Source organism: Halobacillus sp. ABD4_316, from assembly GCF_056161385.1.
This window is the reverse complement of sequence record NZ_JBSWZA010000004.1, coordinates 168,516-282,903: the sequence shown is the minus strand read 5'-3', so window position 1 is coordinate 282,903 and position 114,388 is coordinate 168,516. Positions and strand designations below refer to the sequence as shown.

At 48.3% G+C, this 114,388-nt stretch carries 119 protein-coding genes, 2 tRNA genes, 1 pseudogene and 1 riboswitch (1 of these 123 running past the window's edge); of the genes and pseudogenes, 40 read left to right on the top strand and 82 right to left on the bottom strand.

Annotated elements, in window-relative coordinates; translation table 11 throughout:
- Positions 1-20: 20 nt before the first annotated feature.
- Positions 21-245 carry a hypothetical protein gene (locus ACXAJH_RS16625; RefSeq protein WP_474994600.1) on the bottom strand — a complete coding sequence of 75 codons (225 nt, stop codon included), beginning with the start codon at positions 243-245 and terminating at the stop codon, positions 21-23.
- Positions 246-382: 137 nt separating this feature from the next.
- Between ACXAJH_RS16625 and ACXAJH_RS16620 the strand changes: the two genes are divergently transcribed.
- The 4 genes from ACXAJH_RS16620 (at position 383) to ACXAJH_RS16605 (ending at position 1,910) form a co-directional block, all read left to right on the top strand.
- The gene (locus ACXAJH_RS16620; protein ID WP_474967962.1) at positions 383-700 is read left to right on the top strand and encodes an ArsR/SmtB family transcription factor; all 318 of its coding nucleotides are present in this window, start codon (positions 383-385) and stop codon (positions 698-700) included.
- Between the two features lie 72 nt (positions 701-772).
- Positions 773-1,201: a DMT family transporter gene (locus ACXAJH_RS16615; RefSeq protein WP_474994599.1), complete on the top strand. Its 429-nt coding sequence runs from the start codon at positions 773-775 to the stop codon at positions 1,199-1,201.
- A 12-nt stretch (positions 1,202-1,213) separates the two neighbouring features.
- The gene (locus ACXAJH_RS16610; RefSeq protein ID WP_474994597.1) at positions 1,214-1,672 is read left to right on the top strand and encodes a DMT family transporter; all 459 of its coding nucleotides are present in this window, start codon (positions 1,214-1,216) and stop codon (positions 1,670-1,672) included.
- A 76-nt stretch (positions 1,673-1,748) separates the two neighbouring features.
- Complete coding sequence (locus tag ACXAJH_RS16605) at positions 1,749-1,910, top strand: Spo0E family sporulation regulatory protein-aspartic acid phosphatase (protein WP_474994596.1); 162 nt, start codon at positions 1,749-1,751, stop codon at positions 1,908-1,910.
- 206 nt (positions 1,911-2,116) lie between these two features.
- Here ACXAJH_RS16605 and ACXAJH_RS16600 read toward each other — a convergent pair.
- Both ACXAJH_RS16600 and ACXAJH_RS16595 read right to left on the bottom strand, forming a co-directional pair.
- Positions 2,117-2,281 (bottom strand): annotated as a pseudogene (locus tag ACXAJH_RS16600) (IS5/IS1182 family transposase); the annotation flags it as partial.
- A 222-nt stretch (positions 2,282-2,503) separates the two neighbouring features.
- A complete protein-coding gene (locus tag ACXAJH_RS16595) occupies positions 2,504-3,595 on the bottom strand; it encodes a diguanylate cyclase (RefSeq protein WP_474994594.1) in 1,092 nt (363 codons plus the stop codon).
- Between the two features lie 261 nt (positions 3,596-3,856).
- Positions 3,857-3,940, top strand: a riboswitch (cyclic di-GMP riboswitch).
- 10 nt (positions 3,941-3,950) lie between these two features.
- On the opposite strand from ACXAJH_RS16595, the gene sda reads away from it, so the two are divergent.
- On the top strand, positions 3,951-4,172 hold the full coding sequence (gene sda, locus ACXAJH_RS16590; protein WP_474967957.1) for a sporulation histidine kinase inhibitor Sda: 222 nt from the start codon (positions 3,951-3,953) through the stop codon (positions 4,170-4,172).
- Here sda and ACXAJH_RS16585 read toward each other — a convergent pair.
- A complete protein-coding gene (locus ACXAJH_RS16585; RefSeq protein WP_474967956.1) occupies positions 4,159-4,566 on the bottom strand; it encodes an Lrp/AsnC family transcriptional regulator in 408 nt (135 codons plus the stop codon). The two genes, sda and ACXAJH_RS16585, sit on opposite strands and share 14 nt — an antisense overlap.
- A 119-nt stretch (positions 4,567-4,685) precedes the next feature.
- Between ACXAJH_RS16585 and ACXAJH_RS16580 the strand changes: the two genes are divergently transcribed.
- The 5 genes from ACXAJH_RS16580 to ACXAJH_RS16560 all read left to right on the top strand — a co-directional run bounded on the left by ACXAJH_RS16580 (position 4,686) and on the right by ACXAJH_RS16560 (position 10,137).
- Positions 4,686-5,435: an MBL fold metallo-hydrolase gene (locus tag ACXAJH_RS16580; protein WP_474991401.1), complete on the top strand. Its 750-nt coding sequence runs from the start codon at positions 4,686-4,688 to the stop codon at positions 5,433-5,435.
- A gap of 154 nt (positions 5,436-5,589) precedes the next feature.
- A complete protein-coding gene (locus ACXAJH_RS16575; protein WP_474971797.1) occupies positions 5,590-6,825 on the top strand; it encodes a hydantoinase/carbamoylase family amidase in 1,236 nt (411 codons plus the stop codon).
- Positions 6,826-6,838: 13 nt separating this feature from the next.
- Positions 6,839-8,449, top strand: a complete 1,611-nt coding sequence (locus ACXAJH_RS16570) for an amidohydrolase (protein WP_474994593.1) — start codon at positions 6,839-6,841, stop codon at positions 8,447-8,449.
- Positions 8,446-8,667: a DUF3311 domain-containing protein gene (locus tag ACXAJH_RS16565; RefSeq protein ID WP_474967952.1), complete on the top strand. Its 222-nt coding sequence runs from the start codon at positions 8,446-8,448 to the stop codon at positions 8,665-8,667. The genes ACXAJH_RS16570 and ACXAJH_RS16565 overlap by 4 nt, the downstream gene beginning before the upstream one ends.
- Positions 8,668-10,137 (top strand): sodium:solute symporter family protein, encoded by a 1,470-nt coding sequence (locus ACXAJH_RS16560; RefSeq protein ID WP_474994591.1) that lies wholly within the window; start codon positions 8,668-8,670, stop codon positions 10,135-10,137.
- A gap of 77 nt (positions 10,138-10,214) precedes the next feature.
- Here the strand turns inward: ACXAJH_RS16560 and fdhA are convergent, their stop codons facing one another.
- The 9 genes from fdhA to ACXAJH_RS16515 form a co-directional block, all read right to left on the bottom strand.
- Entirely contained in the window at positions 10,215-11,429 is a 1,215-nt protein-coding gene (gene fdhA / locus ACXAJH_RS16555) for a formaldehyde dehydrogenase, glutathione-independent (RefSeq protein WP_474991398.1), read from the bottom strand.
- A gap of 167 nt (positions 11,430-11,596) precedes the next feature.
- Positions 11,597-12,223, bottom strand: coding sequence for an FMN-dependent NADH-azoreductase (locus tag ACXAJH_RS16550; RefSeq protein WP_474994589.1), 627 nt, complete (start codon positions 12,221-12,223; stop codon positions 11,597-11,599).
- 183 nt (positions 12,224-12,406) lie between these two features.
- Entirely contained in the window at positions 12,407-12,550 is a 144-nt protein-coding gene (locus ACXAJH_RS16545; protein WP_474994587.1) for a hypothetical protein, read from the bottom strand.
- A gap of 63 nt (positions 12,551-12,613) precedes the next feature.
- Positions 12,614-14,062 carry an aldehyde dehydrogenase family protein gene (locus ACXAJH_RS16540; protein ID WP_474994586.1) on the bottom strand — a complete coding sequence of 483 codons (1,449 nt, stop codon included), beginning with the start codon at positions 14,060-14,062 and terminating at the stop codon, positions 12,614-12,616.
- 8 nt (positions 14,063-14,070) lie between these two features.
- Positions 14,071-14,817 carry an SDR family NAD(P)-dependent oxidoreductase gene (locus tag ACXAJH_RS16535; protein ID WP_474994585.1) on the bottom strand — a complete coding sequence of 249 codons (747 nt, stop codon included), beginning with the start codon at positions 14,815-14,817 and terminating at the stop codon, positions 14,071-14,073.
- A 15-nt stretch (positions 14,818-14,832) separates the two neighbouring features.
- Positions 14,833-15,891 carry a tartrate dehydrogenase gene (locus ACXAJH_RS16530; RefSeq protein ID WP_474994584.1) on the bottom strand — a complete coding sequence of 353 codons (1,059 nt, stop codon included), beginning with the start codon at positions 15,889-15,891 and terminating at the stop codon, positions 14,833-14,835.
- Positions 15,888-17,117: a M20 family metallopeptidase gene (locus tag ACXAJH_RS16525; RefSeq protein ID WP_474994582.1), complete on the bottom strand. Its 1,230-nt coding sequence runs from the start codon at positions 17,115-17,117 to the stop codon at positions 15,888-15,890. Before ACXAJH_RS16525 ends, ACXAJH_RS16530 begins: the two co-directional genes overlap by 4 nt.
- Before the next feature lie 13 nt (positions 17,118-17,130).
- Positions 17,131-18,597, bottom strand: a complete 1,467-nt coding sequence (gene panF / locus ACXAJH_RS16520; protein WP_474967944.1) for a sodium/pantothenate symporter — start codon at positions 18,595-18,597, stop codon at positions 17,131-17,133.
- A complete protein-coding gene (locus tag ACXAJH_RS16515) occupies positions 18,594-18,875 on the bottom strand; it encodes a YhdT family protein (RefSeq protein ID WP_474967943.1) in 282 nt (93 codons plus the stop codon). Before ACXAJH_RS16515 ends, panF begins: the two co-directional genes overlap by 4 nt.
- Positions 18,876-19,075: 200 nt before the next feature.
- On the opposite strand from ACXAJH_RS16515, the gene ACXAJH_RS16510 reads away from it, so the two are divergent.
- The 5 genes from ACXAJH_RS16510 to ACXAJH_RS16490 all read left to right on the top strand — a co-directional run bounded on the left by ACXAJH_RS16510 (position 19,076) and on the right by ACXAJH_RS16490 (position 21,794).
- The gene (locus ACXAJH_RS16510) at positions 19,076-20,242 is read left to right on the top strand and encodes a PucR family transcriptional regulator (RefSeq protein ID WP_474971805.1); all 1,167 of its coding nucleotides are present in this window, start codon (positions 19,076-19,078) and stop codon (positions 20,240-20,242) included.
- Positions 20,243-20,385: 143 nt separating this feature from the next.
- Complete coding sequence (locus tag ACXAJH_RS16505; protein WP_474967941.1) at positions 20,386-20,844, top strand: LytTR family DNA-binding domain-containing protein; 459 nt, start codon at positions 20,386-20,388, stop codon at positions 20,842-20,844.
- Positions 20,841-21,257 (top strand): DUF3021 domain-containing protein, encoded by a 417-nt coding sequence (locus tag ACXAJH_RS16500; protein WP_474967940.1) that lies wholly within the window; start codon positions 20,841-20,843, stop codon positions 21,255-21,257. The genes ACXAJH_RS16505 and ACXAJH_RS16500 overlap by 4 nt, the downstream gene beginning before the upstream one ends.
- A 72-nt stretch (positions 21,258-21,329) precedes the next feature.
- Positions 21,330-21,635, top strand: coding sequence for a hypothetical protein (locus ACXAJH_RS16495; protein ID WP_474967939.1), 306 nt, complete (start codon positions 21,330-21,332; stop codon positions 21,633-21,635).
- Between the two features lie 36 nt (positions 21,636-21,671).
- The gene (locus tag ACXAJH_RS16490; RefSeq protein ID WP_474970475.1) at positions 21,672-21,794 is read left to right on the top strand and encodes a hypothetical protein; all 123 of its coding nucleotides are present in this window, start codon (positions 21,672-21,674) and stop codon (positions 21,792-21,794) included.
- Positions 21,795-21,830: 36 nt separating this feature from the next.
- Here ACXAJH_RS16490 and ACXAJH_RS16485 read toward each other — a convergent pair whose 3' ends face one another.
- Positions 21,831-22,256 carry a DUF1801 domain-containing protein gene (locus tag ACXAJH_RS16485; RefSeq protein WP_474991389.1) on the bottom strand — a complete coding sequence of 142 codons (426 nt, stop codon included), beginning with the start codon at positions 22,254-22,256 and terminating at the stop codon, positions 21,831-21,833.
- A gap of 280 nt (positions 22,257-22,536) precedes the next feature.
- Positions 22,537-24,090, bottom strand: a complete 1,554-nt coding sequence (locus tag ACXAJH_RS16480) for a methyl-accepting chemotaxis protein (protein WP_474994581.1) — start codon at positions 24,088-24,090, stop codon at positions 22,537-22,539.
- A 274-nt stretch (positions 24,091-24,364) separates the two neighbouring features.
- On the opposite strand from ACXAJH_RS16480, the gene ACXAJH_RS16475 reads away from it, so the two are divergent.
- Entirely contained in the window at positions 24,365-25,129 is a 765-nt protein-coding gene (locus tag ACXAJH_RS16475) for a sporulation protein (RefSeq protein WP_474971808.1), read from the top strand.
- Between the two features lie 79 nt (positions 25,130-25,208).
- Here ACXAJH_RS16475 and ACXAJH_RS16470 read toward each other — a convergent pair whose 3' ends face one another.
- From ACXAJH_RS16470 to ilvE, 11 genes are all read right to left on the bottom strand, one after another.
- Positions 25,209-26,342 carry a D-alanyl-D-alanine carboxypeptidase family protein gene (locus tag ACXAJH_RS16470; protein WP_474967935.1) on the bottom strand — a complete coding sequence of 378 codons (1,134 nt, stop codon included), beginning with the start codon at positions 26,340-26,342 and terminating at the stop codon, positions 25,209-25,211.
- A gap of 228 nt (positions 26,343-26,570) precedes the next feature.
- Positions 26,571-27,734, bottom strand: coding sequence for an iron-containing alcohol dehydrogenase (locus tag ACXAJH_RS16465; protein WP_474971809.1), 1,164 nt, complete (start codon positions 27,732-27,734; stop codon positions 26,571-26,573).
- A gap of 145 nt (positions 27,735-27,879) precedes the next feature.
- The gene (ilvA, locus tag ACXAJH_RS16460) at positions 27,880-28,839 is read right to left on the bottom strand and encodes a threonine ammonia-lyase (RefSeq protein WP_474967933.1); all 960 of its coding nucleotides are present in this window, start codon (positions 28,837-28,839) and stop codon (positions 27,880-27,882) included.
- A gap of 14 nt (positions 28,840-28,853) precedes the next feature.
- Positions 28,854-29,459, bottom strand: a complete 606-nt coding sequence (gene leuD / locus ACXAJH_RS16455) for a 3-isopropylmalate dehydratase small subunit (protein WP_474971811.1) — start codon at positions 29,457-29,459, stop codon at positions 28,854-28,856.
- A 4-nt stretch (positions 29,460-29,463) separates the two neighbouring features.
- Positions 29,464-30,876: a 3-isopropylmalate dehydratase large subunit gene (gene leuC / locus ACXAJH_RS16450; RefSeq protein WP_474971812.1), complete on the bottom strand. Its 1,413-nt coding sequence runs from the start codon at positions 30,874-30,876 to the stop codon at positions 29,464-29,466.
- A 35-nt stretch (positions 30,877-30,911) separates the two neighbouring features.
- A complete protein-coding gene (leuB, locus tag ACXAJH_RS16445) occupies positions 30,912-32,018 on the bottom strand; it encodes a 3-isopropylmalate dehydrogenase (RefSeq protein WP_474967930.1) in 1,107 nt (368 codons plus the stop codon).
- A 16-nt stretch (positions 32,019-32,034) separates the two neighbouring features.
- Positions 32,035-33,582, bottom strand: coding sequence for a 2-isopropylmalate synthase (locus ACXAJH_RS16440; RefSeq protein ID WP_474967929.1), 1,548 nt, complete (start codon positions 33,580-33,582; stop codon positions 32,035-32,037).
- Positions 33,569-34,600, bottom strand: coding sequence for a ketol-acid reductoisomerase (gene ilvC / locus ACXAJH_RS16435; protein ID WP_474967928.1), 1,032 nt, complete (start codon positions 34,598-34,600; stop codon positions 33,569-33,571). The genes ACXAJH_RS16440 and ilvC overlap by 14 nt, the downstream gene beginning before the upstream one ends.
- 18 nt (positions 34,601-34,618) lie before the next feature.
- A complete protein-coding gene (gene ilvN, locus ACXAJH_RS16430; protein ID WP_027953607.1) occupies positions 34,619-35,140 on the bottom strand; it encodes an acetolactate synthase small subunit in 522 nt (173 codons plus the stop codon).
- The gene (ilvB, locus tag ACXAJH_RS16425; protein WP_474994579.1) at positions 35,137-36,852 is read right to left on the bottom strand and encodes a biosynthetic-type acetolactate synthase large subunit; all 1,716 of its coding nucleotides are present in this window, start codon (positions 36,850-36,852) and stop codon (positions 35,137-35,139) included. The genes ilvN and ilvB overlap by 4 nt, the downstream gene beginning before the upstream one ends.
- A 414-nt stretch (positions 36,853-37,266) precedes the next feature.
- Positions 37,267-38,169 (bottom strand): branched-chain-amino-acid transaminase, encoded by a 903-nt coding sequence (gene ilvE / locus ACXAJH_RS16420; RefSeq protein WP_474967926.1) that lies wholly within the window; start codon positions 38,167-38,169, stop codon positions 37,267-37,269.
- Between the two features lie 431 nt (positions 38,170-38,600).
- Here ilvE and ACXAJH_RS16415 point away from each other — a divergent pair, with 431 nt between their 5' ends.
- Together ACXAJH_RS16415 and ACXAJH_RS16410 are read left to right on the top strand one after the other, a co-directional pair.
- Positions 38,601-39,194 carry an ECF transporter S component gene (locus ACXAJH_RS16415; RefSeq protein WP_474994577.1) on the top strand — a complete coding sequence of 198 codons (594 nt, stop codon included), beginning with the start codon at positions 38,601-38,603 and terminating at the stop codon, positions 39,192-39,194.
- 86 nt (positions 39,195-39,280) lie between these two features.
- Positions 39,281-39,397: a YjcZ family sporulation protein gene (locus ACXAJH_RS16410; RefSeq protein ID WP_160834986.1), complete on the top strand. Its 117-nt coding sequence runs from the start codon at positions 39,281-39,283 to the stop codon at positions 39,395-39,397.
- Between the two features lie 291 nt (positions 39,398-39,688).
- On the opposite strand, the gene ACXAJH_RS16405 is transcribed toward ACXAJH_RS16410, so the two are convergent.
- Together ACXAJH_RS16405 and ACXAJH_RS16400 are read right to left on the bottom strand one after the other, a co-directional pair.
- Positions 39,689-39,868: a hypothetical protein gene (locus ACXAJH_RS16405; protein WP_027953604.1), complete on the bottom strand. Its 180-nt coding sequence runs from the start codon at positions 39,866-39,868 to the stop codon at positions 39,689-39,691.
- A gap of 104 nt (positions 39,869-39,972) precedes the next feature.
- Positions 39,973-40,212, bottom strand: coding sequence for an indolepyruvate ferredoxin oxidoreductase subunit alpha (locus tag ACXAJH_RS16400; protein ID WP_474967924.1), 240 nt, complete (start codon positions 40,210-40,212; stop codon positions 39,973-39,975).
- A 122-nt stretch (positions 40,213-40,334) separates the two neighbouring features.
- Between ACXAJH_RS16400 and ACXAJH_RS16395 the strand changes: the two genes are divergently transcribed.
- Together ACXAJH_RS16395 and ACXAJH_RS16390 are read left to right on the top strand one after the other, a co-directional pair.
- The gene (locus tag ACXAJH_RS16395) at positions 40,335-41,084 is read left to right on the top strand and encodes a potassium channel family protein (RefSeq protein WP_474967923.1); all 750 of its coding nucleotides are present in this window, start codon (positions 40,335-40,337) and stop codon (positions 41,082-41,084) included.
- A gap of 126 nt (positions 41,085-41,210) precedes the next feature.
- On the top strand, positions 41,211-41,933 hold the full coding sequence (locus ACXAJH_RS16390; RefSeq protein ID WP_474967922.1) for a thermonuclease family protein: 723 nt from the start codon (positions 41,211-41,213) through the stop codon (positions 41,931-41,933).
- A 33-nt stretch (positions 41,934-41,966) separates the two neighbouring features.
- Here the strand turns inward: ACXAJH_RS16390 and ACXAJH_RS16385 are convergent, their stop codons facing one another.
- The 7 genes from ACXAJH_RS16385 to ACXAJH_RS16355 form a co-directional block, all read right to left on the bottom strand.
- Positions 41,967-43,175 (bottom strand): aspartate kinase, encoded by a 1,209-nt coding sequence (locus tag ACXAJH_RS16385; RefSeq protein WP_474994575.1) that lies wholly within the window; start codon positions 43,173-43,175, stop codon positions 41,967-41,969.
- A 17-nt stretch (positions 43,176-43,192) separates the two neighbouring features.
- Positions 43,193-45,010 (bottom strand): IucA/IucC family protein, encoded by a 1,818-nt coding sequence (locus ACXAJH_RS16380; protein ID WP_474994573.1) that lies wholly within the window; start codon positions 45,008-45,010, stop codon positions 43,193-43,195.
- A 9-nt stretch (positions 45,011-45,019) separates the two neighbouring features.
- Entirely contained in the window at positions 45,020-46,351 is a 1,332-nt protein-coding gene (locus ACXAJH_RS16375; RefSeq protein WP_474967919.1) for a lysine N(6)-hydroxylase/L-ornithine N(5)-oxygenase family protein, read from the bottom strand.
- Positions 46,329-46,907 (bottom strand): GNAT family N-acetyltransferase, encoded by a 579-nt coding sequence (locus tag ACXAJH_RS16370; RefSeq protein ID WP_474967918.1) that lies wholly within the window; start codon positions 46,905-46,907, stop codon positions 46,329-46,331. The genes ACXAJH_RS16375 and ACXAJH_RS16370 overlap by 23 nt, the downstream gene beginning before the upstream one ends.
- On the bottom strand, positions 46,897-48,666 hold the full coding sequence (locus ACXAJH_RS16365; RefSeq protein WP_474994571.1) for an IucA/IucC family protein: 1,770 nt from the start codon (positions 48,664-48,666) through the stop codon (positions 46,897-46,899). The genes ACXAJH_RS16370 and ACXAJH_RS16365 overlap by 11 nt, the downstream gene beginning before the upstream one ends.
- Positions 48,653-50,071, bottom strand: coding sequence for a pyridoxal phosphate-dependent decarboxylase family protein (locus ACXAJH_RS16360; protein WP_474994569.1), 1,419 nt, complete (start codon positions 50,069-50,071; stop codon positions 48,653-48,655). Before ACXAJH_RS16360 ends, ACXAJH_RS16365 begins: the two co-directional genes overlap by 14 nt.
- Positions 50,072-50,162: 91 nt before the next feature.
- The gene (locus ACXAJH_RS16355) at positions 50,163-51,569 is read right to left on the bottom strand and encodes a diaminobutyrate--2-oxoglutarate transaminase (protein WP_474994568.1); all 1,407 of its coding nucleotides are present in this window, start codon (positions 51,567-51,569) and stop codon (positions 50,163-50,165) included.
- Positions 51,570-51,850: 281 nt separating this feature from the next.
- On the opposite strand from ACXAJH_RS16355, the gene ACXAJH_RS16350 reads away from it, so the two are divergent.
- Positions 51,851-53,533, top strand: a complete 1,683-nt coding sequence (locus ACXAJH_RS16350; protein ID WP_474994567.1) for a serine hydrolase domain-containing protein — start codon at positions 51,851-51,853, stop codon at positions 53,531-53,533.
- 429 nt (positions 53,534-53,962) lie between these two features.
- Here the strand turns inward: ACXAJH_RS16350 and ACXAJH_RS16345 are convergent, their stop codons facing one another.
- The 3 genes from ACXAJH_RS16345 to ACXAJH_RS16335 form a co-directional block, all read right to left on the bottom strand.
- The gene (locus ACXAJH_RS16345; protein WP_474967913.1) at positions 53,963-54,418 is read right to left on the bottom strand and encodes an SRPBCC family protein; all 456 of its coding nucleotides are present in this window, start codon (positions 54,416-54,418) and stop codon (positions 53,963-53,965) included.
- Between the two features lie 10 nt (positions 54,419-54,428).
- Positions 54,429-54,716: a hypothetical protein gene (locus ACXAJH_RS16340; protein ID WP_474994565.1), complete on the bottom strand. Its 288-nt coding sequence runs from the start codon at positions 54,714-54,716 to the stop codon at positions 54,429-54,431.
- A gap of 432 nt (positions 54,717-55,148) precedes the next feature.
- The gene (locus tag ACXAJH_RS16335; RefSeq protein ID WP_474967911.1) at positions 55,149-56,147 is read right to left on the bottom strand and encodes an NADPH:quinone oxidoreductase family protein; all 999 of its coding nucleotides are present in this window, start codon (positions 56,145-56,147) and stop codon (positions 55,149-55,151) included.
- Between the two features lie 152 nt (positions 56,148-56,299).
- Between ACXAJH_RS16335 and ACXAJH_RS16330 the strand changes: the two genes are divergently transcribed.
- The gene (locus tag ACXAJH_RS16330) at positions 56,300-56,893 is read left to right on the top strand and encodes a TetR/AcrR family transcriptional regulator (protein ID WP_474967910.1); all 594 of its coding nucleotides are present in this window, start codon (positions 56,300-56,302) and stop codon (positions 56,891-56,893) included.
- Positions 56,894-56,933: 40 nt separating this feature from the next.
- Here ACXAJH_RS16330 and ACXAJH_RS16325 read toward each other — a convergent pair whose 3' ends face one another.
- Positions 56,934-57,359, bottom strand: a complete 426-nt coding sequence (locus ACXAJH_RS16325; RefSeq protein ID WP_027953588.1) for an OsmC family protein — start codon at positions 57,357-57,359, stop codon at positions 56,934-56,936.
- Positions 57,360-58,138: 779 nt separating this feature from the next.
- Between ACXAJH_RS16325 and ACXAJH_RS16320 the strand changes: the two genes are divergently transcribed.
- A complete protein-coding gene (locus ACXAJH_RS16320; protein ID WP_474967909.1) occupies positions 58,139-58,462 on the top strand; it encodes a nucleoside triphosphate pyrophosphohydrolase in 324 nt (107 codons plus the stop codon).
- A gap of 216 nt (positions 58,463-58,678) precedes the next feature.
- Positions 58,679-59,764: a dual-specificity RNA methyltransferase RlmN gene (rlmN, locus tag ACXAJH_RS16315; RefSeq protein ID WP_027953586.1), complete on the top strand. Its 1,086-nt coding sequence runs from the start codon at positions 58,679-58,681 to the stop codon at positions 59,762-59,764.
- 38 nt (positions 59,765-59,802) lie between these two features.
- Here rlmN and ACXAJH_RS16310 read toward each other — a convergent pair whose 3' ends face one another.
- Complete coding sequence (locus tag ACXAJH_RS16310; protein WP_474994562.1) at positions 59,803-62,964, bottom strand: bifunctional cytochrome P450/NADPH--P450 reductase; 3,162 nt, start codon at positions 62,962-62,964, stop codon at positions 59,803-59,805.
- Positions 62,965-63,032: 68 nt separating this feature from the next.
- Positions 63,033-63,608: a TetR/AcrR family transcriptional regulator gene (locus ACXAJH_RS16305; protein ID WP_027953584.1), complete on the bottom strand. Its 576-nt coding sequence runs from the start codon at positions 63,606-63,608 to the stop codon at positions 63,033-63,035.
- 260 nt (positions 63,609-63,868) lie between these two features.
- Between ACXAJH_RS16305 and ACXAJH_RS16300 the strand changes: the two genes are divergently transcribed.
- On the top strand, positions 63,869-64,297 hold the full coding sequence (locus ACXAJH_RS16300; RefSeq protein WP_474971824.1) for an excalibur calcium-binding domain-containing protein: 429 nt from the start codon (positions 63,869-63,871) through the stop codon (positions 64,295-64,297).
- A 99-nt stretch (positions 64,298-64,396) separates the two neighbouring features.
- Here the strand turns inward: ACXAJH_RS16300 and ACXAJH_RS16295 are convergent, their stop codons facing one another.
- The 12 genes from ACXAJH_RS16295 to ACXAJH_RS16240 form a co-directional block, all read right to left on the bottom strand.
- Positions 64,397-64,654, bottom strand: a complete 258-nt coding sequence (locus tag ACXAJH_RS16295; RefSeq protein WP_027953582.1) for a phage holin family protein — start codon at positions 64,652-64,654, stop codon at positions 64,397-64,399.
- 78 nt (positions 64,655-64,732) lie between these two features.
- The gene (locus ACXAJH_RS16290; protein ID WP_474994561.1) at positions 64,733-65,722 is read right to left on the bottom strand and encodes an NADPH:quinone reductase; all 990 of its coding nucleotides are present in this window, start codon (positions 65,720-65,722) and stop codon (positions 64,733-64,735) included.
- A gap of 124 nt (positions 65,723-65,846) precedes the next feature.
- Positions 65,847-66,983: an alanine dehydrogenase gene (gene ald / locus ACXAJH_RS16285; protein ID WP_474994559.1), complete on the bottom strand. Its 1,137-nt coding sequence runs from the start codon at positions 66,981-66,983 to the stop codon at positions 65,847-65,849.
- 22 nt (positions 66,984-67,005) lie between these two features.
- Complete coding sequence (locus tag ACXAJH_RS16280) at positions 67,006-68,346, bottom strand: aminotransferase (protein ID WP_474967904.1); 1,341 nt, start codon at positions 68,344-68,346, stop codon at positions 67,006-67,008.
- Positions 68,347-68,481: 135 nt separating this feature from the next.
- Positions 68,482-70,074, bottom strand: a complete 1,593-nt coding sequence (locus tag ACXAJH_RS16275; RefSeq protein WP_474994557.1) for a PucR family transcriptional regulator — start codon at positions 70,072-70,074, stop codon at positions 68,482-68,484.
- 250 nt (positions 70,075-70,324) lie between these two features.
- Positions 70,325-70,561, bottom strand: coding sequence for a hypothetical protein (locus tag ACXAJH_RS16270; RefSeq protein WP_474967902.1), 237 nt, complete (start codon positions 70,559-70,561; stop codon positions 70,325-70,327).
- Between the two features lie 12 nt (positions 70,562-70,573).
- A complete protein-coding gene (locus ACXAJH_RS16265; protein WP_474991364.1) occupies positions 70,574-72,067 on the bottom strand; it encodes an NCS1 family transporter in 1,494 nt (497 codons plus the stop codon).
- Between the two features lie 85 nt (positions 72,068-72,152).
- Positions 72,153-73,568, bottom strand: coding sequence for a dihydropyrimidinase (gene hydA, locus ACXAJH_RS16260; protein WP_474994555.1), 1,416 nt, complete (start codon positions 73,566-73,568; stop codon positions 72,153-72,155).
- 18 nt (positions 73,569-73,586) lie between these two features.
- Complete coding sequence (preA, locus tag ACXAJH_RS16255; protein ID WP_474967899.1) at positions 73,587-74,873, bottom strand: NAD-dependent dihydropyrimidine dehydrogenase subunit PreA; 1,287 nt, start codon at positions 74,871-74,873, stop codon at positions 73,587-73,589.
- A gap of 28 nt (positions 74,874-74,901) precedes the next feature.
- Positions 74,902-76,275 carry an NAD(P)-dependent oxidoreductase gene (locus ACXAJH_RS16250; protein ID WP_474994553.1) on the bottom strand — a complete coding sequence of 458 codons (1,374 nt, stop codon included), beginning with the start codon at positions 76,273-76,275 and terminating at the stop codon, positions 74,902-74,904.
- Positions 76,276-76,384: 109 nt separating this feature from the next.
- On the bottom strand, positions 76,385-77,275 hold the full coding sequence (locus tag ACXAJH_RS16245; RefSeq protein ID WP_474991361.1) for a nitrilase-related carbon-nitrogen hydrolase: 891 nt from the start codon (positions 77,273-77,275) through the stop codon (positions 76,385-76,387).
- 182 nt (positions 77,276-77,457) lie between these two features.
- A complete protein-coding gene (locus ACXAJH_RS16240; protein ID WP_474994551.1) occupies positions 77,458-78,930 on the bottom strand; it encodes a CoA-acylating methylmalonate-semialdehyde dehydrogenase in 1,473 nt (490 codons plus the stop codon).
- Positions 78,931-79,165: 235 nt separating this feature from the next.
- Between ACXAJH_RS16240 and ACXAJH_RS16235 the strand changes: the two genes are divergently transcribed.
- Both ACXAJH_RS16235 and ACXAJH_RS16230 read left to right on the top strand, forming a co-directional pair.
- Positions 79,166-80,026: an SDR family oxidoreductase gene (locus ACXAJH_RS16235; RefSeq protein WP_474971832.1), complete on the top strand. Its 861-nt coding sequence runs from the start codon at positions 79,166-79,168 to the stop codon at positions 80,024-80,026.
- A gap of 111 nt (positions 80,027-80,137) precedes the next feature.
- Positions 80,138-80,629, top strand: coding sequence for a hypothetical protein (locus ACXAJH_RS16230; protein WP_474967894.1), 492 nt, complete (start codon positions 80,138-80,140; stop codon positions 80,627-80,629).
- Positions 80,630-80,651: 22 nt separating this feature from the next.
- Here the strand turns inward: ACXAJH_RS16230 and ACXAJH_RS16225 are convergent, their stop codons facing one another.
- The 4 genes from ACXAJH_RS16225 to ACXAJH_RS16210 form a co-directional block, all read right to left on the bottom strand.
- Complete coding sequence (locus ACXAJH_RS16225) at positions 80,652-80,981, bottom strand: DUF4257 domain-containing protein (protein WP_474967893.1); 330 nt, start codon at positions 80,979-80,981, stop codon at positions 80,652-80,654.
- A 222-nt stretch (positions 80,982-81,203) separates the two neighbouring features.
- The gene (locus tag ACXAJH_RS16220) at positions 81,204-81,476 is read right to left on the bottom strand and encodes a hypothetical protein (RefSeq protein WP_474967892.1); all 273 of its coding nucleotides are present in this window, start codon (positions 81,474-81,476) and stop codon (positions 81,204-81,206) included.
- Between the two features lie 177 nt (positions 81,477-81,653).
- Positions 81,654-81,726 (bottom strand) — tRNA-Val (locus ACXAJH_RS16215).
- A gap of 119 nt (positions 81,727-81,845) precedes the next feature.
- A complete protein-coding gene (locus ACXAJH_RS16210) occupies positions 81,846-82,232 on the bottom strand; it encodes a ribbon-helix-helix protein, CopG family (RefSeq protein WP_474994549.1) in 387 nt (128 codons plus the stop codon).
- Between the two features lie 148 nt (positions 82,233-82,380).
- Between ACXAJH_RS16210 and ACXAJH_RS16205 the strand changes: the two genes are divergently transcribed.
- Together ACXAJH_RS16205 and ACXAJH_RS16200 are read left to right on the top strand one after the other, a co-directional pair.
- Entirely contained in the window at positions 82,381-82,680 is a 300-nt protein-coding gene (locus tag ACXAJH_RS16205) for an antibiotic biosynthesis monooxygenase (protein ID WP_474967890.1), read from the top strand.
- 213 nt (positions 82,681-82,893) lie between these two features.
- On the top strand, positions 82,894-84,222 hold the full coding sequence (locus tag ACXAJH_RS16200; RefSeq protein ID WP_474967889.1) for a DUF2254 domain-containing protein: 1,329 nt from the start codon (positions 82,894-82,896) through the stop codon (positions 84,220-84,222).
- A 55-nt stretch (positions 84,223-84,277) separates the two neighbouring features.
- Here the strand turns inward: ACXAJH_RS16200 and ACXAJH_RS16195 are convergent, their stop codons facing one another.
- Together ACXAJH_RS16195 and ACXAJH_RS16190 are read right to left on the bottom strand one after the other, a co-directional pair.
- Positions 84,278-84,523: a biotin/lipoyl-containing protein gene (locus ACXAJH_RS16195; protein ID WP_474967888.1), complete on the bottom strand. Its 246-nt coding sequence runs from the start codon at positions 84,521-84,523 to the stop codon at positions 84,278-84,280.
- 154 nt (positions 84,524-84,677) lie between these two features.
- A tRNA-Val gene (locus tag ACXAJH_RS16190) sits at positions 84,678-84,750 on the bottom strand.
- Between the two features lie 237 nt (positions 84,751-84,987).
- Between ACXAJH_RS16190 and ACXAJH_RS16185 the strand changes: the two genes are divergently transcribed.
- From ACXAJH_RS16185 to ACXAJH_RS16170, 4 genes are all read left to right on the top strand, one after another.
- Positions 84,988-85,716 (top strand): alpha/beta hydrolase, encoded by a 729-nt coding sequence (locus tag ACXAJH_RS16185; protein ID WP_474967887.1) that lies wholly within the window; start codon positions 84,988-84,990, stop codon positions 85,714-85,716.
- A gap of 35 nt (positions 85,717-85,751) precedes the next feature.
- Positions 85,752-86,267 carry a YjcG family protein gene (locus ACXAJH_RS16180; protein ID WP_474967886.1) on the top strand — a complete coding sequence of 172 codons (516 nt, stop codon included), beginning with the start codon at positions 85,752-85,754 and terminating at the stop codon, positions 86,265-86,267.
- 5 nt (positions 86,268-86,272) lie between these two features.
- Complete coding sequence (locus ACXAJH_RS16175) at positions 86,273-86,701, top strand: GNAT family N-acetyltransferase (RefSeq protein ID WP_474994547.1); 429 nt, start codon at positions 86,273-86,275, stop codon at positions 86,699-86,701.
- A gap of 104 nt (positions 86,702-86,805) precedes the next feature.
- The gene (locus tag ACXAJH_RS16170) at positions 86,806-87,483 is read left to right on the top strand and encodes a DUF421 domain-containing protein (RefSeq protein ID WP_474970364.1); all 678 of its coding nucleotides are present in this window, start codon (positions 86,806-86,808) and stop codon (positions 87,481-87,483) included.
- On the opposite strand, the gene ACXAJH_RS16165 is transcribed toward ACXAJH_RS16170, so the two are convergent.
- From ACXAJH_RS16165 to ACXAJH_RS16145, 5 genes are all read right to left on the bottom strand, one after another.
- The gene (locus ACXAJH_RS16165; RefSeq protein ID WP_474967885.1) at positions 87,470-88,369 is read right to left on the bottom strand and encodes an MBL fold metallo-hydrolase; all 900 of its coding nucleotides are present in this window, start codon (positions 88,367-88,369) and stop codon (positions 87,470-87,472) included. The genes ACXAJH_RS16170 and ACXAJH_RS16165 overlap by 14 nt on opposite strands.
- A 23-nt stretch (positions 88,370-88,392) precedes the next feature.
- Entirely contained in the window at positions 88,393-88,704 is a 312-nt protein-coding gene (locus ACXAJH_RS16160; RefSeq protein WP_474994545.1) for a hypothetical protein, read from the bottom strand.
- 57 nt (positions 88,705-88,761) lie between these two features.
- The gene (locus ACXAJH_RS16155; protein ID WP_474971838.1) at positions 88,762-88,989 is read right to left on the bottom strand and encodes a hypothetical protein; all 228 of its coding nucleotides are present in this window, start codon (positions 88,987-88,989) and stop codon (positions 88,762-88,764) included.
- A complete protein-coding gene (locus ACXAJH_RS16150; RefSeq protein ID WP_474994543.1) occupies positions 88,986-89,312 on the bottom strand; it encodes a DUF1360 domain-containing protein in 327 nt (108 codons plus the stop codon). Before ACXAJH_RS16150 ends, ACXAJH_RS16155 begins: the two co-directional genes overlap by 4 nt.
- 67 nt (positions 89,313-89,379) lie before the next feature.
- A complete protein-coding gene (locus tag ACXAJH_RS16145) occupies positions 89,380-89,613 on the bottom strand; it encodes a hypothetical protein (RefSeq protein WP_474967881.1) in 234 nt (77 codons plus the stop codon).
- A 189-nt stretch (positions 89,614-89,802) separates the two neighbouring features.
- Between ACXAJH_RS16145 and ACXAJH_RS16140 the strand changes: the two genes are divergently transcribed.
- Positions 89,803-90,276 carry a CotY/CotZ family spore coat protein gene (locus ACXAJH_RS16140; protein WP_474967880.1) on the top strand — a complete coding sequence of 158 codons (474 nt, stop codon included), beginning with the start codon at positions 89,803-89,805 and terminating at the stop codon, positions 90,274-90,276.
- 44 nt (positions 90,277-90,320) lie between these two features.
- On the opposite strand, the gene ACXAJH_RS16135 is transcribed toward ACXAJH_RS16140, so the two are convergent.
- The 4 genes from ACXAJH_RS16135 to mgtE form a co-directional block, all read right to left on the bottom strand.
- Positions 90,321-90,848: a CotO family spore coat protein gene (locus tag ACXAJH_RS16135; protein WP_474967879.1), complete on the bottom strand. Its 528-nt coding sequence runs from the start codon at positions 90,846-90,848 to the stop codon at positions 90,321-90,323.
- A 505-nt stretch (positions 90,849-91,353) separates the two neighbouring features.
- Positions 91,354-92,133: an enoyl-ACP reductase FabI gene (gene fabI, locus ACXAJH_RS16130; RefSeq protein ID WP_474967878.1), complete on the bottom strand. Its 780-nt coding sequence runs from the start codon at positions 92,131-92,133 to the stop codon at positions 91,354-91,356.
- A 225-nt stretch (positions 92,134-92,358) separates the two neighbouring features.
- Positions 92,359-94,221 carry a monovalent cation:proton antiporter family protein gene (locus tag ACXAJH_RS16125; RefSeq protein WP_474967877.1) on the bottom strand — a complete coding sequence of 621 codons (1,863 nt, stop codon included), beginning with the start codon at positions 94,219-94,221 and terminating at the stop codon, positions 92,359-92,361.
- A 16-nt stretch (positions 94,222-94,237) separates the two neighbouring features.
- Complete coding sequence (gene mgtE / locus ACXAJH_RS16120; RefSeq protein WP_474967876.1) at positions 94,238-95,602, bottom strand: magnesium transporter; 1,365 nt, start codon at positions 95,600-95,602, stop codon at positions 94,238-94,240.
- Between the two features lie 284 nt (positions 95,603-95,886).
- Here mgtE and prpE point away from each other — a divergent pair, with 284 nt between their 5' ends.
- A complete protein-coding gene (prpE, locus tag ACXAJH_RS16115; RefSeq protein ID WP_474991355.1) occupies positions 95,887-96,621 on the top strand; it encodes a bis(5'-nucleosyl)-tetraphosphatase PrpE in 735 nt (244 codons plus the stop codon).
- 46 nt (positions 96,622-96,667) lie between these two features.
- Here prpE and ACXAJH_RS16110 read toward each other — a convergent pair whose 3' ends face one another.
- The 3 genes from ACXAJH_RS16110 to yjbM are packed head-to-tail and all read right to left on the bottom strand — an operon-like array spanning position 96,668 to position 98,998.
- Positions 96,668-97,573 (bottom strand): RluA family pseudouridine synthase, encoded by a 906-nt coding sequence (locus tag ACXAJH_RS16110; protein ID WP_474967874.1) that lies wholly within the window; start codon positions 97,571-97,573, stop codon positions 96,668-96,670.
- The gene (locus tag ACXAJH_RS16105) at positions 97,539-98,345 is read right to left on the bottom strand and encodes an NAD kinase (RefSeq protein ID WP_027953547.1); all 807 of its coding nucleotides are present in this window, start codon (positions 98,343-98,345) and stop codon (positions 97,539-97,541) included. Before ACXAJH_RS16105 ends, ACXAJH_RS16110 begins: the two co-directional genes overlap by 35 nt.
- A gap of 14 nt (positions 98,346-98,359) precedes the next feature.
- On the bottom strand, positions 98,360-98,998 hold the full coding sequence (yjbM, locus tag ACXAJH_RS16100) for a GTP diphosphokinase (RefSeq protein ID WP_474967873.1): 639 nt from the start codon (positions 98,996-98,998) through the stop codon (positions 98,360-98,362).
- Between the two features lie 131 nt (positions 98,999-99,129).
- Here yjbM and ACXAJH_RS16095 point away from each other — a divergent pair, with 131 nt between their 5' ends.
- The 4 genes from ACXAJH_RS16095 to ACXAJH_RS16080 all read left to right on the top strand — a co-directional run bounded on the left by ACXAJH_RS16095 (position 99,130) and on the right by ACXAJH_RS16080 (position 101,311).
- Complete coding sequence (locus ACXAJH_RS16095; RefSeq protein WP_474994542.1) at positions 99,130-99,711, top strand: CYTH domain-containing protein; 582 nt, start codon at positions 99,130-99,132, stop codon at positions 99,709-99,711.
- A gap of 55 nt (positions 99,712-99,766) precedes the next feature.
- Positions 99,767-100,159 (top strand): globin domain-containing protein, encoded by a 393-nt coding sequence (locus ACXAJH_RS16090; RefSeq protein ID WP_474994540.1) that lies wholly within the window; start codon positions 99,767-99,769, stop codon positions 100,157-100,159.
- Between the two features lie 2 nt (positions 100,160-100,161).
- A complete protein-coding gene (locus ACXAJH_RS16085; protein WP_474967871.1) occupies positions 100,162-101,049 on the top strand; it encodes a ClpXP adapter SpxH family protein in 888 nt (295 codons plus the stop codon).
- Between the two features lie 85 nt (positions 101,050-101,134).
- On the top strand, positions 101,135-101,311 hold the full coding sequence (locus ACXAJH_RS16080) for a hypothetical protein (RefSeq protein ID WP_474967870.1): 177 nt from the start codon (positions 101,135-101,137) through the stop codon (positions 101,309-101,311).
- 127 nt (positions 101,312-101,438) lie between these two features.
- On the opposite strand, the gene pepF is transcribed toward ACXAJH_RS16080, so the two are convergent.
- The 3 genes from pepF to mecA form a co-directional block, all read right to left on the bottom strand.
- Complete coding sequence (gene pepF, locus ACXAJH_RS16075) at positions 101,439-103,247, bottom strand: oligoendopeptidase F (RefSeq protein WP_474967869.1); 1,809 nt, start codon at positions 103,245-103,247, stop codon at positions 101,439-101,441.
- 70 nt (positions 103,248-103,317) lie between these two features.
- Positions 103,318-104,460: a competence protein CoiA gene (locus ACXAJH_RS16070; protein ID WP_474994538.1), complete on the bottom strand. Its 1,143-nt coding sequence runs from the start codon at positions 104,458-104,460 to the stop codon at positions 103,318-103,320.
- A 90-nt stretch (positions 104,461-104,550) separates the two neighbouring features.
- Positions 104,551-105,243, bottom strand: coding sequence for an adaptor protein MecA (mecA, locus tag ACXAJH_RS16065; RefSeq protein WP_474967867.1), 693 nt, complete (start codon positions 105,241-105,243; stop codon positions 104,551-104,553).
- 297 nt (positions 105,244-105,540) lie between these two features.
- On the opposite strand from mecA, the gene ACXAJH_RS16060 reads away from it, so the two are divergent.
- Positions 105,541-106,206 (top strand): TerC family protein, encoded by a 666-nt coding sequence (locus ACXAJH_RS16060; RefSeq protein ID WP_474967866.1) that lies wholly within the window; start codon positions 105,541-105,543, stop codon positions 106,204-106,206.
- A 61-nt stretch (positions 106,207-106,267) separates the two neighbouring features.
- Here ACXAJH_RS16060 and spxA read toward each other — a convergent pair whose 3' ends face one another.
- From spxA to ACXAJH_RS16020, 8 genes are all read right to left on the bottom strand, one after another.
- Positions 106,268-106,663 carry a transcriptional regulator SpxA gene (gene spxA / locus ACXAJH_RS16055; RefSeq protein ID WP_027953538.1) on the bottom strand — a complete coding sequence of 132 codons (396 nt, stop codon included), beginning with the start codon at positions 106,661-106,663 and terminating at the stop codon, positions 106,268-106,270.
- Positions 106,664-106,947: 284 nt separating this feature from the next.
- Complete coding sequence (locus tag ACXAJH_RS16050; RefSeq protein ID WP_027953537.1) at positions 106,948-107,541, bottom strand: GNAT family N-acetyltransferase; 594 nt, start codon at positions 107,539-107,541, stop codon at positions 106,948-106,950.
- A gap of 764 nt (positions 107,542-108,305) precedes the next feature.
- Entirely contained in the window at positions 108,306-109,520 is a 1,215-nt protein-coding gene (locus ACXAJH_RS16045; protein WP_474967865.1) for a putative glycoside hydrolase, read from the bottom strand.
- A 176-nt stretch (positions 109,521-109,696) separates the two neighbouring features.
- The gene (locus ACXAJH_RS16040) at positions 109,697-110,635 is read right to left on the bottom strand and encodes an ABC transporter ATP-binding protein (protein WP_474967864.1); all 939 of its coding nucleotides are present in this window, start codon (positions 110,633-110,635) and stop codon (positions 109,697-109,699) included.
- Positions 110,632-111,690, bottom strand: a complete 1,059-nt coding sequence (locus tag ACXAJH_RS16035; RefSeq protein WP_474967863.1) for an ABC transporter ATP-binding protein — start codon at positions 111,688-111,690, stop codon at positions 110,632-110,634. Before ACXAJH_RS16035 ends, ACXAJH_RS16040 begins: the two co-directional genes overlap by 4 nt.
- A 16-nt stretch (positions 111,691-111,706) precedes the next feature.
- On the bottom strand, positions 111,707-112,837 hold the full coding sequence (opp3C, locus tag ACXAJH_RS16030; protein WP_474994537.1) for an oligopeptide ABC transporter permease: 1,131 nt from the start codon (positions 112,835-112,837) through the stop codon (positions 111,707-111,709).
- 6 nt (positions 112,838-112,843) lie between these two features.
- The gene (opp3b, locus tag ACXAJH_RS16025) at positions 112,844-113,770 is read right to left on the bottom strand and encodes an oligopeptide ABC transporter permease (protein WP_474967861.1); all 927 of its coding nucleotides are present in this window, start codon (positions 113,768-113,770) and stop codon (positions 112,844-112,846) included.
- A gap of 172 nt (positions 113,771-113,942) precedes the next feature.
- Positions 113,943-114,388: the final stretch of a peptide ABC transporter substrate-binding protein gene (locus ACXAJH_RS16020; RefSeq protein WP_474967860.1), read on the bottom strand. The gene runs 1,237 nt beyond the window's last position; the window shows 446 of its 1,683 coding nt (coding positions 1,238-1,683); its start codon lies beyond the right edge, outside the window; the stop codon is at positions 113,943-113,945.

Below are 114,388 nucleotides of genomic sequence, written 5' to 3'. Positions count from 1 at the left end.
AACCCCTTTCATAACTGGGTTCAGGTTTTTTTCTTCCCCTGGATCACTTTAAACCGACTGCCTTTGGCGCCTGGTTTCTCTTCAAATGACGTGATGGCGGCCCTCACACCGATGGAAAGGGAGCCATCGGCCTCTACTAAAAATAAGGTTCCCGGTTCTTTCACCTCAACGGAACGAACGTTATGCCTTGCAAAAAGCGCCTGCAGCTCGTGGATCAGTTCTGTTTTCCCATATGTGAAACCCATTTGTGATCACTCCTCGTCTAGTCTTGTTACTAGTAGGGTATGTAGAAGAAATAGAAACATGCCACTTCTCTATGATAAGAGAACCGTTGAAAGGCACGGTCGTTGACATATCGATAATCCTCGATTAATATAGGCCTATGAAAAATTACATCGATATCTTTAAAGTATTAGCCAACCAGACAAGATTGGATATGCTTATGTGGTTGAAAAATCCTGAAAAACACTTCGATAAGCCGACCGCTCATCTATCTAAGAACATCAATGAAAAAGGCGGCGTCTGCGTCGGAGATATTCAGGAAAAAGCCGCCCTTTCGCAGTCAACCGTCTCCCACTACCTGGCGATGATGCAGCATGCCGGCCTGCTGGAATCCGAACGCCATGGCAAATGGACCTATTACCGGAGACGTGAGGAAAAAATTGAGGAAGTCGCGGAATTTATAAAAAGAGAGCTGTAAGCTCTTTTTTTACCACCTATATATCGATAATTTTAGATATGTAGATATGAGTTCAAAGGAGGAACTTTTCCTATGAAAATCTGGATTTATTTCATTGCTCTGATGGCAGGCATTTCCCTCAGTATCGAAGGAGCTGTTTATGGAGAACTCGGAAAGACCATTGGAAAACTTGAAAGCAGCTTTTATAATTTCGCAGCCGGATCCATCATACTTGGACTTATTGTACTCTTTTTTGGTAAAGGAAGACTTTCTGCCGCAGCCGAAGCACCCCGGTGGCAGATGACCGGTGGACTGCTGGGTATCATCTATCTGACGGTTTTAATTTTTGCCATCCCCGTTGTAGGTGTCGGCGCGGCCATGATCAGCGTCATTGTCGGACAGCTGCTTATGAGTCTGCTGATTGAATCGAGAGGATGGCTCGGAAGCCGGGCTGCTCCTGTTCCTAAAGAAAAAATCTTTGCTGTCGTCCTGATGACCATTTCACTGTTTCTCATTTATTAAAGGAGGGTTCTTATGGGCCTGTTCATTCTCGCAGCCTCCGTGGCGGGAGGCACACTACTCAGTTCACAAAGCTCCATCAATGGAGCATTAAGCAGAAAATCCGGCACGTATGAAACGACCTTTTTCACTTTTATAACAGGGGCTCTCATGCTTGCTCTGCTCGTCCTTTTCTTTGGCGGCGGCGACGTTATGAAAATTCTGGAGGCTCCCGCCTGGCAGCTGAGCGCCGTGTGGTTCGGTGTCGGTTACATGTTTCTGACCGTCCTCGCTGTTCCACAGATCGGTGTCATGGCCACCAACATTGCCACCATCATCGGACAGCTCGGCACCGGAATGCTGATCGATCACTTCGGATGGTTCGGCGGGCTTCGAATTCCCCTGGACGGAGAGCGTATCACAACATTCGCCCTTCTAACCGCCGCCCTTTGGCTGATGTATAAAGCCGATAAAAAACAGATCAAAGGGACATAAAATTTGTAGAAGTTTGTAACCTTCTGTATAATCTATCACTATGAATCAGACCTTCCACTATAGTGGAAGGTCTCTTATGCTGAATACAACGTTTTTGTCAAACCTGAATGAAAAGATCGAAGGCGTCCGGGCTGAAATGTATGAAGCCTATGAAGATGGACGCAGCTATGAAGAACTCCTCAAAATCTCCCAGGAGCTTGATGACCTGTTAAATCGTTTAGAACAAATAACAAAATAAAAAGGATGCCTGACTCACAGGCATCCTCAGCTTGTAGAGAAACCCCTGTTTCTTTACAAGCTTTTTTCTTTCTTACCGCCAGGAGCGAAAGCCCCTTCCCTTTCCGCGGACGAGGGCCCGAGCTTCCTCGCAACACCCACGCTCGGCGATCTCGGACCACTCGTTCTTCCGCAGGAGTGGAAGGGGCACCGCTCCTTGGGAGTTCTTTAACATCGATAAAGACTCTCCTTTACCCCGCTCACCCTTGTTGGATGGAGGACAATCTTTTTCATATTCCAGCAGGCAGCCATCATCGGCGCCTGTTCTTTCCCTTTTTGTTTTCCACGCAAGCGGCCATAGCGCAGCCCATGCCGTTCTTTTGAATCTGCGAACCTGCATAGGGCACAGTCTCTCTTCTCTCTATTCTAGCGTCGGAACGAGGAGCGTTCAGTGGTGATGCCTGCGGGAACAGCACGGGCCGAAGATCCACTTGGGGAGGCGACCTTCCTGACCAAGTCAGCTGAGGGCGTGCCCGCGGCATTCATCCACCGATAAGCGGTGACCCTTTACATGGCAAATGGTCAACTCTAACAGGTTGACACAGGCATCCTTTTTCATGCAGATATGACTTTATTTCTCCCCGAGTGTTTCGCCTCATATAACGACTCATCCGCTTTTTCCAATAGTTCCTTCGCTGTCGACACATGGTCAGGATATGTACTCACCCCAATAGAGACCGTAATGGAAATCTTTTCTCCATCAGGCAGGAGAAACGCTTGATGTTCTACCGTTCGCCGAATTTTCTCTGCTTTCGCCCTGCCGGCTTCGTTGCTGCAGTCCAAAAGGATAACGGTGAACTCTTCTCCACCGTTTCTGGATACGATATCAAAGGATCGGGTTATTTCATTCAAGGTGCTCCCCAGCTGGCGCAGCACTTCATCACCCGCCGCGTGCCCATAGGTGTCGTTCACGCGCTTAAAGAAATCAATGTCGATGGCAAGCAGGGTCAACGCTTCCTCTTTTTCCACGGCGTTCCTCACACTATCGTTCCAGAGGCGGTCAAACTCCCTTACATTATATAATCCCGTCAAATAATCGACGGATGACTGCTCTTCATACGTTTTAAAAAGATAATGAGACCTCCGCAGGTAATGGACGAGGTAGGAAGCCAGCATCCCACCGATAAATGAAATCAGCCAGTAGATGGGAATGAGAAACTGCAGTGTGCCCCAGTCTCTGACCACCAAGGAAATGACAATCGAAAAGACGATGTTCGACCAGAGCAGCATTTGAAAGGAGGATTCGAGCGGGCTCTCCCTGTGATGAAGCTTCCGGTACAGCCACATATAACCGATGAACAAGAAAATCATTAAGATGACAGCGGCCATTGAAGAAAGATTGACCCCGTATAACAAACGTCCGGAAGCAATAATGACAGCACTCAACAAAGCCGGGCGGATGCCTATGTATAAAATCAGAAGGATGACCGGGAGGTGACGAAGATCGATAATCGTCTGCTCAGTCACTTGTATGGAAAAGTACATCAGCAGCATGCCAAGCAATCCGCCTGCCACCCCGTCGATCCACTGACTGTTCTGTTTTGAAACCGCAGGCAGCAGCTTCGTCCATCGAAACTGCAGATACATAAAAACGAGGGCAATGACGATGCAGATATTAATAAAAAATTCCTGAATGATCACAAACACTCTTATCCCTCTTTTCCTTTTTGCATCCCTTTGTTCTATTATCGACATTTCCTAACAGATTTGTCTATGAAAATTGTCCCCCCTATGTAAAAGAAGATGTACAAAACATGTACAAACCTGTACATTATGGTCTTTCTTCCTATTACAAAATCAGTCATTTTGTGGTAATAATAGAGTATAAACAACGACGATTATAAGAAACAGATTCTGCGGTTCAGGTCGTTTCCTTTTGTGAAAGGAAGGGTATACGTATCAAAATAAAATAAACGAGACACGATGAACTGTGATTTCTAATGTGGGCACTTGAATCACAGGGAGTGAGTAGTGCAACCGGCTCCGCTCAGGAGGCATAACCATGAGTAAAACACCCCCGCGTCCTATGGAAAGCAGCGACGATAACAAAAACCACTTCGTTCACCTGAACGCTTCGTCGATCAAGACCTTGTCGGACCCCCTTCTCCTTCTGACCTACCGTCAGGCTGCTGAGATGGGACTGGATCAAGACTTCCTTTCCCTTATCTGCAGGGAGTTGAAAGACAGGGGGTTCTCCATTGAATGCTCCTCTAGCTACGGATGACAATGGATAATTTATAGCTCACCCGTTGATTGAGTTCTACCAGCCATTCATCCAGGACCTCATTGGAAGGAAAACGGCATTCCAATAAATAGCACCCCTCCCCGCTGATTTTATAATTATTCCTTACGAATGATGGATGGTTCTCGAGAAATGTAAAATAAGGCTGATGATTCAGGCTGTCTGTGTAGATATTCAAAAAGCAGTGGACAGGATAGCCCATCTTCTTTTCGTTCACGCGGACGGTATAGGATTCAATCAGCCCTTCGTCTTCTAATTTCAAGACTCTTGATGCTGCGGCCTGTCCTGTGAGATGGACATGTGCACCCAGCTCCTTCATCGTCATCCGGCCATCTTTCTTCAGCTCTTCTATAATTTTCTCATCCGTTTTGTCCATGACTTCTGCCTTCCTTTCATATTTCAACTCTTTTCAGCCAAACACTTGATTAATATGGTGTACTCCTATTTCCCTTCATAGTACGCTATTGTCAACAGAGATAAAAGGAGGAAGCCTTTATGAAAATCAAGCTGATTCGAAATGCAACATTACTGGTGAGCTATGGAGGAAAAACCTTTTTAATCGATCCATTCCTTTCCTCACAGGGAGCCATGCCGGCTTTCCCGGATACGCCCCATCAGGATTTAAGGAACCCGACCGCCCCCCTGCCTGTCGATGCCCAAAGTCTGACCGATGTGGACGCTGTCTTCATCACTCATCTTCATCCTGATCATTTTGATGAGGAAGCAAAGGACGTTCTCCCCAAGCAAACGCCCCTGTTCGCTCAAAATGAAGAAGATGTGAGTGCGGTGCAGGACGCCGGATTCACCCACGTCCACTCCTTCCAAAATGGCGTGGATATGGAAGGGATCCGCATTACCCGTACCCCGGGACGGCACGGGTCGGAAGAAATGACAGCTATGACAGGAAAGGTGTCCGGTCTCCTTTTTGAAGCAGAAGGTGAAAAAAGTCTTTATATTGCCGGGGACACGGTCTGGTATGAAGAAGTCGAACAGACGCTGTCCTCCCGCCGTCCTGATGTGATCGTCGTGAACGCGGGTGCCGCTCAATTTTTAGAGGGCGGGCCGATAACGATGACGAAAGAAGATGTCACAGCTGCCGCCCAGGCGGCACCGGAGTCTGAGATTCTCGCTGTGCACATGGAATCCCTGAACCACTGCCTGTTAACGAGAGAAGAGTTGAAGTCTTATACGAGCGGTTATCCGTCTATTCACATCCCTGAGGATGGCGAGACGCTCACCTTTTGATCCTTTCCCCTCCGGACCTGCCGGAGGGTTTTTTTATGCCTGACAAAAAGAACAGCCACAACTTCCACCATTATCCAACATCGTTTTACGTTATGTTAATTGTCAGACAATTCAGATGTTGATATAGTGATAAAAACAAAGGAGGCGATGATTGTTGCAGATCAATCAGGACAGGTATAAAGACCATCTCATGACACTTGCGGAGATCGGAAAAATTGGAGAAACGGGCGTCAACCGGCTCGCCCATTCCAAGGATGACCGGAAAGCGGTTGATGTCGTACAAGGATGGATGGAAGAAGCCGGGCTGACGACAAGGATTGATGGTTTCGGCAATCTGATCGGTCGTATGGAGGGCACCGAGCCTGATCAGCCTATTCTCATGATGGGGTCCCACATTGATTCCCAGCCGTACGGGGGCCGTTTTGACGGGACCGCCGGAGCTCTTGGAGCGATTGAAGTTGTACATACAATGAAAGAGCAAAACATAAAGCCGGTTCGCACGATAGAAGTGATCTGCTTTGCTGATGAAGAAGGTTCCCGATTCAACAAAGGTGTATTTGGTGTACGCGGCCTCATCGGCCAGCTCGAGGAAGGGGAGATACTCCGGAAAGATAAAACCGGGATGACCCGGCTCGAAGCTTTAAGGGAATTCGGTGTCGAACCGGATGTATCGGAAAGTCCCGTCTACAAGCCGGGCGATATTGAAGCCTTTTTAGAGCTTCATATTGAACAGGGGCCTGTCCTTGAATCAAAGGATAAGCCTGTAGGCATCGTGTCAGCCATCTCCGGGCCGATCTGGCTTACGGTGACTCTGGAAGGCTTCGCCGGCCATGCCGGATCTGTACCGATGCATTTACGACAGGATGCCATGCTCGGGGCTGCCATCATTACAAAAGAATTCAATGAACTTGTCCGCAGGGAAGGAACACCAAATACCGTAGGAACGGTCGGAAGCATCCAGAATTTCCCGAATTCAAGAAACATCATTGCCGAAAAGGTCGAGTTCACCATTGATTTGAGGGACATCGACCTGGACGCGAGAAACCGCCTGGAAGAAAAACTCTATCAATTAATTGAGAAAACGAGTAAAGAACACAACCTCGAGTACTCCATTACAGAAGATACCAAGAGTGATCCCCGTTACTGCGCGGACTGGATTAAAGAGATTATGAAAAAACACGATGATGAGCTTGGTTATCAATCTCCAACCCTCATGAGCGGTCCGTTTCACGACGCCTTGTTTATGTCCTATATCAGTGATTACGGCATGATCTTCGTCCGCTGTGAAAAAGGGATCAGCCACAACCCGCTGGAATACGCAGAAATGGAAGATTTACAAAAAGGTGTGGAGCTGCTTTATCATACAGCGGTGGAAATTTCCGGAGCTTAGAAAGGTGGCACGTATGCAGGCAGACAAAATTTTTATGAACGGAGAAATTGTCACAGCGGACGAACATTTCCATGTGTATGAGGCCCTGGCCGTCCAGGGGGATAGCATCCTCACAACGGGAACGAACGACGAAATCATGAAAACCGCCGGCGCCCATACAGAGGTTGTCGACCTGAAGGGCAGAACGCTCATGCCCGGATTCATTGACGCTCATGCCCACCTCGAGCTTTACGGAACAAATGCCCTCGGTGTCAATTGTAAAAAACCCCCGACGATTCCTGACGTTCTGAAGGCACTGAAAGAAAGGGCTGGAAACACCCCGGATGGTCACTGGGTGCGGGGATGGGGCTACAATCAAAACGAACTGGCTGAGAACCGGCATCTAACGAGGTGGGACTTGGACAAAGTGTCCACCTCCCATCCGATCATAGTCGTGCGGACGTGCGGGCATATCTCCTGCGTAAACAGCAAAGCCCTGGAGATGGCAGGAATCGAGGATTCCACTCCAGATCCGGCGGGCGGGTCTTACCACAAAATCGACGGACAGTTGAGCGGCCTGCTGCTGGAAGCCGCTCATATGACTGTCTTTCAGCACGCCGATTACAGCGAAGAAGAGGTACTTCACGGACTGGCGCTTGCTTCTCAGGACTTTTTATCCTACGGCATTACAAGTGTTCATGACGCCGGCGGTTATGGGACGAAGCATATCCGCTATTTACAGCAGGCTGTCCAGAAAGGCATCGTGAAGCAGCGCATCTATGCACTGTACGGTTCCCTGTCCAACGCTCCGGAAATGGTCCGCGCAGGACTGGAAAGCGGCATTTCAACAGGCCTTGGGGATGAATGGTTCAAAATTGGACCCGCGAAACTGTTTATCGATGGGAGCAGCAGCGGTCCTACCTGCCGAACAAGAGACCCCTATAACAGCGACCCCGAAGACAGAGGAATGTTATACCTCTCCCAGGATCAACTGGACGGACCACTTCTGGAGGCCCACCATCGTGGCTGGCAGATCACCGCTCATGCGATGGGCGATGAAGCCGTGGATATGATGCTGCACACCATTGAGCGAGCGCTCGATCATGCACCAGCATCCTCCCCGCGCCACCGGATTGAGCATGCAGGAATTGCACCTTCCGACCTCGTCAGACGGATTCGAAATACCAGAGCGGTTCCAATTCCGAATCCATCGTTCCTCTATGAATTCGGCGACGGCTATGAGCATGATTACGGAGAACGCATCAACCATATGTTCCCATTAAAAAGCTATACGGATCAACACATTCCATACGCCGTTGGTTCCGACAGTCCGATTACCACTCCAAATCCTTTTTACGGTCTGTATGCAGCGGTTACCAGGCGCAGTAAAAGCGGCCGGATCATAGGAGAAAACCAGGCCTCTCCACTTGAGGAAGTGATCCGGGCTTATACGTGGGGCGGCGCTTACGCCTCGCATGAAGAACACAGGAAAGGAACGCTGGAACCAGGCAAAGCGGCCGACCTTATTATCCTCGATCGTTCCATTATGAATTGTCCTGTTTCCGAGCTTCCCGGCATACAGGTGGAAAACACCACCCTGAATGGAAAAACCGTATATACATTGCAAAAGGAGGACGTCTATTGAGTAAACAACGTTTTATAAAAATTTACTGCCTTTCATTAAGCATTCCTTTCCTGTTGATGGTTTTCCCGCTTTTCACCATCGGGAACCGGGAGACCCCCTTCATTATGGGCCTCCCCTTCTCGGTATTCTGGGTGATTTTCTGGATCTTGATCACCTTTGTCATTGTACTATTCCTTTACCGTCTGGATCCGGACAAAGACGAAAAGGGGGTCCAGTAAATGGCTCAGTGGCAGATTGCAATGATTATGATGATTGCTTATCTCGTGATCGCTTTATTGATCGGTGTGCTTGCCGGCCGCAATCAGGATAAGCAGTCTCTGGAAGAATTCACGACAGCTAAAGGAAATCTCGGTCTTTTCGTCATGTGGTTCTTAATGGGAGGAGCCGTCTTCAGTGCCTTCTCCTTTCTCGGGGCTCCAGGGTGGGCTTTCTCCCGGGGGGCTCCAGCGCTTTATATCATCACCTACACCGCTTTTGCTATTTTACCGTGGTATATTATCGGTCCGAAAATCGGCCGGATCGGACGGAAACATAACATTTATACCGTCGCCGGCTTCATGCAGCTGCGTTATTCCAGCCGCATACTGGCCATGATGATCGGAATCATCGCTCTGCTCGCTTCGATCCAGTATCTGGCGACTCAGATGAAAGGCATGGCCTATATCTTCAGCATTATGACTGAGGGCCGTATTCCTTTCTGGCTCGGTGCCTTGCTGTCCTACGGCATTGTCGTCGTCTATGTGGCGACCGGCGGTCTGCGGGCTGCCGCCTGGTCAGATGTTTTCCAGGGCATTCTCATGATCGTCATTTCCTGGACGGTCGGATTGACGATTGTGAATCAGCTGCACAGCAGTGTTCCTGATATGTTCAGGAATTTAACAGAGACCGCTCCGGGCTTCCTTCAGATCGGTGCCGAAGGATCGACGATGAGTGCGATGGCTTATACGACGACGATTCTCGTTTCCACCATCGGCTTTCTTATGTGGCCGCATTTATTTTCTAAATCCTATGCCACAAAAGCGCGGACGATAAAGAAGACGGTACTCGTCTATCCTGTATTCGCCCTGTTCTTGATTCCTTTGTTGTTTGTCGGATTTTCAGCTGTCAATGTCATTGATCCGTCCCAAATCGGATCACCCGACGAAATTCTCCCTTATTTGATCACGACGGTCCTTACCCTGCCAGGCTGGGTGTACGGCCTTGTCGGAGCCGGTGCCCTGGCAGCAGCCATGAGTACAGCCGATGCCATCACTCACAGCGCTTCCCTCGAATTTACCGACGGGTTTGTAAAGAATATCAAGCGTGATCTTTCCTCCAAAACCACCCTTTTAATCATGCGGATCGGTGTGTTTGTCATTGGTGGACTCGCCTATGTAATTACTGTTTTTGGAGGCCAAGGATTGATTGCCCTCCTGCTCGGTGCATACGGATCGATCGTCCAGTTCGCCCCGGGCGTATACGGAGCGCTCTATTCGAAAAAAGTCACAGAACCCGCGGTCATTACAGGGTTGATCACCGGTACAGTCGTGAACTATTATTTCCAGCTCGTCGCACCGACTACACCGCTGGATATTAACCCAGGCATCCTCGGCCTGATCTGCAACATCGGTCTTGTCGTCATCATCAGCGGATTCACACAAGGAAAGGAGCTTCCGATGGCGGAAGAGTACCGCAAAGTCGGATCCTGACAGCTGCAGAACAGATGTCCAGCTTTTTTATCTCATAAAAAACGCATCCCTCTCCACTGAGGGATGCGTTTTCATTTTTACGTACGGATCAGATTATGGGGATCCAGTACGAATTTCTTAGCGGCTCCCCCATCAAACTCCTCATAGCCGCGCGGGGCTTCATCCAGACCAATGACGGTGGCATTGACCGCTTTCGCAATGTCGGCTTTTCCTTTCAATATCGACATCATCAATCCGTGATGATACTGCATGACAGGCGTCTGCCCGGTCGCAAACGACTGCGCTTTGGCCCAGCCTAGCCCGAAATCGAGCTTAAGCAGTCCACGCCGTGCATCTTCCTCAGAGGCCCCGGGATCCTCTGTTACATAAAGACCAGGAATCCCGAGTCCGCCCCCTGCTTTTGTTGCGTCCATAATGGAGTTCAAGACCGCTGCCGGTGCTTCCTGATGGTTGTGGCCGTGAGCTTCAAAACCGACACAGTCTACAGCCGCATCCACTTCAGGGACACCGAGGATCTGTTCGATTTGTTCAGAGATATTGTCATGATTACCAACGTTGATCGTTTCACAGCCGAAGCTCTCCGCCTGCGCCAGCCGTTCGTCAATCAAGTCACCGACGATGACAACGGACGCACCGAGAAGCTGGGCGGAGTGAGCAGCAGCCAGGCCGACAGGACCCGCGCCGGCGATATATACAGTGGAACCCATTTTCACACCCGCTTTATAGGCGCCGTGAAATCCCGTCGGAAAAATGTCCGAGAGCATCGTTAAATCAAGGATTTTCTCCATCGCTTCGTCTTTATCCGGAAACTTGAGAACCTGAAAATCTGCGTAAGGCACCATCACATATTCCGCCTGGCCGCCTACCCATCCCCCCATGTCGACATAACCGTACGCCGAGCCAGGTCGGTCGGGATTCACATGCAGGCAGATGTGGGTTTTCCCTTCAATACAATTGCGGCACCTCCCGCACGCAATGTTAAAAGGTACAGATACCAGATCCCCTTTTTTGACAAACTCGACATCTCTTCCTGTTTCAATGACTTCTCCTGTAATTTCGTGGCCGAGCACGAGTCCTTCCGGTGCCGTCGTCCGTCCGCGGACCATATGCTGGTCACTTCCACAGATGTTGGTGGAGACGACTTTTAAAATGACTCCATGTTCACACTTGCGCCCGACATTCTTCGGATTCACACCCGGTCCATCTTTCAGGACAAGTTCGGGGAATTCGATTTCCTTGACCGTTACGCCGCCATTTCCTGTGTACGCTACCGCCCGGTTGTTTGTAGCCATTGCGTTCCTCCTCAAAATAATAAACTCCCTTAAGCGTCGACTGCTGAGCTTCGTGACATGATTTAAAGATATAACATGTATTATTTTCCCATTTCACCCATAATTAAAACAATATTCTGTCATTTTTTCACAAAAAAAGACCCGCCTGTCCAGCGGATCTTGAAGGTTTAGAACATTTCTGCGGCATCCTTGGCTTTCGCTTCAGCTGTCGACTTTATTTCCCCGGCTTTGTCAGGCATAGCCGCATGCCCTTCAACGAACAACCCTTCAATCGAGGGAATACCGAAAAACTGCATGACAGTCTTGAGGTACCGATGCCCCATTTCCATTCCTGCAGCCGGGCCTTCAGAATAAATACCACCGCACGCCTGGATATGGAAGGCTTTCTTATCCGTCAGCAGACCAACAGGACCTTCCTCTGTGTATTGGAAAGCTTTTCCTGCCACTGCTACGGAATCAATATAAGCTTTCATAACCGGTGGAAAAAAGAAATTCCACATCGGTGTTACAAAGACATATTTATCAGCGCTCGTAAACTGATCACTTAATTCCTTCAGGCGGGACACTTTTCTCTTCTCATCCGGGGTGAGTTCACCTCCGGACTGCAGCTTCCCCCAGCCACTGAAAATATCCGCATCGATGTGAGGGATGGACTCCTTGTACAAATCAATCGGCGTAACCGTATCTTCTGGGTTTGCGGTTTTATACTGCTCGATAAATGCCTTGCCGACACTCATGCTGTAAGAAGCAGTTTCATCATGAGGGTGGGCGGTTATATACAGCACTTCAGCCATGGTTCATCGTTCCTTTCCATTCTCTGATGCTCATTAGTGTGCAGCAAAGAAGGAAACTTACTACAACCGAGAAGCAATAAATTATGGAAAGAAGAGCGGAATGATCACTCCAAGGCATAAAAAACAGCCTGTAGGAAAACAGAAGCTTTCTACAGGCTGGGGCCAACTTTATGAAGTTTCTTCTTACAACGATTCGTCCTCTTGATTCACATATGGATTACCGGAAAGATGACGGCTGACGTCCTTTGGAATCACAACTTCCTCCGGCTGCTCATACTTTTCCTTTGATTGAACACTTCCATCGTAATGATAAGGTGCATCCTTCATGCGGCACGCCTCCTCTGCATTTCTGTTAGCATGCGTGCTTGAAGAGCGGGCTATACAGAGCCCTTACATTTTCAAGGCGATGTTTTTCAGTTGTGTATAGTTTCTTAAAGCTTCCAGCCCCTTCTCTCTGCCAAAACCACTCTTGCCGTAACCGCCAAAAGGCATCTGTATCCCACCGCCGGCACCGTAATTATTAATGAAAATCTGCCCAGCCTTCACTTTTTCCGCCAGCTTATGGGCACGGGATACATCCTTCGTCCAAATACCCGTGACAAGTCCATACTCGGTGCTGTTGGCAAGATCAGCCGCTTCCTCATCCGTTTCAAAGGTGAACACAGAGAGGACCGGGCCGAACACTTCCTCTTGGGCTATCTCACTTTCAGGCCGCAGACCGTCGATAATCGTCGGCTTGAAATAACAGCCTCCAGGTGCCTCTGAGACGTGCGCACGTGTACCACCAAGCAGAAACGTCCCCCCATCTGCCTCCACCTTCTTCATAAAATCCTCAATCCGCCGGCACTGCTGCTCGGATAAAATCGGACCGATATCCGGGTCGCTTTCTCCAGGTCCCAAGCTCAAATGGTTCATTCGATGGATCACCTTCTCTACGAACGAAGCTCTGCAGTCCGCATGAACGAGCAGGCGGGAACCTGCGGAGCATGTCTGGCCGGCATTTTGAATGATCGATTTGACCACCCATTCGACCGCTTCGTCCAGCGGGGCATCCGGAAATACGATGTTCGGAGATTTCCCTCCAAGCTCAAGGGTCACAGGGACGATATTTTCTGCGGCAGCTTTCATCACCTTCGTCCCGGTCGGCACCGATCCTGTGAAAGTGACGTGGTTGATATCATTATGAGAAGCAAGGGACGCCCCTGCGGTGTGTCCTTCTCCAAGGACGATATTCACGACTCCTTCAGGAAAGCCTGCCTGCTGGAGAATCATCCCAAGCTCTACAGCAGTCAGAGGCGTCTGTTCCGCCGGCTTCATGACGACCGTATTGCCTGCAGCTAAAGCGGCTGCGCAGCTTCTCGAGGCCACTTGAAGCGGATAGTTCCAAGGAATGATGTGAGCCGTAACGCCCACAGGCTCACGAAGGGTGTAGTCAAGCACCCCCGGTTCAATCGGAATCGTTTCCCCGTGGATTTTATCGGCGGCTCCCCCATAAAACTCAAAATAACGGGCCGCTGCCTCCACATCCGCCCTTCCCTGTGAAATCGGCTTTCCCGTATCAATCGTCTCTAGACGGGCGAGCGACTCTTTATTCTCCCTGATTACTTCAGCCACTCTCATAAGCATCTGTCCACGTTCATAGGGCTTGACCAACGGCCAGTCTCCTGCACTAAAAGCATTTCTTGCTGCCGATACGGCCAGATCAATATCCTCTTTGCTGCTTGCGGGAGCATCGGCGATCACTTCTCCAGTCGAAGGATTATGTATATCCATCCGTGCACCGGCAGAAGGTTCTGACCAGACACCATTGATTAAGTTCTTAAGTATGCGCACATTCATTTCCCCCTTTATAATCCGCGGCCGCCATCAATGGAAAAAACACCGCCGGTCGTCATACGTGCTTCATCAGAAACGAGGTATACGACGGCATGGGCAATATCATCAGGGTCGATCAGCTTCCCGAGTGGGACAGACTGCTGAAACACCTCCCTCTTTGTATCATCCATATTCTCTCCGGGCTGGACAAATTCCCCGAGCATACCGGTATCAGACGGACCGGGGTGAATGACGTTGACCCGGATGCTGTGAGGAGCAAGCTCAATAGCAAGGGCTTTCGAAAAAGCCGTCACAGCTCCTTTGGAAGCAATGTAGGCACTGAGGCCGGGTCTCACCCGTTCAACGGCAATGGAGGCAACATTCACAATAACTCCGCCCTGCTGTTTTTTCAGATAAGGAACAGCGGCCCGGCACATGAGAAAGGCCGCTTTGGCATTGACATTCATAATGGCATCCCAGAATTCCGTCGTGACTTCCTCAAGAGGAGCTGCAGCCTGGGCCATCCCGGCAGCGTTGACGATGCCATCAATCCGCTCAGAATATGCAGCTGCCGAATCCACCACACGCTTCACGTCTTCTTCCTTCGTCAAATCCGCCTCAACAAACTGAAAGGCCCTATCCTTCAAATCTTCCATGTCCCGACAGCGGAGGTCCACAGCGGTTACAGACGCCCCTTCGTCCATCAATCTGGAAATGACCGCCTGTCCCATTCCTCCGGAAGCACCGGTTACAATGAAATGTCTATCTTTGACTCTCACCTCAACATTCCTCCTTTAGGTCTGGGCATGGATGGCACGAATGATGGCGTCCCCCATATCTGCCGTACTTGATTTTCCACCAAGGTCGGGTGTACGTATGTCCTGTTCCGCAAGAACAGACTCCATCCCATTCATCACCATGTCGCTTAAATCAGGCCGTCCGTTATGTTCCAGCATTAATGCCGCCGACCAGATCTGGGCAACAGGGTTGGCCATGCCTTTTCCTGATATATCCGGGGCTGACCCGTGGATGGGTTCAAACATGGATGGGAAACGGCCTTCCGGATTCAAGTTTGCTGAAGGTGATAAGCCGAGGCCGCCCACAAGTCCTGCCCCGAGATCTGTTAATATATCCCCGAATAGATTGGATGCAATAACAACTTCAAAAGATTCCGGACGGTTAATAAAGTAGGCCGCCAGCGCATCAATATAAACAGAGGAGAGCTGAATATCCGGGTACTGCTGTCCAACTTCGCGGACGACATCGTCCCACAGCTTCATCGTATGAATGATGGCATTGGATTTCGTGGCGCTTGTAACGGTCTTCTTTCCGTGCTTTCTCGCGTAGGCAAAACCATAGTCGCTCAGTCTCCGAATCCCGGCCTTCGTCATGACCGTCGTCTGTACCGCCATCTCCTGATCCGTCCGATCATACATACGGCCGCCCATGTGGGAGTATTCTCCTTCCGCATTCTCGCGGAAGACGACGAAATCAATCGGGTCTCTCCTGTACAGCGGAGAAGCAACCCCTTTCAATTGTTTCACCGGCCGTACGTTGACGTACTGCTGAAACTGCTTACGGATCGGCATGATCAAATCCCAGATGGTCACTTCATCTGGTACCCGGGCGTCTCCGATGGCTCCAAATAAGATCGCATCGAAATGCTGTAAATAATCAAGGGCCCCTTCAGGCATCATCCGACCGGTTTCCATATAGTAGGCACTGCTCCATGGCAGCTCTTCCATTTCCAGTTGAAACCCCGAATCCAGAGAAGACAGGGTATTCAACACTTTAAGCGCTTCATTCATCACTTCCGGACCTATGCCGTCCCCCGCCATGACTGCAAGCTTCATGACTCTTTCGGCTCCTCAAGAAATTCAAGCGCCGTCTGACGGTACAACTGGGTCGTTTCAACAAGGTCACAGATGTCAATGTATTCATCCACTTGGTGTGGAACTTCCCGGTCTCCTCCACCCGTGGTCAAAATCGGGATGCCGGCAAGGTGTAGAAACGTTCCGTCGGTGGCCCCGGGCACGCCGTTGTACACCGGCTCTTTTCCTGTTACTTTTTTGTAAGCTTCCGCCACTGCGGTCACGACAGGATCCTGCCGGTCGGTCTTCGTCCACGGACGTTCCTCCAGCACTTCCATTTCTGCATGAAACCCGGCATCCCCTTCCATCGTCCGGTCGAGAATCTGCTGAATATCCTGCTTTAACGCCTCATGATCCTGTCCTGGAATCGTGCGGATATCCAGCGTTGTTCTGCACTGTTCAGGCACAACATTGATCTGAGGCTCCCCGGATACCGGTGCCTGCAGGATCGTCGGCGTAATGCTCGGCCATCCCAGCAGTTCATGTCTGCCGGTTCTCTCCTTTTCTCTCTGCTCAAGCTGGTCCAGAGCGACAATGATTTGTGCCATTCTTGTATTCGGATTTAAGCCTGAGAGCGGCATCGCTCCATGCGCCTGCCGGCCGTAAGCATCAATCTGGATCCTCATCGCTCCTTTTTGAGCGGTACAAAGCTGGTTTTCCTCCGGTTCACAAATGACAGCGCCATCCACACCGCTCGCCCACCCATTTTCAATAAAATGCTTGATGCCGATCATCATGCCTTCTTCATCACATGGAATACAGAGAATGATTTTTCCAGTCAGCGATTCTTTGTCCTTAATCAAAGAGTGAACTGCGGTGATAGCGCAGGCCAGGTTGCCTTTTGTGTCATTGGTGCCTCTGCCATACATCCGGCCTTCGACGATTTCAGCCCCGAACGGATCATATGACCAGCGAGCAGGATCCCCTTCTGTAACGACGTCGGTATGACCCTCAAACAACAAGGTTTTCCCCGGCTTTCCGGTATCATAAATTCCGATGACATTCGGACGCCCCGGCGCTGCCTCCTCTACATGGACTTCAAGTCCCATCCGCTCCAGATACGCAGCAGCAAAGTGAGCGGTTTTTTCTTCGTTCCCATCCTTTACCCCCGGACGGTAGACACTTGGTATCCTTACAAGCGCCTGCGTCAAATCGACCACTTCTTTTGTATCGCGCTCCACACGTGCTTTTTCATCAATCAAGATCATTTCATCCACTCCTCTATGCACTCCATAGTTTGGTAATGACTTCATCCTGAACCTTGGCATGATGTTTCATCGTGATGAGACTGACAAGGACATAGGCAGCGAACGACAACAGCACCGGCATAGCAACCGTATGCATTCCAAAAGCATTCGGCATGAATGAATGGAATATAATATAGCTTCCGACCCCGGTAATAATCGAGGCCATCGCTCCGCCTGCATTGCCTTTTTTCCAATACAGGCCCATAATCACCGGCCAGATAAAGGCCGCCTCCAATCCACCGAAGGAGAATAAATTCAACCAGATCAGCAGTTCGGGCGGGTTAACGGCCATGGCAAATACGAGCAGACCGATGACGGTCGTGACACCGATACTGATTTTCTTAATCGTGCGGTCGTCTGCCTCCGGCTTCACATAATTCAAGTACACATCCTTAACGACAGCGGAGCTGACCAGCAGCAGCAGGGAGTCGACCGTTGACATGATCGCGGCCATCGGTGCGGCCAGAACGATTCCGGCAAGCCAGGCCGGCAGCACTTCCATCGCAATTCTCGGCATGACCGTATCTCCCACTTCTATGCCTGGAAGCACGGACCGGGCAAATACCCCCGTCAAGTGCATGCCGAGCATAATGAACCCTACGACAACGGTTCCGATCAACAGGGCCCTGTGCATCCCTTTTGAACTTTTATAAGACATGGCACGGACAGCCACCTGGGGCAGACCGACGACACCAACACCTACTAAAATCCAGAAGGATGATACATAGAGCGGTGTGAGAGACTGATCAGCACCATACGGCGAAATCAGATTCGGATTCTCTGCTGCCAGGTCAGATATAATCGGACCGATTCCGCCTCCTGCAATGATGGTCCCTATCAGAATGACCAGCGTCCCGAAGAACATGACAACGCCCTGGACGGTATCGGTAATCGCTACGGCGCGGAAGCCTCCGATAATGACGTAGACAAGGACCGATACCGCAAAAATGAATAAGGCTGCTGTATAGGAAAGCCCCGTCAGCGATTCAATCAGCCGGGCACCGCCCACCCACTGGGCCGCCATAGCTGAAAACAGAAACAGGATAATGCTGATCGCTGACAAAATGACGACCCACTTATTCTGATAGCGTTCCTTCAGGAAATCGATCAGGGTGACAGCTTTGATCTTCCTTGCCATAATGGCGAATTTCTTACCAAGCACCGATAAGACGAAATATCCTGTAGCAAGCTGTGTCATGGACAGAAGCACCCAGCCGAGTCCCATCGTATAGGCAACTCCAGGTCCGCCGATAAAGCTGCTCGCGCTGCCGTATGTAGCAATCATTGTCATCGCAAGGATAAAACCGCCCAGCTGCCGGCTGCCAAGGAAATATTCCTGCAGGAAATTGGATGTCGTCTTCAAATGATTCGAAGCGTAAAAACCGATACAGAAAATAATAACGAGAAAAACTAAAAGAGGTACGACAACAGCCCAGTTCATGATTCATCCTCCTCATCCAGCGGAACTTCCTTATAAAAATATTTCACAGCCAGAATAACGAGAAGAGTGATAACCACAGTGGTTACAACACAGCTGTAAAAGAACCAGTCCGGAAGACCGAAAATGTAATTGTACTCGGATACCGGCTTTGATCCCAGTCCGTACGCTGAGCCGAACCACATGAGAAAGTTGAGGATGACAAGACCAACGCCGATCAGCGCTTCCCTGTCCGCCACCCGGTACCGAGGGTCCTCCTCAAACGGTTTTTTTTGTTTCATATAGATCCTCCTTTATCTATTACCTACAACCTATTTCGCCATATAACCCTTTTCCGATCCATAATTTTCAGATATATTTGAATTGGAAGATTATTATTAATCCTAGCATGGAATAGTAAGGAACACATTAGACATCAGGGCAATTCTCAGCATCAACCCATGTACATGATGTAAAAACATACAGGAGGCTGATTCTTTCTATGTCCACGATGATGTTTACGGTTCACGATATGCTGAAGCGCCCCCAGTTCAAGCATGCGTCCATCCTGGCCGGCCGCGGCGGGCTCCAGAAGGCCGTTTCCTGGGCGCACATTCTTGAATTGACGAAAGTGAAACACCTGCTGCATGGCAGCGAATGTGTCATGACGACAGGAATCGGATGGGGAAAGGAATTGCAGCATGCCCGTTCCTTCCTTGAACAGCTTATCGAAAAAAAAGTGACCTGTCTCTGCATAGAACTCGGCGATTACATCACCCATCTTCCATCCCCACTCCTGCAGCTGGCAGACGACCATGACCTTCCCGTTCTCGTGTTTAATCAGGAGGTCCGGTTTATCGATATCTCCAAAGATATCAACCAGCTGATCCTTCAGTCCTCAAGGCTCATGCCCCGCCAGGAAAACTGGGTCAGCCGCTGGCTCGAAGGCTCCATGACTGAAAAAGAGGCGGTGCCCTATCTTAAGAAAACCATGGGAAGCCGCGGGGCCTGGGGCATTCCGTGTTTGTTGACCGGATATGATGACAGCATCCCCTACCAGCGGGACATTTTCCAATCTTTTTTTCAACAAGAAGGCTTTCACCCTCTGACCGTGCAGAATCGTGATGAACTCGTCCTCCTGCTTCTGGATGAACGAAAGGAACAAGTTCCGGAACGTCTGTTCAAGTCCTTGCAGGCAATGAAGGAAAAAGTGCGCAGTATGTATCATACCATCAGCTGCGGGCCTTTGTTTACAAATCTATCAGAAATCACTCCTGCCATGCGCTGTGCACAAGAAGCCGCCCACATCCAGGCCGCTTTTCAGCTTGAGATTCCCTTCTATGAGAAACTCCACCCGTGGCGGCTGATCATAGAGGACGATAAACGAGGCCGCCTTGAATCATTCATTCAAGATACACTGGGGGATGTGCTTGCCTATGACGAGGCGCATGATACCGATCTTCTTGAGACACTCCGTGCCTATCTGGAAAGCTATGGATCAAAGAAGGATACCGCTGAACGTCTTTTCATCGTGCGGCAGACGCTCTACCACAGAATTCAGAAACTCGAAGAAATCCTTGGTTCCCACTTCCTCCGATCCGATCAGCGAATCGCCCTGGAAATGGCTCTTCTCGGGTGGCAGTACATACAAAGCCCGGTCCGCTCCTGAGAGCGGACCTTTTTGCATGTCACCTTTTCCTATCCACCCCTCACCTTTCCAAAACAGCGGCTGGACCGTATGATGATTACAGAACTGGGAAACCACGCGTATACTAGAAACAGATCCAAAACGTCAGGAGGGATTGGTGAGCCATGAAAGTGAACATTGATGTCGATGAAAACCATCCGGAAACGAGCATTACGATTCACTGCAGTCACGTTGATGACACCGTGAAGGAGATCCTTGATTTCCTCCACGAAAAAAAGCAGGCGTTTGTTGTCGGGAAAAGCGGGGAAAGCCAGCACATTTTAAAGCCGGAACATATTCAATTTTTCCGGTCTGAGGATGAGGCCGTGTTCGCTTATACCAAAGACGCATCCTTCAAGGTTAAGGACAAACTCTATGAACTGGAACGCTCCCTCCCTTCCCAGCGGTTTGTAAGGATCTCCAAGTCTGTTCTCGCCAATATCTATGAAATGAGCCGCTTTGAGCCTTCTTTTAACGGCACCCTCTGCGTGTATTTCAAATCAGGAGAAAAGGAATACGCATCCAGGCACTATGTGGGGAGAATCAAGGAGATGCTGAATATGAACAGGAGGGACAGCAGATGAAAACATTTCTTATCAGAAGTGCAGGTGGTATTTTCTTCGGAGCTTTCTTATCCACGATCATCGTTTATACCCTGATCTTTTTTGGTAACACCCCGACGCTCGACAGCGCTGCCTTCGTAAAAAATTCCCTGGCCGCCATGGCTGCCGGATGGTTGTTTGCTGTCAGTCCCCTGTACTTTGAAATCGAGCCGCTCACTCTGCTCCAACAGACGATTCTTCACTTTATCACAGTGACCATCGGCTATTTCCCACTGGCGATTTACGCCGGCTGGCTGTCCTTGAACTTAGGAAGCTTTCTTATATTCACAGCTGTGTTCCTCATCATCTATGCCGGCATCTGGACAGGGTTCTACTTTTATTATCGAAATGAAGCCGAAGATATGAACGAAAGCCTCGACCAGCTTTATGATTAAACAAAACAGTTGCACATAAAAACGCCTTTTGTATAATAGGATTATCCTGAAACGGAAAGGAGGGCTTTCTTGATGAAGAAACAGCCGTTGTTCACACTGTTATGGATGGCGGGCCTGTGTCTCCTGCTTTCCCATCCGGACATGTCCCACATGCCGGTAAAAGCAGATATTCAGGAAAGCCAGACGGTAACGGCGGAAGGCCCTTCGTTTGAAGAGGACCCTGCTGCCAATGACGGGGTCCTTCCCTCCGGAGCTGCCCGGCCGGATCTCAAGATTTACCCGACTTCCGTTATGGTTTCTGCGTGGGATACGAGCAGGTCCACATGGCTGACCACGGTTTTTTATCAATCCAACTACTTATCATCCTTTACTTTTTGAGGCACCAACTTCAAAAAAGTAAAGGGGGAACCAATGATGTTCTGGTTTAGAATGATTATGATCGGCATGTTTTCCTTAACAGCCGTGTCACTCTTAACGGTTCAAGGAACGGAGATGTATCACGCCTTCCTGGAACTGTTCAATAATAAGCACCAATAAAAAAATGCCTCTCCCTTTTCATGGGAGAGGCATTTTTTATTCATCCGGATACGTCTGTTTCAGGAACGTGATCGATTGACGGATCAGCTCTTTCAGCACATCCGTATCGATATCATCCAGTTTATTGACATACACACAGGCTTTTCCTGACTTATGCTTTCCCAACTGTTCAAGCAGTTCAGCTCTTTTTTCATCCCCTGTAGCGAAATATAGACTGTGCCGCGCTTTTCTGGGAGAAAAACCGACGAGCGGCGCATCTCCTTCATGGCCGGTGGGGTACTTATAATGGTAAGACCCGAAACCAATGATGCTTGTCCCCCACATCTTTGCTTCATATCCGCTGGTTTCTGTGAAGATATCGAGGAGACGATAGGCATCTTCTTTCTTCTTCTCTGACTCCACCTCTTCAATAAATTCAATGACACTGCGGTCATTCTGCTTTGTTTTCAATTCATATCCCATGGATTTTCACTCCTCTCTTCTGCTTCCTTTATTTCCACGCCCGTTTCCGGAAATCCTCTCTCACCTTTCAGAAAAAACACCGCGTTATTCATGATGGTCCTATGAAAAAGAAGAAATCATAATCCGGCTGCTGCTTTATACGGTTACCATGACTTTCTGCTGCCCCACCTTCTCTCGACCGGCTTACAAATCAAAAGCAGAGCACGGTAAACTAACCGCTGACCCGTGACAATCGACGAAAAAAAACCCGGCATCCACGTGCCGGGTCCGAGCAAACCAGTCAGCTGACATCTTTCAACGCAGGCAGACGTTTTTTGTAACCTGCCAACCGGCTGACATCCATCTCTTCGGTAATGTGCTGAATGTCCAGGATCATACCTGAGAGCTGCTGGACTTCCTGTCCCATGGTTTGGATGGTTTTCAGCTGTCCTTTTGAAACCTCTCTGATATGATCATTCTGAACTTTCCCTTCTTTTATAAAGGATAAGAGATCTTCAAACGAATGGGATAAACCATCCGCGGTTTTGGTCAAGTTTTCACCAAAAACTTGTATTTCCTCTGCTTCACTCTTTACGTGCTGCGACTGATTCAGAATATCTTTGAAGTTCGTCTCCATCTCTTCCAGATGCTTCCTGCTCGCAGCCATGCGATCCATACCTTCACTGGAATGCTGATCAGCCTGATCAACGTAATGCTGGATCGTTTCCACGATTGCAAAGATCTTCCTTGTCGATGCTTCCGACTGTTGAGACAAGCGTTGTACCTCGGCTGCCACTACACTGAAGCCCTTCCCATGTTCGCCGGCCCGGGCAGCTTCAATGGAAGCATTCAAGGCAAGCATCCTTGTATTTTCTGTAATGGATGCGATGTCTTTCGTAACCTGTGAAATATTCTCTGACGATGTGCTTAATAACTGGACGGTCTCATTCGTTTGATGAATGCTTGATTCGGTCTGATGCAATTGACCAACAATCTGCTCCAGCGACTGTTCACCTACTTCGGTAACCCGGGCCGTCTGTCCTGCCTGGTCGAGAACCATATGGAGGTTCTGGTTCATATTTTCTACCGCCTTATGCATATGCGAAAGGTCGTCAGCATTCTTCACTGCTTTTTTGACCTGAAGATCGGTGTTTTCATGGCGTCGTTCCATCAAATCTTCCAACTCTTGATACGAATGGGTGGAGCTTTCTGAAGAACGGTTTAACAGCTGAACGGTTTCCTGGAGGGCGGCGCCAACGGTTTGAAGCTGTTCCATTAATCGTTTGGTTTCTTCCTGCTTGTCATCCGACAATGTTTTCAATTCATTGACATGCCGGTTTTTCAACACAATCTGATAGCTTGTCCCTGCGCTTGTCAGCAGGAGGTAAACCCCATGCAGCGCAAACATAAACCACGTATAATCCGATGTTCCATAGAAAAACTCCGTCCCTGTAAACATAGCCCCGAAGTGAAACAAAGCAAAAATGATCGTCATCAATCCAAGCAGCTCCACCCGGTCATAAAAAGCAGCAAGAGCAACAACTAAAAAGATGGAAAAATGGTAGACGACCATACCTTCCCCATTCGTGATCATGCCGATGCTGATAAACGTGAAAAGCAGCGCGTTTATCCACGGCAGCGCCTGATGGGTTTTATTTTTGTAATAGAATACGGAAGATAATATAAACAGCAGCAACGGCACCACCATGTACGTATACAAATACGGCGTATAGGCACTGAAATCCGCAGCTGACCAATGGTGCATCCTGTTTCTGTGAATGAGATGAATCAAAAACATCAAAGCCAAGCCTACTGCTGAAAACAACAACATCGTTCGATTTTTTTTATGTAACACTAACCTCTCCCTTTCTACCTGGTCCTTATACTCTACTATCGGCCAAATATAGAAATTCTTCACCTTTTTGCACAAAAACATTTTACCCTGATGAAGAATAAAAGCCTCTGAAAGAACATCATTCCCTCCCGGCACCAACCTGAAACTATTATCCTAGTAAAGCGTTCATCATCCCCCTCATAAAGGAGCCTTTATACCTATAAAAAGAAGGATTCATATTTTTTGAACCTATTTCTTCTTTTCATCCGTATACATTAAAAAAGGAGGAGATCGTATGTTCAAGAAGTTTTTAGCAAGTGTCGGTGTCGGAGCCGCCAAAGTGGATACCCAGTTGGAAAAGGATCAATTCATCCCGGGTGAAGACGTTCACGGGAAGGTTGTTATCCAAGGGGGAGACGTGGAACAGTCCATTGATGCCATTCATATCTTTTTAATGACGGAGGCTGTCCGCGAGGTGGATGACCGTAAAGTGAAAGAAAACGTGTCCCTGCAGAAATACGCAGTATCCGGACCCATCACGATTCAAGAGGGAGAGAAAAAGGAAATTCCTTTTTCCATCACCATCCCTTTTCATGTACCGGCTTCTCTGGGACGACGGCTTCCGATATGGTTTGAAACCGGACTGGATATTCCAAGAGCACTTGATCCGGAAGACCGTGATCCAGTCACTATCGCTCCGCACCCTTACATTGGAACCATTCTGGATGCATTGGAAAACCAGCTCGGCTTCCGCTTAAGAAAAGTCGAAATGGAGTATTCCAAGCGGCACGGATATGTCCAGGAGTTCGAATTCGCACCTGGTGGAAACTACCGCTCCTACTTAGATGAACTGGAGGCCGTTTTCTTTCTTCAGGAAACCCATGTCGAGGTGATGCTTGAAGTGGACCGCCGCGCCCGCGGACTTGGGGGATTATTCGCAGAAGCGCTCGAAATGGATGAAAGCCGGGCTTCGCTGACCCTAAAAAAAGAGGAGTTAACGGGCTCCACGCAGACCATCGCCCGCCGGCTTCAGGAAACCATCGACCGCTATAAAAACTAAAAAGAAGGGTGACAGGAATGTTCCTGTCACCCTTCTTTTTAGTTTCCCTGAAATAGGATATCCTTCGTATTCATCAGCCTTAGAAATGAAGGACTTCCAACGCCCAGAATTTCGGAGGGATGATCAAATAGTTCAGGTAATCTGTCCATGAATCCTCTTCTTCCTCAACAGCGGCAGGTTTCGGAACGTTCGTTACTTCTGCCTTCTCTTCCAGCTGATAGGAAGTCAGTGGAGTCCCATCCTCACTGTTGATCGTCACTTTCCCGTTATCATTTACAGAGACTTCTGCTTCCTCTTCTTTTAAATGAGTATAAGGAATCTCTTCAGGTAGCATATACTCATCCGCTCTGCCGCCAAGAATTTCCTCTTTTTGAACGAAGGACGTTTCATAGTTTTCGAATCCGTAGTCCAGTAGTTCTTTAGTATCGGTATAGACCTGGTCCTGATTCGGCGTTTTCATGGTTATGGCAATGAGGTTCGTATCCTCACGGGCCGCCGTGGTTGCCAGCGTAAATCCGGCCTGTGGAACAAAACCGGTTTTCCCACCCGTGATGCCTTCGTAAGGATCTTCCCGGAACAATTTGTGATGGGTATACAAGGTGGTCTCCCATGATTCTCCCGTCCAGTCCATGGTTTTTGTACCGAAAATCTCCATGAACGTTTCATTCTGCATCGCATACTGAGTGATTAAAGCGAGATCTCTTGCTGTTGTCATATGCTGTCCATCATAAAGACCGTGCGGATTGGTGAAATGGGTTTTCTCCGTTCCGACTTTTTCTTGTAGGAAGACACTCAAATCTTCAGAAAAGCTGTCTACACTGCCGCTCATATGCTCAGCTATAGCCGTCCCGGCATCATTCCCTGAGTTTATCAGCAGTCCTTGTACAAGCTTTTTCAGAGAAACCTGCTCCCCTTCCATCAGGAAAACACTCGATCCGCCTGTGTTTCCCGCTTCTTCACTTACCGTCACCAGATCTTCCGGGTCTCCGTTTTCCAACGCATAAATCGCAGTGGCGATTTTAGTCAGACTAGCGGGATACATCTTACGGTCAGCGTCCTTCTCGTAAATGACCTTCCCGGTGTTTGCTTCCATAACAATGGCTGATTCACTAAGAATATCAGGAGAATCGGGTTTAGCCTCCCCATACACGGGGGTACTAGAGAAATTGGCAGCTAGAAGGATAAGTGTCAGTATAATTGTAAGCTTTTTCAATCGAATGTCTCCTTGTTCAGTTGATTAATTTCGACATTTTTCTGCAATTGCTTACAATTATATCTTGAAATCATTGAATACCCAGACAATATACGTAGATTTAATTGAAATGTAACCGGCATGTAAATTTTCTAACTAATCTATGAATATGAGGTAAAAACTGACAACGGTTTCTCCCTCTATCAAAAAAGCCCTGAGAGGTTTGCATTCCTCTCAGGGCTTTTCTATTTACAGGGATCGGTTCAAGATGTCGCGGACACTTTCCTTGTCCAATTCCTTATACGTGCCGACACCCGGCTTGATGAACGTTTTTTCAACAATGGAGTCGAAATCCTGACCATCAATATCGTAATCTTTCAAGGTGGACGGGGCGCCTAGAGAGTTCCAGAAACCTCTTAAGGCAGCCGCTCCTTCTTGGGCTGTCTGCTTATCGTCTTTACCCTCAGGATCAATACCAAAAACGTTGACGGCCAGCTGCTTCACGCGGCTTGGATCTTCATCGAGGACGTGTTCCAGCCAGTTCGGGAACAGGATGGCGAGACCGCCGCCATGGGGAATATCATATACCGCAGAGAGCGCGTGCTCGATGCGGTGTGTGGCCCAGTCGCCGCCGTCGGTTCCATTGGACAGCGTACCATTGAAAGCTGTCGTACTTATATACATCATTGTTTCGCGGTACTCATAGGACTGCTGATTTTCCATCAGTTTAGGTCCATATTCAACAGCTGTTCGGAGCAGCGATTCGATAAACCCGTCGATCATCGGTGTATTGGGAGTGCGGTGGAAATAGTGCTCCAACGCGTGAGACATACTATCGACAATGCCGTACACAGTCTGGTGTTCCGGTACAGAAAACGTATAGGAAGGATCAAGGATCGAGAACGTCGGGAATACGTGCGGGGAGCCCCAGCCAAGTTTATCTCTTGTCTGCCAGTTTGTGATGACAGATACCGCATTCATCTCCGATCCAGTTGCTGCCAGCGTAAGGACGGTACCAAACGGAAGGGCCTTTTCGACAGCAGCACTGCCGGTAATGAGATCCCAGGCGTCTCCTTCGTATTTCGCACCCGCGGCAATCGCTTTTGTACAGTCAATCACACTGCCACCGCCGACAGCGAGAAGGAAATCGATGCCTTCCTGCTTACAGATCTCTACACCTTTCTTCACTGTCGTTAAACGCGGATTGGGCTCCACACCGGACAGTTCATACATGTCCGCATCAAGAGATTTCAACATGCCGACAGCTTCATCGTACACACCGTTCCGCTTAATGCTCCCACCGCCGTAAACGACAAGGACTTTCGAACCTTTTGTGATTTCCTGAGCCATCTGCTCGATCTGGCCTTTGCCGAAGTACAGACGCGTCGGGTTATATTGTAAAAATTGATTCATCATTTTCACCTCTTATGTAATGGATTCACGAGTATTGTACCATCCCCTCCCCCCTCACACGAACCATCCGCCTCTGCTTCTTTACTCAACATACAAAAACCAGAAGAAACCGCTGCCGGTTTTCTTCTGGTTTAATCCTGTCACCTTATGCGATGACAACCTTTTTTGGGTTGGCCAGCTTTCGGACCAGTGGCAGCCGGGAGAGATCCATGTTCCCGCCGCTCAAAACAACGCCGCACTGCTGCTGTTCAAAGGAGTGACATGTCTTTAGAAGGCCTGCCAGTGCTGTGGCACCAGCCCCCTCTACAAGGGTTTTCTCTCGTTCAAGCAGCAGAAGCATCGCCTGGGCGATTTCATGTTCTTCCACGGTGATGACCTGGTCCACGTATTTCTGGATACACGTATACGTTAACCTTCCATGCTCTTTCACGGCAATGCCATCTGCGATTGTGGAAACAGACGTCAGTTTTGCCGGTCCTTTCTTATAAAGTGCATTGTAGGTGGACGGTGCTTTGGCTGACTGAACGCCGATCACCGTAATATCCGGTTTCAATTGTTTCGCAGCAAAAGCAACACCGCTGATCAAACCGCCGCCTCCAATTGGTACGAAAAGGCGTTCAAGATCCGGCTGCTGCTGAAGCATTTCCACAGCCACCGTAGCCTGACCAGCCATCACTTCATAATCATCAAAGGGATGAAGGAACGTCGCGCCGGATCGTTCCTGCTCGATCCGTGCGGCCTGGTACGCTTCCTGAAAGGATTCCCCTGTGAGGACAACGGTTGCCCCGTAGCCTTCTGTTGCTTCCACCTTCGCCTGTGGTGTTCCTTCCGGCATGAAGATTTGCGCCGTAATTCCCCGCTTCGCTGCAGCAACCGCCACTCCCTGGGCATGGTTGCCTGCTGAGGCAGCAATGACTCCGCATGCGGCTTCCTCTTCCGTCAGGCAGGCGACCTTATAGGAAGCTCCCCTGACTTTAAACGCGCCGGTTTTCTGCTGATTTTCCATCTTCAAATAGACGTGCTGCCCTGTCCGTTCATTAAAGGTCGTTGACGTCTGCAGTGGCGTGCGGTGCACAACCTCCTGCAGCTGTTCCTGTGCATCCATTACTTTAGCCAGCGTTAAGAAATCCCCAACGTCTTCACTCCTTTTTGTTTTTCCTCAAATTGGTCGATTTTGTCTTCGTACGTCAGTGTAACGGCAATTTCATCCCAGCCGTTCAACAACATTTCCTTATGATAGGGCTGAATATCGAATGCCACTTCGAAACCGCCGCCATCAATCGTCTGCGCTTCCAGATCCACGGCCACTTCATAAGCCTCGGTTTCCGCCTTTTCCATCAACTGATCAACGACAGGCTTCGGCAGTTGAATAGGAAGGATCCCGTTTTTGAAGCAGTTGTTATAAAAGATATCAGCAAAGCTCGGAGCGATGACGACACGGAAACCATAATCCTGGATCGCCCATGGGGCGTGTTCCCTGGAGGAGCCGCATCCGAAGTTCTCTCCTCCTGCTAAAACCGAAGCACCGTCATACTTCGGCTTGTTCAGGGAAAAGTCCTCCCGCGGAGCCCCGTCTTCATCAAACCGCCAGTTGTAGAAGAGGAACTGACCAAACCCCTGCCGTTCAATCCGTTTCAAGAACTGTTTTGGAATGATCTGATCGGTATCGACATTCGATCGATTCAATGGGTAGACCAGACCTTTGTGCTGTTTTAATGGTTCCATCTGTTCACCCTCCTACCGTACTGGCATATTTTCTGACGTCTACAAAACGGCCTTCAAGAGCTGCTGCCGCTGCCATTTCCGGACTGACAAGATGGGTGCGCGCCCCATTCCCCTGACGCCCTTCAAAGTTACGGTTGGACGTTGAGGCACAGCGCTCACCCGGCGGAACGATATCATCGTTCATCGCCAGACACATGCTGCAGCCGGCATCGCGCCATTCAAATCCGGCAGTCAGGAAGATCGTGTCCAGACCTTCGGCTTCTGCTGCATCTTTCACTGACTTGGACCCCGGTACGACGAGAGCTCTGACCCCATCATGGACACGGCCGCCACGGACGATTTCAGCCGCCCGGCGCAGATCGCTCAAACGGGAGTTTGTACAAGATCCGATAAACACGTGTTCAACAGGTATGGACTCAATCGCCTGATTCGCTTCAAGGCCCATATAATCGATCGCCCGTTCAATGCCGTCACGGTCATCCTCCACCTGCTCCGGATCGGGGACACGTCCACCGACAGGAACACACTGAGAAGGGTTGGTCCCCCATGTCACCTGAGGCTCAATTTCATCTGCATGGATGGTAAGGGTCTGGTCGTATTCCGCCCCTTCATCCGATGCCAGCGACAGCCACTGCTCCTTGACTTCTTCAAAATCTTCTCCCTCAGGCACGTAACGCTTCCCGCGGAGATACTCGACAGTGGTCTCGTCCGGTGAAATCAAACCGGCACGTGCGCCCGCTTCAATCGACATGTTACAGACCGTCATCCGTTCTTCCATCGTCAGGTTACGGACCGCTTCGCCCGTGTATTCAATGACATGGCCGGTACCGAAACGGACGCCGTATTTACCGATGATCGCCAGAATCAAGTCCTTGGCTGTCACTCCTGTTCCCAATACTCCCTCCACATGAACCTGAAGGGTTTTCGGCTTGGCCTGCCAGAGAGATTGAGTGGCCAGCACGTGCTCCACTTCACTCGTGCCGATTCCAAATGCGAGGGCGCCAAAAGCCCCGTGTGTAGAGGTATGACTATCTCCACAGACGATTGTTTTTCCCGGCTGGGTTAACCCAAGCTCCGGACCAATGACATGGACAATGCCCTGGTCCGGGTGGTTGATATCCGCCAGCCGGACTCCAAATTCCTTACAATTTGTCTCGAGTGTTTCCATCTGTTTCTTGGAAACTTCATCCTTGATGACATTGCGGTGGATGGTCGGCACGTTGTGATCCATCGTTGCAAACGTACGATCCGGCCGCCTCACCTTCCTTCCGCTCATGCGGAGCCCTTCAAACGCCTGGGGAGAGGTCACTTCATGAACCAGATGCAGGTCGATATAGAGAAGATTCGGCTTCCCTTCTTCTTCGTGGACGACATGCTGATCCCAAATTTTTTCAACTATGGTTTTTGGTTGACTCATTCCGTTCCGCTCCCTTCTTTTCTTTGTTGTACCGCTCATACATAGCAGCGCATAATATTTTCTGTTGCATCACTCGTGCTGATCTGGTCGACAATTTTAGCTGCCAGTTCACTTCCGCTGACTTTCACACCACTTTTCAAATCGATGTCTGCGGTGTGATACCCTTCCTGCAGCACCCCGGCAACAGCGGCTTCCACTTGTTCGGCTTCCTCTTCCATACCAAAGGAGTGTTTCAGCATCATGGCTGTGGAGAGAATGCTTGCAATCGGATTAGCTTTATTCTGCCCGGCAATGTCCGGAGCTGAACCGTGGACAGGTTCGTAAAGACCGACACTCTTTTCGTTCAAGCTTGCTGATGGAAGCATACCCAGAGATCCGGTTAAGACAGAGGCTTCGTCGCTTAAGATGTCTCCGAACATGTTCTCCGTAACGATCACATCAAAATACGAGGGGTTCGTCACAAGCTTCATCGCTGCGGCATCCACGAGCATATGCTCAACAGTCACGTCCGGATAATCCGCTTTTTTCTCTTCGACGATTTCCCGCCACATCCGGCTGGATTCCAGGACATTGGCTTTATCCACCGATGTCAGGTGTTTTCTTCTGACCCGCGCGCTTTGAAACGCCTGATCGACGATTCTTTCAATTTCATGGCGCTCATAAGCCAGCGTATCCACGACTTCCTGTCCGTTGTTCCTGCGCTCACTCGGCTGTCCGAAATACAAACCGCCGGTCAGCTCCCGGACAATCAACAGGTCACTGTTTTCAACGACTTCCTTTTTCAAAGGGGAAGCATGGAGCAGCTGATGAAATGCCTGGACAGGACGGAGGTTGGCAAACAATCCAAGCTGTTTGCGGATACCCAGCAGCCCTTTTTCCGGCCGCATATGACCGGGCAGCTGATCCCATTTCGGACCTCCGACAGCTCCAAGGAAAATGGCGTCGGCTTTTTTAGCCGCCTGGACCGTATCATCCGGGAGCGGCGTCCCGTGCTGGTCGATGGCTGCTCCTCCAATGTCATGACTTTCAAATGTAAAGGTATGCTGGTAACGGTCGGCGACCGCCTGCAGCACCTGTCTGGCTGCTTTTGTTACTTCCGGACCGATGCCGTCGCCCGGCAGTAAAACGATATGTTTCTCCATGTACATCCCCCTTTTGTTATACCTGCACTTTTTCGTAGCCTTCATGACGTTTATGCTGATAAAGTGTACGATTGACCGCGTTTAAAAATGCGTGGGCGGAAGCTTCCAGCACATCCTGCGCCGATCCACGGCCGGAGGCTTTTACCCCGTTGACGGTCAGCTGGACGTGAACCTCTGCCAGTGCATCGCGTCCTCTTCCAATGGAGCTGAGTTGATAATCCTGTAGATGAACATCTGCATCAATCAAATCATCCAGTGTGTTGTAAATCGCTTCGACACTTCCTTCGCCGGTATTGGCTTTTTCCGCTTCTTCTCCATCCGGTTTCGTTAAAAGAACCGTAGCGGTCGGGCGGTTGATGCTGCCGTACTGGACCTGGAAGGCTTTCAATTCGTACTTCGGCTGGTCTTCGTTTTCGGTCTGCGTATCGGTAAGAATCGCAAAAAGATCATCATCGGTGACCTCTTTTTTCTTGCCGGTCAAATCTTTGAAAGATGCGAACGCTTCTTTCAGCTTCGTTTCGTTCAATTCAAAGCCCAGCTCTTCCGCTTTCTGCTTGAACGCGTGCCGGCCGGAGTGTTTGCCAAGAACCATCCGGTTGGAATCAATACCCACCATAGCCGGTGTAATGATTTCGTACGTCGTAGCTTCTTTCAGGACACCATCTTGGTGAATACCGGACTCATGGGCAAAGGCATTACGTCCGACAACCGCCTTGTTCCCCGGCACCTGCATCCCGGTCAAGCGGCTGACAAGATCACTCGTCCGCTTAATTTCCTTAAGAACCAGACCCGTTTGGAAATCGTAGCGGTCCTGCCTGATCTGAAAGGCGACGGCAATCTCCTCTAAAGCGGCGTTTCCGGCACGTTCTCCGATACCGTTAATGGTGCCTTCGATCTGGCCGGCCCCGTTTTCGACGGCTGCCAGGGAGTTGCTGACAGCCATCCCCAAATCATCGTGGTTATGCGTAGAGAGGACCGCTTGATCAATGTTCGGCACCTGCTCCCTTACATACCGGAAAAGGCTGCCGATTTCATCCGGTGTCGTGAAACCGACCGTATCCGGCAGATTGATTACTGAAGCCCCCGCATCAATGACTTGTTCAATGATGTGAACGAGAAAATCCCGGTCCGAGCGCAGCGCATCCTCTGCGGAGAACTGAACATAAGGGAATTTCTCACGGGCGTAGCGGACCATGCTGACGGCGGTTTCTACAACCTCATCCGGCGTTTTTTTCAATTTATGTGTCATATGAATCGGGGAGGTGGCAAGAAAGACGTGGAGTCTCGGCTCCGCTCCTCCTTTCAATGCTTCCCACGCGATATCGATATCGCGCTTATTCGCCCGCGCCAGTCCTGTTACTGAACAACCGCGTACCGTATCGGCAATCTCTTTGACTGCATCAAAATCCGCCTGGGAGGAAGCAGGGAATCCTGCTTCCATAATGTCTACACCAAGTCTCTCCAGCTGCTTGGCAATTTCCACTTTTTCCAAACGGTTCAAGTTGACCCCGGCGGACTGCTCTCCATCACGCAGGGTCGTGTCAAAGACATTAACGTGAGCCATGAGTGACCACATCCTTTTCTTTGGATTGGGACTTCTTGACGAACGGCATTAATTCGCGGAGCTCTCTACCCACCTTTTCGATTTGATGCTGACTTTCCTTCGCGTTGATCGCCGTGAACTCAGGACGGTTCACTTGGTTTTCAAGAATCCAGCCTTTCGCAAATTTACCAGTCTGAATATCTGTCAGCACTTCTTTCATGCGGGCTTTCGTAGTTTCATCAACGACGCGTGGACCGGAGACGAAGTCACCCCACTGAGCGGTATCAGAAATGGAATAACGCATGCCTTCCAGACCGCCTTCATACATAAGGTCTACAATCAGTTTCAATTCGTGAAGACATTCGAAGTAGGCCACTTCCGGCTGGTAACCAGCTTCTGTCAATGTTTCAAAGCCTGCCTTAACAAGGCTGGTCAAACCACCGCACAGGACAGCCTGCTCACCGAACAAGTCTGTTTCGGTTTCTTCCTGGAAGGATGTTTCCAATACACCTGCACGGCCGCCGCCGATTCCTTTCGCATAGGCGAGAGCAACCTCTTTGGCTTCCCCTGTTACATCCTGCTCTACACCGATCAGGGCCGGCACCCCTGCTCCTTCTTCAAATGTACGGCGGACAAGATGTCCCGGACCTTTCGGAGCTACGAGGAATACATCCACATCGGATGGAGGGACAACCTGATTGAAATGAACGTTGAATCCGTGGGCGAAAGCAAGCGCTGCACCGGATTTCAGATTCGGTTTGATCTGTTCTTCGTACACTTTCGGCTGATACTCATCCGGAAGAAGGATCATAACGACATCAGCATCTTCTACAGCCTCCGGAACGGTCTTCACTTCCACACCGTCTTCCACTGCTTTATCCCATGATTTCCCTTTACGAAGACCAACAACGACATCATGACCGCTCTCTTTCAGGTTTAATGCGTGGGCATGACCCTGGGAGCCGTATCCGATGACAGCTACTTTCTTATTTTTTAGAACCTCATCTTTAATATCATTGTGGTAGTATACATGTGCCATGTTTCATCCATCCTTTCATCATTTTAATAGGGAGTAAGATTTGAATTCTGCTACCTGGGGCTGGTGGCCTCGTGTAAAGGCGGTCAGCCCGGTTCTTGCTGATTCTTTTATTCCATAAGGGCGGAGCAGATCGATAAGAGCATCAACCTTGTCGGATTTACCAGTCACCTGAACCGTGACACTTTCCTTGCTCACATCAATGATCGACGCCCGGAATGGCTCAATAATGCTTTGGATTTCATTGCGGATCTGAGGGTTGCTGATGACCTTCACCATCGCCAGTTCTCTCGCTACGATGGCTTTATCCGTGATGTCCGATACTTTCAGGACATCGATTTGTTTGTTCAGCTGTTTCGTCAGCTGCTCCAGCTTCCTCTCATCCTCCACCTCGACGACGAAGGTCATTTTGGATACTCCTTCGGTTTCTGTGCGGCCGACAGATATGCTTTCAATATTGAACTGCCGCTTAGCGAGGAGGCCGGTGACCCGGTTCAGGACACCGCTCCGGTTATGAACCGTTGCTGTCACGATGCGTTTCATCGTTTCACCCCAATCATCTCGTGGATTCCTTTTCCAGGTGCAATCATTGGATAGACGTTCTCTTTCTGCAGAACCCGGCAGTCGATAAGGGCCGGCTGATCATTGTTCAGAATTTCCGGAAGTACATCCTCCAGCTGTCCCTGGGTTTCAATTTTATATCCAGGTACTTGGTAGCTCTCCGCCAGTTTTACAAAATCAGGCTGGACATCCATGATCGACTCGGAGTAGCGTCCACTGTAAAACTTCTCCTGCCACTGCCTTACCATTCCGAGCGCCTGATTGTTGACGATCAAAACTTTGACTGGAAGCCGCCGCTCCTGGAGAACAGACAGTTCCTGCAGCGTCATTTGGAAACCCCCATCGCCGACAACCGCCACACAGGTGGATTTCCGATCTGCCAGCTGAGCACCGATCGCCGCTGGAAAACCGTACCCCATCGTTCCAAGCCCCCCGGAAGTAACCCAGCGGTTCGGCTCGTCGAACTGGTAATACTGGGCCGCCCACATTTGATGCTGCCCGACATCTGTCGTTACAACCGCTTCCCCTTTGGTATATTCATAGACTTTCTGGAGCAGCCACTGGGGGACGATCTCTGCCTCCGGCTGGTCATGCCACAAAGGAAAATCCTGTTTGTTCTTTTCTGCTTTCATCATCCAGTCATGGTGATCCAGGTTCTGCACGGCTTTTTCATTCAGCGATGTAAGGGCCGCTTTCGCGTCCGATACGATCGGGATATGGGTTTCCACGTTTTTACCGATTTCTGCAGGGTCGATATCGATATGCGCCACTTTGGCATGTGGTGCAAAATGTTTCAGATTACCTGTCAGTCTGTCATCAAAGCGTGAGCCGAAGTTGATGAGCAGATCGCATTCGTACAGGGCCATATTTGCTGCATAAGTTCCGTGCATCCCGGCCATGCCAAGGGAAAGACGGTCGCTGCCGGGATAACTTCCAAGACCCAGCAGAGTCGAGGTGACCGGAAGCTCGTAATTTCTTACAAATGTCCTGAGCTCTTCAGAAGCCTTGGCGTGGATAACGCCGGATCCGGCCAGAACGACCGGCTTTTCAGCTGCAAGAAGGGCTTCATGCAGCTTATTGATCTGCATCGGATTCGGTTTCGTCGTCGGCTGATATCCCGGAAGATGAAACTCCTTGTTGATGTCTTTTTCAAAGACGGTTGAACTGATGTCTTTCGGAATATCCACGACGACAGGACCCGGTCGTCCAGTCGTAGCTATGTGGAAGGCCTCATTCACAATTCTCGGAAGATCTTCAATATTCTGAACTTGGTAGTTATGCTTCGTGATTGGTGTAGTGATTCCCATGATGTCCGATTCCTGGAAGGCATCTGTACCAATGACCCCTTTCGCCACCTGTCCGGTGAAGATGACGAGTGGGATCGAATCCATCATGGCATCGGCAATACCGGTCACAAGGTTCGTTGCCCCTGGTCCTGATGTGCCGATAACAACTCCAGCACGGCCGGAAACACGGGCGTAGCCTTCAGCTGCATGGATGGCCCCTTGTTCATGCCTTGGAAGCACGTGATCAAAGCTGCCTTCCGCCCGGTAAATGGCATCGTAAATCGGCAGCACAGCTCCTCCTGGATAACCGAACAACGTATCAACACTCTGGCCAATCAATGCCTCTACAAGTAAATCGGCCCCTGTTTTCACTGCGGTCTTTTGTTCCGCACTTGCCTGTGCTTTCATTTTTTTCATCCCTCCTGCAGTAGTTGTGAAGAATAAAGCGGATTTTCCGCTGTTCCACCTGCTCTTTGTCGAATAAAAAAGAGACCTTCTCCTCCTCAAGTTCATGCACCACCAGAATGATGCAGGAACGTGAGGGGTGAAAAGGTCTCTCTTTACTTCCACGGTACCACCCTCGTTCATGAAGCTCTCAAAAGCTTCACCTCATGGAGTCGTCATAACTCCTTTTGGTAACAGGTGCAGTGATACACCTGGTCCGGCCTACTAAGCATACCGTTCAGCGGGGACACTCAAGGATGATGTCAGAATAAGATGTATTTCCGGGCTTCCAGCAACCCCGGCTCTCTGTGAATACAAGGCCTTATCCCTTTTTCCTATCATTGTTTTAGGTTGATTCAGTTGTCAAAATGCGCTGCATCAGCTTACGTGCGCCTGATTCTTGCCGTATACCTTGTAACCATCTGTTGTTGTTACCTGTCTGAACTCGGACAAGAGATGGTTGGTCACAACACCCGGTTTCCCATTTCCTACCTGCCTCTGATCAACTTCGACGACGGCGATGACTTCTGCAGCGGTTCCAGTGAGGAAGACCTCATCTGCGACATACACGTCGTGGCGTGTAAAAGGCTGCTCCTTCACGGTATACCCCTTCGCTTCTGCGAGATCCATGATGGCATTTCTTGTAATTCCTTCGAGAGCACCAAGATAGGTTGGTGGTGTAAAGATGGTCCCGTTCTTAACAATAAAAATGTTATCGGCGGAGCCTTCCGTTACATACCCCTGATCATTCAGCATGAGCGCTTCATCCACGCCCGCCTGATTCGCTTCCATTTTTACAAGAATGTTATTTAAGTAGTTTAAAGACTTCACCTGCGGTGGAAGGACATCCGGCCGGTTTCTTCTGCTTGATACGGAAGCAAGCCGGACTCCCCGCTCGTAAAGTTCTTTTGGAAATAAAGCGAGTGCTTCAGCAATGACAACCAGACGCGGATTTGCACAGCTGGATGGGTCAAGACCAAGATTGCCTGATCCTCTTGAAACGACAACCCGGATATAAGCCGTTTCCAGCTGGTTGCGGCGGACCGTCTCTGCGATAATTTCCTCAAGCTCCTCCTTTTCATATGGAATTTGGAGCATGATCGATTTCGCTGAATCATAAAGGCGGTTTAAATGCTCATCGAGCTTGAAAATGTTGCCTTCATAAACGCGAATGCCTTCGAACACCCCATCTCCATATAAGAAACCATGATCATAGACAGAAACGACGGCCTCTTCTTTCTTCACGTACTCGCCGCTCATATAAATCCATTGGCTGCTCATCCTCAGCACTCCTTTCTTTTATTATTTAATGTTTGAAATAGTTAAAGAATGATAAAGAAAATGTGGACCCTCTAAGAAGGTGAATATTCCACTTATACAGGGTCCAAGTTCAGGGCTTCCACATGAACCAACCGGACGATTGGGTGTAATCGATGTGGTTGATTGAGGACTACTCTAAACGGATTTTCACAGAAGGTCAACAGGTTTTCGTTAAATTTTCTGAACACTCCAATTATTCAATGAATTCGTAAAGCGCTTACACCGTTGAGATGATTGACTTCGCCCGATTAGAAAGACTTTCTTTTTTTCTTTTTTATCTCCATGGCGGGCCTGAAGAGAGAAAAAAGAAAAGAAACCGCATGTTTATTTCATGTGACCCGGGGTATGAAATCCCGGTATGAATAAACATCTGTATAGAAAGGAATTCCCTTATGTCATTGTCAAAAATGAGCGGCACAGCAATGCTCGCTTCCATCCGTATTGTGCTCTACTACTTGAAATTCCCGCTCCCCTTTTTTCCCGTATTTCTGACGATGGATTTCAGTGACATTCCAGCCCTTATTGGTGCGCCGGTCTTCGGTCCAGGGGCGGGGATCATCATACAGCTGTTGAAAAACGCTGCCGACTACCTCCTTCATGGAAGTTACGCCGGACTTCCCGTCGGACAGCTCGCCAATTTCCTTTCCGGATCGCTGATTGTCGGATTGATGGGGGCTTTTTTCAAAAAAAAGAAGAAGGTCGACCCGTTCAGCCTGATGGTATCGGTCCTTCTTTTCCTATGTTGGATGTATGTCCTTCATTATTATTTCATTCTGCCTGTGGTGATGAGCCTTATCGGTGTGAGTGAGTCTGTTTATGTAGAGGGGTTTACCGCCTTCAATCCGTTTGCCCGTGACTTTCGCACGGCTGTCGTTTTTGTCGTTCTCCCTTTTAACTTCATAAAAATCTGCACGGTCTATGCCTTAGGTCTTCCGCTTGCGCTGAGGCTTTTACGGCTGGTGAACAGACGGCTGCCTGACCTTTAACCCGGCCGCCCCCGGGCATCCGCCCTGCCCTCCTGCCCCTTTTCTACATAGTTTGTGATATAGCTGAAAAAAAGGTGGTGAAAAGCATGGGCTGTGGTTATGGTGGCTACGGTTACGGCGGTGGCGGATATGGCAGCACGTTCGTTCTAATCGTCGTATTGTTCATCCTGTTGATTATCGTAGGTGCATCGTTTTATTATTAATCGATGATGGAGAACGGACGTCTGTTCTCCACTCTACAAAAAAGAACCAGAGGTATTCACCACCTTCTGGTTCGTTCATCACTGACTGACAGTGGATATTTGTTTTTTTAATATAGAAAAGGTTATAATGGCATCGAGGCATGAAACGAACTCTACCTGTATATGTCTCCCCTGAAACCGGAGCTCCCCGCTCCGGTTTTTCTATTTCAATATAACTTAAAACCAAATTCTATTTCAATATAACTTAAAACCAAAACGCAACGACAGACCCTGCAGGTCCCTCAGCTTTTCCTACGCACGCTCTTCTCTTTGATACTCCAGATTGATGTAGATCTGCTGCAGTTCAGGCAGCGTCATCTCCACCGTTTTCTTTCCAAGCAGGTCTTCGGTGTAGCCGAGATTTCTCAGGTGGTCAATTAAAGCATACCTGTCCTCGAATGATTTTTCGGGCGGATAAGCCGACATCAGCATCCAATCAACTCCTGTACAAAGATTAAAAGATTATATCATTACTTCTCTTTGTCTACCCGGTTTTCCTGCTTACTAACAATACTTATTTTACCAGCTTCCCTGCGTCAGTCGACACCGAAGAAGGCTTCTGCCTTTGCAAGATATGGTTCTTCCTCCGGCCTCATCTCATACTCTTCAACGATCGCATCCACCGGGCACACCGACACGCAGGCTCCGCAGTCGATGCAGATATCGGGATTGATATAGTACTGGTCCTCCCCCTGTTCAATACAGTCGACCGGGCAGACACTGACACACTCTCCTGCCTGTTCGCCTTCACAGGGCTGTGTAATGACAAATGCCATATGTATCTCTCCTTCTTTTCATATAGTCCCAGTTTCTCGAAGAAACAGGCAGGTTGTCAACTCGGCAGACCGATTTATAATAGATAGGAGGACGTACACGCATTCAGGGAGGGATTTTACTGATGGTAAAAAAATGGGCCGTCATCTACGAAACCGTTTTACTCACACTTGCACTACTATCCGTCATGTATTTATGGTCGGACCATCCGGCTGCCATCTTCCTGGACCGGTTTGTCTGGCTGCTGTTTTTCGTCGACGTTACCATCCGGATCCTGCGTTCAAAGGATAAACTGCATTACATAAAAAAGCATCCGCTTGAAGTCATTGCCGCCATTCCTTTAGAGAGCATTTTTCAGCTTGCCCGTGCGGCCAGGCTGTTCCGTCTTTTGCGAATGCTGCTCATTGTCCGGCGGCACTTCCCCCACCTGCTTAAAATCCTAAGGACAAACGGACTGGACCGTGTCCTCCTGTTCTCATCCGTCATGCTGTTTGCCTCTTCCGTCATTATCCGGCATGCGGAGGAAAATATTGACTCTTATGCCGACGGTTTGTGGTGGTCGATTGTGACAGTCACAACCGTCGGCTACGGAGACATCGCCCCTTCCACACTTTCCGGCAGGCTCGTCGCCATTTTCCTGATGGTCATAGGGATCGGTTTGATCGGGATGCTTACCGGTTCCATTACCACCTATTTCGTCAAGAAACCGAAGGATGGACACCACACGATCCGCTATATCCAATCGGAACTCGACCGTTATGATGAACTATCCAACAAGGAACGCGACCGCCTCGTATTTCTTCTTACAGAAATGAACGAGGAGCATGCAGAAGAAAAAATCAAGCATAAAGAAAACGGACGGAGGCGTCACTAACGTCTCCCTCCGTTTTCTTTATGTACGAATCCCGGCCGTCCACATTCAGGTCTTCCCGTCCATTGAAGGAGCGTCTAAAGAAAAGTAGAATAAAACCAGAGGATGACCGGGGAAGGAGAACATCTTATGCTCGATAAACATTCATGGATCAAACCTCTCATGCTCGTTGTCACTTTTCTTTTCCTTGCTGGATGCCAGGCGGTAGAAACGACGTCCGGCGAGCTTGAAACGGCCGTCGTCACCCGCGTTGTCGACGGGGACACGCTGCATATAGAGTGGAACGGCAAAGAAGAAACGGTGCGCCTGCTGCTGGTGGACACACCTGAGACCGTCCATCCCGGCAAACCTGTGCAGCCCTATGGAAAAGAAGCGAGTCAATTCGCGAAGGAAACATTGTCGGGAAAAGAAGTTCAGCTGGAGTTTGACGGCCCCGAGCGTGACAAGTACGACCGGCTGCTTGCCTACATATGGGTCGAGGATACCTCTTTTAATCAACTTCTGCTGGAAAAAGGCCTTGCCCGTTATGCCTATGTCTATGACCCTCCTTATACGCATGCCGGGAAGTTGAAGGATGCGGAGCAGGAAGCCTCCGACCATAAAAAGGGGATTTGGAGTCTCCCGGGATACGTGACAGAGGACGGATTTGCAGAAGGTTTTGAAGACGGACAGAATGAAAGCAGCTCTTCCAGCCACAAAGCCCCGCCCGAAGGGGACGACAAGGACTGCTCGGACTTTCATACACAAGAAGAAGCCCAGACCTTTTATGAAGACGCCGGCGGACCTGAACAGGATCCCCATCGTCTGGATGGGTCCGACAAGGATGGACGGGTCTGTGAAAGCCTGTCCTAAAAAATCCGGTCTCACCACGGAGACCGGATTTTTTTAATGAACAGCTGATGTACGTGCTGTCTCCTTTTCCATACAACGATCGTGAAGGACCTGACAGACTTCTATCCTGTGACTCTCAGGAACATCAATCGTCCAGACATGCGGCTGAATTTCTACAACAAAACCATCTTGAAGACATGGAAGATTCCTCATAAGCGAGCGTACTTTCTGCTTGTCTTCCTCGGATCTGAAAATGACATGCACGAGGGCCCTCCCGTCATAATATTCAGGAACTATCCCCTCCGGTCTTCCACCGAATTGGTTGAGCCAGGATTTTGTATCATATGCATCTTCATCACGTACAAGAATTCTGTATAGACGGTTTTTTATTTTTTGAACCGCTTTCCAAGGACGCAAATCTTTCTTCCATTCTCTCTGCAATTCCCTCACATCTATCCCACTATGGATAGAGAAGTGGGATAGTCCTGTTTCATAAGTCACTCCTATCACAGGAAAAGAATGGGGACTCAAGGTCCTTGGAAGAATGGTCGTCCCTTCCTGCTCCGTAAAGCTTGAACGGACAACCAAAGGGATCTGCCAGGCTTCCGCTGCAGCCGCAGCTCTCGGGTGGACAACGGATGCGCCGAGCTCTGCAAGGGCAGACAAGCTTTCGTAATCCAACTGTTCATATTTCTGCGCTCCTGTGATTGTTCCTGGATCTGCGGTATAAACGCCGTCCACATCCGTGAAAATTTCACAGCGGTCCGCTTTCAGGACACCAGCCAGCACCGCTGCTGTCGTATCCGATCCTCCACGCCCGAGGGTTGCCACTTCATGGCCTCCGGGACAGCCTTGAAAACCGCTGACAATGACCACCTTTCCTTCCCTGAGTCTATGCCTTATGGGTTCAGGGTCGACGTCTTTCACAAGGGCTTCACCGTAGCTGGAATCCGTTTTAATTCCGGCCTGTGCTCCAGTCAGCGCTTCGACCTCCACTCCCCCGGCCTTCAGTGCCATCGCCATTAATGCACACGACACCTGCTCCCCTGTAGAAAGGAGAAGATCCATTTCTCTTGCTGCAGGACGGGAGGAAACTTGTCCGGCAAGAGCGGTCAAGTTGTCTGTCGTTCTGCCCATAGCAGAAACAACGACAACGACTTGACGGCCTCTTTTCACTTCCTTGATAATCCGATCTGCCGCATCAGTCATCCGCTTCGTTGTCTGCAGGGATGTGCCTCCATATTTTTGTACGACAAGTTCCACCATGATCCCTCTTTCCGTCAGGTTATCTGTTCCATTTCATTCTTGAAGGCTGCCAGGGCGTTCGTTACCTGACCGAATTCCGATGCATGAGGACGGTCTTCACCATCTTCATATCCGTAATCAACCATACGGTTTCGATTCAGGCACAGCTTGGTCATCGTCGGCTTGAAGAAATCAAACAATGCAAACCGATCCTCCAGCTGCGGAAACTTCCGTTGATAATCCTGGATCGCCTCTGCCAGAAGGCCCCAGAACACATCCTCTGTCAACAGCTCATGCGTTTCCAGCACGTCGCTTAAGTAGCGGAGGTGACAGATAAACAATCCTGTAAAAATAAATTGCGTCAATCCTTCGGGCGGTTCACTGCGGAGCACTTCCTTCATTTCCTCAGAGAGGTCCTTCAATTCTTCGAACGGCTGATCCGTCACATTGACATCATCGACAAAATCCTTGACCGCCAGGCGGTGAGGCTTGTAGTCTTTCAGGACAAGAATGGTATTCTGCCCGTGCGGACTGAAAACCGTCCCGTATTGATATAGGAAGTGAAGCAGTGGATCCATGATCACTTTATAAAATTGACGCATCCATGCTTCCGGATCCATGCCTGACGCTTCAATCAGCGCCTGCACGTAAGGGGTGCCTTGATGGTCTTTATGAAGCAGCGCTGCAAGTGTAATGGGCTGCTCCCCCTCTTCCACATATGTATAAATACTTTCACGCCAGATTGTCCCGAGCATTTCCAGGTATTGATACGGGGCGTTTTTCACAGACGCGAAGTGGGGCTGGTCTACATTGATACTGGCGTTCTCTCCAGGAAGAATCACCCGGCACTCCCGCTTAAGAAAATCATCCTTCTCATACATCCCCTTGATAAGGGCCGTCACCTTCGGGGCAATCCGTGTCCGTTCGGCAGGAAGACCACGGTAGACCAGTGTGTTCAAAATACTCATTGGAAGCTTCACGTGGTGCTTATCCTTTTCGCTTCGGTTGACGAACGTACGGATGGACTGCTGTGGAAGGTATTTGTCCTGACCATCACCGAGCGGGATCATGGTCTTTTGTGCCAGCTCGCCTGGGAAATGCAGGACAATGGTGTTTTTCCACTGCCATTCATGGACAGGGAGGAAATAATAATCGTCTGGATTCTTCCCTTCTTCTTTCACAACGGCGGCAAACCGCTCTCTTTCTTCCTGGCTCAATTCTTTTTCCAGCAGATCTTTGTAGGAAAGTCCATCCACAGCCTGGAATTCAGCGAGACTGTGATGCACAGCAATCCAGGATAGAAGGATTTCTTCCTGATGTTCCGGCGCATACCTCAAGTAGTCATCATAGCCAAAGCCAATCCGGCCTTTATTGTAAGTGATCCACGGGTGGCCTTCCATATATCCTTCCAGTTCCGCATAATCGAGATCGATCAGATCACGGGATGTCCGGTCCGTCTTTCTTTTCAAGTAAACGTCCGCCATTAATGTCGCCTGTAGTTCCTTGATCAAATGCCCGGTCGTTTCCGGCTTCATGCCAATCGCATCTTTAAGATCAATCAGAAGCTGAACTGCATCGTCCGGTTCTTCTACTTCTTGGCCGTGTCTGACGGTTATGGATGCGTCCTTCACGTCCCAGCTGTCAAACAGACGGCTGACGGCTTCAAACGTATACACTTTTCCGCCCAAAGCGTGGAGATCAAATTTCTTCGTCTTTCCATTCTCCGCAATCAATTCCGGACGGATCATATCTTCATACATATATTCGGCCAGCATCTTGGCCATCAGCTTCCGATTGACCGCTTTCCAGTCCGCTTCGTTGAAACTATTGGAAACTTCCGCTTGTTTATACATGTTCATCCCTCATTTCTTCATGCTTGAATGTTCCGGCTTCCTGACTGCTCCAAACGTCTGGAACACATTTTCGACCTGTACCGGATACACGTCCCGGCCGGCAATTCTGTTGATAATGACTGCATTCCGATGCGCGCCAAGACCAAGATCAGGAGCCCCCACCCCGTGGGAGTGAAGTTCACCATTCTGAACAAAAACACTCCCCTGTGTCTTAAGCGTCGTTTTCAATTCATAGGTTTTCTCAATCTGAAAACGCCCCCGTTCATCCCATAAGACCTTGTCTTGAATCGACTGGAGAAAAGTAGGTACCGCCGGCTGATAACCCGTGCCTAACACGACCACATCAGCTTCTGCCTCTACCGTGTCTTCCTTAACCCTATGAACACCACTCAGTGTCCACCGTCCGTTTTCCCAATGGATGGATGTTAGTTCTGTCATCGCCTGAAGGTGGATGTCCGGGGACGCTCCTCCAATCGTCCGTTCATATAAATGATCATAAATATCCGCAATGGTTTCAGCACTGATTCCTTTATACAACAGCCCTTGATCCTTCAGAAGCGCATCCTTCTTTTCCTGCGGCAGTTCGTAGAAAAAATCGATATAATCGGGGGAGAAGTATTCAAGACCGAGCTTGGAGTATTCCATAGGAAAGAATCCGTTCGATCTTGTATACCACTGAAGACGCCCCCCGGTTTCCTGCTGGCTGCGGGCAAGATCGAGGAAGACTTCCGCAGAGCTCTGACCGGATCCAAGGACAGCGATCGACTGATCCGGACGGATATTCTTCTCTAAATACTCGGACGTGTGAAAAACCGTATCTCCGAGAGTTTCCTGAAAAGCAGGCGGGATGTATGGCTGTGTACCAATTCCGATCACCACATTCTCTGCGTAGTACACCTCCTCCGCCCCCGTCTGCTCTTGAAGGACGCCTACTTCATATACAGCGCCGGATTCCTTTTCTACTACGTCCACACGGGTAACGGTTCGGCCGAAGCGGCAGGACGTGAGGCATCCACTTACCCAGCGGCAGTAGGCGTTGTATTCTTTCCGGGGGATATGGAATTTCTCCAAAAAATAAAAATGGTAGAGCCGCTGATGCTCCTGCAGGTAATGAAGGAAGCTGTACTCACTCCGGACATCCGCCATGCTGACAAGATCGGCAAAGAAAGGGACTTGAAGGGTCGTGCCTTCAATCAGCATGTTCGGATGCCAGTTGAATTCCTCTTCCTTTTCGAAAAAGAGGGCAGAGACGTCCTCAACAGGGTCAAGCAGCGCCGCCATCCCTAAATTGAACGGGCCAAGACCCACTCCGATCACATCATATACGTAGGAAGGCTTCATCTTTCCATCTCCTTTCGAACTCTTCCCGCTCACAAAACATCAAGAGGGCTTCTTTATCAGGGAGCGTAATCGGTGCCACCGGCCTGAATCCACACGCCTTAAAAACATGAATCATTTTTTCATTGCGGATGTCCGGCTCAGCCACGACCTTTGTTGTATTCTGGTGCCTGAATTGAAACTGCACCATGGCTTTTAATAACGGCAGGGCGTACCCCCGGCCAAGAAAATCCTTTTCGCCGATCAGAAGGTGGATGCCCTGATCATAGGGAGATGGATTATAACAGCCCTCCACCACGTCTCCCTTCACCCAGTAAGCTTCCCAGTAACTCATAGGAGTACCGTTCATACATCCGATATAAAGCGTTTGGTGAGGATCATTCCCTGCCTTCTGAAAATGGGTGTAAAATTCCGGCCAAGGGAGGTTCAGCTGCCAGAATGGATGCACATGCTCCTCGTTCATCCATGTATGAATGAGCGGGCCGTCCTCTTCCTGCACCTGTCTGAATGCCAGCGAGCGCGCGATGGCAGGATCATAGAATTCATAATCAAACCTCATGATGCGCGCCCACCTTTGCAGCCAATGGGTTATGCACGTTCGTATACACAGACTGGGATTCCATCGGACCAACAAGCTCGTCCATATCATACAAACGTGTTAACAGGTTGGCCTTACATGGAAGCTGCTCTTCTTCCAGCAGGGTTCGAACAACGTTCATCGGCAGCCATGCGGCCAAACGGCTTTGCAGCAGATCTATCAGCTTTTCCTCCTCTACAAGACCGTTCACCCCGAATCCGTTAATGAGTCCATATAAATGATTAAAGAAAAAGTAATAGCGGAGCCGCTCTTCAGCCACCTCATCGTCACAAATGGTGTCACTTTCCTCATTCAGGGATGGAAGCAGGTTGGACAGTTTTGCACCATAAGAACGACTGAAGTAATACCCCTGATTGTCCCTGTAATAGAACTGAGAAGGATACCCCTCCTTCAGACGTACAAGGGAATTCTGCTGGTGGGCTTCGAGTGCAATCCCGTAATTGGACAGCAGCCACAGCACCGGATCAAGGCTCATGGATAAATAACGGTCAAACCAATCCATACTGACTTCTTCCAGTGTCCGCTTTTCCTTTTCTGCGAGACCGTGAATGATCGACGCCAGCCTTGCTTTTTCACCATAGGCATGATCTTGAACGAGAGCAGCAGCCGCTGTAACCTGAGCCTCATCGTCGTAAAACGGATTTTCCCTGAGGACTACTTCAAAACCGGAAACCTCTGAGCCTGTCACCACGTTCACAGAGGCAGGGTCTTTAATAATATGAAAATCCGGGTACTTCTCCCTCATCCAGCTTCCAAGCTCTGTATCCAGCAGTCTCGATACTTCCACGCCACGCGCCAGTTCCTTCGGTTGATTGACACGGAGGGAGTTTGTAATTTTCACAGGTACCGAGAACTTATACATAAACCGGGAGGATTCATTGTACAGCGTCCGGAAGGAAGAAGTAGCCGTGAACGGTTCACCTGCCGGCCCGAGGTCCGTTAACAGCCCTTTATTCAGCAGTTCCTGAACCTCTTTTTCTTGGAGAACCTTAGCAGCCTGCAGCGGATGAAGCGGAATCAGGTACCGCCCTTTCTCCCATTCTTCTATCATTCTTTCTGCCTGCTCCCCTTTGAGGGCATCTATTTTGATCCACTCGACAGCCGGTTTGGAAAGACTGGAATCCTGGGTGACGATGGATGGGTCTGCGCTGAAATAGTGAAGCCGGAAGCGGCCTTTCAATTCCGGGGTATAAAGGTCATCCTCTCCATCTGTCAACCCCTGCTTACTTTTTGGAGTGGGGTGCAGAAGATGACCAAAAAGGAGCGACTGTTCGGCTTCTATAAATGTAAAGAACTCATCAGAAAGCTGTTCCCGATCCCCCTCACGCTTTTTGATATAGCCTTTAATTTTTTTGCAGCTGAGCAGAACCCTCAGCACCAGTTCGTCCTCAGACCATTCCCGGCCGTTGCCGATGAGCCATTCCTTGACAATCAGTGTCGTCATCGTCACGTAATCCAGTGTTTGGTAATCTCCGGTTCGGCCTGTTTTGTAAAAAGCCGGAAATCGGAAAAGGTGTCGGCCTGTCAAGGACCAGTAGTCCACGTTTACGTATAGGTGAATGTCCTGTCTGCCAAGAGACAGACGAAGCACGGTCTGCCCCTCTTCCCGGAATGGATGATCTTCTGTATCGATTCGTTCATATTCCTGTGTTTCTCTTAAATAACAATTGAGAAAACTCTGCATCGAAGCCTGCTCTGCTTTTTCTTCAGCTCTTATCAAGGTGGATCCCTCCTGTCATCTGCTGTGCTGCTGTTTGTTCGACACGATCAAGGACGTCCTTCACATCATCGATCGACGTTCTCGGATTTAAAATTGTAAGCTTAAGATGGGTTTCTCCATGGACCTTCGTTTTCGCCACCACCGCTCTTCCGTCCTGAAATAACGCCTGCTGCAGTTTCCGGTTCAAGCGATCCACGTCCCCATCACCATCATCCGGTCTGTACTGAAAGACGACGGCCGACAACTGTGGTTCTGGATTTGCCGGATAAAAAGCGGACCGCCTTGTCATTTCCTGCGCCGCCAGCCGGGCTGTTTCAATCGTCTGGTCGATCATACTGCCGATCAAATCTGTGCCGAGCGTTTTCAACGTCAGAAAAATTTTCAATGCATCAAAGCGCCGGGTCGTCTGGACACTCTTGTTGACGAGGTTCAGAACGCCTTCCTGTTCATCCTGTTCCGGGTTCAAATAATCGGCATGATGGGAAATCCATTTGAAATGATTGGAATCCTTCAGTAGAAACACACCGCTGCTTATTGGCTGGTATAACCATTTATGAAAATCGAGGGTCATGGAATCCGCCTGCTCCAGACCGGCCAGTTTATGACGGTGACTGCTGAGAAGGAGCCCTCCTCCATAAGCGGCATCAACGTGAAACCAGATGTCATTTTCCCTGCAGATGTCTGCCAGTTCCTCCAATGGGTCAAGGCTTCCAAAATCTGTTGTTCCGGAAGTAGCAAAAACGGCAAAAGGAAGCAGTTCCTGTTCTTCCATTTCCATTATGATCTGCCGTAGAGCAGAACTGTTCATCCGGTGCTCTCCGTCGACTGGTACGGAAACGACAGCGTTCTCTCCAAGACCAAGCTGTGCCGCAGACTTTTTCACGGAAAAGTGAGCTTCCTCTGAACAAAGGACCCTCAGCTTCTTAAAGCCTTCCGGAAGCCCCTGTTTTTGAACGTTATGGTTCCACTGTTTCCTGCAGAAAGCATCACGCGCCAGCAGCAGTCCCATGTAATTGGATTGAGTTCCTCCACTGGTAAAAACGCCATCCGCCTGATTGCCGTAGCCTGCCCTGGATGTCCAATACCGGATCATGGCCTCCTCTACATAAGTAGCGGCAGGGCTCTGGTCCCACGAGTCCATCGATTGATTCAAAGCTCCGATCAGCAGTTCACCGGCAATTCCCGTAAGGAGTGGGGGACAGTGCAGGTGTGCCATACTTTTTTCATGGGAGACATGCAGGCTGTCGCGGATGACAGGCTGAACTGCTTCCTTCAGCACATCTTGGAAAGGGCGTGCTTCTTCTGTTATATCCATGACGGCCTCGATCTGCCTGCGGATTTCCTCCGGTTGTGCGCCGGAGAAGGGATGATCCGCCTGCTTGAATGTTTCCGTAAATGTTTGCATGACCGTCTCCACCTGACTTTGAAATGCCCGGAGACTCTCTTCCTCCTGGTGAAGGAAAAAGGATTCAAAAAGATCAGTCTGTTTCCTCGATTCAGTCCTCATGGACATATCCTTTCACTGCTGCCTCAACAGCTTTACGGAAGATATCCGTAACTTCCTCCACCTGTTCTTTCGTAATAATCAGCGGCGGCAGAAAACGGACGACAGCGCCGTGACGACCTCCTACCTCTAAAATGAGTCCTCGATCAAAACATTCCTTTTGAATACGGCTGGCAAGCCTGCCATCTCCCGGGAAGCTGCCCCGCTTAGATTCCTTACCTGCTGGGTCTACGATTTCAGCTCCGATCATCAACCCGCGGCCTCGGACATCCCCCAGCTGAGGGTATTCCTTTTGGATATCATTTAAAGCCTGCATCAAAATCCTTCCCATCTGCTCGGCATGATCTGGAATCCGATGATCTTTCACATATTTCAAAGTTGCGGTCCCTGCCGCCATCGCCATTTGGTTGCCCCGGAAGGTTCCAATGTGCGCGCCCGGTTCCCAAGCATCCAAATCACGGTCATAGATGAGAACGGAAAGAGGAAGGCTCCCTCCAATCGCTTTGGACAGGACGAAAGCATCCGGAACAATCCCTGCATGTTCAAACGAGAACAGTTTTCCCGTTCGGCCGATGCCTGTTTGAACTTCATCGATAATCAGCGGAATTCCCCGTTCCTTCGTAATCCTCCTCATCTCCTGGATCCATTCAACCGGGGCCGGGATCGATCCTCCTTCCCCCTGAACTGTTTCAAAAATCATTGCAGCTGGAGGAAGGATTCCACTTTCCGGGTCATCCAGGAGTTGTTCGATATAGGCAGCACTCAGCTCAGCTCCCTCTTCGCCACCTCTGCCGAATGGACAGCGGTAATCATAGGGGTAAGGAAGGAAATGGGTATCAGGAACAAGTCCCTGCACCCGCTGCTTCGGAGCGAGATTGCCGCTGATGGACATCGTTCCATGTGTGGAGCCATGGTATCCTCCCTGGAAGGTTAAAATACTCTGCCTTCCTGTCGCGGTCTTAGCAAGCTTGAGCGCTGCTTCAACCGCGTCTCCTCCTGTCGGACCACAGAACTGCACTTTCGCCCTTTCACGGAATGATTCCGGCAGACTCATAAACAGCTCATCGACAAAGCTTTCTTTAACTTCGGTGGTAATGTCCAATGTATGTAAAGGCAGGCGGTCATGAAGGACTTTCTCCATCGCCGCAGTCACCACAGGGTGATTGTGACCGAGAGCAAGCGTTCCCGCGCCGGCCAGACAATCGATGTATCTCCGTCCTTCCACATCTGTGATATGAATGCCTTCCGCTTCCTTGATCGCCAGTGGAATGCGTCGCGGATAGGACCGGGCGTTCGATTCTCTCTTCTCCTGCTGTTCCAACAGCTGATGATTTGAAACTTCTGTATGTACACTCATGTTTCCAACTCCTTTAACGTCGTGTTGTTGATCCAATGCCATCTTAGTTGATAATGATTTTCATTGTCAACACTAATTGATAACCATTATCATTATCAATTAGTCCTATATTTCTTTCATAAAGACTGCCATATAAGGGTTTTCCATACTTTCCTAAAATGATGATTTTTCTGATAATTAGCTGAAAAGACCCCCTGTTGCAAAGAGGCCTATAGTCTGTTCTATCTGCCAATATTTTCAACAATCATGCCGAAAGTGGTATAGACATCTATATGAATGTCTTTTATGATGAAAGAGACAATGGAAAATTAAGGAGGTATGCAATGAAAAAGAAAGCGCTATCATGTATGCTTGCAAGTGTCCTTGGTGCTTCATTATGTTCCGGGGCTGTCGGTGCTGCCCCGGAAGCGAGTATAGAAAATCCGCCAAAAGCCAACCCGTATCAGCAGGGAAAATCTTCGTCCAATAACTACTCATGGGACCGCCAATTTCCGTCGCTTCCCGTATTACATCCAGGATCGATTCGAGGTGCAGGAATGAGAACAGAACCACTAAAGCATATGGATAACGTTTTGCAGACCGCTGTCGACAATGATGTCATGCCCGGAGCCGTAGCCTTCGTTGCCAGACGCGGACACATCGTCAAAGAAAGCTCTTACGGGTATGCGGTCCGCTATGTAGATGCAGACCGGACAGAAACAAACCACCCCATCACCATGACCAAAGACACTATTTTTGACCTGGCTTCCATCAGCAAAATCTTCACGACAACAGCAGCAATGAAGCTTTACGAGCAGGGAAAATTCAATCTGGATGACCCTGTGGCCAAACACATCCCTGAATTCGCAGCCAATGGAAAAGAAGAAGTTACCATCGAACAGCTCATGACCCATACCTCTGGATTTAAGCCATGGATCCCCCTCTATCAAGTAGAAGGTGATCGTAACGACCGCCTCCAGCATGTTTTTCAATACCCGTTGGAAAATGCTCCGGGATCTACATACACCTACAGTGACCTCAACATGATTACCCTCGGCGCGCTCGTGGAGCGGCTGTCCGGCATGAAACTGGATGCCTATGTCCAACAGGAAATTACAGCCCCGCTTGGAATGAGTGACACCATGTACAATCCACCGGAACAGTTGAAGAACCGTATTGCTGCAACGGAATACCAGCCATGGACAAACCGGGGACTGGTATGGGGGGAGGTCCATGATGAAAGTGCCTGGTCTCTGGACGGCGTTGCCGGCCATGCCGGAGTCTTTTCAACCGCTTCCGATTTAGCAGTTTTTGCCCATATGTTTTTAAACGACGGCAAGTACGGGGGCACACGGATTCTTGAACCTGAAACCGTTGATCTGCTGACAGAGAACCGGATTCCACAGTTCCCCGGCGATGATCACGGACTTGGCTGGGAACTCCAGCAGGGATGGTTTATGGATGCCCTCTCTTCTCCATCCAGCTATGGCCACACCGGATATACAGGAACATCCATCGTTGTAAATCCAGAAAACGAGACGATTGCGATTCTATTAACCAACCGGGTCCATCCGACCAGGGAGACGGTTTCCACCTCTCCTACCCGCCGGGTCTTCGCCCGAACCGTTGCCGATGCTATCCCGGTAACGGCACCAAAATCGAAGAAGGAGACGTGGTTCGCCGGCTATGGTGACCAGTTATCCCGTTCCATGACCGCTGAAGTCAACCTCTATAAAGACCGGACCCTTTCGTTCTCCACATGGCACCAAATCGAGAGCGGTTTCGATTTTGGAAAAATAGAAACCTCTACAGACGGCAGCAGCTGGGAAGAAGTGTTGTCCCTTACAGGCCGAAGCCAGGCATGGGAGGAAAAATCTCTTACCATTCCGGCAGAAACGAAATATGTCCGGTTCACCTACGAAACGGATACCTCCGTCAACAACCGCGGATGGTATATCCATGGGGCTGAAATGAATGGAACTCCCCTCTCCTTTTCCAGCGAAGAATGGGAAAAGAGGAAATACTAACAACCATCCGCTGTCACCCACGGGGTTTTATTCAAAATAAAGACGGATGACATGGTGTCATCCGTCTCAGCTTGTAGAGAGCCCTTTTGTTTTTCCAGTATCTGCAGGAGTTCCGCACCTTCACTTTCTGCGGACGAACATCCAAGACTCCTCGGGACAAACTCTACGCGGCCTCGGCCGACCGTTTTCGGAGGAGAAAATTGAACGACGCTTGTTCCGGAACCAAAAAAAGACTCCCTTCCACCCAGACACTCTGGGAACTAATTTTAACATTCACTTGGTTAGGTCACGAGGAGTGTTCGGTGGTGACGCCTGCGGGAACGGCACGAGCCGATAAGCGGAACGTGGCCGTAAATGTTTCATTCGGTAAGCGCAGCAGATACCATATATTCTCTTTCTCTACAGCCTGAAAAAGACGGATGACTGAGGTCATCCGTCTTTTTCAAGCTCATTTTTTAAAACCACTGCCCGATTTTTCAGCATCCTTGTCATATACTTCTCCAAAAACAGCCGGTCAGCGAGCCGTCCCAGGATACCAAGGGGCGATTGATAAACAAACGTATCCACCATCAGCGTCCCTTCACCTTTTTCAATGAAATCATGGGTATGGGTGAAGGAATGGAAAACACCTTTATCCATAACATCGACAAACCGATGGGGCGTCTGCATGGAAACAATCCGTGCCGTCAAACGCTGCCGGACGCCGAAGTGAATGGCTTCCCAGGTGACGGTGTCCCCTTCCTTCATCAACCCTGCGGTTACACCTCCGACCGCTTTTTCTTTTGTCTGCGTCATGCTCTTCGTATGCAGATCAACGCTCCGTGCCGCGTCAAACACCTGCGAAACCGGAGCCTTTATGAATTGGTAGTGAATGATTTCAGGCATACATCCTCCCCTAGTTGTCATCGGACGTAAAAAATCCCGTAATGGTTAAGGCTGTGCCTCCAAGGGCTGGAACCAGATGAACGAGGAATACAGTAAACGCCGTCGAGAGTCCATGCTCCGACGGACGCGCTTCAGCGAACAGTGGAGCAAGAGGAAACACAAGCAGGAATAAAAGAGCAATTCCTGCCCCTATCCACCTGCGCTTTTTACCTTTTCTCACTGTTTTTTCGACACTGATCCATATGACCGCTGCATAAACACAGAGTAAAAGAAAAAGCAGACGACCTCCTCCTTTCATACGGATCGTTCTTTACAGCTTCCCGATAGTCAACGCCCTACCCGGGTTCAGACATGACAGCTTCTCTCCCTTTCGTCTGCCCTTTGTCATCCTGATGATATGCACACTCCGGAAGCTGTTCACTTGTAATCCTGTACACGTCCCGGCCCGTGACAAATCCAGGAATGCCGGGTTATCTCTACAAACTGAAAGTGTACATAAGCCGTACAGCTCTCCCCCTATGCTTCAAAGGTTTCACCTTTTCTGAAATGACGCTCAATACATGTATGCAGATCCTACTGAGGTACGCCTGTCATCCATTCCAGTATCATCGTTTCTTAAAAACCTGTCACGTTTAAGCTCGAAACCTTAGTTTTTAATAAGAAGTGAACTATATACTTTCATTTCCTCCAGATAAAAAAAGCCCGGTTCATGAACCGGGCTCTCCTTCGTTTATTCTTCTGTTACCTTCACAATCGTACGTCCACGTGTTTTTCCTTCAAGGATATCAGAAAGCGTCTGTGGCAGCTGATCGAATGTGATCTCATTTTTCATTTCATCAAGGCCCTCCGGCTTCAGATCATCAGCGATCCGGTTCCAGATGGTTTTTCGTGTTTCAATCGGGCAGTACACAGAATCGATACCCAGAAGATTGACACTGCGCAGAATGAACGGGAATACAGTCGTCGGAACGCTTGTACCCGCTGTCAAACCACTCACCGCAACAGCACCACCGTATTTTGTTTCACTTAAGATGGTCGCAAGCGTCTTACCACCGACAGGATCGACGGCCCCGGCCCAGCGCTGTTTGCTCAATGCCCGTACTTTTTCCGGGGAAAGCTCTTCGCGTGGAATGATATCCTCTGCACCGAGGTGCTTCAAATAATCATGCTCGGAGGCTTTTCCTGTGCTTGCGGTCACATGATACCCACGTTTTTTCAGCATAGCGACAGCCATACTGCCCACACCGCCGGTCGCTCCAGATACAAGAATGGAACCATCTTCCGGTTTCACACCTGCTTCTTCAAGCTTATGAACGGACAAGGCTGCTGTAAATCCAGCCGTACCGAAGACCATGGCTTCTGACAGGCTTAGATTTTCCGGAAGCGGAATGATCCAGTCCCCAGGAACACGCGCATATTCACTGTATCCACCATAATGAGATACTCCAAGTTCATAGCTGGTTACGATGACTTTCTGTCCTTCCTCATAGCGGGAATCAGCAGATGATACGACCGTCCCGGCCAAGTCGATTCCGGGAACAAACGGATAAGACTGGACGATCTTCCCGTTCGGAGTACTTGCCAGCCCGTCCTTATAGTTGACGCTTGAGTAATGCACCTGAATGGTGACGTCCCCTTCAGGCAGGTCATTCAATGTCAGTGACTGAATGTCCGCTGTAAAATCATCTTCTGTTTTATTCACTACAAAAGCCTTAAATGCTTCGCTCATGTGTAACCTCTCCTTTCACCTTTTCATGTGATCCAACTCTATCGTAAGGCATTTTATACTGACTGGTCAAATTATTCTATCCGGTCAGAAAAAATATTTTCATGTCCTGCCTTCTTCTTGTATAATAGATGGTTAGTATAGGAGGTAAGCTTATGGCTAAGAAAGCAGAGCAGCGACGACAACAGATTTTGAAGGCCGCTTTTGAAGCAGTGGCTGCCAAAGGCTATGATTCTGTTACGCTACAGGATATCGCGGATTATGCGGAAGTGAGTAAAGGCGTGACCAATTATTACTTTAAAAATAAAGTGGATGTCTTTTCCCACTTGTTGGAGTGGATTACAACACGCATCTATGAAAAAGAAGCCGCTTCTATTGAACGAAAAGAAACAGCATTGGAAAAACTCGAAGCTTATATAGATCAGGTGTTTGTCAGTCCTGAAGAAAATAAAACGTTTTACAGCGTCTACCTCGATTATCTGTCTCAAATGAAGCACCAGGAACGCTACAGGCAGATCAACCAGCAATTTTATGAAAACTGCTGGTCCATCGGACGTGAAATCATTACGCAGGGACTGGAAGAAGGCGTCTTTCACGTCGAGGATGTCGAACAGTCCGCCATCAGTATCCGCAGTATGATTGACGGAACCCTTATCCAATGGCTGATGAGTCAGGATGATGCCAAGCACGCGAGTTATAAGTTCCATTGTCATCAGTCCGTCCTCCGCCTACTGAAGGCGTCCTCATAGAAAAACCTCTCAGGAAGCTGTCCTGAGAGGTTTTTCCATTTTATAATTCCTTCGTACCTTTGACGCCATTGATCGAATAGCTTGCCGTCAATTCCGCACTGATGGAGTGGGAAACTGAGCAGTATTTATCTTTGGACAATTGAATCGCGCGGACGACTTTTTCCTCAGGAAGGTCGCCTTTCAAATCATAATGGATGTGCATGCTCGTAAATTTACGTGGGTGTTCATCGGCTCTGTCACCACTGACATCCATATGGAAATCTTCAATTGGAAGACGCATTTTCTTTAAGATGGAAATGATATCAATACCCGTGCAGCCAGCGACTGCGTTCATTAATAATTCGGTCGGTCTGGCACCGCCGTTCTTCCCGCCGGAGTCCTCTCCAGCATCCATGTCGACCGTGTGGCCGGAGGGAGTATCTCCTGAGAACGCCATATCTCCATTCCATTGAACTTTAAATTCCATCAGCTTCATCTCCTTTAATAAGAAGGGGTTTGTTTTATCATGCACTTTCTGATTCCCCTTATACAACCCGGGGTTTATTCAGAAACACCTTCTACTCTACCACAGCTTTTCTAGAAACGTGTGTCTCCTGCTCAGCCCTTTCTTTATAAAGAGACTCTGTTATTGCTTGGTGTTGTTATGTAACATGTGAGCTCAGATCACCCCTTTCTGTCATGGGATTTGTAGGAGGCGGCCTTGGGAATGACTCCCTTTCCGTGGGGTACCGTGAGCCTCCTCAGGCTGCGCCTTCCGGGGTCTCACGATGTACCTTCATCCCACAGGAGTCCCGCCATTCCAAGGCCGCCTCTTCAAAGAAGGGGAGTTAGAAAGGACATAACCGAAGTCCGTTACACCACTACGAAAGGGATGGCAGGGAAAACAGGTAGACTCCTGCGGGAAAAAGGAACAAGGGGAGACCCCGGAGAACGAAGTTCGAGGAGGCTCATCGTTCCCCGCGGAAAGCGGACGGTTTTCCCTGCCATCCCATGCTCTGAGTAAATAACGGACCGGACCCCTAATTCCAGACGGAGACGATTTAGTAATCGTTTAAAATATCAACAACAGACTTTAACAGAGCTTATATAGAAGAAAACCGTCCTGACATCACAATCATTCAAACCCTTCCAGAGCCATCATTGGGGCCTCTGATTCCTTTATGGTCATAACAAAAGAAGCGCCGGTTGTTTCTCTGTCCAGAAAAAAAGGTATGGACAGGTATAGGTGAAAGGAGAGTGGAAGACGTGGAAAAGAAAAACAGACTCGTCCGCGATCATACCCCTCAGGAACTGAAGGGTTCAGGAAAAACGATTCGAACGAGGCAGCTGGCCGATCAAGAATATAAGGAAACATTGAAAAAGAAGCTTCTCGAAGTCGTCGATGACTATGCCCACGCAAAAGAAAACCGTAAATCCCTCACGAAACTTGCAGACATGATGGAGGTCATTCATGAATTAACCTATTCACATGGAGCGACCATCGAAGAAATCGAACATATCCGTCAGCACCGCCGCACGGAAAAAGGCGGATTTAAAAACCGCACCCTCCTGATCGACGTAGACGAATAAACAAGATCGGTCCTTTTCTTCCAACCCTGCAATCCAGACGTTCGGTTAACAGAAGAGAATAAACCGATGCTCATGAATGTCCGCAGAAAAGCTGTGGCGTGTACACCTGAAGAAGCCGGGATTTTTGCAAAATTATAACATTGGCTTGGATGTTGTCCTTCCTGTTAAAATCGCTTATGATGGAAATAGTGATTTTTTTTAAAGAGGAGCGTATATATGAAACAATCCATTTACGGATTGACGTTTGAACAGCTGACCAGCTGGCTTGAGGAGCATGGGGAAAAGAAGTTCCGTTCCAAGCAGGTGTGGGACTGGCTGTACCAAAAGCGTGTAACAGAATTCTCGCAGATGAAAAACGTCAACCAGTCCTGTATCGACCTTTTGGCTGAGCATTTTACGATCGAAACTTTGACCGAGGAAATAAAACAGGAGTCTCAGGACGGTACAATTAAATTTCTATTCAAACTGGATGATGGAAACGTTATTGAAACCGTATTGATGCGGTTCAACTACGGCCTATCCGTCTGTGTAACGACACAAGTCGGCTGTAACATCGGCTGTTCGTTCTGCGCCAGTGGTATTCTTCGTAAAAGCCGTGACCTGACAAGCGGAGAGATTGTGGAGCAGATCATGCAGGTCCAGCATCATCTTGATAAGCAGGGTAAAGATGAGCGCGTCAGCCACATCGTAGTCATGGGAATCGGAGAACCGTTTGATAACTATGACAACCTGATGGATTTCCTGAACGTCGTGAATGATAAAAAAGGACTTTCCATCGGTGCCCGCCATATTACGGTATCCACCAGTGGAATCGCACCAAAAATGTACGAGTTTGCGGATGAAGGCATTCAAGTCAACCTTGCCTTATCCATTCATGCACCGAACAATGAACTGCGCACACAGATTATGAAAATCAACCGGGCCTATCCGCTTGAAAAGCTGATGCCCGCCATTGATTACTATCTGGAGAAAACCAACCGCAGAATTACGTTCGAATATATTCTGCTTCGTGATGTGAACGATCATAAAAAAGAAGCCGAAGAACTTGCCGCTCTGTTGAAGGATAAGCGTCACTTGTCCTATGTCAACTTAATCCCCTACAACCCGGTCGCCGACCACCCTTACGAGCGAAGTGAAAAGGAAGCTATTCTGACGTTCTATCAGACATTGATGGACCGCGGGATCAAATGCGGGGTTCGTACGGAACACGGAACAGATATCGATGCGGCCTGCGGTCAGCTACGCAGTAAGCAGATTGAAAAAGAAAAAGCACGTAAAAAGAAACAGATGCAGACAAACTAAAAAGGATGAGGCTTTCCAGCCTCATCCTTTTTTTATTTTCAGGCTCCCGCCCATACATCTTTAGCCAGTCTGCCCTCTTTCTCGAGTTGATCGATCCAGTCAGCTGCAGCCTTTTCATCTGCGCCTTTGACTTCCTGAAAGCTGTTCTTCAGGGTTTCCAGTACTTCAGGAGCCATACGGCTTCCATCCCCACAAATATAGAGATGGGCGCCCTTTTCCAACAGTGGAATCAGCTTGTCCTTATCCTCATCCATGACCTGCTGAACATACCTCTTCGGCTGTTCTTCACAGCGGGAAAAAGCGGTGTTTAACGTAATCAAATTCAGTGCTTCCGCTTCCTTCAGCTCGTCTTCATAAAGGAAGTCCTGCTTCGGATGGCGGCACCCAAAGTAAACATGGGCTTCTCCCAGTTCTTTTCCTTCATTCTGCAGGTGTGTTCTCTGCTGAATGAACCCTCGGAAAGGAGCAATTCCTGTTCCAGGTCCGACCATAATGACTGGAGTCCGGCTGTCCTCTGGAAGGTGGAAAGCTGTTTCCGGCGTCCGGATAAAGCAGGCGATCTTATCAGCAGTGTCAAGGGAAGCCAAGTAATTGGACGCCACACCTTTGTACTCTCCTTTACCACTCCAGGCTGCTCCCTTCACGACACTGACAGTCAAGCTTACGCGCTCTTTCCCTGCCGTCGGTGAGCTTGAAATGGAATAATAGCGGACACGAAGCGGTGGGAGAAGAGCCAGGAACTGCTCAAATTCCATGAGGCAGGAATCATATTCCTCCAACAGTTCGAGCATCGTCCGTCGCTTGGCAAGGATTTCTTTTTTATAGGCCTCTCCTTCTGTCAGGCGCTCGAGTTCCTGTTTATGAGGAGGACACGGATTACTTGCCGCAAGGGCACGCAGCTGGGCCCGAGTCGCCGGTTCCTGAAGTTCAACGTACGAAGATAACAATTCTCTAAGCTGGACCGGCTGACCTGATGGCAGATGCTTCGCTTTTCCCGCCCCTTCCTTCAGAACGACAAAGGCTTCTTTTTTCAGTGAAAAACGGTCCACTACTCTGTCCACGAGGTCTTCATGGTTCTCTGGGACAACACCGATGTGGTCTCCTTCTTGATACACAGTCCCTTCTGGAAGCAGAAGTTCCACGTGTCTTGTACTCCGGGCCCCAGCCTGGTGAAGCTCACGGTTCTCCAATACTTCCGCCGTAAATGCCCCGTAAGACTGACCAATCGGCGTATAACTCGTCCCGCTCACATAGTCCATAGCAATAGAACTGGACTGCTCGGACGTCTCTTTCACTTCCAATTCATAGAAGGAAGCGAGTTCATTCCAAAGGGTTTCCTGCCACATTTCCAAATCACCGTCAAAATCTTCACTGGCATCTCCTTCTCCGCGGGAAAGAAGACGTCCTGCACCTTTGGCTTTCATTTCTTCGTCGATCCGCTGAGGGATCCGCTGATACGTAGCCGCCCAGTTTCGATCCCCACAGCCGAAGACCGCATACGTGACACCGGACAAATCTTCTGATTCAAGTGTTGGAATCCATTCCATGAACTGACGGGCATTATCAGGCGGGTGGCCGTTATAAGAAGCGGAGATAAATAACACGGCCCCGTCCTTCGGAACGGCACCCACATAGTCATCCAATGGTGCTGTAACGGTTTTGAATCCAAGAGAAGTTCCTTTTTCGGCGATTTCCCGTGCTGTTCCCTCTGCAGTTCCAAGGTTCGATCCATACAGGATATACAAAGGAGTGCCATGCGCATTTGAGACCATTTCCGGATCCTCCACCTGGGACTTCGGAGCTTCCTCTGCCGGCTTTTGGAAGATGGACGCCTCTTTTCTGGTCTTCACTTGCAATGTTAGTCCGTCAGGCTTCAGTGTCAGTGTTTCTTTTACATCGAGTTCATAATTTGTATTATCCACAAGATCAAAATGCTGAAGCACCATGCCGAGGACAAGGACAGCTTCATGAAGGGCGAACTGTTGACCGATGCAGGCTCTCTGCCCGTTTCCGAACGGCTTGAAAGCATGGGCCGGCACCGCCGATGGATCTTCAAAACGCTCCGGTCGGAAGGCTTCTACATCTTCCCCCCACGCCGCTTTATCCCTATGCAGCTCAGGAATCAGCAGGGTGAAGGCATCCCCTTTTTCCACTTCATATTGACCGCCAAGTGTTGTATCTTCCTTGGCGTAGACAGAAAATGCGGGCGCGGTGGGCCAGAGACGAAGCGCTTCATTCAGTACCATCCGTACATATTTCAGCTGTTTCACCTGTTTAAAGGATGGCGTATCCTGACCAAGCACTTCATCTACTTCCGCCTGAGCTTTCTTCCTTTTCTCAGGGTGCTTCATTAAAAAGTAGAGGGCAAACGACAAAAGCCCGCTCGTCGTTTCGTGTCCGGCGATGAGGAACGTAATGATCTGGAAACGGATGTTTTCATCGGAAAGACCCTCACCTGTTTCAGGATCCACCCCTTTGAGCATATGGGATAGAAGATCATCTTCTCCCTGATCACCTGCCTCTTTCCGCTCAGCAATTAAACCGTCTACCAGCTGGAACATATAATCAATATCTTCTTTATACTGGCGTTTCGACCGGACCATCAGCTTATCCTGAATGCCGAGACGCTGGGACTGGCTCATCGATTCATCCAGAGCGCGAACCATTTTCTCCACGAACGGATGCATATCTTCCCTGTAGAAACTGTTGAATCGGAAGTTGAATCCACACAGGCCGATGGTATCAAGCGTCAGTCTCGTCATATCATCAGGAACTTGAACCGCTTCCCCTGCATTCAGCCGTGACCACTTCTGTACCAGCTGAACAGCGATGTCGACCATTTTATCGTGGTAACCTTTCATGGCCTGCTGACTGAAGCTCGGAAGGAGGATGTTATGCGCTTTTTTCCAGTTGGGCTCGCCGGTTCCACTCGTAAACAATCCATCCCCGCCAAAAGCCCTCACTTTTTGCAGGGCAGGACCCACATGCTTGTCGAACCGGTTTTCGTCAAGGATCTCATCCGCTAAAGACGCACTGGAGATAAATGTGCTCACTCTTCCTGGAAATTGAAACTGAAAAATGGACCCGTACTCCTCCGCCATACTCATGAACGACTGGATGGGTTTGTCTTTATTCAGCAATGGCAGGTTTCCAAGCGGCCCGTATTCCTTCGGTCGTGGTATTGTATTTGTTTTATTCACAATGATTCACCTCTTATTAAAATTACGGAATGAACATTCATTCCGTTTTGTGTGAAAGAAATGCCCCATCAATGATGATGACGCACAGCATCCCAGCAGCTTTCTTCAACTCCATGAAGTAAATCCCGGCTGGCTTCCAACTCTTCGGATCTGATCAATTGTTCAAGTTCTAAAAAGCCGCCGAAAATAATAGCAATCAAAGCGAGCGACGGCAGCTGGCGGATTTCTCCCCGCTCTTTTCCCTTGTCCAGAAAATCCCGGAGAATCTTCCAAAGACAGCTGAACTGTTTCCGGCTGGACTCATTCAGGAAATAAGCTCCGTTGTGCGTCTTAATAAAATAAAGCGCATGTTCGTGCTCATTTGTGAATTGGACCATCCGTTGAAACAAATGATGAAACTGCTCCCTGCTCGAGCTTTCTTGAGGATATTCCTCCTCCAGCATTCCTTTGAATGCCTGGACATAATGCTGGAAAAGCGTATTCACAAGAACTTCCTTGTTCTCAAAATAACGGTAAATCGTTCCTGCGCCTACACGAGCATCCCCGGCAATCATCGGAATCGTCGTAGCATCGAAGCCGCGTTCAGCAAACAATTTCAAGGCGCTGTCTAAAATATCTTCTCTCTTCGTTCTGTTTGTGGGCATCGGTGTTTCTCTCCTTAACCAAGGAATGAATTCTCATTCCTATTAAAATCTTAGTATAGTTTATCATACCCCTCAATCAATCAAAGGACTCATATCTGGTAACTTTATCTAATTCACGTCCAATTTTTTCATTAGTGTGAATATTCATTTACAATATTGTTAAATAATGGTTTACCTCTGCGTTTTTTGAGGAATGACCTCTATATAGAGAGAAAAAAATTACAGGGAGATGGTGAATCTATCTAAAAGGGGTTTTTCTATTGAAAAAGCTGCTTGCAGGTCTGTTTGCCATAGGTTTGATTTTCAGTAGTTTTGGAGCCGTAAGTGCCGATAATCATGACGGTGATAAAGACTGCCCTGATTTTGCTTCTGAAGAAGAAGCAAAAGAATACTGGGATGAAAAAGGCTACTCCGCCGAAAATGATCCAGAGCGTTTAGATGGAGACGGTGATGGTGTTCCATGTGAGGACTCCGATTATAGTTCCTCCGACAGTTCAGAGGAATCTTCCGATGACATGTCCTCCGGAGATGAGGATGCAGCCGAAGAAGAAGAAGAAACGATGTCCAGTGAAGAGGAAGGCGGGGAACTGCCTGACACTTCAGCACCGTACGCTACATATGCGTTGTTGGGGATGACTCTTTCTGTACTTGGTGGAACCGCTTTAGTCGTGCGCCGCAGGGAACAATAAAACGAATGACACCCTCTCCCCTCATGCAGACAGGCTCTCCTGCCTGTCTTTTTTATGCCGTAAAAAGAAGCAGACGCGCTCCTGCGTCTGCTTCTATCCTTATTTCTGAGCCGTGTCCTTTTCTTTCTTTTCCAGAAAGTATTTAATTCCTGCCACAGTACCAATACCGAGCAGTGCATACTTCAGCCCTGTAATGACAGCATCAGGATTCAGACCATTTTCCCAAAGCGAAAAACCGATACCGAGAAGGACGGCAATTATCGGAATAAATCGATTGGACACCCGGCGGGTCTGACGGATGGCGTACAAAACGACGGCCAGACCAATATAGGGGGTGAAATCCATCATGATTTCCATCGTGCATGTCTCCTTCAAGTGAAATGGGGCTTCCTGTTATCAGCCTATTCACGAAGAACCAGAGGTAGACATGACCCGTTAATCTTCTATGTTGACGATGACACAGCCGTAACCTTCTCCACTGTCAATAACCGCATTGGCTTCTGCAATGTCTTCCAACGGGTAGATTTTATCAATACGGTGGAGAAGCAGATCGGACCGCAGTGCTTCATCAATATCCTCAATGGCCTCCTGCTTCGCTTCTTCCGGCATGTCATAAACGATGATCATACGGATCGTTAAGTTCATGAACATCATACGCTTGAACGGAAGAACAGGCTCCGGGACGACCGTTGAGGAATATGTGGCAATTACACCTCCGACTCGGATGATGTCCAGCACGCTCTCCAGATTCGCTCCAAATTCCACATCAATGACACGGTCCACTTTCCGGCCTCCGGTAAAGTCCAGCACCTGTTCAACCATATCATCAGACGTATGATTGACAATAAAATCCGCTCCTGCTTCACGGCAGTAGTGGCTGGATTCTTCATTACTCGCCGTCGTAATGACGACCGCGCCGGCAAGCTTGGCCCATTGGATCGCATAGTAGCCGACACGACCGGCTCCCCCCGTAATGAACAGGACTTCTCCTTCTACCGGTCCATCAGCAAAAACGCTGCGGTGGGCGGTCATGACAGGAATACCGAGGCAGGCCCCTGTTTCAAAGCTGACCTCTTCCGGCAGTTTTACAGCTCTCCGGCTTTCCACCGCACAATATTCCGCTGCTGTTCCATACTGTCGTTGAAACTGGGCCTGGTACACCCATACTCGTTCCCCGATCCTCGCGTGGGAGACGCCTGGTCCGACAGCTTCGATTACACCCGCCCCGTCACTGTTAGGGATGACTGGTCCACCATCCAGTAAGTTATGAAAAGAACCTTGTCGTTTTTTTGTATCAGAAGGATTCACTCCTGAAGTTTTCATTCGTATCAATACTTCTCCATGTCCGGGTTCAGGAGCAGCGTACTCCCCTGTCTGCAGCACCTCTTCCGGTGCACCGAATGCTTCAAACCATGCTGCTTTCATACAAATAACCTCCTTGATTTTCTCCCCTTACTATACCCTGGATGCTGAAATACAAAAAGCCTGCAGAAAGCAAAAAGGCTGTCGAGATCATCTCGACAACCAGAAAGAACCAAAATTTTGGTGCTTATTTAGGCAGGGTCGTTTTACCGTCCAGGACTTTCTGGACGTCTGTAAAATCCATTTGATGAGCTTCGGCTACCTGCTTATAAGTAACAAGGCCATTGACAACGTTCAGGCCTTTACGTAGAGCCGGACTGTCCAGACAGGCTTTCCGCCACCCTTGACCAGCGATCTGCAGAGCATACGGAATCGTCACATTTGTAAGCGCGACGGTAGAGGTCTGAGGCACAGCTCCCGGCATGTTTCCTACTGCATAATGGACGACGCCATGTTTGATATAGACGGGATCATCATGAGTGGTTACATGATCCACCGTTTCGACGATCCCCCCTTGATCGACAGCTACATCCACAAGCACGCTGCCTTTCTTCATCGTTTTCACCATCGCTTCAGTAACGAGCTTCGGCGCCTTTGCTCCCGGAATAAGGACGGCACCGATCACAAGATCGGATTCCTTTACGGCTTCGCTGATATTCAACGGATTGGAAACGAGTGTATTGATCTGCCATCCAAAAATATCATCCAGCTGCCGGAGACGCTCAGGACTTAAATCGATGATGGTGACTTCCGCTCCGAGACCGACGGCAATTTTAGCCGCATTTGTACCGACGACCCCGCCGCCGATGATGGTCACTTTTCCACGTTTCACCCCGGGCACGCCACCAAGAAGGATTCCGGTCCCCCCGAGCGGACGCTCTAAAAATTGTGCGCCTTTTTGAGCTGCCATCCTCCCTGCCACTTCACTCATCGGCGTCAAAAGCGGCAGGGAGCCGTTATCGCTCTGCACCGTTTCATAGGCGATAGCCGTCACTTTCTTATCGGCCAGCGCTTTTGTCAATTCTTCATCCGCAGCCAGGTGCAGGTAGGTAAAAAGAATGAGTCCTTCATAAAAAAACCCATACTCCTCCGCCAGCGGTTCTTTTACTTTCAAAACCATCTGCTGCCCCCAGGCTTCTGAAGCTGAACCGACAATCGTCGCACCGACCTGCTTATAATCAGCATCCGAAAAACCGGAACCTTCCCCGGCTTTTGTTTCCACAAATACCTCATGGCCCTGCTGAATCAGGGTAACGGCCCCTGCCGGTGTCATAGCGACCCGGTTTTCATTATTTTTCATTTCCTTCGGGATTCCAATACGCACGCTGAAAACCTCCTGTCATTCTCTAAAGGGTGTAGATAGCCTCGACCAGTGTATGGATCAGGAAGGTGACATCCTCCTCTTCAATCGATAACGGCGGTGCCAGTGTTAATATGTTATTGTAACCGGCTACCGTCATCCCATTCTTCCCGATAATGATGCCTTTGTCCTTACACCGGCGGATGACGGTATTGACTTTTTCCACAGCCAGCGGCTCTTTCGTTTTTTTATCGGTGACGAGCTCGATTCCAATCAGCAGCCCTCTGCCTCTGACATCTCCTACATACTTATGCCCCTGCAGACGTGTTTGCAATTCGTTTTTCAAGTGATCCCCCAGCTGTCTGGAACGTTGGAAAAGCTGTTCCCTCTCCATAATTTCAATGTTTTTCAGGGCAACGGCGCAGGAAGCAGGGCTGCCTCCAAATGTATTGATATGCCGGAAGAAGTCGTAAGTCTCCTCTCCGCAGAAGGCTTCATAGATTTCTCTTTTCACAGCGGTTGCTGACAAGGGCAGGTAGGCACTGGTCATGCCCTTGGCCATCGTGACGATATCAGGCTGCACCCCGTAATTCATAAATCCGAACGGCTGACCGGTCCGTCCAAACCCGCAGATGACTTCATCCACAATCATTAAAGCCCCGTGTTTTTCGCAGATGGACTTCACTTCCTTCATATAATTTTCCGGCGGAACGATGACGCCTCCCCCTGTGATAATCGGTTCCATAATCACTCCGGCAATGGTTTCGTTGTACTCCCAGGTCATAACCTTATCGATATCCTCCGCTCCCCAGCGGTCCGCTTCACTATGCTGACTGCGGTATTCATCAGGCGGAGCTACATGAAGAAAACCTGATCCCAGCGGTTCATATTTATATTTCCGCTGCGCCTGACCTGTAGCAGAGAGAGAGCTTGTCGAGTTCCCATGATACGCGCGATAACGGGAGATGAATTTGGACCGGTAATGATCTCCCTTCTGCTGGTGATACTGCCGTGTCATTTTGAACGCCATTTCATTCGCTTCGGACCCACTATTGGAAAAGAAGACGACATAGTCTCCCCCGAGCATGTCATTGATTTTTTCAGCCAGATTTACGGCAGGCTCGTGGCTTTCGGTCATCGGCATGTAGGACAATTCCTTCATCTGATTATAGGCGGCCTCTGCCAGTTCTTCACGGCCATATCCGATGTTCACACACCACAAACCTGACATCGCATCCAGAAAGCGACTGCCTTGCACATCCGTAATCCATGAACCTTTGGCACTTTTCGCGATCATTGTATTTTCAGGCTTGTAAGGCTTCATGGAGTGCCATACATACTTTTCGTCCTTTACGAACATATCATTCTGCACATCCGCGTTTGTCATGGAAAAACCTCCCCATTCCTGGATAATTATTTGAATTATCTTAATTATCCAACATTAAGGAACAGGTTTCATTAGACATTGTGTTAAACCGTCCTCCGAACGCTTACACATAATGACAACACGCTTGTATGGAGGTCAGGCATGGAGAGCCTGCTGGTATTCATGAGCGACAAGCGCAAATTCGATCACCTGACGTTTTTCACAGTCCATGAAGTCCGCTCCGAGCAGCATTTCCAGCTTCTCGAGCCGGTGATAAAGCGTCTGTCGGACAACAAAAACTTTGTCTGCCGTTTCTTTTTTGGAACCATTGCAGGCAAGATACACCCGTAAGGTTTCCAGAAGCTTCGTATTATGTTTTTGGTCATACTGTATAATCGGCTCTAAATATTCATCGACCAGCCCGTTGAGGTTGCTGTGTTTATGTACAAGGGAGATGAGCCGGTACATGTGCATATCATCATAAAAATATCTGTGCTGTTCAGGTGGAAGATTGCTTTGCAGCGTCAGCGTTTCCAGTGCGGTCTGGTAACTTTCACTGACCTGATCCAGGCGTCGTATATATTTTCCGACCGCAATTTGGAAAGAAGCCACCGACGGATCATTCAGCATGCTGATTTTTTTCAATCTGTCCACACCCGACTTCATGCGGATCTTCCAGTCCTCCTCCTTTTTTCGGTTCAAGAGGATGTACGTAACCAGCTGACGGCGCTGCACTGGAAAAACGTAAAACCCATTCTGATCAAAAATATTCTGCACAAGCATGTTCAAGTACGTAACATCCGGATTGGTGCGCCGTTCGTCGGCCATGTTCATTTGAATGGTCACAGCCGCAGACCCGGATGAAGGCAGCTGAATTTTGTAGCGGGGAAGACGGCTTTCGATTTCCTCTTTGGTATGTTCTCCTTCCAGCCAGCCCATCAGCCATTCAGTTTCCTTCGCCTTTCGTTTCTCCTCTGTATACAATTCCCGGAGAAGGTACTGAGCAAGAGCCGTGGCTGTGCGGTCGAGAAGGAGCGATTCGAATTCTCCTAGCTCCCGTCTTCCACATAATAAATAAATGACAGCAAACTCCCGTTCCAGCACTTGGACAGGCTGCTGCAGCAGCCACCGTTTCCGCTGAGCGGGCGGGGCATTCAATTCAGCAAGCGCCTCCTCCCTCTCCTTATTTCTAAGCTGTGGCACCGTGACCACCGTGTGATCTTTCGTGACATAGATCAATTGGCAGTTCACATACTGCTGGAGATTCTTAAGAATATCAAAATAGTTATCAATGGACAGCAGGCGTTTATTCAGGCGCTGGGCGTAATCCTCGAGGCTGGAAATCCGTTCATACTGATGGTTGATCAAATCGGCATGGATCTCCCGGGTGATTTCAATAAAGGAAACCTCTTTCTCGAAAACGATGACAGGGAAGTCGTGCGCATCTGCAAAAGCCAGAGCATCCTCTGACAACTCCTGAATAAACGTACCGAGTTCGATGCAGATGCCGGCGACGTTCCGTTCAACCAGCTGCTGAAGCAGACCCAGCAGCAATCGGTCATCATTTTTCCATCCAAATCCTGTAGAAAGAATAAGCTCTCCACCCTTGAGGTTTTCTCTTACTTCCGTCATTTCAAAGACATGCACCCATTTCACTGATTTCGAAAGTCCAGCATGTCCCGATATGACTCTTGCCGATGAAAAATGGTCTCGTTTCAGAATGTTTTCAATAGACATGGAATCTTTCATACAACGCCCCCCTCTTTTTAACGTATACCAAAAGGCCGTGATAATCGAACATCTTGTAAGATAATCTCACATAGAGGCTGAATCATTGGATAGTAAGGGTTTGAACACACTTACATTCCCCCGTCGGTCAGAAAATCTTCCCTGATCGATTCTGTAAGCGCTGTCATTATTCTTCATAAAAAAAACCGTCTCCTTCTATTTTAACAGGAACGAATAAAAAAGACAGAAAAAAAAGCAGGGAGCCTGCCCCCTACTTCATTTCCTGTTTCTTCTGCTGTTGAAATAATATCGTTGAAAAATATTTTCTTGAATCCGGATGAAGAATATGAAGCCTCTCCACCTCAGGCTGGTCCGGATCACTGCCTTTGTACATAAACTCGAGGAAAGCTCCGCTTAAATTTTCTGTTACAGCTTTTATGACATACCCCTGTTCCAATAAAAAGTCGATTTTTTCCCTTTCTGCATGAAATTCACGATGGTCTGACATAGTATTCCTCCTTTAAACATCTGCTTTTTGTGTTAAATCCTCTGTCCCTGTTCGTTTTCCAAGCTTCTCTTCTACAAATCCTTCCCCAATGATCCAGTCTCGTCCAACTGTGATTCCCAAGTACTCATCATCACTCGGGTTCTCGATCTCAGCCTGCGGATGCTTTTTAAAATACCAGTGCTTGGCAAGCAGGTAGTAACAGAGCGCTCCGATCCCAAATCCTACGAAGAAGGACCATGTACTGAATAGATAGGCGAATACGCTGCCAATGATCCAGGAAATCATACCAGCCCAGTTCACCCCGCCGTCGTAGGTATACTGACCGCCGCTCTTATACAGATCCGTGACATTCATCCGGCGTCTTCTTAGTAGATAGTAATCAGCAAAGATGATCCCGACAATCACAGATAGAATCGCCGCCGCTATTAAGAGGACGGGAATCAGCAAATTAAAAATACTCCACGGCTGTATGACCGTTCCGACAAGCCCCGCTAAGAACACCCCTGCCCAGAAAGGCAGTTTCGGGCCGCCGACGTTGGAAAAGATCGTTGCAGCCGGAACAATATTCGCACTCACGTTCGTCGACCACTGAGCCAGTACGATCATGAGAAGGAGAATCCCAAGGACAAGTCCGCTCGCTGATTCCTGCAGGGCAACGACCGGGTCAAAATTGGAAACCGCAATGTACGAGACAGCACCCAGCACAACGATAAACGTCTGGGTTAGAGGCAGACCGACGAGACTTCCGACCATGGCCCCTTTATTCCGCTTGAACCAGTTCCTCTCATATTTTGGAGCTTTGATGAACCTGGATATGGAAGAAATATCCGCCGCCAGCGTCGCCCAATATCCCATATTACTGACCACAACGATGACAAAAGCCGTGAAAGCCGCCCCACCGGTCACCGGGCTTTCCACCCATGCCCAGATATCCTTGCCCTGTTCCGCTGCAGTACCTGTAAGGTTGAAGTACATCCATACCCCGATCAAAATAATGATCGGCGCGGCAAGATCCGCAAATTTTTCAACAGCCTTGATTCCAAGTGCGGTATTAAAAAGCTGGAATAAAGCAAACAGAATATAGCAAATAAACCAGTTATCAAAGCTGAATAAAATGTTTAAAATGCCGTTAATGGCTGTGGATCCGAAGTAGGTATTGATTCCAAACCACATCGATGCAGCCACACCGCGGATGACGGATGGAAAATGGGTGCCGACGATACCGAAGGGAGCCCGCATGTATACGGGAAAAGACAAGCCATGTTCGATGCCGATGTCTGCAGTCAGAGTGATGGCCAGACCGATGAGTATTGTACCGAGAAGCGTTCCGAGGACAACCCAGATGAGAGAGATGGACTGGACCCCTGCTCCACCGATGGCGAATGCAGCTAAAACGACAGCCATCCCCACCCACATAAACGTAAATCCGAGGGTGCCGATTTTCTTCTGATCATGGGGAATGGGCATAAGGTCCGGGGACATTAAATGATTATCTTTCCTGCTCATGAAGCCGTCTCCTCCTAAGTTCACCTTTAAATTTCGCTGTCCGGCAGCCGCCGGACAGCGTGTTTATTTCATTCACGAGGGCGTGTTACTTTTGGTAAAGCTTCTCCTGAGAAGACGTTTGACTGCCAAACTTGGACCGTTTCAAATAGCGGCCGCTGCCGATTTTTCCAACAAACTGCTGATCCTTAATGACAAATTCCCCACGGGAGAGGACGCTGACCGTCTGTCCGGTCACCTGCATGCCTTCAAACGGATTGTAATCCGCGGCCATGTGGCTTGTCTCAACAGAAATCGTCCGCTCCACATCCGGATCAAAGATGACGATATCCGCATCGGCCCCAACGGAAATCGTTCCTTTCTGCGGAAATAATCCGAACGTTTTCGCTATTTTGGTAGAAGTCATATCAACAAATTCATTCAAACTGATCCGGCCTTTTTTCACACCTTCCGAGAATAATATACTGACACGGTCTTCAATGATTGGACCGCCATTTGGTATTTTAGTAAAGTCCCCTTTGCCAAGGTCCTTCTGTCCCTTGAAATCGAAAGAGCATTGATCCGAACCGAGCGTCTGCAGATCGCCGGTCTTCAATGCGTTCCACAACACTTCCTGGTGGTGTTTTTCTCTAAGGGGAGGGGACCAGACGTATTTTGCCCCTTCAAAGTCCGGTTTTTCCAAGTAGCTTTGATCCAGAACCAAGTACTGCGGGCACGTTTCACCTATGACGTTATAGCCTTTCTTCCTTGCTGCAGCAATGGCTGATACGGCCTGCTCACAGGTGACGTGGACGACATAAAGCTGCGAATCGGCCAGTCCGGTCAACTCTGCCGCCCGGTTGGTCGCTTCCCCTTCCACTTCCGGCGGGCGGGTCAGCGCATGATAAATAGGGTCGGTCTGTCCTGCATCAAGGGCCTTTTTCACTAGGTGATCGATGACATCCCCATTTTCGGCATGCACCATGACAAGCGCTCCCAGCTTCTTCGCTTGTTCCAGCGTTTTAAATAGTGTGCCGTCATCGGACTGGAACACATTTTTATACGCCATAAACACTTTGAAAGAAGTGATGCCCTCGTCTTCAATGACGGTAGGAAGCTGATCCAGGACATGTTCGTTCATTTCGCTGATCATCAGGTGAAAGCTGTAGTCGATGACCGATTTATCCTGAGACTTGGCATGCCACTGATCGATGGAATTCTGGAGCGGTTTTCCTTTATCTGTTAAACAGAAATCAATGACTGTTGTCGTTCCACCATAGGCCGCAGCAATGGTTCCTGTTTCAAAATCATCCTTACTGACCGTGCCCCCGAACGGCATTTCCAGGTGGGTATGCGGGTCAATCGCACCTGGGAAGATGTAGCGCCCGGAGGCATCCACGACTTCGGCCGAAGTTTCATCAAAACCTTGGCCGATCATGGCGATTTTTTCATCTTCGATCAAAAGGTCCGCCTGATACGTATCTGCTGCCGTGACAATCGTTCCATTCTTTATAATTTTTCTCATCCAATCCCTCCATGTTATTTACTTGATCAAATCTACACTGCACGATGGTGTGGCTCCAATCGCTGCCTGCCGTTCGTTCCACGTCATCGGAGGCTTCCCGTTGGCATACTCCACCATATCAATCGCCCCGTCCACCGGACAGACGATGCTGCACAAATTACATCCGACACAGTCTTCCTCGCGCACCTTCAAAATGTCCCGGCCCTTTTCATCCTTGAGCATATCAATGCACTGGTGTGACGTGTCTTCACAGGCAATATGACACTTATTACAGTTGATGCACACATCGTTGTTGATTTTGGCAACGACCTGATGGTTGAGATCAAGATTTCCCCAGTCCGAATACTTCTCGACAGACTTTCCGACAAGGTCCATGACCGAATCAAGGCCCTTGTCATCCAAATAGTTGTCCAATCCGTCGATCATATCCTCAACGATGCTGAAGCCGTGGTGCATGGCCGCTGTACACACCTGCACACCCGTCGCGCCCATCAGCATGAACTCGACCGCTTCCCGCCAGCTGGAAACGCCGCCCATGCCCGAAATCGGTACATTGATTTTCGGATGACGGGCGCACTCCGCCACCATGTTCAGGGCGATCGGTTTCACCGCCGGACCGCAGTACCCTCCGTGCGCGCCTTTGCCGGCGACGTTTGGTACCGTATCCCATGAGTCCAGGTCCACACCGGCGAGGCTGTTAATCGTATTGATCATACTGACCGCATCTGCGCCGCCATTGACGGCTGCTTCCGCTGTAAAGGTGATGTCGGTAATATTCGGAGTCAGCTTAACAATGACCGGGGTCTGCGCCACTTCCTTCGCCCAGGCGGTCTGTTTTTCCACAAGCTCAGGAACCTGGCCCGAGGCCGCCCCCATGCCGCGTTCTGCCATGCCGTGGGGACATCCGAAGTTCAGCTCAAGCCCGTCCACTCCGACATCTTCCACGCGTTTGACGATTTCGTGCCATTTTTCCTGTGTTGGTTCCACCATTAAGGAAGCGATGATGGCATGATCCGGAAATCTTTTCTTCGTTTCATAGATTTCCTTCAGGTTCACTTCAAGCGGACGGTCTGTAATCAATTCGATATTGTTAAATCCGGCCACACGCTTCCCGCCATAGGAAACAGCAGCGAACCGGGAGGACACGTTCAAGATTGGATCGCCAAGCGTTTTCCAAACAGCTCCTCCCCACCCCGCCTCGAAGGCACGCTGCACCTGGTACCCCGAGTTGGTCGGGGGAGCGGACGCGAGCCAGAAAGGGTTGGGGGATTCGATCCCTGCCAGATTTAATCGTAGGTCAGCCATAAGATTCCTCCTCGTAGTTTTTGTAAAGTTACACCGCAGCCGTAGGCGTCGGAGAGAGCTGTTTATGAATCGCCATAGCGACTTCCTTGCCCTGCTGGGCAGCCGTGACGACCATCGCCTCTCCCTGCCCTTTCGCAAAAATGACATCGCCGGCGGCAAAGACATTGGATTGGGAGGTTCTCAGTGTGACTGGATCGACTTTAACGACGCCGCCTTCATGGTCCAGACCAAACGATTCAATTAAATCGGTGTAGCGCGTCTGACCGATGGCTTTGATGACCGCATCCGCCTCTATCAGGAATTCGGATCCGGGTACGGGTTCCGGTCTTTTCCTTCCATCTTCCCCAGCAGACCCAAGCTTCATCTCCACACATTTCAAATGCGTGACGTGACCCGTTTCATTACCAAGAACTTCTACAGGCTGGGTCAGCCAGTGGAACTGTACATCATCCTGTTTTGCAAAATCGTACTCAAACTCATAGGCTGTCATTTCTCTGCTTGTCCGGCGGTAGACGATTTTCACGTCCTCCGCCCCTTTACGAGCGGCACAGGTGGCTGCGTCAATGGCTGTGTTTCCGGCTCCGATCACAATGACCTTGCGTCCAAGCAGCTCATCCGTTATCGGACCGGACTTTGTTTCTTTCACAAATTCGATCGCATCATGAACACCGGTCAGACCCTCTCCGGGGATCCCAAGCATCGGTACGTGACCCATACCGATCGTCAAGGCGATCGCATCAAACTGCTCGGACAGCTCTTCGAACGAAATATCCGCTCCAACCGCCGTATTCGTTCTGATTTTCACGTCCAGCTTTTCCACCTGGTCCACTTCCCACCGGGAAATTTCCTGCGGCAGCCGGAACGATACGATCCCGTATGTATCCAGACCACCGGCTTCCTCTGCTGCTTCAAAAATTGTGACATCATAGCCGAAACGGGCAAGTTCCCGTGCGGTAGACAAGCCGGCAGGTCCGCCGCCGATCACAGCGACACTCATCCCATTTTTCTCTCCGGGTTTGAATAACAGCTGTTCATTTTTAATGGCCCAGTCTGTGGCGAAACGCTGCAGATCACCGATTAAGATCGGTTCTGTCGAATGGTTCAGGACACAGGCCCCTTCACAAAGTTCTTCGGTCGGACAGACGCGGGCACATGTGGCACCGACAGGGTTGGAGGACATAATCGTCTTCGCTGATCCCTTCAAATTCCCGGAAGCAATTTTTTTAATGAACTTCGGAATATCGATTCCTGTCGGGCAGGCCTGAATGCAGGGCGCATCATAGCAGTACAGACAGCGGTTGGACTCCTCCATCGCCTCCTGGGCATTCAATCCATCATGGACCTCATTAAAATTCACCTGAAGATTCTCCAGTGATATCCCCTTGCTTTTCAACTGAGTCACGCTGATCCCCCTCTTTCAGTAAGATACGGATTTATTAAAAAAGCCCTGCATAGATCCTTTTCAGCCCCCGGCCCTATGCAGAACTCTCTGTTCAGATCGTGATGGGTCATTACGGGAGAAGCTCACCCATTTTTTCATACGTTTCCGGGCGTCGGTCACGGTAGAACTGCCAGGTGTCACGAACTTCACGGATGAATTTTTTGTCCATTTCCCCGAGGATGACCTCATCCTGATCCCGGCTGCCTTCTGCGACAAAGCTGCCGCGCGGGTCAACCAGGTAGGACTGGCCGTAAAACTCGCCCATATTCCATGGACCTTCGTAGCCGACACGGTTGATCGCCCCCAGGTAATAACCGTTCGCAACGGCATGGGCCGGCTGTTCCAGCTTCCATAAATATTCGGAAAGTCCGGCTACGGTAGCCGATGGATTGAAGACGACTTCTGCACCGTTCAGACCAAGGACACGGGCACCCTCAGGAAAATGGCGGTCGTAGCAGATGTAGACCCCAACCTTGGCATAGGCCGTATCAAAAACCGGGTAGCCGAGGTTGCCTGGTTTAAAGTAATATTTCTCCCAAAATCCATACCCTTTGTCCCCAACACCCACCTGCGGAATGTGATGCTTTCTATATTTGCCGAGATAGGAACCATCCGCATCAATGACCGCCGCTGTGTTGTAGTACGTGGCAATCCCTTCCCGCTCATAAATCGGAAGAACAATGACGACCGACAGTTCTGCAGCCAGATCCTGAAACAGCTTCGTCGTCGGACCGTTCGGAATTTCCTCTGCGGCGTCGTACCATTTCGGGCTCTGCTCGGAACAGAAATATGGACCATAGAAAATTTCCTGCAGGCAGATGATCTGCGCTCCTTTTTGCGCCGCTTCACGTACTAGAAGCACATGCTTTTCGATGGACTGCTGCTTGTGGACCTCTACAGGTTCACTACCATCCACATCATGTGAAGCTTGAATTAAACCGATCTGTACTTTATCTGACATAGGTGCTCCTCCTCCTACCGCTTTAATTTTATAAAATTCATAATATTTAGTTATTTAATCATACAATACAGGTTTTTGTCGGAAAATCCATTATACAAAGTGTCAAAACCTTGCTGGATCCATTGTTAAAGGTGGAAACAAAGAAGGAAGAAGCGTCCCATCTGCTTCTTCCTCCATCTTCCTTAATACCAGCGCTGTGTCAGCATTTTACGTTTCGTATAAAAGTTCAAGCCATCTTTTCCATTGGCATGCAGATCCCCATAAAACGACTTTTTATTTCCGGAGAACGGGAAAAAGGCCATCGGTGCAGGTACATTCACGTTCACTCCGAGCATTCCCGCATCCATTTCTTCCCGGAACTGCTGGACTGCTTTTCCGCTGGACGTATAGATGACGGCACCGTTGGCAAATTCCGACTCATTCGCCGTTGCGATCGCTTCATCAAGAGTATTCACCCGGACGATGCTTAAGACAGGGGCAAAAATTTCATCCTTCCATATTTTCATATCCTTGGATACATGATCGAAAATGGTTGCGCCAAGGAAGTATCCGGAATCATGCTCCCGGAGCTCTACCCGGCCGTCTCTGATTAAGGCCGCGTTTTCTTTTTCTCCGGTTTCAATGTAGCTCAGCACACGCTCACGGTGAGCTTCACGGATTAATGGCCCGAGGGTTGTATCATCATCGAGACCATTGCCTACATTCAACTGATCCGCTGCTTCTTTTATCTTTGCAGCAAGGCTGTCAGCCACATCACCCACGGCAACAACGACAGAGCAGGCCATGCACCGCTCGCCCGCACTTCCAAAAGCGGCATTGATGATCCCTTCGACCGATTTATCCAGGTTACAGTCCGGCATAACGATGGAATGGTTTTTGGCGCCGGCCAGCGCCTGGACGCGCTTCCCATGCTGTGAAGCCGTTTTATACACATATTCCGCTACAGGCTGGGAACCTACAAAGGAGACAGCATCGACCTCTTCATGCTCAAGCAGGCCGTTGACGACATCATGCGCCCCGTTGACAAGGTTAAGCACGCCTTTCGGGAGTCCCGCTTCATGGATGAGCTCCACCAGCATTTTTGCTAAAATCGGCGTCCGTTCCGATGGCTTAAGAACAAAGGTATTCCCACATACAAGCGCAAGCGGGAACATCCAGAGCGGAACCATCATAGGGAAATTAAATGGGGTGATACCGCCGACGACCCCGACTGGATACCGGTACATCCCTGAATCGATGCCTTCAGCGATATCCGGAAGCACATCCCCCATCATGAGACTCGGAGCCCCTGCTGCAAACTCCACACACTCAATGCCGCGCTGTACTTCTCCTGTGGCATCCTTTTTCGTCTTTCCATTTTCCTGTGTCAACGCTTCAGCCAGTTGATCCCGGTTTTCAATCAGAAGCTGCTGATATTTGAACATGATTCTCGCTCGTTTCGGTACTGGAGTCTTCTTCCAGGACTGAAAAGCCTCTCTCGCTGATTGGACCGCTTGATCCACATCTTGTTTAGTTGAAATAGGGACCCTTGCAATGGTTTCTCCAGTTGCCGGGTTTGGAACTTCTTCCACCTGACCTCCTTCAGAAGGAACCCACTCGCCATGGATAAAGTTTTCAATAACCACCTGATTCGACTTCGAGAAAGTTGTCTCCATCCTGTCACCTCTTGGTTCATATATTTTTTCACTCAAGATAAGTATAAATTCTGAATTTTTACACATCAATGGACGAAACGTTAAATGAATGGCGGTTGGAATGAACAGAATGACACGTAAATCCTCTATCCAGCACCCTGGAAGAATGGAGGGATAAGAAGACGGTCACAAGGGCAAGCTAGCGGAAGTGGATCTGCACCAATTTTAACCATTTGTACATAGGGGGTTACGCATCATGAAGAAAAAGAAGGCCGTACAACCGGAACAGCATCAAGAACGACAGCCTGGTTACGAGTATGAAATGAAGCCGCTGCCGGAGTATGCAGATGAGACCTATAAAGGAAGTGGAAAACTGGCGGGTAAAACCGCCGTGATCACCGGAGGAGACAGTGGGATCGGCCGAGCGGTCAGCCTGCTTTTTGCCAAGGAAGGCGCTGATGTAGCTGTCCTTTATCTGGATGAGCATGAAGATGCAGCCATTACGAAGAGCTTAATCGAGAAAGAAGGCAGGCGCTGCGAGCTGTATCACGGGGATATCGGTGGACCGGAGTTTTGCGAAACCATTGTCGAACAAGTTGTAAAGACATTTAAAACCATAGATATTCTTGTCAACAATGCAGCCGTTCAATATCCGCAGACAAGTGTGCTCGATATTTCCAATGAACAGCTTCTGGAAACATTCCGCGTCAATTTCTTTTCCTACGTTTATATGACGAAAGCGGTCCTGCCTCATATGAAGAAGGGATCCTGTATCATCAACTCTTCTTCGGTGACAGCTTACAAAGGGAACGATCAGCTCATCGATTATGCATCAACCAAAGGTGCCATCACCTCTTTCACCCGTTCCCTCGCCGGATCCCTGATCGATCAGGAGATACGTGTGAACGGCGTGGCCCCCGGGCCGATCTGGACGCCGCTGATCCCAGCTAGTTTTGACAAGAAAAAAGTGGCGGAATTCGGTTCGGACAATCCCATGGGCCGTCCAGGCCAGCCGAGGGAAGCGGCCCCCGCCTATGTCTATCTGGCCTCCAGTGATTCCAGCTATGTCACAGGTCAGATGCTTCATGTAAACGGAGGAATTCCTGTCAACGGATAAAAAAGCTGCGGAAGCGGCTTTTTTTCGTTCATCGATCGCCGTTTAACCGACTAACGGAGTTGTCGACGTGTTATAATTATCCATAATTGTATGGGAAGGATGGTGTCGCTTATGGCCCGAACCAGTTTCTGTCATTGTTTCAGCAATCAAGAAGACCTCGCTCAAGGTACAGCATCCACCCGGACCTATCTTGCCTTCTGTGTAGTAACCGGCAGGGAAGGTGCCATTGAGTTCAGCTTTCAGACGACCTATATCGATCAAAGCAAAGAACCCCCATTTGCTACATTCTACGGGGTGTCCAGCGAATGGGAAGAGGATGCCGACTCACCAAAAAAACTGCGGATCCACAGCCGCTCTCCGCTCACAGATGACGGGCAGACCCCGTGCGAAAAACCTTTTCTACGATCACAGGAACTCTTTTACTCGTACACCGTCAATCTGGATCTACATAAACTGAAAGCCTACCAGAAAAATCCCGATACTTATCTGACAACGATTCATTCGAAGGTGTTGTATGAGGAGTTAAAGGCGGTGTATACCGGCATCTTTAAAACAGCGCCTGTCGATACGGAGCATGATCATTTTATGCTTTTAGTGGATTGAAACAAAAAAAGGATGGGTCCGGTCATTTTAAACGCTGGTTGATCCGGTCCAATCCTTCCACTTTCGCTTTCTCCACGTTCAATTCTCTTTTCAAAAGCACATTCTCTGCCGTCATCCCGGCCAGGATCGATATGCCGATCAATGTCCGCAGCAGGCCCGGTTCCGGTACAAGGTATGTGACTGCAAAAACCGCTGCTGCAGCGCCAATTAAAAAATCGGCTAAAAACCCGAGATAAATGCCCTTTGGACGTCTCCGCCTTCTTGGGAAAACCAAAACCTTTCCGTTTCTCATCAAATGAGCCACAACGCCTGTCATCCCTCCGATACAACCGGCAATCAGGAGCGTGTCCACATTATTGATCCCCCTAAACTTAAAAAAGCGGCCGCTGGAAGATATTTAGAAACATAAGAACTATGCACTAATCATCCACCAAAGCGGGCCGCCTCGATAAGTCTTTTATTGTATAAACGAAAAGTTACTATAATGAACATGCTACCTTCAGTGTACAACATTCCAAAAAGAAAATAAATACTTATTTTCAATTTTGTTCTTCAAATAACAATAAATGTAATTTTAAGTTTTTTTCACATCCAGTAAGTGTTGGATTTCTGCTTCATAGTAATCCACTTCTTTTTTGGAAGTAGCCTCCATCATACCCTGCAGCAAGGGTTCATAGTTTTTCTTCTCCATTTTGTCTGTAGATTGAAATACGGCTCTGCTCTCCTCATAGTGATCCAGAAATAATTGAAGCTTCATGTAATAGTACCGGGTTTCCTCCAATGAAACGGCTTCTCTGAAAGCATCCAGCAAATCATCGAATTCTTCATCTTTTTTCTTTTTCCCCATATCCTGCCTGCCGCACCTCCTGAAGAGATTTGTTAAAGAATTAATTTCTATTTATTACCCATTATACAAGAATATGTAACGGCTCACGTTAGAGAATCCGAATTTCTTCTATAAAAAAAGAAATGATACAGCCTCTCCTTGACGAGAAACTGTACCATTTCAGCACGTGGGTTTGTATGATTCCGATTGGGCTCGAACCAACGACCTCCACCCTGTCAAGGTGGCGCTCTCCCAGCTGAGCTACGGAATCAAAATAATAATGGGTATTTCCTGGTGACAAGTAATAATATACTACGGAAAAATCGGAGTGTCAATATAGTGTGAAGATTTTTTTAAAGGTTTGTAAATATGCACGAGGAAGGCTTCCCATCAAAGGTTTTTCAATAAGGTCCGGATCGCCGCTGAGCGGTCCATGCCATTCTCTTTTGCATAACTCTCCAGCTTCTTGTAGGATTCTTCATCCAAACGCACATGCAGGGATCGGGTCAGTTTATCCTCGGTCTTCTTTCGCGGGCGCCCACGCTTGATGTGCCGCTTTCCATCCTCATCCATCCATACATCAAGGGTGACTTCCCCTTCTTTTTCAATTACCTCGGCACCGTTGTTTTCTTCCCACAACTGCTGAGCCCTTTCCTTGTAACCGGTCATCTGCCGGATATCTTCTTCAGGGAGACCAGCATGTGCCGCCTTTTCCCTGAACTTATGTTTCAAAAATTCCTCCAGTTCTTCATAAGAAGAAAACGACAACTGCTTCATAATCTCCGTCCTTTCCATCTCTGTCCATTATGCCGGAATTCTTAATGAAATGAAACAGCTTTAAACTTTTTTGTGGCACAAAAAACATTCATCTAGTATACTGGGATTGTTACTTTTTGTAGCACAAAAATGAAAGGCAGGAGATCCCATGTATATCGAATCGAAATATATAACCGTTAAGGAAGGGTACACAGAGCAGCTGGTTTCCCGCTTCAATCAGCCGCTTCCTATAGAAGACATGGAGGGATTCCAAGGAATGTCCATTGCTGTAGAGAAAGCCCGTAAAGGAGAACAGATGGTCATCATCACTACAAGATTCGCCTCCAAGGAAGATTATAAAGCGTGGAAAAAAAGCGATGCCCACGTGCAGGGCCACAAAACAAAACAAAAGCCTGATTTTGTTCTGAACACCTCTCTTGGCCTTTACGAAGAGATACTGAGTAAATAAAATAAAGAACCTCTATGTCGGCCAACATAGAGGTTCTTTGTTTATAATAAGGTCTCTCTTTCCTTATCCGGGAGGCTTCTTCCCTGTTTTCAATTCGATATGGATGATTTATGACGATTTCAAGGAAAGCGTGACGGGCTTTCTGTTTTGTAGGTTTTGTATATTTCGTTCATAATAGAAAAAGAACACTCATACAGAAGGCAGGTTTTTCACATGAATAACAGCAAACGATGGATTGATCTAAGAGACAGTTTTCTTTTTCTTCCCGCCATTTACAGCGTGATTTCCATATTGAGCGTTGTGATCTCCATTCTTCTTGATGAATGGATCGTATCCAATTGGAAGGACGCCCTTCCCGGTTTCCTCCTAACAGGCAGCTCAGTGGCTCAAACACTGTACGGATCGCTCGTCACCTCCATCTTAACGATGACAACCATCAGTTTCTCCACCATTATGGTTGTCCTTACAACCTATACCACTCAATTCTCTCCCAGGACACTTCAGGACTTTATGAAAAGCCGGATCACCCAGCACGTGTTGGGGGTCTTCTCCTTCGGCTTCATTTTTTCCCTGCTGCAGTTGTTCCTGCTTGGGAAGGATTCCGGATCCGGATTCATCAGTCCGTTTTTAACCGTTTTCGTATCCATCGTCTGCCTGGCTTTCTTTATCATTTTCATTCACCACTCTTCCCGTTTCATCAAAGTGAACAATTTAATCGGCACCATTCGCCAGAGCACGTCTGATTTGATCAACGGAACCTTTTCAGAGAAAAATTACGACCGTTACACCGAATGGGATCACGAGGAAATTGAAAGACGAAAGAATTCAGAGAAAAGAGTCATTGCGACAGGGGAATCCGGATATATCCAGAGTGTCAATTACTCTTCCTTGATTCAATGGGCGGAGAAAAATGACCTTTTATTGGAGACCACCTTTTCCATGGGGGAATACATTCAGAAAGAAATGCCCCTGTTCTATTACTGGGTAGAATCAGAGCAGGAGAACCTCACACCAGAAGAAGCAAGAGATTTTGTCGTGATCGGCAACGAGCGGGTCGACATTCAGGATATAGAATTTTCACTGCAGAAGCTTGTGGAAATCGCCGTGCGCGCCATTTCCCCAAGTCTCAATGATCCTCATACGGCCACGAACTGCATCAACCGGATCGGCTCCCTCCTCGTTGAGCTCGCCGATGTATATGAGCCGATCCGATATTACCCGGACGATAATGACCACCTCCGTCTTATCGCAGAGCCGGTACCTTTTAGTGAATACTTGTATAAATGCTTCTATCAAATCCGCATTTACGGACACCATGATGTGTCCGTCATGAACTCCGTTATGGAAGTATTGTACAAACTGGCATTCATACAAAAGGAGAAAGTCCAGGACGACGTGTGGAGATTCGGCCGTTACATTATTAAGGCTGTTGATGTAGAGAATATGGACGAGCTTGATTTTGAGCGGTTTAACCATCAGGCACAGAAACTGGCCGATGCGTGTGGGACAACCATTTCCTTGAAGAGCGATGATGCTTCATAACCTGTGTACCAAATAAAGAGAACCGTCCATATTCCGGACGGTTCTCTTTTGTGTATTAATCGCTGCCGGATATGATCATATCGTCTTCCATCTCGGCAAGAAGGGTGGCAGGTGACACTTTATCACCTTTCTTAATATGAAGCTTTTTCAGGCTGCCGCTGATGCCCACCGCTACCTCTGACTCTGTCCCGTCCCGCTTAATAACAAAAAGGGGTTCCCATTCATAGACATACTCCCCGTTCTGAACGAGGACTTCGGTCACTTCTCCATAACACGGGGAAATGATTTTTTCGGGCCGCATGGTTCATTCCTCCTGTTCTCACCACGCCCGGTCCAGCTCAGGGCGTTTGAAACAGCATATGTGGGAGAAGAGGACAAGATGACTGGAAAATAAAAAAGAAGTGACGCAGCCTCTCCCTGGATGAGAAACTGCGCCACTCCGGCACTTTGTATGATGATTCCGATTGGGCTCGAACCAACGACCTCCACCCTGTCAAGGTGGCGCTCTCCCAGCTGAGCTACGGAATCTTATGTAGAAATTTGTCGTTTTTTGCTGACAAAGATTAATATACTATGGATCACAATTGAAGTCAACATGATTCGACAAACTTTTTTACAAACCTTCCTCCTCCCTCCATCATTTGGGTTATTGATCTGTTCCACTTTTTCAACAATTCTATGATAAAATAAGAAGTGCAACGTTTACATCGAATTTTAAGCGGGAAATTTTCATATACTTCCGTGCTGTAAGGAGGTGGTCTATTTATGGGTAGAGACGGATCCATGACCGAGTACACCATAAACAGTCAGTACTTAGACGAAGAAATGACCCTTCGTGTGTATACGCCGAACAACTTCTCTCCTCTATACAAGTACCATTTCTGTATCATGCAGGATGGAAACGATTATTACTCCATGGGGCGCGCTGCCACTCTGAGCGATAAGCTCCACAGGGAGGAACGTATGGAACGGACGATTTTCATTGGTATACATTACAAGGATAAATACGACCGCAGGGAGAAATACCATCCTGACGGCCCGAGACAGGGAGACTACGTCAGCTTCCTCATCAGGGAGGTCGTCCCATTTCTTGATGAACAGCTGCCCGGGTATAATATGGGGAGAGGCCGGACACTGGCCGGGGATTCCCTTGCCGGAACCCTTGCCTTAATGACAGCTGTTAAATTCCCGAATATCTTCGGAAATGTCATCATGCAGAGTCCTTATGTCGATGATCACGTCCTGGAAGTCGTCGACACAGGGCGGCAGCTTTCTTCATTAACCATCGATCACACCATCGGTCTGGAGGAAACGGACGTGGAGACGACAACCGGTGAGCGGATGGATTTTCTTGAACCAAATCGAAAGCTGCGGGATCTTCTACAGGAAAAGCCGGTCTCCTATACGTACCATGAGCTGGATGGCGGTCATACTTGGGGATCCTGGCAGAAGGATTTTGAACGGGCTTTATTGAACATATTTAGTGGTGAATAAACGTTTTAAAATGGGACAATCAGGAGGTTAGTTCAATGAAATACGGAATAGCAGTGTTTCCATCAAAAAAAGTACAAGATGTAGCGAATTCTTACCGCAAGCGATATGACCCTCATTACGCGCTGATTCCTCCTCACATTACGATGAAAGAGGCGTTTGAAGCGGAGGAAGATCAGATTGAAAGTGAAATCATCCCCCAGCTGAGGGAAATTGCCAAGAACACAGAGCCATTCTCCTACGGGGTGTACAAGGTAAGTTCCTTCTCTCCCGTAACCAACACCATCTACCTGAAGATTGAACCATCCGATGAAATTTTTGATTTGAATGATAAACTTTACACTGGTGTACTGCCGGAAGAAAAAGATTTCTCCTTCGTTCCGCACATCACGATTGCTCAGAAGCTTTCAGACGAGGAATTTTCCGATGTATACGGCAGCCTCACTATGCTTAAATTCGATCTGCAGGATCAGGTCGATCGTTTCCAGCTTCTTTACCAACTTGAAAACGGCGCATGGAGTGTCTATGAGACATTCCGCCTTGGCAGAGGGTGAAGCTCGTGGATATCCGGCAGGTCAGAAACAAACAGCAGCTGAACGATGCCTACACAGTGAGAAAAATCGTCTTTGTACAAGAACAGCAGGTACCTGAAGAACTTGAAATCGATGAGCATGATGAAGCGTCCCTTCATTTCACCGGGTATGAGAACGACAAACCGGTAGCCGCCGCCCGTCTCCGGTTTGTCCACGGATACGGGAAGCTTGAGCGCATTTGTGTTCTGAAAGAGAAACGCGGCCATTCCTACGGCAGACAGATGATTGAACAGCTGGAAGCCGCCGTGCGTGACTATGGGTATGACAAAGCCAAGCTTAATGCTCAAACCCAGGCGGAAGCCTTTTATGAAGCCCTCGGTTATGTCACGATTTCAGACAAATTCATGGATGCCGGCATCCCACATGTCACGATGGTCAAAGAATTGAATGAATAACCAGCTCCCGCCTATGGAAAGGCGGGAGTTTTTTCGTTTATATTCCACCCCTTTTGTCTACAATGAGGCATAGAAGAACGAAAAAGAAGGATCGTGACGCTTCAATGGAATATATACAAATTACGGTGGAGACTCTTTTCGGGTTTGCCGCGCTGTTTGTCATGACTAAGGTACTGGGCAAATCCCAGATTACTCAAATTACAGCTTTTGATTTCATCTCCGCCCTTGTACTTGGAGAGCTTGTAGGAAATGCCCTTTACGATCCTGACGTCGGTATTCCCGACATCGGCTTTGCCATTATACTGTGGAGCATCCTTATTTACACAACAGAGATGATCACGGAAAAGTTTAAAGGATCCCGGCAGCTTCTTGAGGGAAGCCCATCCCTCGTAATTTATCAGGGAAGGATTGACCGAGAGCAGCTCAAAAAAAATAAGCTGGATATCAACCAGCTTCAACACCTTCTCCGCTCCAAGGATGTCTTCTCGATCAGGGATGTGCAGTATGCTGTTTTGGAAACGGATGGAACCATTTCTGTGTTGAAAAACTCCCATTCTCAGAACGTCAGCCGAAAGGATTTGAACCTCCCTCCTCTTCCCGTCCCGCTTCCCCGTACCATCATCAGTGACGGGGAGGTCATCTGGGATAACCTGAAGGAAGCCGGGCTTGATGAAAATTGGCTGCATCATCAGCTGAAAGCCCAGGATTACGAGACACCAGAGGCCGTACTGTATGCAGAGTTCCAGGATGGTGACCAAACCTTGTTTGTCATCGGCTTATAGCCGAAAACACCCACTTATGATCAACCAGACGATCTTGAATCACTTCTGCTTTTTTCAAGGTTACGGCATAAGCGGTTACAGCCGTCCGATATAAGAGCCACTGCCCGAGCGCAGGCGCCTGCACATCCCACTTCGTACACAGAATGGAAATCAGCTCTTCGTGCGTCACCTCTCCTGTCGACTCCACTGCCGACTGGACAGCATCGAGGATACGCTGATGGTAGACGATATTTTGACGGATCGTTTCAGAGGGATCTTGTTCGAATGACCCGTGGCCGGGCAATGCCCCGGCACACGGGATAGCCAGAAGACGCTCCAGACTGTGGATGGTTTCTCCGGCATCCACCAGAAACGGGATCCGGTGCTTCTGGAGCGTCTCCAGACTGAAATAACTATCCGCGGCATACAGGACGTCTCCGGCTTTCAATGCAAGCTGATGATGACTGTGGCCCGGGAGCAGAAAAAGTTCGGCTGTGATCCTGCCGAAATCGACTTGTCCTTCATCGACAACCCTGTCAATCCGTACAGGGGGACCTTCAAGAAACTTATTACGGAGTTCTTTAAGCGGAGCAACCCCGCTGAACAGATAGAGCGGCTCCAGCGATGGATTGGAAAGGACCGACGCTTCCAATACGGGGGCAGATGTATGAACGTCATAAGTATGCTGTACATAGGAAGCTCCGCCGTAATGATCCGCATGAGCATGGGTGATAAATAGGTGGGTGAGCGGAAGCTGCCGTTTTTCCAGTTCCTTCAGCACCTTTTTAACCGATGACCGATCGATACCTGAATCAATCAGCAGCCCTGTACCGCCTTTATGAATGTAGCCGATATTTACGGATGAATGATCATAGAAACACCAATCATTGATTTGTTTGAACGTCATCGTTACAGCCCCTTCAAGCATTTCTATACAGTTTCGCTGAAGTAGCTGCCTTTTCCTGTTACAGCAGCATAGGTTTTCACGCCGATGTTCTGATGCGCGGGGAATGCCGGCTTATGATCGTCGGCCTCTGCCGCATGGAATCCAGGCGTGGTGATAAACGGACTGTTTTTCTGATAGACAAGGCGGTCCTCTTCTCTCTGCTGCCGACCGGGTCGTTTCGTATCGAGGCTTGCCTTGAAAATTTTATCCACGGCAAAGGACTGCTGGTGCTGATTCACAACTCTTGTCTGGTAATCCTGATACTGGTAATGATTCACAGGCAGAATATATCCCATCCGGAACGCCTCCTTTATCTTCCATTACCCCGAAAACACCGAATTGAACCAGGCCTGTCATTCAAAAAACTTCTCCATCTTCCCTGCATATTTGTTTAGAAATTTTTCTACATCGGTCATCTGTTTGGTGAACCTTTTCTCCCAAGCTCCCAAATCCTTTTCCCACTGCTGGAATTTCTTGTCCGGCTGTTTGATAATGCCTTTATATTTCGACGTTTCCACATCGATTTCCTGCAGGACTTCAAGCAGCGTCTTTGCCTTCTTTTTTTCCTCTTTCCCCGTCACAGGCGGTCTGTCCATGCATACAGAACCGACTGCAGACCTGCGAGAGCAAAGACAAAGACGAGCCACTCCCCGTATGGGACCACCAGATAAAATACGACCATAATGATGGAGGACCAGACACCGACACACCACTGACAGCTCAAACCTTCACCAATAAACCCTTTAGGCTCGACCCACTCTTCTTCCACCCCTTGATCGCTCGTAACCAGCTTCACATTGAAAAACGGACGTCTCATCCACTCCATAATGTAATCACGTACAATCAAGCGGGTCAGACGGAAACTCGCCAGAGCAAGCAGCAAAAATTCTGCGATGGATAACATTTGATATCCCATCCTTTCTAAAGAAGAAAAAAGCCACTACATACATCGTAGTGGCTGCTTACTCAGTTTAGAACCAGCGGAATCCTCCACGACGGTCGGAAGACTCATCATCATGGCGTTTTCTAGAACTTGAACTGCTTTCGTCCGCCCCGGCTTCCCTGCGTTTCCTTCCGAAAAACGGATCCACACGGTCACTGCTTTCATCACGGTCATGACGTCCGCGGTGCTGCGGCTCAATAATGACATTATCAGCTTTAATAACAAGGTCTTTGACATGAATGACCTTTTTCTTCTCAGACATTCCCCTCACTCCTTAATCGAATTCATTGTTACTTTATGGTTTTCAGCTTGGCCGGGTATAGTCGTCCGCCCATACAAGACGAAAAACTTTGGGAATGCCTGAATACGGACAAATGCCCACACCGACAGCGCTGACAGACATATTCTAGTAAAGACAATACGTCAATGCGTATGGAAAGGGGAAAAAACAATGAGCTGTGGTAAAAAATACGATTCAGGCTCCTGTGTTATTGATATCCTAAAAGACATCGTGGATGCTCAGAATGACGTCCTGCACGATTGCACAACGAGCTGTGAACAATCAATCGCAGACCTTCTGGGTGACAGTAACGGAGGATCAGGTTTCGATACAGTACCTGTTATTCTTTACTGTAAAGACGGATGCAAGCCTTTTAAAGGTTACGGTTCAAAACGCAGCGGAGAGCGCTGTAATGTCAAAGGGAGCTTTTTCTTCCGCGTCAAGTCCGTAGACGACGATGGATGTGCGATTCTTGAACTTCTATTCTCTGACCGCAACGGAGACGATGAGGATTCAAGAGACGACGATCCGAAATCACCTGCTGATCAAAGCTGCCGCGACCTTCGCGCTTCAGGGATCTGCATCACGGTGGACTTGAACTGCTTCTGCCACGTTACCTGCCTTCCGGCTGCCAGCACGCTGTAAGAAATCAGAAAAAAACCGCGCAAACAGGCGCGGTTTTTTCTGTTTCAAAAGCCCAGTAGACGAATATCAATAATCGTATCAAAGTCAATCTCCCTCTGAAACGGCCGCTGAAACACCTTCATATGGACTTTACCATCCTGATAATCGGTAATGTACCCTCTGAGCTGATCTTCTTTTGTCGTCACTTCACATTTCATCTTCGGAACATGGGGGGATAATTGAAAAAAGTAATCCACTTTTTCCTCCAGGGAGAGTTCGTGGAATCGCTGCCTGCGCTCCCGGCTGGATACTTGCTTTTCTTCGTTATCCCGATCGTTTTCCACCTCAGGCGTGTCGGTATTCTCCGGAAGTAGTTTTGTTACTTCTTCTGTATGAGCGGCATGGGTTCGGCGCATCCGTGCTTCTTTTTCATATCGTGGTGTTTCTTTTGCAGCGGGCTGTTCAGAACCACGTGACCTTACTGAGCGTTCCGTGCGGAAACTCGTCTGCATAGGAACAACGGCAGGCTTTAGATTTTTCGGCTGAACAATGTAAAGCATCGGCTGCTTGGCAAGACGTTTTTCATCGGCCATGTTCGATCTCTCCTTTTCCAGTCGGTCATCACCTTATGTATATGCCCTGTCTTTCTCCCATGTTCATTTTCGACGATCATCGTGGAAGTTTCCGTATTATTTACACATTCTTTCTCTTGATCCTCATCCTGTTAGGAGTGACGCGGCTGTGAAAATGATTTACATGGATCATTGACGGTCGAACATGGAACCCCTCATTTTCATCTCTTCTTTTCATTGCACAAGAAAAAAGAGTGATTTTCTTTGATAAATCAAAGAAAATCACTCTTAATTAGATGGGACACCGTTGATTCCATGACGAGCGTTCGATGGTGACGCCTGTGGGAACAGCGCGATCCGGAGATCCACTTGGTCCAGTGGTCTTCCTCCCCAAGTCAGCTGAGGCCGTGCCTGCGGCAAGCATCCATCGACAAGCGATTCGTGAAAATCAACAACAACCTTTAACCACATCTCTTGATAGGAAGGAGGATTTCAGTGGCCTCATCAAAATGGACGGATTTTTTCTTTAGTAAGCGACAATACTGAATCCGGAGTCAACGTGGATGATTTCTCCTGTCACACCACGGGACAGGTCACTCATCAAGTAGTAGCCGGTATCGCCGACTTCCTCCTGAGTCACCGGTCGGCGCAGTGGAGCACGCTCTTCGATCACTTTCATAATTTCATTGAAATCACCGACACCTTTAGCTGATAATGTCCGGATAGGTCCGGCAGAAATCGCATTCACACGGATGTTATGCTTCCCTAAGTCATTGGCCAGATATTTCACGCTGGCATCCAGACTGGCTTTCGCTACACCCATAACGTTGTAGTTTTTTACAACCTGCTCTCCGCCAAGGTACGTCAGCGTAACGATGCTTCCTCCGTCGGTCATCAATGGCTGGGCAGCACGCGCAACAGCCGTCAGTGAGTAGGAACTGATATTGTGGGCTGTTAAAAATCCATCACGGCTTGTGTTCAAAAACTCATCCTTCAGCTCTTCCCTGTTCGCAAAGGCAATACAATGCGCAAGTCCGTGAATCGTTCCGACATCCCGTCCGATTTCTTGAAATGTGTGGATAATCGCTTCGTCGTTTGTCACATCGCACTCATACACCAGTGGTTCTTCCACTCCGTCCAGAGTCGCGGCCAAGTCCTGTACCGACTTTTTAAACCGTTCCGATGCCACGGTGAAAATCAACCGGGCGCCCGCTGCGTGCAGAGAACGTGCAATTCCCCACGCAATACTCCGCTTGTTGGCAACACCCATGACTACATACGTACGTCCTTCTAAAGAAAAGTTCACGCTGATTTCCCTCCTCAATCATTCTCACAAATTAGTATTTGTTATTAGTACCTGCTCCTATTTTAAACGATCCACGTTTGAAAAACAAATCAGGATCCATAAAAAAACCCTAATCATCTAATGAAGGGTGTGGTCACTAGTCCTGCATACATAAAAAGCTTGTAGAAAAACACGGAGTTTCTCTACAAGCTCAATGGCTGCTCTAACAAAAGCGGAAGTTCATCATCAGCACCATTCACAGTATTCCAGTTCCATTTTGAGTTCATCCACATACTCGTTGGAACCTGTCACGATTAAGCGGTCCCCGATTTTCAGCTCCGTATCGCCGTGAGGAACGATGGAATCTTTGCCACGGAAGATCCGGACCATGATTACGTCTCCTGTAAAAGGGAACTCCCGGATATGGACGCCGTTATACATGGAATTGTTCATATTGATCTGATAAAGCGCACTATCCTGCTTTGTCAAAATATCAAGCACGTTCGGTGCTTCGATCATCGCTTTCAAAAGAGCCTTCGAGGACAGGAAGACGCTGAAAACACTTATGCCAAGCTCCCTCATCTCTGTAGAAAGCTCAGGAGATTCGACTCGGACAATAATCCGCTCCACACCTTGTTCTTTCGCATATCGGGCGATTTCTGCGTTCCTTTCCTCGTCCCCTGTAGAGGCGACGACAAGGTCCACATCAAAGACACCCAGCTCTTTCATATTCTCGACGTTGTAACCGTCCAGCTCCTTGATATCAAAGCAGTTCCGGCTGATTCGTTCATCGATTTTATCCACTTTCGTATGGTACAAATGCGTTTCATACGCGTTGATATCCAGTTCACGCACAACAGGAAGCGTCATCCGGTTGGATCCGATGAAGGAAACCACCGTTTTATGGTCCTCATCCTCAAAGCGTCCATATACCTTTTTGAAGACGATCGGTGCGACAACGCAGGTCAGGACGGCTACAAGAATAAGCGCCCCTTCCATCTGATCGTCAATCATTCCTTCCCTTTTGCCAATCGCAGCAGCGGCAATAACGAGAGATAAGGTGGACGTCAGGATAAATCCGGATCCGAACACCGTCTTACGGTCATACCATTTCGAAAGGATCAAGGCCGGAACAATTTTGGAAATCAACAGGGCTGCAAACAGCAGCGGAATCAATAACAGGACACGTGTATCCGTAAACAAACTCCAAATATCTATTTCTACACCGACCATGACGAAGAAGATCGGGATTAAGAAGCCATATCCAAAACTGTCGAGCCTTTTGACCATTTCCGGGTTCGGTGAAAGCAGAGATACAAGAGTACCCGCTAAGAAGGCGCCCAGAATGTTTTCCGCACCCACAGTTTCCGATAAAGCAACGAGAAGCAGGATCAATGTAAAGACGGCACGTGTATCAATCTGGATGGTACCTTTAGCCATCGTCTCCACAAAGGATTGATGACGGAACTTTTTCCCGATGTAATAGAAAAGGACACCAGCAGCAAACAAAATAAGCAGAAGCCACGTATTGCCGCCGTTCTCTCCATAAATGGAGACGAATACGGCCAATAGGATCATGGTAACGAGGTCGGCGATTACAGCGATCAGAAGGATCGTCTGACCGATTGTCGTTTTCATCATCTGTGCATCTTTCAAAGTTGGAACAACTACACCAAGGGAGATCGTTGAAATGATCAACGTCATAAGAAAGGCATTGTCTATAAATCCAGCCAGCACGAATACATAGGACAGCGCCAGGGAAATGACGAATATTCCGACAAATACGATGACCGCCACCCATACTGGATTGGGGGCGCCGGTTCCCTGGTTGACCGGTTTCGCACGTTTCTTCTTGCTTGCAAAAATGGAGAAGTCTATTTCAAGACCACTCAGGAACATAAGAAAAATGAACCCCAGGGTCGATAGTATTTCAAGCCAGCTTCCCTGTTCAACAAGGTCAAATCCACTTTGACCTATAATCAAACCTACGATGATTTCTGCTACTACCACCGGAATCATATTCAGTTTAAACCGGTGGAGTAGGATGGGAGTAATAAATGCTGCAATTATGACAATAACCAGTGAAGTTACTGAAGCACCATGTTCCATACTCGCCCTCCTTCCTTCATATCAAAAAATTCATAAAGGCTGTTGCCATACCGAAGTAAATCAGAATGGAAATCAAGTCATTCACTGTTGTGATGAATGGCCCTGAGGCAACAGCGGGGTCAATGTTCAAACGATGCATGATAAGGGGGACGAGAGATCCTGCGAGCGTTGCAACAATCAGCGTTAATAAAATGGACAAACCTACTAATAATCCTAAGAAAAAGTTTCCCTGCCATATATAAACGATAAGGGTAATCAGCACACCACAGGAAACTCCGGTGATCACACCAGTACCTGCTTCTCTCATCATCATTTTCCATTTTCCTTGTTTCTCTATTTCTCCTGTAGCAATTCCACGGACAGCAACAGCAAGCGCCTGAGTACCCGTGTTTCCACCCATTCCGGCAATCAGCGGAATAAAGATGGCAAGAATGGCTACTTTATCCAACGTTTCCTCAAACCGCCCGATCAGGCTGGCTGTTAAACTCCCTAAAAATAGCAGGATCACCAGCCAGGGAAGCCTCTTTTTCGCTGAGGCAAAAGCGTTATCATCCGGACTGTCCACATCAGAAATCGCAGCAAACTTCGAGTAATCATCGCTGGCCTCTTCTTCCATGACGTCCATAATATCATCCACAGTAATGATACCAAGCAGATGATCTTGAAAATCGACAACAGGAAGCGCGAGAAAGTCATAATCCCTGACCATCCGGGCGACCTCTTCCTGATCTTCCCCTACTGATACCGATACCACCCGTTCATTCATGACATCGGAAATCAGCCAGTCTTCTTCAGAAATAATCAAATCCCTCAACGAAATAACACCAACCAGCCTTTTATCTTCATCTATGACATACGTATAGTAAATCGTTTCGGCATCAGGGGCTTCTGTTCTCAAATGCACCATTGCTTCCTTGATCGTCATACCGGCCTTTACGACAACGAACTCTGTGGTCATGATGGACCCTGCGGTTTTCTCCTCATAATGGAGCAGGTCCTTGATTTCGTCCGCAGCTTCATCATCCATGATCGTCAGGAAGCTGGCTACTTTATCTTTATCTAATTCGTTGAATATATCAACAGCATCATCGGCAGACATTTCGGCAAACACCTGGGCGGCAAATCTTGGATCCATTTCTGAAAAGAAGGGTTCAATTTCCTCATAATCGATATGCTCCATCACATCTGCCACTTCTTCCGGTGACAAATAAGTATAGATCTGCATTCTTACATCCGCATCCAGATCCTCAAAAATCCGCGCCTGATCATAGGGATGCATCTCCAAAAATTCAGCACGAAACTGATCGATATGTTCATTGAACAGGGCATCTTTAATATTTGCCCAGACTTCTTTCCGCTCGTGGTCATCTAAGTGTTCCATAAGCAGCCCTCCCCCGTGTCTATTTCGTTTTTGACCGTTTAATCTTAATTGTGATTCATAGGTTTGTCAACGAATGTCACGCAACTTTTAAATTCAGCTTCCGTACCGTCTCCACGCCTATCCATAGTCTAACAGAAAGGCCCCTCCGGGATGGAATAACGGGCGGCCATGTTTATTATTCATCCCCGTGGGAAAAATATCATTCAGATTCCTTCATGCGCTGCAATTCCTGCCCTTTTAAAACACCTGCAGCCTCTCATTCCATTACCAAAAGGAGCGTCATTATGACCTATGATGTGATCGGAGATGTCCACGGCTGTCTCCCCGAGCTTGTTCAACTGTTCGAGAAGCTTGGTTACAATTGGAGCGACGGACTCCCCCTCCATCCGGATGGCCGTACACCGGTATTTGTCGGAGATATCACGGACAGAGGTCCGGACTCTCTCGGGTGCATCCGACTTGTTTACAGACTTGTCTATGAACAAAACGCCCTTTATGTCCCGGGAAATCACTGTAACAAATTGTACCGGTTCTTTCTCGGAAACCCGGTCCAGGAAAAACACGGACTGGAAACGACCGCGGCGGAATACAGAAACCTGCCCGGGAAGGAGCAGCAATTGGTGAAAAAGCAGTTTCTCCAGCTTTACGAAGAAGCCCCGCTGCACTTGATTCTGCAAGATACAGGAGCTGTCGTAGCTCATGCCGGTATTAAAGAGGAAGATATCGGAAAACGAAGCAGACGAATCGAAACGTTCATTTTATATGGAGATATCACCGGGGAAAAACTCCCCGACGGGCGCCCGGTGAGGAGAGACTGGGCTCAGGACTATAAAGGAAGCCGGTGGATTGTTTATGGGCACACACCTGTAAAAACGCCACGCTTTGTCAATAAGACCGTCAATATTGATACCGGATGTGTTTTTGGAGGAAAACTGACGGCTTTCAGGCTTCCGGAAGAAGAGGTGGTCAGCATCTCCTCCTCCATGCCTTATATAGAAGAGAAATTCCGATACGATTGATATCTACCCATCATAAGGTGAAAAAAAGCTTGAGAACCCTATGTCCTCAAGCGAAAAGATCCCACTCTTCAGGTGTTTCCGTTACGAATGTCATCCTTTTCTTACTCCAGGGATGACGGAAGTTCAATTGGTAACAGTGCAGCGCCTGTCCCGGGATCCACGGGCAGGCGTTTCCACCATAAAGGGTATCCCCCGCAAGCGGATAACCCAGATGTTCCAAGTGGACCCTGATTTGATGCGTCCGTCCCGTCATGAGCTGGAGGCGGAGCCATGTATATGCCCCGCTCCTTTTCTCCACTTCATAACGTGTCTCAGCCGGCCGTCCTTCCGACGATATCGTACGGCGGATAATCGATCCCTCTGCCCGTGCAATGGGCTGATTCACGATGCCTTGATCCGCTTGTAATCTTCCCTCCGCTACAGCTTTATACCGGCGGTCGATTTTCTTCATGCTCTGTGTCAGCAGGCGGTGGCTGTACGCGTGTTTAGCGACCAGCATCAATCCGCTCGTGTCCTTATCCAGTCGTGTGACGATGTGAACCGTGCATGGATCGTTTTCCTGAATGTATCGGAAAAGCAGAAAAGCCGCTACAGATGGTTCGTTTTTATCAAGAGCGGGGACCGAAAAAAGGCCGGCCGGTTTATTGATGACGAGTACATCCTCATCTTCATACACAATGGAAAGCGGACCTTCCATCGGCTGAATGGACCCGCGTTCTTCCTCTGGAAATTCCACTTCAAGAAGATCACCGCTCCTCAGCGGCTGCCACATGTCCATCCGTTCACCGTTGACAAAAACGCTGCCGCTGATCCGCACTTTTTTGATCAGCTGCCGGGAGAATTCCCCCGCCCCAAACAAGAAGTCCCGACTTGACCAACCGGAATAAGCGGCGGTGATGGTCCACCGCTTTATCACTTTAGACGGAGTATTCATCCGCCACGAAGGAGTCATGCACGCGTTTCCAGAATGGGAATGGACGGAAGCGGGCGAACCGTACTTTTTCTTCTGCCACCCGGCACTGGATCGACTTCACGTCTTTATACGTTCTTGAAATGTGATCGATGGTGAACAAGAAGCTGCGGTCGTGAAGCGGCTTGAACATACATGTATGATGGCTCGGCAGGATCAGGGGTGACCCGATCGTACGGAACACCCGGTTGTTGATGGAAGCCATTTCGGCAATCTGGAAGGCCTCCAGGGATGGATGAAGGATCGCTCCCCCAAGCGCCTTGTTGTAAGCTGTACTTCCTGAAGGTGTGGATACACATAAGCCGTCTCCCCGGAAGGTTTCGAAATGATCGCCCTTGATTTCAATATCCATTACGACAGAACCTTCGGATGTTTTGATCGTGCATTCATTCAACGCAAGGTAACGGTCTTCTTCACTGCCATCTTTCGGGCGGATCGTCACCTCAAGGAGTGGATACTCCACCACTTGAAACGGCGTTTTCGCTATTTCAATGATCAGTTTTTCAAGTTCTTCCGGCATCCAGTCTGCATAGAAACCAAGATGCCCGGTATGAATACCGATAAATGCGGTTTTATCCAAACGATGGACATACGTATGGAAAGCTTCCAGAAGGGTTCCGTCCCCGCCTACGGATATGGCCAGTTCAGGCTCATCCTCATCATATTCCAGCTGGAATTCGGTTAAGTAATTCTTAATTTTTGAACGGATTTCGTTGGATTTCTGATCTCCCTTAGATAAGATCGAAAACTTCATTGTCGGCCACTCCTCTACATTTTTTTCGGGTTTTTCTTCTGTTCTTCTTTTCTTAAGAAAGCACGCTGGGCTTCCTGCACCTCATTTTTTATCTTGGACATTTCTTCATCTAATTGAAAGGCGGCCTCGCCTGCGCGCTTCAGACGGGATTTGATCTCTGCAGGTATCTTACCCGAATATTTGTAGTTTAACGAATGTTCATTGGTCGCCCAGAAGTTCATCGCCAGGGTCCGGATCTGAACTTCAGCGAGCAGCCGCTTTTCCCCGTGAATGGTTTCAACAGGGTACTCGATAATCACGTGGAAGGAACGGTATCCGCTGTCTTTTTTTCTGGACACATAGTCCTTTTCCTCCACAACCTTTAAGTCATGCCTGTTTCGCAGCATATTCACAACAGCGTAAATATCGTCCACAAACTGACAGACGACGCGCACACCAGCAATGTCCTGAATTTCCTCTTCAATGTTTTCAGGATTGATTCCTTTTCGTCTCGCTTTTTCTAATATACTTGTTTTCGGCTTAACGCGTCCGGTTACAAACTCTATAGGAGACTGTTCCTCCTCATATTCAAACTGCCGCCTCATGCCTTTCAGCTTTATTTTCAGCTCCTCAACTACCTGAGCATATGGAGCTATAAATATATCCCAATTCATTAAGCGTCCACCTTTATGTAACCAATCTTTATAGTAATTATGTGCGTTTTATCTTTCATTCATTGTATCATAAAGTCAGCCTGCTGAAGAAGCAGAGTGACCAAAGGAACTACAATACAGGAGGGGTTCTCATGACCCAGGAAATCGAAATTGAATTCAAAAACCTGCTGAAGGAAGAAGAATACAACAGGGTTTATCATTTTTTACCATTCAAATCAGTTGAACTTATCGAACAAACCAATTATTATTTTGAAACAGAAGATCTAAAACTGAAACAGCACGGAGCGGCTTTGAGAATCCGTAAAAAATCCGATCAGTGGACACTGACCTTGAAGCAGCCGCACCCGGAAGGTCTGCTTGAAACACATGATTCCCTCACAGAGGAAGAAGCCAATTTATGGATACAGAACAAACGAGTGGAAAAAAACCGGGTGTTCAAACAGCTGCGTGATCTCGGCATTGATCCGGATCACCTGCACTACTTAGGTTCGCTGACAACAAGGCGGAAAGAATTGGAGTATAATGGGGCCCTTGTTGTCCTTGACCACAGCCTCTATTATGACCAGGAGGATTACGAACTTGAGGTGGAAGCAGAGAGCAGAACGTCGGGAAAAGCCGTAATCAAGGAAATTCTTGAGTCCTGCAATATTCCTGAGCGCGAAACAGATAATAAGATCAAACGTTTCTATAACGCCAAGCTCAAATCAGAATAGTTGCTGTCAGACACCCCTCATTGCTAAAATGTTGAACAGACAAGGATGGGATGCTATGCAGCGAAATCAATCGTTTTACGATGCCGTCGGAAAAGAAAAGATCGACGAACTGGTGAAAGCCTTCTACAAGAGAGTCCAGCAGCATCCGGATTTGATTCCGATATTTCCGGATGATTTTACAGAAACCATCCGGAAACAGAAACAATTTTTAACACAGTTTTTCGGAGGCCCTCCTCTCTATGTGGAAGAGCACGGCCATCCGATGCTGCGGGCCAGGCACCTTCCTTTTGAAATCACTCCTGCCCGGAGAGATGCCTGGTTGTCCTGCATGTCCGGAGCTATGACAGAAGTGGATCTGGAGGAGCCTTACCGCTCTGCCATGTTCGACCGGCTCGTGAAAACGGCCAACCATATGATGAATACACCTGAGGATGAGAAAGGAGAATAGTTGTGGGTTGGAAAAGTTTAAATCGTGATCAACAGACAAACGGAACATCAAGCGGCTTTTTTAATTTATTGAAACGCCCTATAGAGATATACGTCTTCATCGACCCGCTTTGTCCAGAATGCTGGTCACTTGAACCCTTTCTTAAAAAGCTCACGATCGAATATGGACGCTTCTTTACCATCCGCCCGGTCATTAGCGGAAATCTTACTTCCTTACAGGAGAGTTACGGCAGAAAAGCCGAAAACCTGAAAAAAGAATGGGACCACACCGGTTCCAGAACAGGCATGTGCTGTGATGGGGATGTATGGCTTGAAAATCCTGTCGCCTCCCCGCTTGCGACTTCCCTGGCTGTTAAAGCCGCCGAACTGCAGGGTAAAAAAGCAGGCATGCGCTTCCTTCGTAAAATCCAGGAGTACGTGTTTCTGGAAAAGAAGGACATTTCCAATGAAGAAGTTCTTATTGAATGCGCAGAAAACAGCCGTCTGGATGTTGCTGAGTTCAAACGGGATCTTCATTCTGATGCAGCCCGCCGAGCTCTTCAATGCGACATGAAGCTTGCTGGTGAGATGGAAGTGGATTCTACTCCGACCATCGTCATTTTCAATGAATCAGAAGAAGACGCCGGATTAAAAGTGACCGGCCTGTATTCGTACGATGTTTATGTGAAAGTGTTGAAAGAAATGCTGCAGAAGGATCCTAAGCCGGGGGTCAAACCCGATTTAGAGGATTTCTTACAGCACTATCGCTTTGTAGCCAATAAGGAAATTGCCGTCGTTTATGACTGGACGGAACAAGAAGCTAAACACGAAATGAAGAAGCTCGTCCTAAAACAGAAAGTACGCGAAGTCCCTGTGAAGCACGGGGCTTTCTGGAAATATATCGGTTCATAAAAAAGCTCCCTCTCCGGGAGCTTTTTTATGGCCGGATCATGACGAATCCCCCTTGATCATACATTTTTATAAAGGAGGACTGGTCATGAAAATATGGTTGACGCTGGCTGCACTGGCTGTTCTGTTCATGCTTTTACTTTTTCACTTGTTTGCTCTGATGCATCTCTATCCTCTCTACATCACTTCCCCTCTCTTGTTTACAGCCATTTTCCTCATTGTATCGGCGGCCTCCTACAAAAAAACATTCAAAGGCTTTCATTAACCCTTTTCTGTCCTTCTCACCCATACGGCCGGCTGTGGATAGGAGTGTTTTCCTTTCCGCAGGGCAGGAACGCTTGGGAACAAAAAAGCTTGTAGAAAAAAACAACGCTTCTCTACAAGCTTTTTTATTATTTTTTGAGGAGCTGCTCCATTTCATTGAGTTTTTCCTCAAAGACATCCAGGGCGGACGAAATCGGATCTTTTGATGTCATATCAACACCGGCCTGCTTCAGCACTTCAATCGGATAATCACTGCTTCCGGCCTTCAGGAAATTCTTATAACGTTCGACAGCAGGGCTGCCTTCTTCAAGAATCTGTCCAGCCAGAGCTTGCGCGGCTGCATAGCCCGTCGCATATTGATAAACGTAATAGCCCATATAGAAGTGAGGGATTCTCGCCCACTCCAGGCCGATCTTTTCGTCGATAACGATGTTTTCCCCGAAGTATTTTTTGTTAAGATCATAGTAGATGTCGGTCAGTTTCTCAGCGGTCAGCGCTTCCCCGTTCTGAGCCTGCATATGAATCGTGTGCTCAAATTCCGCAAACATCGTCTGACGGAAAACTGTGCCTCGGAAACCTTCCAGGAAATTGTTCAGCAGATACAGCTTTTCTTTATCACTGTTCGTATTTTTGGTCATGTACTCATTCAGAAGAGCCTCATTACACGTGGACGCAACTTCAGCCACGAAAATGGAATAATTTCCATACCGATACGGCTGATTCTCGTGCGTATAGTAGCTGTGCAGGGAATGTCCGAGCTCATGGGCAAGTGTAAACAAATTGTTTACATTATCCTGCCAGTTCATTAAAATATACGGATTTGTTCCGTAATGGCCGGAAGAGTAAGCCCCACTGCGCTTGCCTTTGTTTTCGACGACATCGATCCAGCGGTTTTCAAACCCTTCCTTCACAGTGTTCACGTATTCCTCTCCAAGAGGCTCCAGACCTTTCAGCACAAGATCTTTGGCTTCCTCATATGGAATATCCATCTCCGCTTCTTTGACCAGCGGCGTGTAGAGATCGTACATATGGACTTCATCAAGATTCAATACTTCTTTTCTCAGTTCGACATAACGGTGAAGCAGTGGAAGACGTTCCGTGACTGCTTCAATCAAGTTATCGTACACGGATTCCGGAATATTATTGTTATCCAGCTTCGCCTGTCTTGCACGGTCGTATTTCCTGACCTGGGCATTGAAATTGTTCTTTTTCACATGCCCGCTGAGCGTGGAGGCGAATGTATTTTTAAATGCACCGAACGTATCATACATCGCATCAAAGGCCGATTTCCGCACATCCCTGTCATCCGATTTCAGGAAGTTGATATAACGGCCGTGGGTGAGATCCACCTCTTCCCCTTGTTCATTCTTTATGGATGGGAAGGTAAGATCCGCATTATTCAGCGCCCCGAAGGTTTGGGATGGGCTTGCTCCAATTTCAGAAAAACCGGCAAGAAGTTTTTCTTCCTTCTCACTTAAAACGTGGGCACGCTGACGGGTAATCTCATCCAAAGTATGCTCATACAGCTTGAGAGGCTCGTGCTCATTCAGAAAGGACTGCACCTTTCCTTCGGGCAGGGCTAGAATCTCCGGCACGATAAAACTCATTGCGGAAGCGATTTTCGTGTAGAGGTTTTCCGCTTTTGCATTCATTTCCTGATAATAGGCGTTCGTGGTATCCTGATCGTTGCGCATATGGGCATACGTGAATAACAGCCCGATTTTATTGGATATTTTATCCTGGAAAGATAAAAGCTCATATAATTGTTCAGCAGATTCACCAATACGGCCCTGATATTTCTCCATTTCAGGAAGCATGGCTTTCGTTTCTTCAAGGTCTTTATACCAGTCTTCATCTGCAGCATACATGGCTTCAAGGTTCCATGTTTTTTCTACAGGGACTTCTTCTCGTTTTGGCAGTTGCTTAGTAGATGACATCTGCATCCTCCTTTATTTCATTCCTCATCCTTATTCACTTCTCGATAAAAGAAAAAATACCTCCCCGCTGCTACATGATCTTTAAATTTTTCAACCTGGCCAGCGTGGTCCGGTCATCCAGAAAGGCTTCCTCCATAGTGGCCGGGAAAGCAACCTCCCTGGTTTTCACCCACTTATTGTTCCCTGTTTTTTTCAGGATATTTAAGAGGCTGAGCAGCTCTGCATACTCCGCTGCAGGATCAGGCCTGTATTGATTAATCGTAACCGGAACTTCCATTTTCGGAAAATCCACCACCGAACCGACGGGCACTGGAGTAAAATGGTCTAATAAAAGCCTTGTCTGCCATATGTAAGGCTTTACACTCAGCTGCATCTGACTGGCTACGGGAAGGTAACAAACGCTTGGAATGAGGGAAAAGTGATACCCCTTCAAGTATAAATACTGCCGGAACTGCTTCTCCTTACTTCCCGGCTCCCGGCGGTATGTCGACCGGTTGTTGTGCCAGGATTTTTTCCAGTGATGGAATATCGAAGGAAGTACGGCTTTCCGGCCGGGGGAGAACATTTGAGGAAACGTGCTTTGCGGTAAGGAAAAGGAGTGAAACGAACCGGTCACAGAGGCTGGGGACAACCAGCGGAGACCAGACGCTGTCGTCATCGTCTTTTCGCGTGGGTGAAAGAAGAAGAGTTGATAACAAGCAGACCATTGATATAAGAAGGATTGCAGAAAGGTATTAAATTGGAGCATGTGAGGGCCTTTCTTTTTCCAGTGTTTCGGTCCAAGGATCCATAAAGGGAAAACCCCATGGTCCACGTACCTCTTTGTACGCTTCCATATGTCTGTAACCGGTATCGTAGAGCACTGATACTCTACGGCGACCTGCCGATTTGAACCGGAAATGTAGACATCTGGCTGTTGTTGAATACCGGGAAGGTAACGTTCCAGTTCTACCTGATACCCCTGGGCTCTCAGCCATTGGTATATCAGCCACTTTCCATCTTCATGCTCCTCTGATTCCCCGCCTTTGATCGAGGAACAGCGGCTGTCTGGGAGATGAGCAAAGTGTGGTATCACTTTGGGTCCCGATCGGATCCGGACAGGCTCCCGGCAGGTTGGGCAATAATAAGCGCGCTCTTTCAATCGGGAAATATCGGAGAAGGATTTTTGATAAATGGACTGAAGCTGCTCTTGATCATTAAGAGCATACAGCATAAAGCATCACCTCTCCCCAATATTCGACATCGTGTCATTTTCTCCTGCCTGCAAAAAAAATAAGCACACGATGGTGTGTGCTTGTTTATATTAATCAAGTGGAAAGTATTGTCTGATCTGCTGCAGGGCCTGCTCTTCAAAAATGACTTTCCCATACTCCTCAAGACGATGGACGGTCAAGGATGACTCGTGAGCATATTCCATCAGCTGGCTCAGCGTATTTTCCTGTTCGTCATCATTCATACGTTCATCATCGAACTGAATATACAAGTAGTAACGGTCTTCGAAGTGGAATAAGCGCTGTTCCATTGATTCAGGAATAGATAGATAATGGCTGAGCTGGATAATATCTTCGAACTCATTGAATTTCAAGGTGAAAGTCAAGGAACCTTCCGACTCTTCTTCTCCATCTTCCTCAGACTGCTTATAATCTCCGGATGACTGGTATTTATCATCCAGCAGGGATTCAAGTTTTTCATCCAGCGGAACATCGACACCCTTACCTTCATCATTCGGCAGTTCAAGCTTTTGACCATCCTGGGATACTTGAGCTTTTGTAACGATCACTTCCAGACCTTTGTCCATAGCCTGGACTTGGATCCAAAGCGGTCCGTCCGACTGGAAATTTTCCTTATCGTTCACTTCATCCATCATTTCCCAGAAAAGCTGTTCACTTCTTTCACGGTTATACCAAATTTCTTCTCGATCAAAACCTCTTTGTTCTACATCCTGATATGTTACGTAAAATTTTACGGTATTCTCATTAATGCGTTCGATTTCCATACGTTTCTCTCCCTTCTAAACATGTTTTAAGGGGGAAGGGAATGCTCACCCTTTGTGCTTCTTCCTAGACCCTTACCCTTCAGGCCTGAACTTCAACCGTGATAATGTGCCATGTAAGGGTTGATGTGATTCTATTGTATGACAGCTGAAGCAAAATGAAAAACAAATTGCTCGAATTCAGCATAGAGCTGTCCGCGTTCTGAATAGATTAGAACAGAGCCTGTAGTGAAGCGGGTTGATTTTTCATTTTAGCTTATTACCATTAGTTTGTCACTACGTAGCAGGAGGATTTTTTTCATGAACTGGGACCTACTTGAACCACTCTTCATCATTATCAGCATCGACATTATTCTCGGCGGTGATAATGCGGTTGTCATCGCTCTGGCCAGCCGGAACCTGCCTCCGGAACAAAGGAATAAAGCAATCTTATTCGGAACAGGGCTTGCTATTGCGGCAAGAGTCCTGTTAACGGTGGTTGCTCTTTATCTTCTCCAAATTCCCTTTCTTCAATTAATCGGAGGGCTGCTTCTTTTTTACATTGCCTTCAAACTGCTGACGGATACCGAGGAAACCGACCACATCAAGGCGGGTGACAGTCTTGCCGCGGCGGTAAAAACGATTGTGTTTGCTGATATCGTCATGGGCTTCGATAATGTCCTGGCCATTGCAGGCGCTTCCCACAATAATATTCTGCTGGTTATCATCGGGCTGCTCGTTTCCGTTCCTATCATTGTATGGGGAAGCCGGATCATTCTTCATATGATGGACAAGTTTCCCCTGCTCATTTATTTCGGGGCCGGAATTTTAGCTTATACAGCTGCAGAAATGGTAAAAGAGGATCGATACATGATGCAGTATATGGAAGATTTCCCATACATCCATCAATGGTTTGCTGTAATTATGGTCATTATCATTATTACTTTAGGGTATTGGATAAATAAACGAAAAGGAACGGCGATTTGACAATATTCAAGCCTAAAATAAAAACTGCGGCAGCCTGGGCTGTCGCAGTTTTTATTTTGTATTAATTAACGAGACGTTGAGCTTCTTTCAACTGGAATGTACGCACACTGCGCGGAAGGAAACGACGGATTTCGTCCTCGTTATAACCAACCTGGAGGCGTTTATCATCAATGATGATCGGGCGGCGCAGCAATCCCGGGTTTTCCTGGATCAGATCAAACAGATCCTGCATTGGAAGCTGATCGAAATCAACTTTCAACTTCTGGAAAACTTTAGAGCGCGTAGAGATGATTTCTTCCGTTCCATCCTCAGTCATACGAAGGATTTCCTTGATTTCATCAAGTGTAAGCGGCTCAGAAAAGATATTTCGTTCCGTATAAGGGATGTTATGCTCTTCCAACCAAGCCTTCGCCTTTCGACATGATGTACAACTTGGTGAGGTATAAAGTGTAACCATACAGAAACTTCACTCCTCAAATATTTTATGGTAGAGATTCAATTGCTTCTTTTTTTATAATCAGTACAATCTGTACTATGGTTCTACTATAACACAGTTGTCAAGTTTTTTCTATATCTATACGAACATATGTTATGAAAAGCAATCAATTTCTGGTTCTTATACCCTTATACCACTTACATATAGAAGTTAAACACCATTTCTGCATTTTTTCTTTCCAACTCATTTATCAACTACTGCACAGTCATTGAAAATACCCGCCGGAACAGCAGCGGGTATTTTTCTTATGTCTGACGGGTTTTCCCGAGTTCGTCCAGAATATCCTCGGTGTCCCTTTTCTCGTCGTGGGTCAGCACTTCCTCTACCGGCTGATACGACTTTCCATAAAACTGTTCATCCTTATACGTATGGATTTCTGTGTACATTTTCTTCATCTGCTCGAAAATCTGCTCTTCCGATGCATCATCCGGTGACCAGTATAAAATTTCCATACTGTTCATTTCATTCGTTACGACAGAGCGGCGGGTATATCCAATGGATTGGGCATGTGTGAAACCTTCCCTTTGATAAAAGCGGAGACGCGCCTCCGTATCAGAGTCTTCATAATCCACAGGTTCTACTTCAAGGATGATGGGTTTGCCCTTGGCCTTCATTTTTTCAATGAGCTTATGACCGAGTCCCTGTCCCCGCGCTGCGGTGGAAACGTATACATAATCGATGAAAAGAAAGCTGTCGAATTCAGCATACATCAGAACGTGGTATTCCCCCTCATCTTTGTAGTAGACATCGCTTTTTTCCTTTAATAAAGCTTCCATGTGTTCTTTTGACTTCATTTCCTCAACTGGGAAATATTCGTTCAGCTTTTCATACCAATTCATTGATCTGCTCCCTTATGATTAGTCCCTTTCATTATAGCGAAAATTCCTATCCTTGTTAAATGCACCGCTGTACAACCCTTGCCAGCACTTAGGCTTTACTTTCATTACTTACGTTATTCCCGGCGTTCACGGCCATTAACCTCAAAAATACAGGCCGCCTTCTCATGTTTGAATAAAAAAGCCTATGTTAACCAGTTAGAGTTGCCCATTTGTCGTGTGAAAGGTCACTTTCCGCTTATCGGTGGATGAATGCCGCGGGCACGCCCTCAGCTAACTTGGTCAGGAAGATCGCCTGCCCAAGTGGATCTTCGGCCTGTGCTGTTCCCGCAGGCATCACCACCGAACGCTCCACGTGTCGACGTTAGAATATAGAGGTGAGAGACTGCGCCCTATGCAGGTTTGCAGATTCCAAAGAACAGCATGAGCTGCGCTATGGCCGCCTGCGTGGAAAAGAAGGGAAAGAACAAGCGCTGATGACGGGTGTCTGCCGGAATATGAAAAAGATTGTTCTCCATCCAGCAAGGGTGAGCGGGGTGAAGGAGAGTTTTTGTCGATGTTAAAGAACCCCCAAGGAGCGGTGCCCCTTCCACTCCTGCGGATGAACGAGTGGGCCGAGATCGCCGAGCGTGGGTGTTGCGAGGAAGCTCGGGCGCTCGTCCGCGGAAAGGGAAGGGGCTTTCGCTCCTGGCGGTAAGAAAGAAAAAAGCTTGTAAAGAAACAGAGATTTCTCTACAAGCTTAAGACCGGGGAGACCCCGGTCTTTTTTATTCATTCATCGGTGTGTAGTCGACACCTTTCGTATAGTTATTCCCGGCATTCCATAGAAGGAACTCATCAATACCGTTTTCATTCAAGGCTTTGATCTGTGCTTCTACTTCAGCTTTCCCATACTGTTTCGTCGGTCCGGAATACAACCAAGGGGCTTCAAAGTCCTGAAGCCATGGACGGGAGGTCGGAGCTGGATCCAGCTTACCGAGAACTTCATTTTCCACTTTGGCGTATTCATTGATCAACTTATACGGTTCAGCATCCGGTTTGGATATACCGAAATACGGACCCCAGTGACTTGGGTAGATCATTGATGAAATAACATCGACGTTGGAAGATATTTTCGAGAAGTTCTGTCCGATGTTCGGAGCTTCTTCGATGGTCGCTGAATATCCGAAGATATCAACAGACACATCAACCCCGTAATATTCCAGCTCTCCACGGGCGTATTCTACAAAGTCGGTGACAGCCTGAACACGCTTCTGCACGTTATTCAGGTCCATATCTGCATATTTCCCCTGCCCGTAATCCAGCTGGTCATCCCGGCTTCCGAAGCCTTCAGGGAAACGGACGTAATCATATTGAATTTCTTCAAAGCCCATCTCTGCTGCTTTTTTAGCAAGCTCTACGTTATATTCCCATACCTCTTCCATGAATGGGTTCACAAACGCTTCTCCCTTGCCGTTTTTCCATACTTGTCCATTTTGTGTAAAGGACAGATCGGGACGTTTCTCCGCCAGCATACTGTCTTTAAACACAACGACACGGGCAATCGGATAAATGCCTTTTTCCTCAAGTTCCTTCAGCATCTGCTCAGGATCATCAATAAAAGATTCAGCCACATCAGCGTAAGGTGATCCTTCTTCAGGCTGGAATGTGATGTTTCCGTTATCCTCTTTGATATCGATGACCATTGCATTCAGCTCGGTGTCTTCTACCAGTTGCGTCAACTCTGCCATCTTAGCTCCGCCGGCGGAAGGACCCGTAACGTAGATGCCGCGAACCGCATCCGGATATTCAAAGCTTAATCCAGAGTTGTATGTAAACCTTGCGGCCGGACTTGGAACAGCCAGCTCCTTTAAGCCCATCTGCTTTTTCGTAAGCGTACCGGCATCTTTACCATCTGCTGCTTCTGCATTATGTACTGGAATCATCATGCCCACAAGCAGTATACCTGTGAAAATCATGGTCCAGAGACTTCTTTTCCCCATTTCATCCTACTCCTATCCTATTATGTCTCTTATTCATTATAAAAGAGGAAGCTTCGTTATAACAATGATGATCTGAACTTTCCTGAAATATTTGGAAGATTGCTTCCTTTTTCCTATAAAAGGGAACATTCATGAAAAAGACTCTGCCTATGGAGACAGAGTCTTCTTTTTCTTCCTTATCTACCTGTACCATGCTCTCTTTGATACTGCTCAAATTCCTTCGTTGTACAAAGGACAAAATGTCCAGGGCGTACTTCACGGAATTCCGGTTCCTCACTTGTATCATGCTGACTCGGATCATATGTGAAACGTTCACGGGAACGTTCATAATCCGGGTCAGGCAGCGGGATGGCGGAAAGAAGAGACTGTGTATACGGATGGATCGGGTGCTTATACAGTTCTTCTGCATCTGCAAGTTCCACCATTTTACCAAAGTACATTACACCGATACGATCACTGATGTATTTGACCATGGACAAGTCGTGGGCGATGAATAAATACGTCAGGCCGTTTTCATTCTGCAGTTTCTTCAACAGGTTGACCACCTGGGCCTGAATGGAAACATCCAGGGCGGAAATCGGCTCGTCTGCGATAATAAAGGAAGGATCCACAGCCAGCGCGCGGGCAATGCCGATACGCTGGCGCTGTCCACCACTGAATTCGTGGGGATAGCGGTTGGCGTGTTCCTTGTTCAAGCCGACGGTTTCAAGCAGCTCATGAACCCTTTCTTTTCTTGCTTTCGAATCTTTTGAAAGACCGTGAATGTCCATGCCTTCTGCAATAATATCCTCGACCTTCATCCGTGGGTTCAAGGATGCATAAGGGTCCTGGAAAATCATCTGCATTTCCCTGTTGAACTTTTTCAACTGGTCACGGGATTTTTTCCCGTGCACATTTTCGCCGTTGTAGAGAACTTCACCATCGGTAGCATCGTACAAACGAATGATGGTCCGGCCGGTTGTGGATTTCCCACAGCCCGACTCTCCTACAAGGCCGAAGGTTTCACCCTTGTAAATATCGAAATTCAAGCCGTCCACAGCTTTTACAACGCTGTGTCGTCCGGTTTTAAAGTGCTGCTTCAAATTTTTAATTTCTACTAATTTTTCCTTGCTCATCGTTGTTCACCTTCCGAACCGCCGGATGTTTTCGCCATGCCTTCCATGCGTTTCTTCACTGCAGCTGGAGGATCGATATCCGGAGCATTTTCATGAAGCAGCCACGTGGCAGCGTAGTGCGTATCGCTTACCTTGAACATTGGCGGCTCCTCTTCCAAATCAATTTTCATCGCATACTCATTCCGGGCTGCGAAGGCGTCCCCTTTCGGAGGATTCAGCAAGTCCGGTGGAGAACCTGGAATGGCATAAAGCTCTTCATCTTCACTGTCAAGAGACGGCATGGAACCCAGAAGCCCCCATGTATAAGGGTGTTTCGGATTGTAGAAGATATCATCCACCGTTCCAACTTCTACAATCTTACCAGCGTACATCACCGCCACACGGTCCGCTACGTTGGCAACAACACCGAGGTCGTGGGTAATGAAAATAGTAGCTGAATCCGTCTTCTTCTGAATATCCTTCATCAATTCAAGAATCTGCGCCTGAATCGTTACATCAAGAGCTGTGGTCGGCTCATCGGCGATCAATAATTTAGGGTTGCACGCAAGAGCAATCGCTACAACCACACGCTGCCTCATTCCACCTGAGAACTGGTGAGGATACTGCTTCATGCGGTTTTCTGCATCTGCAATTCCAACAAGTTCAAGAAGCTCAACGACACGTTTACGTGCCTGCGGCTTGCTCATTTTCTGGTGTTTGATCAATCCTTCCATGATCTGGTTTCCAACCTTCATGGTAGGGTTCAAGGAAGTCATCGGATCCTGGAAGATCATCGAGATTTCCTTCCCGCGGATTTTCTGCATCTGCTTATCCGACATTTTAGCAAGGTCGCGTCCTTCAAAAATGATTTCCCCCTGCTTAATGCGCCCTGGAGGCATTGGAATCAGCTGCATCAGCGCTTTGGTCGTAACGGATTTTCCGGAACCCGATTCTCCCACAATCGCCAGGGTTTCCCCTTTATTCAAATCGAAATTAACCCCACGTACAGCTTTTACTTCACCGCCGTAGGTGTCAAAGGATACATGTAAATCTTTTACTTCTAGTAATTTTTCCATTGGTTACACCTACCTCCTATTCACGCATCTTCGGATCAAACGCATCACGCAGACCGTCCGCTAAGACGTTAAAGGCAATCATAATTAAGGAAATGACAACTGCCGGGAACAACAAGATGTGCGGATAAATCTGCAGCGACTGGAAACCAGCATTGATCAACGTACCCAATGAAGCCATCGGCGTCGGCAGTCCTAAACCGATAAAGCTTAAGAAGGCTTCAAAGAAAATCGCTGACGGGATCGAGAACATCGTGTTAATGATGATCAACCCAAGTACGTTCGGAATCAAGTGCCTTTGAAGAATCCGGCTGTCTTTCGCACCGAGTGTGCGTGAAGCAAGCACGAATTCCTGGTTTTTCAATTTCAATATTTGTCCACGGACAATCCGGGCCATCGATATCCATCCGGCTATCGCAAGGGCAATCGTAATCGATAAGATCCCGGGCTCTAAAATCAAAATCATCAAAATAACAAGAACAAGGTTTGGAATACCTACGAGAATTTCAATAATCCGCTGCATGACGTTATCCACACGGCCGCCGTAATAAGCTGAAATTCCACCGTAGGCAACACCAATCAGCATATCAATCGCTGCAGCAAGGAAAGCAATGTATAAGGATACACGCGTTCCCATCCATGTACGTGTCCACTGGTCACGACCGAGACCGTCTGTCCCAAACCAGTAGTTTTCCTGAATGTCTTTCGCTGCATAAACATCATACGTCGCTCTTACCTGGGCAGGATCACCGTCGCTGCCGTCGTTAACAACTTCTGTTTCAATGAAATCTTCCTGATTGTTAAAGCGCATCAAAGCTTTGGATTCTGCCTGCTCAAGTGTACCGGCTGATTGGACGTCGGACAGCGTACCATCCATACCAAGCCACCCAAACCCCTCTACCTTCGGAGGCATTTTAGAACGGGAAAGGTCCTGTTCGTATACGCCGTAATCATTCAAGTACGGTCCGAAAATTGCCAGCAGGGCTAAAATAACAAGTACAGCAAGCCCAATCATCGCACCTACGTTTTTACGAAGGCGGATAAAGGAATCCTGCCAGAACGACAGGCTCGGCCGGGTAATCTTTTCACTTTCAGTATCTGTGGTATCCACAGGAACAAATAAATCTTTATTTGGTTTATGGTTTTCCATAAATGACTACTCTCCTTCTGCCAGTCGGATTCTAGGATCAATGACTCCATAAAGCAGGTCGATGACCAGGATGATAATGATGAACATGAAAGATAGCAGCAATGTTGTCCCCATAATGATTGGGTAATCATTCACATTAATCGCTTTTACAAACTGTTCACCGATTCCAGGTACGGCGAAGATGTTCTCAATAACCAAAGAACCTGTCATCAAACTGATCGCCAATGGGCCTAAAACCGTAATCAATGGGATCAAGGCGTTACGAAGACCGTGCTTGAATACGACACCGAATTTATTGACCCCTTTGGCACGGGCAGTCACGATATAATCGGAACCCATTACCTCAAGCATTTCTGTTCTCATAAAGCGGGCAGCAATTGCAATTGGGAAGATGGCCAACGAAGCGGTTGGTAGAACAGTATACTCCCAGCCTTCCCACAAGGCAACTGGAAACCAGCCGAACTTAACGCCAATATAAAACTGCAAGAGTCCAGCGAATACAAAGGACGGAATGGACTGACCCAGCACAGCTAAAAAGGTGGACGTGTAATCCATGAATCCGTTATGGTAGATTGCAGAAACCAAGCCTAAAAGCATTCCCAGAATGACCCCAATCACCATCGCCTGCACGCCAAGCTGCATGGACGGGCCGATTCTTTCCATAATGATTGTTGAAACTTCACGGTTATCGAACTGGAAGGAAATACCCAGGTCTCCCTGTACAAGATTAACCATATAATTGAAATATTGAATCGGCACTGGATCATCCAGGCCATACTTTTCCAAAACTACCTGTTGTTGTTCTTCTGATAATTTATCTGCAGCACTTAGGGGAGTACCTGGTAAAAACTTCATCAGGAAGAACGTTAAGGTAGCAATTAAGATCATCGTTATAACCAAGTAAATAAGCCGTTGAATAATATAACGAGTCATATTGAACACCTCCATTAGATAAACCACAGTCTCTTCTTATTGCCTGAATTAACTGAAAGTTGTTTATAATCAGAATAATAGGTTGACAGGGAAAAAGAGAGCATACGCCAACTCGTTGGACATATACTCTCTTCCCTATTAAGCAAGCCTATATGTGGTTGGAATCCCTCAATTATTCACCTTCGATATAAGCATATTTGTACGTGTAATCAGGACCCATTGGCTGAGCCATGACACCTTTAACATACGGCTTCCAAAGTTGAGCCTGTGCACGCTGATAAAGTGGAGCCAGAACAGCATCCTCTTGAATCAACAGTTTTTCTGCTTCTAGGAAAGTTTCGAAGCGCTCAACTGGTTCTTGTGCAAGTTCGTTATTCGCTTTTTCAATCATGCCGTCGTACGCTTCACTGGAATAACCGGTATGGTTGTTACCACCATCGGTCACCCACATGTTCAGGAATGTGTTCGGGTCAATGTAGTCAGGACCCCATCCAGCATTCTGGAAGTCATACTCCATGTTCTTGTCGCGCTCGATACGCTCTTTAAATGGTACAGACGTTACTTTAACCGTCAGTCCCTCAAGCTGCTCAAGCTGATCTTTCAGGTATGCGTCCATTT

Coding starts and splice junctions, on each gene's coding strand:
- preA (WP_474967899.1), bottom strand. CDS start 74,873: ATGGCTGACCTACGATTAAATCTGGCAGGGATCGAATCCCCCAACCCT.
- ACXAJH_RS16510 (WP_474971805.1), top strand. CDS start 19,076: ATGTCCACGATGATGTTTACGGTTCACGATATGCTGAAGCGCCCCCAG.
- ACXAJH_RS16540 (WP_474994586.1), bottom strand. CDS start 14,062: ATGAATGTGCGCATACTTAAGAACTTAATCAATGGTGTCTGGTCAGAA.
- ACXAJH_RS16570 (WP_474994593.1), top strand. CDS start 6,839: ATGCAGGCAGACAAAATTTTTATGAACGGAGAAATTGTCACAGCGGAC.
- ilvE (WP_474967926.1), bottom strand. CDS start 38,169: ATGAGCAGCCAATGGATTTATATGAGCGGCGAGTACGTGAAGAAAGAA.
- ACXAJH_RS16060 (WP_474967866.1), top strand. CDS start 105,541: ATGAACTGGGACCTACTTGAACCACTCTTCATCATTATCAGCATCGAC.
- ACXAJH_RS16370 (WP_474967918.1), bottom strand. CDS start 46,907: ATGAGGTTTGATTATGAATTCTATGATCCTGCCATCGCGCGCTCGCTG.
- ACXAJH_RS16230 (WP_474967894.1), top strand. CDS start 80,138: ATGGCCCGAACCAGTTTCTGTCATTGTTTCAGCAATCAAGAAGACCTC.
- ACXAJH_RS16305 (WP_027953584.1), bottom strand. CDS start 63,608: ATGCCCACAAACAGAACGAAGAGAGAAGATATTTTAGACAGCGCCTTG.
- ACXAJH_RS16235 (WP_474971832.1), top strand. CDS start 79,166: ATGAAGAAAAAGAAGGCCGTACAACCGGAACAGCATCAAGAACGACAG.
- ACXAJH_RS16080 (WP_474967870.1), top strand. CDS start 101,135: ATGAAAATATGGTTGACGCTGGCTGCACTGGCTGTTCTGTTCATGCTT.
- ACXAJH_RS16615 (WP_474994599.1), top strand. CDS start 773: ATGAAAATCTGGATTTATTTCATTGCTCTGATGGCAGGCATTTCCCTC.
- fdhA (WP_474991398.1), bottom strand. CDS start 11,429: ATGGCTACAAACAACCGGGCGGTAGCGTACACAGGAAATGGCGGCGTA.
- ACXAJH_RS16610 (WP_474994597.1), top strand. CDS start 1,214: ATGGGCCTGTTCATTCTCGCAGCCTCCGTGGCGGGAGGCACACTACTC.
- ACXAJH_RS16095 (WP_474994542.1), top strand. CDS start 99,130: ATGACCCAGGAAATCGAAATTGAATTCAAAAACCTGCTGAAGGAAGAA.
- ACXAJH_RS16530 (WP_474994584.1), bottom strand. CDS start 15,891: ATGAAGCTTGCAGTCATGGCGGGGGACGGCATAGGTCCGGAAGTGATG.
- ilvN (WP_027953607.1), bottom strand. CDS start 35,140: ATGAAACGCATCGTGACAGCAACGGTTCATAACCGGAGCGGTGTCCTG.
- ACXAJH_RS16400 (WP_474967924.1), bottom strand. CDS start 40,212: ATGGCATTTGTCATTACACAGCCCTGTGAAGGCGAACAGGCAGGAGAG.
- ACXAJH_RS16515 (WP_474967943.1), bottom strand. CDS start 18,875: ATGAAACAAAAAAAACCGTTTGAGGAGGACCCTCGGTACCGGGTGGCG.
- ilvC (WP_474967928.1), bottom strand. CDS start 34,600: ATGGCACATGTATACTACCACAATGATATTAAAGATGAGGTTCTAAAA.
- ACXAJH_RS16050 (WP_027953537.1), bottom strand. CDS start 107,541: ATGAATTGGTATGAAAAGCTGAACGAATATTTCCCAGTTGAGGAAATG.
- pepF (WP_474967869.1), bottom strand. CDS start 103,247: ATGTCATCTACTAAGCAACTGCCAAAACGAGAAGAAGTCCCTGTAGAA.
- ACXAJH_RS16135 (WP_474967879.1), bottom strand. CDS start 90,848: ATGGCCGATGAAAAACGTCTTGCCAAGCAGCCGATGCTTTACATTGTT.
- ACXAJH_RS16580 (WP_474991401.1), top strand. CDS start 4,686: ATGAAAATCAAGCTGATTCGAAATGCAACATTACTGGTGAGCTATGGA.
- ACXAJH_RS16125 (WP_474967877.1), bottom strand. CDS start 94,221: ATGGAACATGGTGCTTCAGTAACTTCACTGGTTATTGTCATAATTGCA.
- ACXAJH_RS16040 (WP_474967864.1), bottom strand. CDS start 110,635: ATGAGCAAGGAAAAATTAGTAGAAATTAAAAATTTGAAGCAGCACTTT.
- ACXAJH_RS16330 (WP_474967910.1), top strand. CDS start 56,300: ATGGCTAAGAAAGCAGAGCAGCGACGACAACAGATTTTGAAGGCCGCT.
- ACXAJH_RS16625 (WP_474994600.1), bottom strand. CDS start 245: ATGGGTTTCACATATGGGAAAACAGAACTGATCCACGAGCTGCAGGCG.
- ACXAJH_RS16290 (WP_474994561.1), bottom strand. CDS start 65,722: ATGAAAGCAGCATGGTTTGAAGCATTCGGTGCACCGGAAGAGGTGCTG.
- ACXAJH_RS16545 (WP_474994587.1), bottom strand. CDS start 12,550: ATGAAGGATGCACCTTATCATTACGATGGAAGTGTTCAATCAAAGGAA.
- ACXAJH_RS16165 (WP_474967885.1), bottom strand. CDS start 88,369: ATGACGTTCAAACAAATCAATGATTGGTGTTTCTATGATCATTCATCC.
- leuC (WP_474971812.1), bottom strand. CDS start 30,876: ATGAGTCAACCAAAAACCATAGTTGAAAAAATTTGGGATCAGCATGTC.
- ACXAJH_RS16440 (WP_474967929.1), bottom strand. CDS start 33,582: ATGGCTCACGTTAATGTCTTTGACACGACCCTGCGTGATGGAGAGCAG.
- ACXAJH_RS16490 (WP_474970475.1), top strand. CDS start 21,672: ATGTTCTGGTTTAGAATGATTATGATCGGCATGTTTTCCTTAACAGCC.
- ACXAJH_RS16195 (WP_474967888.1), bottom strand. CDS start 84,523: ATGCGGCCCGAAAAAATCATTTCCCCGTGTTATGGAGAAGTGACCGAA.
- prpE (WP_474991355.1), top strand. CDS start 95,887: ATGACCTATGATGTGATCGGAGATGTCCACGGCTGTCTCCCCGAGCTT.
- ilvA (WP_474967933.1), bottom strand. CDS start 28,839: ATGGATGCACAGGAACAGCTGCAGGAGGTTGTGCACCGCACGCCACTG.
- leuD (WP_474971811.1), bottom strand. CDS start 29,459: ATGGAACCATTAAAACAGCACAAAGGTCTGGTCTACCCATTGAATCGA.
- ACXAJH_RS16395 (WP_474967923.1), top strand. CDS start 40,335: ATGGTAAAAAAATGGGCCGTCATCTACGAAACCGTTTTACTCACACTT.
- ACXAJH_RS16245 (WP_474991361.1), bottom strand. CDS start 77,275: ATGTCAGATAAAGTACAGATCGGTTTAATTCAAGCTTCACATGATGTG.
- ACXAJH_RS16375 (WP_474967919.1), bottom strand. CDS start 46,351: ATGAAGCCTTCCTACGTATATGATGTGATCGGAGTGGGTCTTGGCCCG.
- ACXAJH_RS16295 (WP_027953582.1), bottom strand. CDS start 64,654: ATGGAAATCATGATGGATTTCACCCCCTATATTGGTCTGGCCGTCGTT.
- rlmN (WP_027953586.1), top strand. CDS start 58,679: ATGAAACAATCCATTTACGGATTGACGTTTGAACAGCTGACCAGCTGG.
- ACXAJH_RS16035 (WP_474967863.1), bottom strand. CDS start 111,690: ATGGAAAAATTACTAGAAGTAAAAGATTTACATGTATCCTTTGACACC.
- ACXAJH_RS16150 (WP_474994543.1), bottom strand. CDS start 89,312: ATGTTATCCATCGCAGAATTTTTGCTGCTTGCTCTGGCGAGTTTCCGT.
- ACXAJH_RS16325 (WP_027953588.1), bottom strand. CDS start 57,359: ATGGAATTTAAAGTTCAATGGAATGGAGATATGGCGTTCTCAGGAGAT.
- sda (WP_474967957.1), top strand. CDS start 3,951: ATGAGTAAAACACCCCCGCGTCCTATGGAAAGCAGCGACGATAACAAA.
- ACXAJH_RS16140 (WP_474967880.1), top strand. CDS start 89,803: ATGAGCTGTGGTAAAAAATACGATTCAGGCTCCTGTGTTATTGATATC.
- ACXAJH_RS16560 (WP_474994591.1), top strand. CDS start 8,668: ATGGCTCAGTGGCAGATTGCAATGATTATGATGATTGCTTATCTCGTG.
- ACXAJH_RS16500 (WP_474967940.1), top strand. CDS start 20,841: ATGAAAACATTTCTTATCAGAAGTGCAGGTGGTATTTTCTTCGGAGCT.
- leuB (WP_474967930.1), bottom strand. CDS start 32,018: ATGGAGAAACATATCGTTTTACTGCCGGGCGACGGCATCGGTCCGGAA.
- opp3b (WP_474967861.1), bottom strand. CDS start 113,770: ATGACTCGTTATATTATTCAACGGCTTATTTACTTGGTTATAACGATG.
- ACXAJH_RS16160 (WP_474994545.1), bottom strand. CDS start 88,704: ATGGGATATATTCTGCCTGTGAATCATTACCAGTATCAGGATTACCAG.
- yjbM (WP_474967873.1), bottom strand. CDS start 98,998: ATGAATTGGGATATATTTATAGCTCCATATGCTCAGGTAGTTGAGGAG.
- ACXAJH_RS16145 (WP_474967881.1), bottom strand. CDS start 89,613: ATGTCTGAGAAGAAAAAGGTCATTCATGTCAAAGACCTTGTTATTAAA.
- ACXAJH_RS16340 (WP_474994565.1), bottom strand. CDS start 54,716: ATGAAAGGAGGAGGTCGTCTGCTTTTTCTTTTACTCTGTGTTTATGCA.
- ACXAJH_RS16585 (WP_474967956.1), bottom strand. CDS start 4,566: ATGGACAAAACGGATGAGAAAATTATAGAAGAGCTGAAGAAAGATGGC.
- ACXAJH_RS16335 (WP_474967911.1), bottom strand. CDS start 56,147: ATGAGCGAAGCATTTAAGGCTTTTGTAGTGAATAAAACAGAAGATGAT.
- ACXAJH_RS16265 (WP_474991364.1), bottom strand. CDS start 72,067: ATGAGCAGGAAAGATAATCATTTAATGTCCCCGGACCTTATGCCCATT.
- ACXAJH_RS16180 (WP_474967886.1), top strand. CDS start 85,752: ATGAAATACGGAATAGCAGTGTTTCCATCAAAAAAAGTACAAGATGTA.
- ACXAJH_RS16280 (WP_474967904.1), bottom strand. CDS start 68,346: ATGACAAACGCGGATGTGCAGAATGATATGTTCGTAAAGGACGAAAAG.
- ACXAJH_RS16525 (WP_474994582.1), bottom strand. CDS start 17,117: ATGATCTTGATTGATGAAAAAGCACGTGTGGAGCGCGATACAAAAGAA.
- ACXAJH_RS16475 (WP_474971808.1), top strand. CDS start 24,365: ATGTTCAAGAAGTTTTTAGCAAGTGTCGGTGTCGGAGCCGCCAAAGTG.
- ACXAJH_RS16495 (WP_474967939.1), top strand. CDS start 21,330: ATGAAGAAACAGCCGTTGTTCACACTGTTATGGATGGCGGGCCTGTGT.
- ACXAJH_RS16045 (WP_474967865.1), bottom strand. CDS start 109,520: ATGGGGAAAAGAAGTCTCTGGACCATGATTTTCACAGGTATACTGCTT.
- ACXAJH_RS16240 (WP_474994551.1), bottom strand. CDS start 78,930: ATGGAGACAACTTTCTCGAAGTCGAATCAGGTGGTTATTGAAAACTTT.
- ACXAJH_RS16605 (WP_474994596.1), top strand. CDS start 1,749: ATGCTGAATACAACGTTTTTGTCAAACCTGAATGAAAAGATCGAAGGC.
- ACXAJH_RS16270 (WP_474967902.1), bottom strand. CDS start 70,561: ATGTCAGACCATCGTGAATTTCATGCAGAAAGGGAAAAAATCGACTTT.
- ACXAJH_RS16090 (WP_474994540.1), top strand. CDS start 99,767: ATGCAGCGAAATCAATCGTTTTACGATGCCGTCGGAAAAGAAAAGATC.
- ACXAJH_RS16220 (WP_474967892.1), bottom strand. CDS start 81,476: ATGGGGAAAAAGAAAAAAGATGAAGAATTCGATGATTTGCTGGATGCT.
- ACXAJH_RS16205 (WP_474967890.1), top strand. CDS start 82,381: ATGTATATCGAATCGAAATATATAACCGTTAAGGAAGGGTACACAGAG.
- ACXAJH_RS16410 (WP_160834986.1), top strand. CDS start 39,281: ATGGGCTGTGGTTATGGTGGCTACGGTTACGGCGGTGGCGGATATGGC.
- ACXAJH_RS16505 (WP_474967941.1), top strand. CDS start 20,386: ATGAAAGTGAACATTGATGTCGATGAAAACCATCCGGAAACGAGCATT.
- ACXAJH_RS16485 (WP_474991389.1), bottom strand. CDS start 22,256: ATGGGATATGAATTGAAAACAAAGCAGAATGACCGCAGTGTCATTGAA.
- ACXAJH_RS16415 (WP_474994577.1), top strand. CDS start 38,601: ATGTCATTGTCAAAAATGAGCGGCACAGCAATGCTCGCTTCCATCCGT.
- ACXAJH_RS16210 (WP_474994549.1), bottom strand. CDS start 82,232: ATGAAGCAGTTGTCGTTTTCTTCTTATGAAGAACTGGAGGAATTTTTG.
- mgtE (WP_474967876.1), bottom strand. CDS start 95,602: ATGGAACACTTAGATGACCACGAGCGGAAAGAAGTCTGGGCAAATATT.
- ACXAJH_RS16360 (WP_474994569.1), bottom strand. CDS start 50,071: ATGCAAACATTTACGGAAACATTCAAGCAGGCGGATCATCCCTTCTCC.
- ACXAJH_RS16355 (WP_474994568.1), bottom strand. CDS start 51,569: ATGGCATTGGATCAACAACACGACGTTAAAGGAGTTGGAAACATGAGT.
- ilvB (WP_474994579.1), bottom strand. CDS start 36,852: ATGAAAGCACAGGCAAGTGCGGAACAAAAGACCGCAGTGAAAACAGGG.
- ACXAJH_RS16170 (WP_474970364.1), top strand. CDS start 86,806: ATGGAATATATACAAATTACGGTGGAGACTCTTTTCGGGTTTGCCGCG.
- spxA (WP_027953538.1), bottom strand. CDS start 106,663: ATGGTTACACTTTATACCTCACCAAGTTGTACATCATGTCGAAAGGCG.
- ACXAJH_RS16465 (WP_474971809.1), bottom strand. CDS start 27,734: ATGAATCAATTTTTACAATATAACCCGACGCGTCTGTACTTCGGCAAA.
- hydA (WP_474994555.1), bottom strand. CDS start 73,568: ATGAGAAAAATTATAAAGAATGGAACGATTGTCACGGCAGCAGATACG.
- ACXAJH_RS16550 (WP_474994589.1), bottom strand. CDS start 12,223: ATGGCTGAAGTGCTGTATATAACCGCCCACCCTCATGATGAAACTGCT.
- ACXAJH_RS16070 (WP_474994538.1), bottom strand. CDS start 104,460: ATGCTGTATGCTCTTAATGATCAAGAGCAGCTTCAGTCCATTTATCAA.
- ACXAJH_RS16275 (WP_474994557.1), bottom strand. CDS start 70,074: ATGAAAGATTCCATGTCTATTGAAAACATTCTGAAACGAGACCATTTT.
- ACXAJH_RS16405 (WP_027953604.1), bottom strand. CDS start 39,868: ATGCTGATGTCGGCTTATCCGCCCGAAAAATCATTCGAGGACAGGTAT.
- ACXAJH_RS16105 (WP_027953547.1), bottom strand. CDS start 98,345: ATGAAGTTTTCGATCTTATCTAAGGGAGATCAGAAATCCAACGAAATC.
- ACXAJH_RS16350 (WP_474994567.1), top strand. CDS start 51,851: ATGAAAAAGAAAGCGCTATCATGTATGCTTGCAAGTGTCCTTGGTGCT.
- ACXAJH_RS16200 (WP_474967889.1), top strand. CDS start 82,894: ATGAATAACAGCAAACGATGGATTGATCTAAGAGACAGTTTTCTTTTT.
- ACXAJH_RS16345 (WP_474967913.1), bottom strand. CDS start 54,418: ATGCCTGAAATCATTCACTACCAATTCATAAAGGCTCCGGTTTCGCAG.
- ACXAJH_RS16185 (WP_474967887.1), top strand. CDS start 84,988: ATGGGTAGAGACGGATCCATGACCGAGTACACCATAAACAGTCAGTAC.
- ACXAJH_RS16110 (WP_474967874.1), bottom strand. CDS start 97,573: ATGACTCCTTCGTGGCGGATGAATACTCCGTCTAAAGTGATAAAGCGG.
- panF (WP_474967944.1), bottom strand. CDS start 18,597: ATGAACTGGGCTGTTGTCGTACCTCTTTTAGTTTTTCTCGTTATTATT.
- ACXAJH_RS16620 (WP_474967962.1), top strand. CDS start 383: ATGAAAAATTACATCGATATCTTTAAAGTATTAGCCAACCAGACAAGA.
- opp3C (WP_474994537.1), bottom strand. CDS start 112,837: ATGGAAAACCATAAACCAAATAAAGATTTATTTGTTCCTGTGGATACC.
- ACXAJH_RS16390 (WP_474967922.1), top strand. CDS start 41,211: ATGCTCGATAAACATTCATGGATCAAACCTCTCATGCTCGTTGTCACT.
- mecA (WP_474967867.1), bottom strand. CDS start 105,243: ATGGAAATCGAACGCATTAATGAGAATACCGTAAAATTTTACGTAACA.
- ACXAJH_RS16380 (WP_474994573.1), bottom strand. CDS start 45,010: ATGTATAAACAAGCGGAAGTTTCCAATAGTTTCAACGAAGCGGACTGG.